General features: G+C 56.9%; 116 protein-coding genes and 2 pseudogenes (1 of these 118 only partly in view). 50 read left to right on the top strand and 68 right to left on the bottom strand.

The genetic code is table 11. From position 1 onward, the window contains the following. The 5 genes from kdpB to ABD720_RS09115 form a co-directional block, all read right to left on the bottom strand. Window positions 1-963: the start of a potassium-transporting ATPase subunit KdpB gene (gene kdpB, locus ABD720_RS09135; RefSeq protein WP_344762968.1), read on the bottom strand. The gene continues 1098 nt to the left of window position 1, outside the view; 963 of the gene's 2061 nt are visible here — the first part of the coding sequence; its start codon is at window positions 961-963; its stop codon lies beyond the left edge, outside the window. Between the two features lies 1 nt (window position 964). Beyond that, the gene (gene kdpA, locus ABD720_RS09130) at window positions 965-2767 is read right to left on the bottom strand and encodes a potassium-transporting ATPase subunit KdpA (protein WP_344762967.1); all 1803 of its coding nucleotides are present in this window, start codon (window positions 2765-2767) and stop codon (window positions 965-967) included. Beyond that, complete coding sequence (kdpF, locus tag ABD720_RS09125) at window positions 2767-2865, bottom strand: K(+)-transporting ATPase subunit F (protein WP_344762966.1); 99 nt, start codon at window positions 2863-2865, stop codon at window positions 2767-2769. Before kdpF ends, kdpA begins: the two co-directional genes overlap by 1 nt. Window positions 2866-3437: 572 nt before the next feature. After that, entirely contained in the window at window positions 3438-3635 is a 198-nt protein-coding gene (locus tag ABD720_RS09120) for a hypothetical protein (protein ID WP_344762965.1), read from the bottom strand. 641 nt (window positions 3636-4276) lie between these two features. Then, window positions 4277-5305 carry an AraC family transcriptional regulator gene (locus ABD720_RS09115; RefSeq protein WP_344762964.1) on the bottom strand — a complete coding sequence of 343 codons (1029 nt, stop codon included), beginning with the start codon at window positions 5303-5305 and terminating at the stop codon, window positions 4277-4279. Window positions 5306-5507: 202 nt separating this feature from the next. Here ABD720_RS09115 and ABD720_RS09110 point away from each other — a divergent pair, with 202 nt between their 5' ends. Both ABD720_RS09110 and ABD720_RS09105 read left to right on the top strand, forming a co-directional pair. Next, window positions 5508-6701: an alkane 1-monooxygenase gene (locus ABD720_RS09110; protein ID WP_344762963.1), complete on the top strand. Its 1194-nt coding sequence runs from the start codon at window positions 5508-5510 to the stop codon at window positions 6699-6701. Next, the gene (locus ABD720_RS09105) at window positions 6698-8371 is read left to right on the top strand and encodes a GMC family oxidoreductase (protein ID WP_344762961.1); all 1674 of its coding nucleotides are present in this window, start codon (window positions 6698-6700) and stop codon (window positions 8369-8371) included. The genes ABD720_RS09110 and ABD720_RS09105 overlap by 4 nt, the downstream gene beginning before the upstream one ends. Here ABD720_RS09105 and ABD720_RS09100 read toward each other — a convergent pair. From ABD720_RS09100 to ABD720_RS09040, 13 genes are all read right to left on the bottom strand, one after another. Further along, window positions 8313-9575, bottom strand: a complete 1263-nt coding sequence (locus ABD720_RS09100) for an AmpG family muropeptide MFS transporter (RefSeq protein WP_344762960.1) — start codon at window positions 9573-9575, stop codon at window positions 8313-8315. The two genes, ABD720_RS09105 and ABD720_RS09100, sit on opposite strands and share 59 nt — an antisense overlap. Then, complete coding sequence (metW, locus tag ABD720_RS09095; protein WP_344762959.1) at window positions 9575-10186, bottom strand: methionine biosynthesis protein MetW; 612 nt, start codon at window positions 10184-10186, stop codon at window positions 9575-9577. Before metW ends, ABD720_RS09100 begins: the two co-directional genes overlap by 1 nt. Further along, window positions 10183-11334 carry a homoserine O-succinyltransferase MetX gene (metX, locus tag ABD720_RS09090; RefSeq protein ID WP_344762958.1) on the bottom strand — a complete coding sequence of 384 codons (1152 nt, stop codon included), beginning with the start codon at window positions 11332-11334 and terminating at the stop codon, window positions 10183-10185. Before metX ends, metW begins: the two co-directional genes overlap by 4 nt. Window positions 11335-12172: 838 nt before the next feature. Next, a complete protein-coding gene (locus ABD720_RS09085) occupies window positions 12173-12358 on the bottom strand; it encodes a hypothetical protein (RefSeq protein WP_344762957.1) in 186 nt (61 codons plus the stop codon). Window positions 12359-12774: 416 nt separating this feature from the next. Continuing rightward, entirely contained in the window at window positions 12775-14526 is a 1752-nt protein-coding gene (gene ptsP, locus ABD720_RS09080; protein ID WP_344762956.1) for a phosphoenolpyruvate--protein phosphotransferase, read from the bottom strand. Window positions 14527-14550: 24 nt separating this feature from the next. Next, window positions 14551-14820: an HPr family phosphocarrier protein gene (locus ABD720_RS09075; RefSeq protein WP_344762955.1), complete on the bottom strand. Its 270-nt coding sequence runs from the start codon at window positions 14818-14820 to the stop codon at window positions 14551-14553. A gap of 31 nt (window positions 14821-14851) precedes the next feature. Beyond that, complete coding sequence (locus ABD720_RS09070; RefSeq protein WP_344762954.1) at window positions 14852-15259, bottom strand: PTS sugar transporter subunit IIA; 408 nt, start codon at window positions 15257-15259, stop codon at window positions 14852-14854. Between the two features lie 137 nt (window positions 15260-15396). Further along, the gene (gshB, locus tag ABD720_RS09065) at window positions 15397-16335 is read right to left on the bottom strand and encodes a glutathione synthase (RefSeq protein WP_344762953.1); all 939 of its coding nucleotides are present in this window, start codon (window positions 16333-16335) and stop codon (window positions 15397-15399) included. Beyond that, window positions 16335-17633 (bottom strand): glutamate--cysteine ligase, encoded by a 1299-nt coding sequence (gshA, locus tag ABD720_RS09060; protein ID WP_344762952.1) that lies wholly within the window; start codon window positions 17631-17633, stop codon window positions 16335-16337. The genes gshB and gshA overlap by 1 nt, the downstream gene beginning before the upstream one ends. A gap of 53 nt (window positions 17634-17686) precedes the next feature. Continuing rightward, on the bottom strand, window positions 17687-17827 hold the full coding sequence (locus ABD720_RS09055; RefSeq protein ID WP_344762951.1) for a hypothetical protein: 141 nt from the start codon (window positions 17825-17827) through the stop codon (window positions 17687-17689). A gap of 38 nt (window positions 17828-17865) precedes the next feature. Further along, the gene (locus ABD720_RS09050; RefSeq protein WP_344762950.1) at window positions 17866-19428 is read right to left on the bottom strand and encodes an ammonium transporter; all 1563 of its coding nucleotides are present in this window, start codon (window positions 19426-19428) and stop codon (window positions 17866-17868) included. A 10-nt stretch (window positions 19429-19438) separates the two neighbouring features. Next, complete coding sequence (locus tag ABD720_RS09045) at window positions 19439-19777, bottom strand: P-II family nitrogen regulator (protein WP_011869727.1); 339 nt, start codon at window positions 19775-19777, stop codon at window positions 19439-19441. A 12-nt stretch (window positions 19778-19789) separates the two neighbouring features. Continuing rightward, window positions 19790-20536 (bottom strand): TorF family putative porin, encoded by a 747-nt coding sequence (locus tag ABD720_RS09040; RefSeq protein ID WP_344762949.1) that lies wholly within the window; start codon window positions 20534-20536, stop codon window positions 19790-19792. Window positions 20537-20771: 235 nt separating this feature from the next. On the opposite strand from ABD720_RS09040, the gene ABD720_RS09035 reads away from it, so the two are divergent. The 5 genes from ABD720_RS09035 to ABD720_RS09015 all read left to right on the top strand — a co-directional run bounded on the left by ABD720_RS09035 (window position 20772) and on the right by ABD720_RS09015 (window position 24870). After that, window positions 20772-21011 carry an accessory factor UbiK family protein gene (locus ABD720_RS09035; protein ID WP_344762948.1) on the top strand — a complete coding sequence of 80 codons (240 nt, stop codon included), beginning with the start codon at window positions 20772-20774 and terminating at the stop codon, window positions 21009-21011. A gap of 150 nt (window positions 21012-21161) precedes the next feature. After that, a complete protein-coding gene (locus ABD720_RS09030) occupies window positions 21162-22697 on the top strand; it encodes a YifB family Mg chelatase-like AAA ATPase (protein ID WP_344762947.1) in 1536 nt (511 codons plus the stop codon). Window positions 22698-22906: 209 nt separating this feature from the next. Next, a complete protein-coding gene (locus ABD720_RS09025) occupies window positions 22907-23836 on the top strand; it encodes a DMT family transporter (RefSeq protein WP_344762946.1) in 930 nt (309 codons plus the stop codon). A gap of 62 nt (window positions 23837-23898) precedes the next feature. Then, on the top strand, window positions 23899-24405 hold the full coding sequence (locus tag ABD720_RS09020; RefSeq protein WP_344762945.1) for a hypothetical protein: 507 nt from the start codon (window positions 23899-23901) through the stop codon (window positions 24403-24405). Between the two features lie 120 nt (window positions 24406-24525). Next, window positions 24526-24870, top strand: a complete 345-nt coding sequence (locus tag ABD720_RS09015; protein WP_344762944.1) for a DUF1840 domain-containing protein — start codon at window positions 24526-24528, stop codon at window positions 24868-24870. A gap of 48 nt (window positions 24871-24918) precedes the next feature. On the opposite strand, the gene ABD720_RS09010 is transcribed toward ABD720_RS09015, so the two are convergent. Further along, on the bottom strand, window positions 24919-25395 hold the full coding sequence (locus ABD720_RS09010; protein WP_344762943.1) for a GNAT family N-acetyltransferase: 477 nt from the start codon (window positions 25393-25395) through the stop codon (window positions 24919-24921). A 188-nt stretch (window positions 25396-25583) separates the two neighbouring features. Between ABD720_RS09010 and ABD720_RS09005 the strand changes: the two genes are divergently transcribed. Beyond that, the gene (locus ABD720_RS09005; protein WP_344762942.1) at window positions 25584-26144 is read left to right on the top strand and encodes an ATP-dependent Clp protease proteolytic subunit; all 561 of its coding nucleotides are present in this window, start codon (window positions 25584-25586) and stop codon (window positions 26142-26144) included. A gap of 171 nt (window positions 26145-26315) precedes the next feature. Next, on the top strand, window positions 26316-26579 hold the full coding sequence (locus ABD720_RS09000; protein WP_344762941.1) for a hypothetical protein: 264 nt from the start codon (window positions 26316-26318) through the stop codon (window positions 26577-26579). A 5-nt stretch (window positions 26580-26584) separates the two neighbouring features. Here ABD720_RS09000 and ABD720_RS08995 read toward each other — a convergent pair whose 3' ends face one another. Then, the gene (locus ABD720_RS08995) at window positions 26585-26896 is read right to left on the bottom strand and encodes a hypothetical protein (RefSeq protein ID WP_344762940.1); all 312 of its coding nucleotides are present in this window, start codon (window positions 26894-26896) and stop codon (window positions 26585-26587) included. 471 nt (window positions 26897-27367) lie between these two features. On the opposite strand from ABD720_RS08995, the gene ABD720_RS08990 reads away from it, so the two are divergent. The 10 genes from ABD720_RS08990 to ABD720_RS08945 all read left to right on the top strand — a co-directional run bounded on the left by ABD720_RS08990 (window position 27368) and on the right by ABD720_RS08945 (window position 36800). After that, window positions 27368-28012, top strand: a complete 645-nt coding sequence (locus ABD720_RS08990; protein ID WP_344762939.1) for a LysE family translocator — start codon at window positions 27368-27370, stop codon at window positions 28010-28012. A 1-nt stretch (window position 28013) separates the two neighbouring features. Next, window positions 28014-29327, top strand: a complete 1314-nt coding sequence (rsmB, locus tag ABD720_RS08985; RefSeq protein WP_344762937.1) for a 16S rRNA (cytosine(967)-C(5))-methyltransferase RsmB — start codon at window positions 28014-28016, stop codon at window positions 29325-29327. Between the two features lie 116 nt (window positions 29328-29443). After that, entirely contained in the window at window positions 29444-29965 is a 522-nt protein-coding gene (locus ABD720_RS08980; protein WP_344763663.1) for a DUF4390 domain-containing protein, read from the top strand. A gap of 2 nt (window positions 29966-29967) precedes the next feature. Next, a complete protein-coding gene (locus tag ABD720_RS08975; protein WP_344762936.1) occupies window positions 29968-32319 on the top strand; it encodes a sensor histidine kinase in 2352 nt (783 codons plus the stop codon). A 17-nt stretch (window positions 32320-32336) separates the two neighbouring features. After that, a complete protein-coding gene (locus ABD720_RS08970) occupies window positions 32337-33053 on the top strand; it encodes a response regulator (protein ID WP_344762935.1) in 717 nt (238 codons plus the stop codon). Continuing rightward, window positions 33050-33436 carry a GTPase gene (locus ABD720_RS08965; protein WP_344762933.1) on the top strand — a complete coding sequence of 129 codons (387 nt, stop codon included), beginning with the start codon at window positions 33050-33052 and terminating at the stop codon, window positions 33434-33436. Before ABD720_RS08970 ends, ABD720_RS08965 begins: the two co-directional genes overlap by 4 nt. 99 nt (window positions 33437-33535) lie before the next feature. Next, a complete protein-coding gene (locus tag ABD720_RS08960; RefSeq protein WP_344762932.1) occupies window positions 33536-33793 on the top strand; it encodes a BTH_I0359 family protein in 258 nt (85 codons plus the stop codon). A gap of 34 nt (window positions 33794-33827) precedes the next feature. Continuing rightward, a complete protein-coding gene (gene trmB, locus ABD720_RS08955; RefSeq protein ID WP_344762931.1) occupies window positions 33828-34514 on the top strand; it encodes a tRNA (guanine(46)-N(7))-methyltransferase TrmB in 687 nt (228 codons plus the stop codon). Window positions 34515-34627: 113 nt separating this feature from the next. Then, the gene (locus ABD720_RS08950) at window positions 34628-35128 is read left to right on the top strand and encodes a hypothetical protein (RefSeq protein WP_344762930.1); all 501 of its coding nucleotides are present in this window, start codon (window positions 34628-34630) and stop codon (window positions 35126-35128) included. A gap of 181 nt (window positions 35129-35309) precedes the next feature. Beyond that, window positions 35310-36800 (top strand): sigma-54 interaction domain-containing protein, encoded by a 1491-nt coding sequence (locus ABD720_RS08945; protein WP_344762929.1) that lies wholly within the window; start codon window positions 35310-35312, stop codon window positions 36798-36800. Between the two features lie 164 nt (window positions 36801-36964). Here the strand turns inward: ABD720_RS08945 and ABD720_RS08940 are convergent, their stop codons facing one another. The 5 genes from ABD720_RS08940 to ABD720_RS08920 form a co-directional block, all read right to left on the bottom strand. Then, on the bottom strand, window positions 36965-38320 hold the full coding sequence (locus ABD720_RS08940) for a transporter (RefSeq protein ID WP_344762928.1): 1356 nt from the start codon (window positions 38318-38320) through the stop codon (window positions 36965-36967). A gap of 212 nt (window positions 38321-38532) precedes the next feature. Then, on the bottom strand, window positions 38533-39327 hold the full coding sequence (locus tag ABD720_RS08935) for a hypothetical protein (protein WP_344762927.1): 795 nt from the start codon (window positions 39325-39327) through the stop codon (window positions 38533-38535). A 16-nt stretch (window positions 39328-39343) separates the two neighbouring features. After that, entirely contained in the window at window positions 39344-40075 is a 732-nt protein-coding gene (locus ABD720_RS08930) for a C39 family peptidase (RefSeq protein WP_344762926.1), read from the bottom strand. Window positions 40076-40178: 103 nt separating this feature from the next. After that, window positions 40179-41027 carry a hypothetical protein gene (locus ABD720_RS08925; protein WP_344762925.1) on the bottom strand — a complete coding sequence of 283 codons (849 nt, stop codon included), beginning with the start codon at window positions 41025-41027 and terminating at the stop codon, window positions 40179-40181. 102 nt (window positions 41028-41129) lie between these two features. Then, window positions 41130-41810 carry a hypothetical protein gene (locus ABD720_RS08920; protein ID WP_344762923.1) on the bottom strand — a complete coding sequence of 227 codons (681 nt, stop codon included), beginning with the start codon at window positions 41808-41810 and terminating at the stop codon, window positions 41130-41132. A 442-nt stretch (window positions 41811-42252) separates the two neighbouring features. Here ABD720_RS08920 and ABD720_RS08915 point away from each other — a divergent pair, with 442 nt between their 5' ends. After that, a complete protein-coding gene (locus ABD720_RS08915; protein WP_344762922.1) occupies window positions 42253-43167 on the top strand; it encodes a LysR family transcriptional regulator in 915 nt (304 codons plus the stop codon). A gap of 148 nt (window positions 43168-43315) precedes the next feature. Beyond that, the gene (locus ABD720_RS08910; RefSeq protein ID WP_344762921.1) at window positions 43316-44398 is read left to right on the top strand and encodes a glycine zipper 2TM domain-containing protein; all 1083 of its coding nucleotides are present in this window, start codon (window positions 43316-43318) and stop codon (window positions 44396-44398) included. Between the two features lie 105 nt (window positions 44399-44503). Here ABD720_RS08910 and ABD720_RS08905 read toward each other — a convergent pair whose 3' ends face one another. The 4 genes from ABD720_RS08905 to ABD720_RS08890 all read right to left on the bottom strand — a co-directional run bounded on the left by ABD720_RS08905 (window position 44504) and on the right by ABD720_RS08890 (window position 46506). Continuing rightward, window positions 44504-44713: a VF530 family protein gene (locus ABD720_RS08905; RefSeq protein WP_344762920.1), complete on the bottom strand. Its 210-nt coding sequence runs from the start codon at window positions 44711-44713 to the stop codon at window positions 44504-44506. Continuing rightward, window positions 44706-45302, bottom strand: coding sequence for a GGDEF domain-containing protein (locus ABD720_RS08900; RefSeq protein WP_344762919.1), 597 nt, complete (start codon window positions 45300-45302; stop codon window positions 44706-44708). The genes ABD720_RS08905 and ABD720_RS08900 overlap by 8 nt, the downstream gene beginning before the upstream one ends. A 34-nt stretch (window positions 45303-45336) precedes the next feature. Continuing rightward, entirely contained in the window at window positions 45337-45678 is a 342-nt protein-coding gene (locus tag ABD720_RS08895; RefSeq protein WP_344762918.1) for a DUF805 domain-containing protein, read from the bottom strand. Window positions 45679-45819: 141 nt separating this feature from the next. After that, the gene (locus tag ABD720_RS08890; RefSeq protein ID WP_344762917.1) at window positions 45820-46506 is read right to left on the bottom strand and encodes a Crp/Fnr family transcriptional regulator; all 687 of its coding nucleotides are present in this window, start codon (window positions 46504-46506) and stop codon (window positions 45820-45822) included. A gap of 338 nt (window positions 46507-46844) precedes the next feature. Between ABD720_RS08890 and ABD720_RS08885 the strand changes: the two genes are divergently transcribed. From ABD720_RS08885 to ABD720_RS08850, 8 genes are all read left to right on the top strand, one after another. Beyond that, window positions 46845-48818, top strand: a complete 1974-nt coding sequence (locus tag ABD720_RS08885) for an AMP-dependent synthetase/ligase (protein WP_344762916.1) — start codon at window positions 46845-46847, stop codon at window positions 48816-48818. Between the two features lie 10 nt (window positions 48819-48828). Continuing rightward, a complete protein-coding gene (locus tag ABD720_RS08880; RefSeq protein ID WP_344762915.1) occupies window positions 48829-49617 on the top strand; it encodes an ABC transporter ATP-binding protein in 789 nt (262 codons plus the stop codon). Window positions 49618-49626: 9 nt separating this feature from the next. Next, window positions 49627-50541: a branched-chain amino acid ABC transporter permease gene (locus ABD720_RS08875; RefSeq protein WP_344762914.1), complete on the top strand. Its 915-nt coding sequence runs from the start codon at window positions 49627-49629 to the stop codon at window positions 50539-50541. Between the two features lie 63 nt (window positions 50542-50604). Next, window positions 50605-51681 (top strand): branched-chain amino acid ABC transporter permease, encoded by a 1077-nt coding sequence (locus ABD720_RS08870; protein ID WP_344762912.1) that lies wholly within the window; start codon window positions 50605-50607, stop codon window positions 51679-51681. Window positions 51682-51752: 71 nt separating this feature from the next. Continuing rightward, window positions 51753-53075 (top strand): ABC transporter substrate-binding protein, encoded by a 1323-nt coding sequence (locus ABD720_RS08865; RefSeq protein WP_344762911.1) that lies wholly within the window; start codon window positions 51753-51755, stop codon window positions 53073-53075. 101 nt (window positions 53076-53176) lie between these two features. After that, window positions 53177-53980: an ABC transporter ATP-binding protein gene (locus ABD720_RS08860; protein WP_344762910.1), complete on the top strand. Its 804-nt coding sequence runs from the start codon at window positions 53177-53179 to the stop codon at window positions 53978-53980. Between the two features lie 307 nt (window positions 53981-54287). Beyond that, window positions 54288-54446 (top strand): hypothetical protein, encoded by a 159-nt coding sequence (locus ABD720_RS08855; RefSeq protein ID WP_344762909.1) that lies wholly within the window; start codon window positions 54288-54290, stop codon window positions 54444-54446. Between the two features lie 583 nt (window positions 54447-55029). Continuing rightward, window positions 55030-56277 carry a phenylacetate--CoA ligase family protein gene (locus ABD720_RS08850; RefSeq protein ID WP_344762908.1) on the top strand — a complete coding sequence of 416 codons (1248 nt, stop codon included), beginning with the start codon at window positions 55030-55032 and terminating at the stop codon, window positions 56275-56277. Between the two features lie 251 nt (window positions 56278-56528). Here ABD720_RS08850 and ABD720_RS08845 read toward each other — a convergent pair whose 3' ends face one another. Beyond that, window positions 56529-56795 (bottom strand): helix-turn-helix transcriptional regulator, encoded by a 267-nt coding sequence (locus ABD720_RS08845; RefSeq protein WP_344762907.1) that lies wholly within the window; start codon window positions 56793-56795, stop codon window positions 56529-56531. A 241-nt stretch (window positions 56796-57036) separates the two neighbouring features. Between ABD720_RS08845 and vapB the strand changes: the two genes are divergently transcribed. The 5 genes from vapB (at window position 57037) to ABD720_RS08820 (ending at window position 59350) form a co-directional block, all read left to right on the top strand. Beyond that, a complete protein-coding gene (gene vapB / locus ABD720_RS08840) occupies window positions 57037-57273 on the top strand; it encodes a type II toxin-antitoxin system VapB family antitoxin (protein WP_344762906.1) in 237 nt (78 codons plus the stop codon). Further along, window positions 57273-57686: a type II toxin-antitoxin system VapC family toxin gene (locus ABD720_RS08835; RefSeq protein ID WP_344762905.1), complete on the top strand. Its 414-nt coding sequence runs from the start codon at window positions 57273-57275 to the stop codon at window positions 57684-57686. The genes vapB and ABD720_RS08835 overlap by 1 nt, the downstream gene beginning before the upstream one ends. Before the next feature lie 574 nt (window positions 57687-58260). Then, entirely contained in the window at window positions 58261-58677 is a 417-nt protein-coding gene (locus tag ABD720_RS08830) for a DUF2384 domain-containing protein (protein ID WP_344762904.1), read from the top strand. Further along, window positions 58674-58868, top strand: coding sequence for an RES family NAD+ phosphorylase (locus ABD720_RS08825; protein ID WP_344762903.1), 195 nt, complete (start codon window positions 58674-58676; stop codon window positions 58866-58868). The genes ABD720_RS08830 and ABD720_RS08825 overlap by 4 nt, the downstream gene beginning before the upstream one ends. Before the next feature lie 170 nt (window positions 58869-59038). Then, on the top strand, window positions 59039-59350 hold the full coding sequence (locus ABD720_RS08820) for an RES domain-containing protein (protein ID WP_344762902.1): 312 nt from the start codon (window positions 59039-59041) through the stop codon (window positions 59348-59350). Between the two features lie 31 nt (window positions 59351-59381). On the opposite strand, the gene ABD720_RS08815 is transcribed toward ABD720_RS08820, so the two are convergent. Then, window positions 59382-59702: a helix-turn-helix domain-containing protein gene (locus ABD720_RS08815; RefSeq protein WP_344762901.1), complete on the bottom strand. Its 321-nt coding sequence runs from the start codon at window positions 59700-59702 to the stop codon at window positions 59382-59384. A 101-nt stretch (window positions 59703-59803) separates the two neighbouring features. Next, window positions 59804-59986, bottom strand: a complete 183-nt coding sequence (locus ABD720_RS08810) for a hypothetical protein (RefSeq protein ID WP_344762900.1) — start codon at window positions 59984-59986, stop codon at window positions 59804-59806. A gap of 187 nt (window positions 59987-60173) precedes the next feature. On the opposite strand from ABD720_RS08810, the pseudogene ABD720_RS08805 reads away from it, so the two are divergent. Beyond that, window positions 60174-61589, top strand: a pseudogene (locus ABD720_RS08805) (mannose-1-phosphate guanylyltransferase/mannose-6-phosphate isomerase). A 338-nt stretch (window positions 61590-61927) separates the two neighbouring features. After that, window positions 61928-62899, top strand: coding sequence for a hypothetical protein (locus tag ABD720_RS08800; RefSeq protein ID WP_344762899.1), 972 nt, complete (start codon window positions 61928-61930; stop codon window positions 62897-62899). 124 nt (window positions 62900-63023) lie between these two features. Here ABD720_RS08800 and ABD720_RS08795 read toward each other — a convergent pair. Then, window positions 63024-63251 (bottom strand): annotated as a pseudogene (locus tag ABD720_RS08795) (TIGR03790 family protein); the annotation flags it as partial. Window positions 63252-63386: 135 nt separating this feature from the next. Here ABD720_RS08795 and ABD720_RS08790 point away from each other — a divergent pair. Beyond that, the gene (locus tag ABD720_RS08790; RefSeq protein WP_344762898.1) at window positions 63387-63578 is read left to right on the top strand and encodes a hypothetical protein; all 192 of its coding nucleotides are present in this window, start codon (window positions 63387-63389) and stop codon (window positions 63576-63578) included. A gap of 102 nt (window positions 63579-63680) precedes the next feature. Here the strand turns inward: ABD720_RS08790 and ABD720_RS08785 are convergent, their stop codons facing one another. Further along, a complete protein-coding gene (locus ABD720_RS08785; protein ID WP_344762897.1) occupies window positions 63681-64574 on the bottom strand; it encodes a beta-1,6-N-acetylglucosaminyltransferase in 894 nt (297 codons plus the stop codon). A 706-nt stretch (window positions 64575-65280) separates the two neighbouring features. On the opposite strand from ABD720_RS08785, the gene ABD720_RS08780 reads away from it, so the two are divergent. Further along, a complete protein-coding gene (locus ABD720_RS08780; RefSeq protein WP_344762896.1) occupies window positions 65281-65826 on the top strand; it encodes a hypothetical protein in 546 nt (181 codons plus the stop codon). Between the two features lie 123 nt (window positions 65827-65949). Here ABD720_RS08780 and ABD720_RS08775 read toward each other — a convergent pair whose 3' ends face one another. From ABD720_RS08775 to ABD720_RS08630, 30 genes are all read right to left on the bottom strand, one after another. Next, window positions 65950-66330, bottom strand: coding sequence for a TIGR03790 family protein (locus ABD720_RS08775; RefSeq protein WP_344763662.1), 381 nt, complete (start codon window positions 66328-66330; stop codon window positions 65950-65952). 117 nt (window positions 66331-66447) lie between these two features. Next, a complete protein-coding gene (locus ABD720_RS08770) occupies window positions 66448-67686 on the bottom strand; it encodes an acyltransferase family protein (protein WP_344762895.1) in 1239 nt (412 codons plus the stop codon). 918 nt (window positions 67687-68604) lie between these two features. Continuing rightward, window positions 68605-69627: a TIGR03790 family protein gene (locus tag ABD720_RS08765; RefSeq protein WP_344762894.1), complete on the bottom strand. Its 1023-nt coding sequence runs from the start codon at window positions 69625-69627 to the stop codon at window positions 68605-68607. A gap of 198 nt (window positions 69628-69825) precedes the next feature. Beyond that, entirely contained in the window at window positions 69826-70980 is a 1155-nt protein-coding gene (locus tag ABD720_RS08760; RefSeq protein ID WP_344762893.1) for a sugar phosphate nucleotidyltransferase, read from the bottom strand. A 53-nt stretch (window positions 70981-71033) separates the two neighbouring features. Then, window positions 71034-72356 (bottom strand): UDP-glucose dehydrogenase family protein, encoded by a 1323-nt coding sequence (locus tag ABD720_RS08755; protein ID WP_344762892.1) that lies wholly within the window; start codon window positions 72354-72356, stop codon window positions 71034-71036. Window positions 72357-72762: 406 nt separating this feature from the next. Beyond that, on the bottom strand, window positions 72763-73902 hold the full coding sequence (locus tag ABD720_RS08750) for an acyltransferase family protein (RefSeq protein WP_344762891.1): 1140 nt from the start codon (window positions 73900-73902) through the stop codon (window positions 72763-72765). 586 nt (window positions 73903-74488) lie between these two features. Further along, window positions 74489-75214 (bottom strand): WecB/TagA/CpsF family glycosyltransferase, encoded by a 726-nt coding sequence (locus tag ABD720_RS08745; RefSeq protein WP_344762890.1) that lies wholly within the window; start codon window positions 75212-75214, stop codon window positions 74489-74491. A gap of 86 nt (window positions 75215-75300) precedes the next feature. Further along, window positions 75301-76491, bottom strand: coding sequence for a glycosyltransferase family 2 protein (locus tag ABD720_RS08740; protein ID WP_344762889.1), 1191 nt, complete (start codon window positions 76489-76491; stop codon window positions 75301-75303). 26 nt (window positions 76492-76517) lie between these two features. Next, the gene (locus tag ABD720_RS08735; protein ID WP_344762888.1) at window positions 76518-77051 is read right to left on the bottom strand and encodes a serine O-acetyltransferase; all 534 of its coding nucleotides are present in this window, start codon (window positions 77049-77051) and stop codon (window positions 76518-76520) included. A 50-nt stretch (window positions 77052-77101) separates the two neighbouring features. Further along, window positions 77102-78514: an Atrophin-1 multi-domain protein gene (locus ABD720_RS08730; protein ID WP_344762887.1), complete on the bottom strand. Its 1413-nt coding sequence runs from the start codon at window positions 78512-78514 to the stop codon at window positions 77102-77104. A 125-nt stretch (window positions 78515-78639) separates the two neighbouring features. Further along, window positions 78640-79887, bottom strand: coding sequence for a glycosyltransferase (locus ABD720_RS08725; protein WP_344762886.1), 1248 nt, complete (start codon window positions 79885-79887; stop codon window positions 78640-78642). Window positions 79888-79949: 62 nt separating this feature from the next. Then, a complete protein-coding gene (locus tag ABD720_RS08720) occupies window positions 79950-80972 on the bottom strand; it encodes an acyltransferase family protein (RefSeq protein WP_344762885.1) in 1023 nt (340 codons plus the stop codon). Between the two features lie 63 nt (window positions 80973-81035). Next, complete coding sequence (locus ABD720_RS08715) at window positions 81036-82418, bottom strand: O-antigen ligase family protein (protein ID WP_344762884.1); 1383 nt, start codon at window positions 82416-82418, stop codon at window positions 81036-81038. Between the two features lie 119 nt (window positions 82419-82537). Then, the gene (locus tag ABD720_RS08710) at window positions 82538-83614 is read right to left on the bottom strand and encodes a glycosyltransferase family A protein (RefSeq protein ID WP_344762883.1); all 1077 of its coding nucleotides are present in this window, start codon (window positions 83612-83614) and stop codon (window positions 82538-82540) included. An 82-nt stretch (window positions 83615-83696) separates the two neighbouring features. Next, window positions 83697-84557, bottom strand: coding sequence for a glycosyltransferase (locus ABD720_RS08705; RefSeq protein WP_344762882.1), 861 nt, complete (start codon window positions 84555-84557; stop codon window positions 83697-83699). A gap of 41 nt (window positions 84558-84598) precedes the next feature. Next, the gene (locus ABD720_RS08700) at window positions 84599-86026 is read right to left on the bottom strand and encodes an MOP flippase family protein (RefSeq protein WP_344762881.1); all 1428 of its coding nucleotides are present in this window, start codon (window positions 86024-86026) and stop codon (window positions 84599-84601) included. Continuing rightward, entirely contained in the window at window positions 86027-87004 is a 978-nt protein-coding gene (locus tag ABD720_RS08695; protein WP_344762880.1) for a glycosyltransferase family 2 protein, read from the bottom strand. It lies immediately after the preceding gene. Between the two features lie 151 nt (window positions 87005-87155). Next, complete coding sequence (locus tag ABD720_RS08690) at window positions 87156-88715, bottom strand: oligosaccharide flippase family protein (RefSeq protein WP_344762879.1); 1560 nt, start codon at window positions 88713-88715, stop codon at window positions 87156-87158. Window positions 88716-88835: 120 nt separating this feature from the next. Further along, a complete protein-coding gene (xrtB, locus tag ABD720_RS08685) occupies window positions 88836-90479 on the bottom strand; it encodes an exosortase B (RefSeq protein WP_344762878.1) in 1644 nt (547 codons plus the stop codon). Window positions 90480-90483: 4 nt separating this feature from the next. Next, entirely contained in the window at window positions 90484-91386 is a 903-nt protein-coding gene (gene epsG / locus ABD720_RS08680; RefSeq protein ID WP_344762877.1) for a chain length determinant protein tyrosine kinase EpsG, read from the bottom strand. 64 nt (window positions 91387-91450) lie between these two features. Next, a complete protein-coding gene (epsF, locus tag ABD720_RS08675) occupies window positions 91451-92872 on the bottom strand; it encodes a chain length determinant protein EpsF (protein WP_344762876.1) in 1422 nt (473 codons plus the stop codon). A gap of 83 nt (window positions 92873-92955) precedes the next feature. Then, a complete protein-coding gene (gene epsE, locus ABD720_RS08670) occupies window positions 92956-93744 on the bottom strand; it encodes a polysaccharide export protein EpsE (RefSeq protein ID WP_344762875.1) in 789 nt (262 codons plus the stop codon). Between the two features lie 51 nt (window positions 93745-93795). Further along, the gene (locus ABD720_RS08665) at window positions 93796-94791 is read right to left on the bottom strand and encodes an EpsD family peptidyl-prolyl cis-trans isomerase (protein ID WP_344762874.1); all 996 of its coding nucleotides are present in this window, start codon (window positions 94789-94791) and stop codon (window positions 93796-93798) included. Window positions 94792-94917: 126 nt separating this feature from the next. Beyond that, window positions 94918-95367 carry a hypothetical protein gene (locus ABD720_RS08660; protein ID WP_344762873.1) on the bottom strand — a complete coding sequence of 150 codons (450 nt, stop codon included), beginning with the start codon at window positions 95365-95367 and terminating at the stop codon, window positions 94918-94920. A 455-nt stretch (window positions 95368-95822) separates the two neighbouring features. Continuing rightward, window positions 95823-97205: an undecaprenyl-phosphate glucose phosphotransferase gene (locus ABD720_RS08655; protein WP_344762872.1), complete on the bottom strand. Its 1383-nt coding sequence runs from the start codon at window positions 97203-97205 to the stop codon at window positions 95823-95825. 16 nt (window positions 97206-97221) lie between these two features. Beyond that, window positions 97222-98457 (bottom strand): XrtB/PEP-CTERM-associated polysaccharide biosynthesis outer membrane protein EpsL, encoded by a 1236-nt coding sequence (gene epsL, locus ABD720_RS08650; protein WP_344762871.1) that lies wholly within the window; start codon window positions 98455-98457, stop codon window positions 97222-97224. 182 nt (window positions 98458-98639) lie between these two features. Continuing rightward, window positions 98640-99308 (bottom strand): CAAX prenyl protease-related protein, encoded by a 669-nt coding sequence (locus tag ABD720_RS08645; RefSeq protein WP_344762870.1) that lies wholly within the window; start codon window positions 99306-99308, stop codon window positions 98640-98642. Window positions 99309-99490: 182 nt separating this feature from the next. Continuing rightward, entirely contained in the window at window positions 99491-99724 is a 234-nt protein-coding gene (locus tag ABD720_RS08640) for a hypothetical protein (RefSeq protein ID WP_344762869.1), read from the bottom strand. A 98-nt stretch (window positions 99725-99822) separates the two neighbouring features. Beyond that, on the bottom strand, window positions 99823-100785 hold the full coding sequence (locus ABD720_RS08635; RefSeq protein ID WP_344762868.1) for an NAD(P)H-dependent flavin oxidoreductase: 963 nt from the start codon (window positions 100783-100785) through the stop codon (window positions 99823-99825). A 154-nt stretch (window positions 100786-100939) separates the two neighbouring features. Continuing rightward, entirely contained in the window at window positions 100940-102094 is a 1155-nt protein-coding gene (locus tag ABD720_RS08630) for an alpha-D-ribose 1-methylphosphonate 5-triphosphate diphosphatase (RefSeq protein WP_344762867.1), read from the bottom strand. Between the two features lie 191 nt (window positions 102095-102285). Between ABD720_RS08630 and ABD720_RS08625 the strand changes: the two genes are divergently transcribed. Further along, entirely contained in the window at window positions 102286-102981 is a 696-nt protein-coding gene (locus ABD720_RS08625; protein WP_344762866.1) for a DUF1045 domain-containing protein, read from the top strand. Between the two features lie 60 nt (window positions 102982-103041). On the opposite strand, the gene argB is transcribed toward ABD720_RS08625, so the two are convergent. After that, window positions 103042-103944 carry an acetylglutamate kinase gene (argB, locus tag ABD720_RS08620; protein ID WP_344762865.1) on the bottom strand — a complete coding sequence of 301 codons (903 nt, stop codon included), beginning with the start codon at window positions 103942-103944 and terminating at the stop codon, window positions 103042-103044. Between the two features lie 142 nt (window positions 103945-104086). On the opposite strand from argB, the gene ABD720_RS08615 reads away from it, so the two are divergent. Genes ABD720_RS08615 through ABD720_RS08605 form a run of 3 tightly spaced genes read left to right on the top strand, consistent with a single transcriptional unit; the run spans window position 104087 to window position 105123 of the window. Then, complete coding sequence (locus ABD720_RS08615; RefSeq protein ID WP_344762864.1) at window positions 104087-104665, top strand: sigma-70 family RNA polymerase sigma factor; 579 nt, start codon at window positions 104087-104089, stop codon at window positions 104663-104665. 9 nt (window positions 104666-104674) lie between these two features. Then, window positions 104675-104917 (top strand): zf-HC2 domain-containing protein, encoded by a 243-nt coding sequence (locus tag ABD720_RS08610; RefSeq protein ID WP_344762863.1) that lies wholly within the window; start codon window positions 104675-104677, stop codon window positions 104915-104917. After that, the gene (locus ABD720_RS08605; protein WP_344762862.1) at window positions 104914-105123 is read left to right on the top strand and encodes a cysteine-rich CWC family protein; all 210 of its coding nucleotides are present in this window, start codon (window positions 104914-104916) and stop codon (window positions 105121-105123) included. The genes ABD720_RS08610 and ABD720_RS08605 overlap by 4 nt, the downstream gene beginning before the upstream one ends. 457 nt (window positions 105124-105580) lie before the next feature. On the opposite strand, the gene ABD720_RS08600 is transcribed toward ABD720_RS08605, so the two are convergent. Genes ABD720_RS08600 through ABD720_RS08590 form a run of 3 tightly spaced genes read right to left on the bottom strand, consistent with a single transcriptional unit; the run spans window position 105581 to window position 107831 of the window. After that, a complete protein-coding gene (locus ABD720_RS08600) occupies window positions 105581-106267 on the bottom strand; it encodes an SPOR domain-containing protein (RefSeq protein WP_344762861.1) in 687 nt (228 codons plus the stop codon). Continuing rightward, a complete protein-coding gene (locus ABD720_RS08595; protein WP_344762860.1) occupies window positions 106261-107034 on the bottom strand; it encodes a type III pantothenate kinase in 774 nt (257 codons plus the stop codon). The genes ABD720_RS08600 and ABD720_RS08595 overlap by 7 nt, the downstream gene beginning before the upstream one ends. A gap of 2 nt (window positions 107035-107036) precedes the next feature. Further along, window positions 107037-107831 (bottom strand): biotin--[acetyl-CoA-carboxylase] ligase, encoded by a 795-nt coding sequence (locus ABD720_RS08590; RefSeq protein ID WP_344762859.1) that lies wholly within the window; start codon window positions 107829-107831, stop codon window positions 107037-107039. A 56-nt stretch (window positions 107832-107887) separates the two neighbouring features. On the opposite strand from ABD720_RS08590, the gene ABD720_RS08585 reads away from it, so the two are divergent. From ABD720_RS08585 to ABD720_RS08550, 8 genes are all read left to right on the top strand, one after another. Continuing rightward, entirely contained in the window at window positions 107888-109012 is a 1125-nt protein-coding gene (locus ABD720_RS08585) for an MlaE family ABC transporter permease (RefSeq protein ID WP_344762858.1), read from the top strand. Beyond that, the gene (locus ABD720_RS08580; RefSeq protein ID WP_344762857.1) at window positions 109012-109818 is read left to right on the top strand and encodes an ABC transporter ATP-binding protein; all 807 of its coding nucleotides are present in this window, start codon (window positions 109012-109014) and stop codon (window positions 109816-109818) included. The genes ABD720_RS08585 and ABD720_RS08580 overlap by 1 nt, the downstream gene beginning before the upstream one ends. 20 nt (window positions 109819-109838) lie before the next feature. Continuing rightward, window positions 109839-110774, top strand: coding sequence for an MlaD family protein (locus ABD720_RS08575; RefSeq protein WP_344762856.1), 936 nt, complete (start codon window positions 109839-109841; stop codon window positions 110772-110774). Window positions 110775-110835: 61 nt separating this feature from the next. Further along, window positions 110836-111456: an ABC-type transport auxiliary lipoprotein family protein gene (locus tag ABD720_RS08570; protein ID WP_344762855.1), complete on the top strand. Its 621-nt coding sequence runs from the start codon at window positions 110836-110838 to the stop codon at window positions 111454-111456. After that, complete coding sequence (locus ABD720_RS08565; protein WP_344762854.1) at window positions 111456-112601, top strand: VanZ family protein; 1146 nt, start codon at window positions 111456-111458, stop codon at window positions 112599-112601. The genes ABD720_RS08570 and ABD720_RS08565 overlap by 1 nt, the downstream gene beginning before the upstream one ends. A gap of 85 nt (window positions 112602-112686) precedes the next feature. Then, on the top strand, window positions 112687-113004 hold the full coding sequence (locus ABD720_RS08560) for a (2Fe-2S) ferredoxin domain-containing protein (protein WP_344762853.1): 318 nt from the start codon (window positions 112687-112689) through the stop codon (window positions 113002-113004). Between the two features lie 25 nt (window positions 113005-113029). Then, window positions 113030-113665: an alpha/beta hydrolase gene (locus ABD720_RS08555; RefSeq protein WP_344762852.1), complete on the top strand. Its 636-nt coding sequence runs from the start codon at window positions 113030-113032 to the stop codon at window positions 113663-113665. A 112-nt stretch (window positions 113666-113777) separates the two neighbouring features. Beyond that, on the top strand, window positions 113778-114923 hold the full coding sequence (locus ABD720_RS08550; RefSeq protein ID WP_344762851.1) for a D-alanyl-D-alanine carboxypeptidase family protein: 1146 nt from the start codon (window positions 113778-113780) through the stop codon (window positions 114921-114923). The last annotated feature ends 420 nt before the right edge of the window (window positions 114924-115343 follow it).

The raw sequence follows: 115343 nt of genomic DNA, 5'->3' as shown, positions 1-115343 counted from the left end.
TGCCTGACGGTTGCCGTGGGTGATCGTGCCGGTCTTGTCCAGCAACAGCACGTCGACGTCGCCGGCGGCCTCGACGGCGCGCCCGGAGGTGGCGATCACATTGGCCTGCATCATGCGGCTCATGCCGGCCACGCCGACGGCCGACAGCAAGCCGCCGATGGTGGTCGGAATCAGGCAGACCAGCAGGGCGATCAGCGCCGTCATGCCAACCACGTTGCCCGACTTGGCAGCGGCCACACTAAAAATGGAAAACGGCAGCAATGTCACGGTCACCACCAGAAACACGATGGTCAGCGCCACCAGCAAAATGGTCAGCGCAATCTCGTTGGGCGTGCGCTGGCGCTTGGCCCCTTCGACCATGCTGATCATGCGGTCCAGGAACGATTCGCCGGGGTTGACGTTGATGCGTACCACCAGCCAGTCCGATAGCACCCGCGTGCCACCGGTGACAGAGGAAAAGTCACCGCCCGACTCGCGCACCACCGGCGCCGATTCGCCGGTAATGGCGCTTTCGTCGACGGTCGCGACACCCTGAATCACCTCGCCATCGACCGGGATCATGTCACCCGCTTCGACCAGCACGACGTCACCCTTGCGCAGGTTGTCTGCCTGCTCGGGCAGGAACGGCGAACCATGCGTTGGCTCCGTGAGCTTCTTGGCCCAGGTGCTTTTCTTGAGGCCGCGCAGTGATGCCGCCTGCGCCTTGCTACGGCCTTCGGCCAGTGCTTCGGCAAAATTGGCAAACAGCACGGTGAACCAGAGCCAGGCCGAGATCGCGAAGATAAACCCCGCATCGGCCTGCGCCTGCAGGCCCAGCAGGGTGGTGGCAATGCTGCCTAAATACACCACGAACATGACCGGGTTACGCCACTGCACCCGGGGACTAAGTTTGGTGAACGAGGCCGCGATGGCAGGGCGCAGCAGCGCCGGGTCCAGCAGCGACAGCGTGGTGGATGTTTTCATGTCAGACACTTCCTTTCCACAACATCAGATGCTCCACCATCGGCCCCAGGGCCAGCGCGGGCACGTAGTTCAGCAGACCGACCAGCAACACGGTGGCGATCAATAAAAAGACAAACAGCGGGCCATGCGTGGGCATGGTTCCGGCAGTCACCGGCAAACTCTTTTTGGACGCCAGCGCACCGGCAATCGCCAGCACCGGCACGATCACCCCAAAGCGTCCCAGCCACATCACCACGCCCAGCAGCGTGTTGTAGAACGGCGTGTTGGCCGACAGGCTGGCAAATGCGCTGCCGTTGTTGTTGGCGGCAGAGCTCAGGGCATACAGAATTTCCGAAAAACCATGCGCGCCGGGGTTGCCGATACCTGCCTGCCCTGCCGTCGCTGTCACGGCGATCGCGGTCCCGGCCAGCACCAGAATCGGCGTGACCAGAATCGTGATCGAGGTCAGCTTCATCTCGTGCACCTCGATCTTCTTGCCCAGATATTCCGGCGTACGGCCGATCATCAGCCCGGCAATGAACACCGCCAGAATGGCAAAAATCAGCATGCCGTAGAGGCCACTGCCGACACCGCCAAACACCACTTCACCCAATTGCATCATGACCATCGGCACCATCCCGCCCAGCGGCGTAAATGATCCGTGCATGGCATTGACGGCACCGCACGACGCGGCGGTGGTGATGACGGCAAACAGCGTGGTGGCGTTGATGCCGAACCGGGCTTCCTTGCCTTCCATGTTGCCGCCGGCCTGCAGCGCACTGGCCGTCTGATCCACGCCCAGGCTGGACAGCAGCGGATTGCCAGCCTGCTCGGCCGGCGTGATGGCGACCACGGCGATGACAAAGATTACCGTCATGGCAGCCAGCACCGCCCAGCCGTGGCGCAGGTCGCCGACCACCCGTCCGAAGGCAAAACACAGCCCCGCCGGAATCAGAAAGATGGCCAGCATCTGCATGAAGTTGCTCAGCGCCGTCGGGTTCTCGTAGGGATGCGCCGAATTGGCATTGAAGAAGCCGCCACCATTGGTGCCCAGCATCTTGATGGCCTCTTGCGATGCCACCGGTCCCATGGCGATGGTCTGCGTCGCCGTTTGTGCGTCTTCCATCACTGCAGCACCGGCGGCGTCCTTCACTGGCTGACCATCGGCGCCCACTTTGGGCTGCTGGAACCGGCTGACTTCCAGCGTCGTCGCGGACTGGTAGGTGTCAAAATTTTGCACCACGCCCTGCCCGACCAGCAACAGCGCAAACACCAGCGACAGCGGCACCAGCAGCCAGGCCGTGATGCGCGTCACATCCACCCAGAAGTTACCGATCACGCTGGTGGAGTGCGCCGCAAATCCGCGCATCAAGGCAAAGGCCACCGCAATACCGGTAGCCGCCGACAGGAAATTCTGCACTGCCAGCGCCCCCATCTGGGTCAGGTAACTCATGCCGGACTCGCCGCCATAGCCCTGCCAGTTGGTATTGGTGACAAAACTGATGGCCGTGTTGAACGCCGAGTCCGGACTGATGGCAGCAACCGCGGCCGGGTTCAGCGGCAAACCGCCCTGCAGTCGCTGCAGCAGATAGACCGCAATCACGCCCACCAGATTTAACGCCAGCAGCGCCAGCGCGTACTCGGACCAGCGCATCGCACGGTCCGGCGAGGTGCCTGCCAGCCGGAAAAATGGCCTCTCCAGCCTGAGCAGCCATGCCGGCAACCGACCCGAGCACAGGCGTGCCAGCCAACTACCCGTTGGCCAGGCGGCAATCAGCAACATCACGAGGAACAGGCCCAGCAGGCCCATGGCGGAGGTGCTCATCAAAACTCCTCGGCGCGGATCAGCGCGTAGACCAGATACGCCAGCAGCAGCGCGGCGCACACCGCGCCGAGGCCATAAATCACGGCGAGCGGCATCATGGCCGGCCTCCGGCAGGTTGTTCCAGCCGCCCGAAGCCGCGCACCATCAGGGCAGTCACACCCCACAGCGCGAGGGCACCGATTGCAAACACAATATCCATGGCACTTCTCCTGTCAAAACGATAGGAGGAGGATATTTTTAGTGGTGTAAAAACGGGGTTGAGATTGGGGCAGCGGGTGTAAAAAAACTGTAAATGGCCGAGTCGCGAGAGTCACTGGATTTGCGGATGCCGATTGGCGCCGGAGGTTAGCTTTCTTTGCGGTTGACGGTTTGCGGTTTGCGGTTTGCGGTTTGCGGTTTGCGGTTTGCGGTTTGCGGTTTGCGGTTTGCGGTTTGCGGTAGCTAGAACGGGTTGTGCTCCGTCATGACCAAGCCGGGGGCGGCCCGGCAGCCGGTCACTTCTTTTTGCTTCGCCAAAAAGCAGTAACCAAGAAAAAGGCGACCGCAAGACCGCTGCCCTACGGGTTCCCAAAAACCGGGTACGGCAAGAGGGAAGCCCGCAAACTCGCTGCGCTCAGACAGTGCGGGCTTCTTATCCTCTTGCCGTACCCGGTTTTTGGCAGCGATCTTTTTACGCGGAATTCAAGGTCAAAACCAAACCCAGCTTTGGTAGTTGGTTAATGGTCAAGCTCGCTTTGCGCGAGAAGACTGCCTCGTCGAGATCGACATCGACTTCAAAACCAACGTCAAAACCAACGTCTAAACCAACGTCAAAACCAACGTCAAAACCAACGTCAAAACCAAAACCGACAAGGCTTTTACAAGCCATCTTTCTCGCGCAAAGCGAGCCTGGCCATCAATCAATCATCAAGGCTGGGCTTGGTTTTGACGTTGAATTCCGCATAAAAGGCCGCTGCCAAATACCGTGTCCGGGCAGGGGATAAGAGGGCCGCACTGTCTGAGCGAAGCGAGTTTGCGGCCCTCCCCCTGACCGGGCACGGTATTTGGGAACCCGAAGGGCAGCGGTCTAGCGGTCGCCTTTTTCTTGGTTACTTCATTTTGGCGAAGCAAAAAGAAGTGACCGGCTGCCGGGCCGCACCCGGCTTGGCTCCACGGAGCGCAACCCGTTTTAGCTACCCCAGACCGCAGCCCGCAACCCCCGCGTCGCCGCGACCCGCAAAACAACCAATGAAAGAAACTGGCGCTACGAGACGCCGTAATGCAGGGATGTCATTCGAATGGCAGTTTCGACCTGCAAAGCGCTCAATTCGTTTTACTTCACATCAACCCACCGCATCGCTGTCGGGTGAGGGGGGTGTGCGGCCGAACGGCTGATATCTTTCACGGCAACCTGCAGCCTATAAACGGCCGGGGTGCGAGAGTAACTGGATTTGCGGATGCCGATTGGCGCCGGAGGTTGACGATCAGGGTGAATGGCAACGATATCCGGCAACAGATCCGTTGCCAGCCTCAATGCCCGCGCTGCCGCAATCCCAGCGGCGTCGCTCCAAACCAGCGCCGCACGGTACGACTGAAGTTGGAGGTGTCGGCGTAACCGAGTTGCGCGGCGATGTCTTCGACGCTGCAGGTGGTGTGTTGCAGCAGCCAGAGGGTGCGGTCCTGGCGCGCGGTGTCCAGCAACTGCCGGAACGTGACGCCATCGGCACGCAGGCGACGCATCAGGGTGCGCGGCGTCAGGCCGACAGCGTCGGCAACATCGACCAGTTGCGGATACCGCCCGGCCGCCACCGGCACCAGCAGTGCCGCGACGCGCTGCGCCATGCTGCGACCGGCGTACTGCGCGAGCGCGCCGTCGCATTCGCCGCAGGCCATTGCGTGTGCATGGCGATCGGCACCGAGGCACGGCAAACGACAAGCATCGCGACTGACATGCAGCGCCAGCGCCGGCTGGCCGAAGCAGATGTCGACCGGCAGGTAGCGGCCGTATTGCGCGGCCCAGCGCGGGGCCGCCATCGGAATTTCCAGACGCATGCCGGTCGGCAGCTGGCCGAGCGCTGCCGCGATCAGGTGCAGCACGGCCCCCGCCATCATGTCGAGCACGAAACCACGGGCGTCGCCCCAATCAGCCTGTTCGGTCGCCTGCAACACGAGGCCGTGCGGCGTGCTCTGCAACGCCCATGAAAATGCCGGATTGCGCAAGCCGCCGTAGCGCGCCAGTACCGCCAGCAGGCCAGCGATGTCACGCGCCGTGACCGCTGCAATGCCTGGCGCCCCGTGTGCCGTGACCGGCAGGCTGGCGGCCAGGTCCAGTCCCAGCCACGGCTTGCCGGTAGCGGCAATCGCCGATGTCACCAGGCGGGTGACCGTGTCCTGCGGCAGGTTGCGGTCGTCGGTGCGCAGCGTGGCCCAGTCGAGCTGCGCGGCGGCCAGCACCCGGTCGCTATCGACCGCGGTTTGCTGCAACAGCATGCGCAATTGGCGCGCATAAATCGGCGATGTCATCGTGGTCGACCGGGGCAACGCAGTATCAGCAGGCATGGTGTCAGTAAAAAATCCGGCGGTTGTTCGAAAAGTCGGTTGTCCGGTCATCGCGCCAGTCAGTCGGCGCATAGTGCAGTTGTCACTTCAAGACGATTTTGTGGCAGCGGCGTCGGTGGCAGGCGCCTCAAAAAAGTTGCAGACTGGACTGGATCGGTGACTCAGATTACCGCGCTTTTCTACAATGATGGAGACCATCTGCATGTCAATTTCCGCTCCCGTGGCACCCTATGTGGACCACAAACGTTTTGCCTGGATACTCTCGCTGCTGATCCCGATGTCGATTGCCACCGGCCCGCTGCTGTGGCAATGGCATCCGGTGACGCTGATGCTCTGGCTACCGGTGATTTTTACCTATTGCATCGCGCCGCTGATCGACCTGGCGCTGGGTACCGATACCAGCAATCCGCCCGAAAGCGCCGTGCCGGCACTCGATGCCGATCCCTACTACCGGCGGGTCACGTTTGCACTGGTGCCGCTGTTGTGGGGCGCCTTTATCTATGCGGCCTGGTTCAGCCAGAGCGTGGTGCTGTCGTGGCAGGCGCAACTCGGACTGATTCTGGCGACCGGCGGCGTTGGCGGCTTTTGCATCAACCTCGGTCACGAGATCGGCCACAAGCGCGCCCCGCTCGAACAATGGCTGGCCAAACTGATTCTGGCACCGACGTTTTATGGCCATTTTACGGTCGAGCACAATCGCGGCCATCACCGTGACGTGGCGACACCGGATGACCCGGCGTCGTCGCGGATGGGTGAGTCGATCTGGCGCTTCATGCTGCGCGAAATGCCGGGTGCGTTCCGGCGCGCGTGGGTGCTGGAGCGGGCGCGTCTGCAGGCCGACGGCTTGCCGTTCTGGTCGTTGCACAATGTCATTCTCCAGCCGGCGCTGATCACCTTCGCGCTGTGGGGCGCACTGTGCCTGTGGCTGGGGCCGCAGGTGCTGCTGTTCCTGTTGCCGGCGGCGCTGTGGTCGAACTTTCAGCTGACTTCGGCCAATTACATCGAGCACTACGGCTTGCTGCGCCAGACAGGCCCGAACGGTCGCGTCGAAACCTGCAAGCCGCAGCATTCCTGGAACAGCAATCACGTCTTTTCGAACTGGGCCACGTTCCATCTGCAGCGCCATTCCGATCACCATGCGCATCCGCTGCGACGCTTCCAGTCGCTGCGCCATTTCGATGCCGCGCCACAGCTGCCGAACGGGTATTTCGGCATGTTCACGGTGGCCTACTTCCCGCCGCTCTGGTTTGCCATCATGGACCGGCGGCTGGTTGCTGCAGTCGGCCGCGATCCGGCCCGGATCAACTTTGCGCCCGGCCAGCGTGCCCGGCTGATGGCGCGCCACGGTCTGACCGACCACGCCGATGCAACCCTAGTAGCGAAGGAAAACACATGACTACCGAATTCGATTTCATCATCGTCGGCGGCGGTACTGCCGGCTGCGTGCTGGCTGCGCGCCTGAGTGCCGATCCCAACTACCGCGTGTGCCTGATCGAAGCCGGCGGCGAAGGTCGCGACCTGCTGATCCGCATGCCGGCCGGCGTGGTCGCGATGATGCCGGGCAAGCCAGTCAAGATCAATAACTGGGCCTATGACACGGTGCCACAACCCGGCCTGAATGGCCGCACCGGCTATCAGCCACGCGGCAAGGCACTCGGGGGATCATCGGCAATCAATGCCATGTTGTACGTGCGTGGCAACGCCGCCGATTACGACGAATGGGCCAGCCTCGGCTGCGACGGCTGGTCCTACGCCGAGGTGCTGCCATACTTCAAGAAATCGGAAAACAACCAGCGCGGTGCCAGCGCATTGCGTGGCGACAGCGGTCCACTGCAGGTGGCCGAACAGCAAAGCCCGCGCCCGGTATCCGCAGCCTTCGTGGCGGCCTGCGCCGACAACGGCATCGCCCCCAATCCCGATTACAACGGCCCCGAACAGGAAGGCGCGTTCCTGTATCAGGTCACGCAATTCCATCAGGGCGAGCGCAACGGCCAGCGCTGTTCGGCCGCCGCCGCGTATCTGCATCCGGTCATGGAGCGCAGCAACCTGACCGTGCTGACCCGGGCGCATGCGCGCCGCATCCTGTTCGATGGCAAGCAGGCGGTCGGCATCGAATACCAGCAGGACGGCAAGGTGCATCAGGTGCGGGCCAGCCGCGAAGTCGTGCTGTGCGGCGGCGCTTTCAATTCGCCGCAGTTGCTGATGCTGTCGGGAATCGGTCCGCGTGCCGAGCTGGACCGGCATGGCATCGTGCCTGTTCAGGTGCTCGAAGGCGTTGGACAGAACCTGCAGGATCATCTGGATTGCGTGATGTCGTTCCAGTCGAAAGACACCGACATGTTTGGCATCGGACTCGGTGCGCTGGTCACCCAGATCGGCGCGTACCGGCAATGGCGGCGCGACGGTACCGGCATGATGGCAACGCCGTTCGCCGAAGGCGGCGCTTTTTTCCGCTCGTCGCCCGAGGTAACCCGACCGGACCTGCAATTGCATTTTTGTATTTCGATCGTCGACGACCATGCCCGCAAGCTGCATCTGGGCTACGGCTTTTCGTGCCACGTCTGCGTGGTGCGGCCGGCCTCGCGTGGCACGGTCTTTTTACAGAGTACCGATCCGCTCGCCGCACCCGGCATCGATCCGCGCTTCCTGTCGGACCAGCGCGACCTGCAGCTACTGCTGGCGGGTACCCGCACCATGCGCAAGATCCTGAATGCACCCGCGCTGGCCGACTACCGCCACAAGGAACTGTACACGGCGGACGTGCACACCGACGCGCAGCTGGAACACTACGTGCGCACCCATTCGGACACGATTTACCACCCGGTCGGCACCTGCAAGATGGGGACCGATGCACTGGCGGTGGTGGACCCGCAATTGCGCGTGCATGGCCTGCAGCATTTGCGCGTGGTTGATGCCTCGATCATGCCGCGCCTGATCGGCGGCAATACCAACGCACCAACCTTCATGATTGCCGAAAAGGCGGCTGACATGATTCTGGCGGCGGCGCTCAGTGCTTCTGCGACCAAGGTGCGATCTTCGGCAGCAGCAGCATCCCCGGTATCGTGAGCGCGAAGCAGACAAAGAAAAACAGGAACCAGCCGGTCTCGGCAACGATGTAACCCGCCGAGGCATTGATGAAAGTGCGCGGCACCGCAGCCAGGCTGGAAAACAGCGCGTACTGGGTGGCGGTGTAGCGCGGATCGGTGGCGCGCGACAGGAAGGCGACGAACGCCGCTGCGCCCAACCCGAGGCTGCCGAACGCTTCGAATGCAATCACCGTTCCCAGCACCAGCGGATCGGGACCGACATGCGCCAGCCAGGCGAACCCGAGCACGGCCACCGCCTGGATCGCGCCGAACACCCACAGCCCGCGATTGATGCCCAGCTTGAGCATCCAGATGCCACCGACGATGCCGCCCGCGAGGCTGGCCCATAGTCCGGTGGTTTTGGCGATCACGCCGATCTGCGTCATGCTGAAACCAAGGTCGAGATAGAACTTGGTCGACAAGGCCGTGGCCATGCTGTCACCCAGCTTGAACAGAAAAATGAACGCCAGTATCCACAGCGCATTGCGCCAGCCATCGCGCGCAATGAATTCGCGGAACGGCAGCAGGACCGCCTGCGAGATATTTTTCGGCGGCGCGCCGTACAGCTCGGGCTCCTTGACCAGCAACGTGCAGATCAACCCGGGCAACATGAACGCGGCAGTAATCCAGAACACCGGTTGCCACGGCATGCGGTCCGCCAGGATCAGCGACAACGCACCCGGCACCATGCCGGCCATCTTGTAAGCATTCACATACACTGCGGCGCCGAGTCCCTGCTGGTTGTCCGGCAGGACTTCACGGCGATACGCATCCACCACGATATCCTGGCTGGCCGACAAAAACGCGACCAGGCTGGCCATCGCCGCGACCGCCGAAATTTGCGTCAGCGGGTCCAGCATGCCCATCGTGCCGATGGCAAAAAACAGCGCAGCCTGGGTCAATGCCATCCAGCCACGACGGCGTCCGAGCGAACCGAACTGGAAGCGGTCCATCAGCGGCGACCAGAGGAATTTCCAGGTGTACGGAAACATCACCAGCGCGAACAGGCCGAGCGCCTTGACGTTCAGGCCGGACGTGGCCAGCCAGGCTTGCAACAAGGACAGCAGGGTGAACAGCGGCAGGCCGGAACTGAACCCGAAGATCAGGATCGCCAGCATGCGACGGTTCATGTAATCGCGCCAGACGACGGGCTTGGCGGGGGTGTCGGGGGTGGATACGGTCATCAGGAAGACCCGGTTTTTTTCAGGCGGAATACCGCCAGACTGCCGCGCCAGTTCGGCAGGAACGTCACCGGCTGACCATCGTGCAGCGCCACGCATTCGAGTACATCGAGTCCGACCTCATTGGCCAGCTCCTCGAAATCGCTGATCGTCGCGCAGCGCAGGTTGGGCGTGTCGTACCACGCGTAAGGCAGGCTTTTGGAGACTGGCATGCGCCCGCGCAGCAATGCCAGACGATGCGGCCAATACGCAAAATTCGGGAACGAGACGATCGCTTCGCGCCCGACCCGGGCGATATCGCGCAGCACGCCTTCGACATTTTTCATCATCTGCAGCGCCGACAGGCACAGCACGGTATCGAACGCGCTATCGGCGAACATCGCCAGCCCGGCTTCCATGTCCTGCTGGATCACCGAGACGCCGCGATCGATGCAGGCCGGGATCTTGTCATCGTCGATTTCGATACCGTAGCCATGACAGCGCTTGTCGGTTTGCAGGTAGTCCAGCATCACGCCGTCGCCGCAACCGAGGTCGAGTACTTCGGTGTCGGCCCGCACCCAGTGGGCGATGAAGGCGAGGTCGGGACGCAGCCCGCTGAGTTCATTGAAATTCATGCGCGGCCTTCGGACTGGAGTGCATTCCACACTTTTTGGTAATACGAACGGACCACGTTCATGTAGCGCGTGTCGTCCTGCAGGAAGGCATCGTGACCATGCGGCGCGTCGATTTCGGCATAGGTGACACGGCGCCGGTTGTTCACCAGCGCCTGCACCATTTCGCGGCTGCGCTCGGGCGCAAAGCGCCAGTCGGTCTGGAACGACACCAGCAGAAACTCCGCTTCGGTCTTGGCCAGCGCCTTCGTCAGGTCACCGCCATAGGCGCGTGCGGGATCGAAATAGTCGAGCGCCTTGGTAATCAGCAGATAAGTATTGGCGTCGAAATAACCGGCAAACTTGTCGCCCTGGTAGCGCAGGTAGGATTCGATTTCGAAGTCCACGCCAAAGCCGAACTGGTAGTCGCCACTGCGCAGGTCGCGGCCGAATTTTTCAGCCATGTCGTCGTCCGACAGATAGGTAATGTGGCCGACCATGCGGGCCACGCGCAGGCCGTTTTTCGGCACCACGCCATGGGCATAAAAATCACCGCCATGAAAATCCGGATCGGTCAGGATGGCCTGGCGTGCCACATCATTGAAGGCGATATTTTGGGCCGACAGTTTGGGTGTGGAGGCAATCACCACGCAATGGCGCAAGCGCGACGGGAACAGCAGGGTCCAGGCCAGCGCCTGCATGCCGCCCAGCGAGCCGCCCATCACGGCGGCAAATTGTGCGATGCCGAGCGCGTCGGCGAGCAGCGCCTGCGCCTTCACCCAGTCCTCGACGGTGACGACCGGGAAGCTGGCACCGTACGGTTTGCCGGTGGCCGGATCGGGATGCATCGGGCCGGTCGAGCCGAAGCAGGAACCGAGATTGTTGACGCCGATGACGAAGAAGCGGTCGGTGTCGAGCGGCTTGCCGGGACCGACCATGTTGTCCCACCAGCCCGGACTGACTGGGGCGCCATCGACATCGGCATGCATGCCGGCGACATGGTGCGAGGCATTCAGTGCATGACAGACCAGCACCGCGTTCGAGCGCGCGGCATTGAGCGTGCCGTAGGTTTCATAGGTCAGCGAATAGCCGGCCAGCGTGGCACCGCTTTGCAGCGCCAGCGGCTGCGGGAACAGCATCGATTGAGGAGTGACGATTCCGAGGGATTTCATGATGGACAGTATGCGATGGCCGATGGCCCGCGCAGAAAAACTCCTTGCATGACATTGAAGGGGGAGCGGTCGGAAAGGGGATCAGCGGCAGCGCAATAAAAAAGCCCGATGGGCAAATCGGGCTAAGTCGGGGCTTGGATGCAAGCGCGCTTTAGCCGTATTTTTTACGCGCCCGCAAGCTGATCTCAAATCGGCGCCAAGCCCAAAGAATAACCAAGTCGCCGGGTTGCGTCAAACGGGCGGGACGACGCGCTTGCGGACTGTGTAGTGCACCCTTGCGATCAGGCAAAAACCCATTTCAGCTACCGAACGCCATACCCTAACTTGACGCAATGAAAAAAACTGGCGGTACGAGACGCCGTAATGCAGGGATGTCTTCGAATGGCAGTTTCGACCTGTAAAGCGCTCAATTCGTTTTACTTCACATCAACCCACCGCATCGCTGTCGGGCGAGGGGGGTGTACGGCCGAATGGCTGATATCTTTCACGGCAACCTACGAGCTGAAAGTCGCAACATGCGGTTAGCTTTCTTTGAGGTTGACGGTTTGCGGTTTGCGGTTTGCGGTTTGCGGTTTGCGGTTTGCGGTTTGCGGTTTGCGGTTTGCGGTAGCTAGAACGGGTTGCGCTCCGTGGAGCCAAGCCGGGGGCGGCCCGGCAGCCGGTCACTTCTTTTTGCTTCGCCAAAAAGCAGTAACCAAGAAAAAGGCGACCGCAAGACCGCTGCCCTGCGGGTTCCCAAAAACCGGGTACGGCAAGAGGGAAGCCCGCAAACTCGCTGCGCTCAGACAGTGCGGGCTTCTTATCCTCTTGCCGTACCCGGTTTTTGGCAGCGATCTTTTTATGCGGAATTCAACGTCAAGACCAAGCCCAGCCTTGGTAATTGATTGATGGTCGTGCTCGCTTTGCGCGAGAAAACTTCCTCGTCGTGATCGACATCGACTTCAAAACCAACGTCAAAACCAACGTCAAAACCAACGTCAAAACCAACGTCAAACTCAAAACCGACAAGGCTTTTACAAGCCATCTTTCTCGCGCAAAGCGAGCTTGGCCATCAACCAATTTCCAAGGCTGGGCTTGGTCTTGACCTTGAATTCCGCATAAAAGGCCGCTGCCAAATACCGTGTCCGGGCAGGGGATAAGAGGGCCGCACTGTCTGAGCGTAGCGAGTTTGCGGCCCTCCCCCTGACCGGGCACGGTATTTGGGAACCCGCAGGGCAGCGGTCTAGCGGTCGCCTTTTTTTGCTTACTTTATTTGGCGAAGCAAAAAAAGTGAGCGGCTGCCGGGCCGCACCCGGCTTGGCTCCACGGAGCGCAACCGTTTTAGCTACCGCAGACCGCGCGTCGCGGCGACCCGCAAAGGAACCTGACGCATGTTGGGCTTCGCTGCCCAACCTACAGACGGTGGTTCTGGTGGCCGGCCGCCGGGCCGCCCGGGCTTGGTCACAACGCCGCCAGTCGCTCCACACCCTCGGCAATCGCACCCGGCTCGATGGCCCGCAGGATTTTTCTGGTTTGCGGCATCAGCAGGCGCAGGTCACTGTTGAGTACTTCCTGCTTGACCGGCAACAGCCGCGACGGATGCATCGAAAATTCACGCAAGCCCATGCCGAGCAGCAGCCGGGTCAGGCGGGTGTCGCCGGCCATCTCGCCGCACACGGCCACCGGCACGCCGTACTTGGCACCCATCTTGATGGTGCTCGACAACAGGTACAGGATGGCGGGATGCAGCGGGTTATACAAATGCGCGACTTCGTGATCGACGCGATCGATCGCCAGCGTGTACTGGATCAGGTCATTGGTCCCGATCGACAGGAAATCCAGGCGCTTGATAAACAGCGGCAACGTCAGCGCCGCTGCCGGGATTTCGATCATTGCACCGATCTCGATGGCTTCGTCGAATTTTTTGTTGGCGGTACGTAATTGCGTTTTGGCCTGCGCGATCATTTGCAGCGTCTGGTCAATCTCGACCGCATGCGAGAGCATCGGAATGAGCAAGCGGATCGGGCCAAAGGCCGATGCCCGCAAAATCGCCCGCAACTGCATCAGGAACATTTGCGGCTCGGCCAGGCAATAGCGGATCGCGCGTAATCCCAGTGCCGGATTGAGTGCGGTTTGCTCGGCCATGTCGAGCGGTTTGTCGGCACCGGTGTCGAGCGTGCGGATCGTCACCGGACGGCCTTTCATGTTCACGACGGCCTTGCGGTAGGACTCGAATTGCTCGTCTTCGGTCGGCAATTTGTTGTGATAACCGGTGCGTCCCATGAACAGGAATTCGGAACGGAACAAGCCGACTCCGCTGGCGCCGGCGTCCAGTGCGGCGGCACAATCCTCGGGCAGTTCGATATTGGCCATCAGCATGATCGGGGTGCCGTCGATGGTGACGGCGGGCGTTTTTTTCAGCTTGCCGAGTTTTTTGCGGTCACGGATCTGACGTGCCTGACGTTCGCGATACTGCTCCAGCACCTGCGGCGCCGGATCAACGATCACGACCCCGGCATCGCCATCGATGATGACCCAGTCATCCTGGCTGATCAGCGCCGAGGCATTGAACATGCCGACGGCAGCGGGGATGTCCAGGCTGCGCGCCACGATGGCGGTATGCGAATTCTGGCCACCGACGTCGGTGACGAATCCGGCAAAGGAACGGTCGCGGAACTGCAGCATGTCGGCCGGCGAGATGTCGTGCGCCACGACGATCATGTGCGCGACTTTTTCTTCGCCGCTTTTGATCGGCGGCAGTTCGGTGGCGGTGCCGGTCAGTACCTTGAGAACGCGCTCGCCGACCTGCTGGATGTCGACCTTGCGCTCGCGCAGATAGGGGTCTTCGACTTCATCGAATTGTGCTGACAGTTCATCGATCTGCGTGACCAGTGCCCACTCGGCGTTGTAGTAGCGATTGCGGATGATGTTGAGCGGCACTTCGGACAGCATCGGGTCCGACAGGATCAGAACATGGACATCGATGAACGCACCCAGTTCTGCCGGGGCATCCTTGGGCAGATCGCTCCAGATGGCTTGCAGTTCCTTGTGGACGGTGTGGATGGCGTTTTGCAGGCGCGCGACTTCGGCTTCCATCTGATCCTGCTCGATCAGATAGTGCTTGACCTCAAGTGCAGCGGCCTTGAGCAGGTGCGCGCGCCCGATCGCAATGCCGCGCGAAACCGAAATGCCATGAAGCGTAAAAGATGCCATCTGGTTCAGTCTTCACTAAAAGGGTTATTCACCTTCGCCGAACTTGTTGTTGATCAGCTCTTGCAACGCGTCGAAGCATTCCTGTTCATCGGATCCGCTGGTTTCGAGCATGACCCTGGCACCTTTTCCGGCGGCCAGCATCATGACGCCCATGATCGATTTGGCATTGACGCGTCGCTTGTTGCGCGTCATCCAGACTTCACTCTGGAACTTGGCAGCGAGTTGCGTCAGCTTGGCCGAGGCACGCGCATGCAGGCCCAGTTTGTTGATAATTTCAAGTTCTTGCTGGATCATTGTCGGGTCTTGGAGTGGTGTAGTGATGGGACTAGTTGGGGGAAATCCGTACCCGGTTGTCGACCCGGACCGCACCGCTCTGGCCGCCGGCCAGTGCCATCTCGACCACCACATCGAGCGTGTCGTTGCGATACGTCAGGGCTCGCAATAGCATCGGCAAGCTGATGCCGGCAATGACTTCGACGCGGCCCGGATCATGCAGCGGCAGCGTGCAGTTCGATGGCGTTCCACCCATGACATCGGTGATGACCAGCACGCCAGCGCCGCCATCGAGCCGTTCGATGACCGCCCTGGCCATGCGCTTGACCTCGGCCGGGTCCTGGTCGGCGCAGACATCGACGGCTTCAAGCCGCTCGGGACGCGCCCGGAAGACATGCGACGCTGCGTCGATGAAGGCCTGGCCGAGCGGCGCATGGGTCAAGAGAAGAATACCAACCATAAGATTGTTCCGAAAACCTAATAAGAAATCATCGCAGATGCAGAGCCGACTACATGGATGACATCGGCGCTGGCGAGGCGGCTGGACCGTGCTCTGAGACTAGCGCGGAAACCAACCTCGACACAGTCAGCCTGCCATCACACGGATTTTTCCAGCGCATCGACAAACATGGCGGCGACATTGAATCCGGTCTGCTGCCGTATTTCCTGGAAACAGGTCGGGCTGGTCACGTTAATTTCCGTCATGCAGTCGCCAATCACGTCCAATCCTACCAGCAACAGTCCGCGTGCCGCGAGAATTGGCGCAATCCCGTTGGCGATCTCCAGATCCCGTTCGGATAACGGCTGTGCCACACCGACACCACCGGCGGCCAGGTTGCCGCGCACTTCGGTACCCTGCGGAATGCGCGCCAGGCTGTGCGGCACGGCGACGCCGCCGATCAGCAGGATGCGCTTGTCGCCCTTGACGATCTCGGGAATGTAGCGCTGCGCCATGATGGTCTGACGGCCATTCGCGGTCAGCGTTTCGATGATGACGCCGAGGTTCATCGCATCGTCCTTGATGCGGAAAACGCCGGTACCACCCATGCCGTCGAGCGGCTTGAGAATGATGTCGCGATGTTCGGCATGAAAGGCGCGCAGGCGCTGTTCATCGCTGGTGACCAGCGTTGGCGTGGTGTATTGCGGGAACTGCAGAATCGCCAGTTTTTCGTTATGGTCGCGGATCGCCGCCGGCTTGTTGACGATGCAGGCGCCCTGGTTTTCGGCCAGTTGCAGCAGATAGGTCGCGTAAACGTATTCCATGTCGAACGGCGGGTCCTTGCGCATTACGACCACGTCGAATTCGGCCAGCGATTGCGCCCGCCGCGGCGCCGCACGGTACCAGTCATCCGGCTCGCCGGTAAGCGTGAGTTGCGCGACATTGGCGGTGACCGCACCGCCCGCGACGGCCATGTCGCGTGGCTCGAAGGCAAAGATCTGGTGACCGCGCGAGACAGCTTCGGCCATCATCGCAAAGGTCGTGTCCTTGTAGGTCTTGAAGCCGTCCAGCGGATCGGCAATGAAGGCAATTTTCATTAATAGACTTCCGGATTCGGGTCGGTTTTTTCGAGTTCGATCGATGCTGCCAGCAGCGCCAGCCTGGCCACGACACCGTACAGATAAAACCGGTTGGGTGCGGTGGTGCCGGGCTTGGCATGCATGTCGGGCAGCGAGTGCTGTTGTGCGAAAGCGAGCGGGACGAAATGGGCGCCGGGTGCGTTCAGGTTCTCGTTGATGTCACGGTCGGCATGGACGCGGTAGTAACCACCGACGACGTAACGGTCGATCATCATGACCACCGGTTCGGCCACCGAATCATTGATGCGCTCGAAGGTATGCACGCCTTCCTGGATGATCACGTCGGTGACTTCATGGCCATCCTTGACGACGGCCATCCGGCTGCGCTGTTTGGCGGTCATGTCCTTGACTTCGCTGCCATCCTTGACGGTCATGATGCCCATGCCGTAAGTGCCGGCGTCCGCCTTGATGATGACAAACGGGGTTTCCTTGATACCGTATTCGCGGTATTTCTTGCGGATCTTGGTGAGCAGCGCATCGACTTGGGCGGCCAGTGCTTCTTCGCCGGAATGGTCCTTGAAATCGACCTTGCCGCATTTGGCAAAGTACGGATTGAGCATCCAGGCATCGATGTCATTCATCTTGGCGAACTTCTTGACCACGTCGTCGTAAGCCGAAAAATGATTGCTCTTGCGGCGCAGCGCCCAGCCGGCATGCAACGGCGGCAGCAAGGTCTGCTCGTTGAGATTCTCGAGGATGGCAGGAATGCCGGCCGACAGGTCGTCGTTGAGCAGAATGGTGCAGGGATCAAAGTTTTTCAGGCCCAGCCGACGGCCGTTGGCGGAGCGCTCCAGCGGCTCCAGCGTCAGAGTGCTCCCGTCCGGCAAGTCGATCGGCGTCGGCGTTTTGATGTCATCCGAGAGCGAGCCAAGACGCACGTTCAAGCCGGTCTGACGGAAAATCTGGATCATCCGTGCGATGTTTTGCAGGTAAAACGAACTGCGGTTATTGGTCTCGGGAATGAGCAACAGGTTTTTTGCGTCCGGACAGTATTTTTCGATCGCAGCCATCGCGGCCTGCACTGCCAGCGGCAGCATTTCTGGTGCAAGGTTGTTGAAGCCGGCCGGGTACAGATTGGTGTCGACTGGCGCCAGCTTGAAGCCGGCGTTGCGCAAGTCAACGGAACAATAAAACGGTGGTGTGTGCTCTTGCCATTCGAGCCGGAACCAGCGTTCGATGGCGGGCGTGGCGTTGAGAATTTTCTTTTCGAGGTCGAGAAGCGGGCCATTCAGGGCCGTAACAAGATGCGGAACCATTTAAAACCTTTGAGGGGGCTGTGCGAAGTAATGCTTGCAGGATGGGGCTGATTCTAACGGTTAACCCCGATACCGGCTTGCAGCATGGCGGAATGACCGGCAACAATGCCAGACAATTTCACATCGGGATGATCCTCATTTTTAAAAGCCCGGCACAAAAAAAGCGCTTCGGACGGAAGCGCTTTTTCAGACATGCTGCCAGCACAGGGCTGGCAGCATGTATTTTTGCAGATCAGGAATGGTAAGCCGTCTCGCCGTGGCTGGAAATATCCAGACCTTCGCGCTCTTCTTCTTCCACAACCCGCATACCGATGATCAGATCGACCAACTTGTAGGCGATCAGGGACACCACTGCGGACCAGATCACCGTGGTGAGCACAGCCTGCGCCTGAATCCAGACCTGACCAGCGATCGAGTAATCAGGCGATATCTTGTTGGCAACGTAGTCATAGATACCCTGGCCACCCAGCGACGGTGCAGCGAACACACCCGTCAGCAACGCACCGAGAATACCGCCCACGCCATGAACGCCAAACACGTCCAGCGAATCGTCTGCACCCAGCAAACGCTTCAGGCCACTGACGCCCCACAGGCAAATCACACCCGAGAGCAAGCCGATTGCCAGCGCGCCCATCGGACCGACGAAACCGCAGGCAGGAGTGATGGCGACCAGTCCGGCAACGGCGCCGGAAGCACCGCCCAGCATCGATGGCTTGCCTTTGGTGAGCCACTCGCCGAATACCCATGACGAGGTGGCAGCAGCGGTAGCCAGCAGCGTGTTGACGAACGCCAGTGCAGCGATGTCACCCGCTTCGAGCGCCGAACCGGCATTGAAACCGAACCAGCCCACCCATAACAGGGATGCACCGATCATGGTCATCGTCAGCGAGTGTGGCGCCATCGATTCTTTACCGTAGCCGACACGCTTGCCGATCACATACGCACCGACCAGACCAGCAACAGCGGCGTTGATATGCACCACGGTGCCGCCAGCGAAGTCGAGCGCGCCTTTTTGCCACAACCAGCCCGCCTTGGCGGATTGCTCGACCAACGATGCGGCGTCGGTGATGGTGTCCGGACCAGGCCAGAACCAGACCATATGAGCGATCGGCAGGTACGAGAACGTGAACCACAGCACGATGAACATCAGTACCGCAGCGAACTTGGCACGCTCGGCGAAAGCACCGATGATCAGGCCGCAGGTGATCGCAGCAAAGGTGGCCTGGAACACCACGAAGACGAACTCGGGAATCACGACGCCCTTGGTGAAGGTAGCGGCTGTCGCAAAGGTACCGGTAGCTGGATTGAAGATACCGTTAAGGAACAGTCGATCGAATTTACCGATGAAGGCGCTGCCCTCGGTGAATGCCAGCGAGTAGCCATAAATGCACCACAAAACGATGATCACGGCGAAGATCATGAATACCTGCATCAGGACCGACAGCATGTTCTTCGAACGCACCAGCCCGCCGTAGAACAAGGCCAGGCCGGGAATCGTCATCAGGATCACGAGGGTGGTAGCAACCATCATCCACGCGGTATCGCCCTTGTTCGGGACGGGTGCCGGTGCTGCGGCTGGTGCGGCCGGTGCCGCTGCAGCTGGTGCGGCCAGCTCGCCGGCGGCAGGTGCTGCTGCAGGAGCGACAGCGGCAGGTGCAGGTGCAGCCGCCGGAGCGACGACTACGGCAGCATCCGGCTTGGCCACGACTTCATCGGCAGCCATGGCGGCCGGTGCGAAGCCGACTGCCAGCAGCAAGGTGCCGGCAGCCAGGAAACGTGCAAAGTGTTTTTTCATGGTCGTACCCTTAAAGAGCTTCTTTGCCGGTTTCGCCGGTACGGATCCGCACAACTTGCTGCAGGTCGTAGACGAAAATCTTGCCGTCACCGATTTTGCCGGTGCGGGCTGCAGTTTCAATGGCTTCGATGGCGCGATCGACGATGGCATCATCAACTGCCGCCTCGATTTTTGTCTTCGGCAAAAAGTCGACCACATACTCGGCACCCCGGTACAGCTCGGTATGGCCTTTCTGGCGTCCAAAGCCCTTGACCTCGGTCACGGTGATGCCCTGCACGCCGATGGCGGACAAGGCTTCACGGACTTCGTCCAGCTTGAACGGTTTGATGATGGCAGTAATCAGTTTCATGACTGGCCTCGCTTAGAAAGTTTTGCTGATGGCGACGACCAGAGCGGTTTTGCCGTTGTCTTTGCCCGATGGGGTTGGATAGGCACCGGTATTGGCATCGGTACCGATCAGGGCGATGCTGCCGCTGGCAAATCCGAAATCCTTGGTCACGCCAACCTTGTAGTCGGTATAGCTGTAGAACGAGCCGTTTTTGATCTTCTGATGGCCGACATGCAGGTTCAACACGGTACCTTCAGCGATATCAATGTTGGCGCCCAGGTCGAGATAGCCGCTGTTTTTGCTGTCAACGTTGCCGAACGTGTCGGTCACTGCGCTGGAATACTTCAGATAGGCAGGACCATAGCCGACCTGACCATAAATTTCGGTGGTATTGGCATTGGCATAACCGGGAACCGACGACAGCTTGTTGCCAGAATAGATGTAGGTCAGGATGCCGACGTCATACGACACGCCCGGTACGATTTCACCGCGCTTGCCGCCGTAGATGTCCAGTTCGACGCTGCCGTCGCCACCGGTATCCTTGATCCACTTGATTGACGAAGCCCATGTCCCCACATAAAAGCCAGTCGGGTTGTTGACGAAATCGGCACCGACGGAAACGGCTGGCTTGAGGCGGGACTGCGAAATACCGCGGAAGCGATAGTCTGACGACAGCGCCGCATTGAAGCTGAGTTCGTTGTCAGGCTTTGCGTCTTCGGCGTGCGCGAAGTTACCGACAAAAAGGGCTGCGATGGCCGTGGCGAGAATCAGTCTTTTCATTTTATTTCCCCAGTAGGTAGTTAATGGATAAAAAATACGGTGTAACGTCAGGTTTCGATCTACATTAGCAGGACTCGTGCCACCCACGTTCGACACTAAAAAGTATCTTTTTGGCAAATAACAGGCGCCTGCAATTCCGCTCGCTCCCTGCCACGTGATCGAGGCGCACCAAGTTCTAGCGCGTCGCCTCAGTACGCACTGTAACGGTGCTTAACCATACAAAAAAAGGAACATCATGGACAAATCCAATTTTTTCACCGAGATGCAACAGAAAATCAGTCAGGCGATCGAGAACTCGCCAGCCAAGGACATTGAAAAAAACGTCAAGGCGATGATGGCGCAGGGGTTTTCCAAGCTCGATCTGGTGACCCGCGAAGAATTTGATATCCAGGCACAGGTGCTGGCCAAAACCCGCGAACGACTGGAAGTGCTGGAGGCGCAAGTTGCAGCGATGGAAGCGCAGTCGACCAAATAAACGCGACTGTCTCGTACGATCCGGATAACGCAACGTGCGCTATCCGGAGAAGTTCTGCCGCAAATCAAGAGCCATTCAGGTTCACCACTGCAAACTTGCTCGCGATCATCCCGATCCGACTACATTCAGAGCAAGATTGCACCGTCCACCATGAGCCTCGCCGTACTAAAGAGTCGCGCCCTCGCAGGCATGCACGCACCCGAAGTCACCGTCGAAGTCCATTTGGCGAATGGTTTACCGAATTTCACGATCGTCGGATTGCCGGATACTGAAGTCAAGGAGTCCAAAGACCGGGTCCGCGCCGCCCTGCAAAACGCGCGCTTTGAATTTCCGGCCCGGCGCATTACCGTCAACCTCGCGCCGGCCGACCTGCCCAAAGAGTCCGGCCGGTTCGATTTGCCGATCGCGTTGGGCATACTGGCGGCGTCCGAACAAATGCCGGCCGGTGAACTGCACAAGTATGAATTCGCCGGCGAGCTGTCGCTGTCAGGCGAACTGCGGCCGATACGCGGCGCGCTGGCCATGACCTTTGCGATGCACCGTGACAGCGACAACGGCGGCAACAATGATGGCATCCAGCGCGGCTTTATACTGCCGCGCGCCAATGCCGATGAAGCTGCGCTGATGAAGGATGCGCTGATTTATCCGGCCGATTCACTGCTGCAGGTATGCGCCCACTTCGCGGCTGGCGACGGCCTGGCAAGGCTGGTGCGGCACCGCTGCATGGCGCAACCGATCCGGCCAGCGTATCCGGATTTCATCGATGTCAAAGGCCAGTTGCAGGTCAAGCGCGGGCTGGAGGTGGCTGCCGCCGGCGCGCATAGCGTGCTGATGAGCGGTCCGCCAGGCACCGGAAAATCCATGCTGGCAGCGCGATTCGCCGGCATCCTGCCGCCGATGACGGACGACGAAGCGCTGGAATCCGCAGCGGTGCAATCGCTCTCCAGCGGATTCACGGTGGCGCGCTGGAAGGTGCGACCGTTTCGCGCGCCGCATCACACGGCGTCCGGCGTGGCGCTGGTCGGTGGCGGTGGCACGCCGCGTCCGGGAGAAATTTCACTGGCCCATCGTGGCGTGCTGTTTCTGGATGAACTACCTGAGTTCGATCGCAAGGTGCTGGAAGTGCTGCGCGAACCGCTTGAATCGGGTCGCATCACGATTTCAAGGGCGGCGCGCCAGGCGGATTTTCCGGCCCGCTTTCAACTCATTGCGGCGATGAATCCCTGTCCGTGTGGCTACCTCGGCCATCCGTCAGGCAAATGCCGCTGCACGCCCGACATCGTGGCGCGTTACCAGAATCGTATTTCCGGTCCGCTGCTCGACCGGATCGACATGCAATTGCAGGTTGGCGCGCTGCCGCATGACGAACTGTTAAAACCTGCCGCGGGAGAACCCTCGTCGGCCATTGCAGACCGGGTCGCGCGCGCATTCGAGATCCAGCAGGAGCGTGCCGGCAAGTCCAACAATGTCCTGTCGACCCAGGAAATTGATGCCCACTGCCAACCCGAAGCAGCGGCCGCAAGGCTGCTGGAAACCGCCATGCAACGGCTGAACTGGTCGGCCCGCTCCTACCACCGGGTGCTGAAAGTGGCACGTACTATCGCCGACCTGGCCGCCTCCCACCAGATTACCCAAAGCCATGTGGCAGAGGCGATCCAGTATCGGCGCGGTTTGCGCGAACAGTGAGCTGGCATCGCGCGCCACGCAGCAGCAAGGACCGTTAGCGCCTGCGCGCACGATTGACGGTGCGTGTCAGAAAGTTTGCTATCGTGGCGGGCTTTTGTCTCTCGCCGAAATTTTCCCATGTCCGAGTCCATGCACTTTGCCACTGTCAGCACAGACTCCGGCTCCCTGTTGGCGCGTCTCATCTGCCGCAATCACCTGACAGGCAGTCCATGCTGATCGGCGTTGCCTGTGCTCTCGGCGCAGGGTTGCTGTGGGGGCTGGTGTTTATCGCGCCGCTGCTGTTGCCGGACTACCCGGGTCTGATGCTGTCACTTGGCCGTTACATCGCATTCGGACTCATTGCACTGGTGCCGGCGCTCTTTGACCGCCGCCGTATCGGCCGGTTGTCCCGCGACGACTGGCGGATGGCGTTCGGGCTGGCGCTGATCGGCAACCTGATTTACTACGCCACGCTGGCCAGTGCGATCCAGCTGGCCGGCGCACCGTTGCCGGCAATGCTGATCGGCACGCTGCCGATCGTCATTGCGGTGACCAGTAACTGGGGCGCAAGGAAGGCGATCCGCTGGCGCCTTCTGGCGCCCTCGCTGGTCGTCATCGCCTGCGGGCTGATGCTGGTCAACTTCAGCGAGCTGGCGCACTTCGACGGTCGGCGCTCATTGTCCGATTACCTGCTTGGCTGCGGACTGGCCACCGTGGCACTGGCTGCCTGGACGTGGTATCCGATCATGAACGCCCGCCATCTGCAGGCACATCCGCACATCAGTTCGACGACCTGGGCCACCGCACAGGGACTGGCCACACTGCCATTGGCTGTATTCGGAGCACTAATCTACGGCAGTTATTTGCAGTTCGCACCAGGCGGATTCAACTTTCCGCTGGGCGCGCGTCCGTTGCAATTCATTTTGCTGATGCTGCTGCTTGGGTTCTGTGCATCCTGGCTGGGTACGCTGCTGTGGAATCGTGCCAGCCAGATGCTGCCGACGGCACTGGCGGGCCAGCTGATCGTATTCGAAACACTGGCCGCATTGCTGTATGCATTCCTGCTTCGGGGCAACATGCCGAACTGGCAAGTCCTGCTGGGAATCAGCCTGCTGTGTGTCGGCGTCTTGTGGGGCTTGCGTACTTTCCACCGGCGCTGAAGCGTGCGCCGGGGGTCGGCCCTGTTACCATGCCCGACATGACAAATACACGCTCCCAGCTTATGCAACATTCTGCCTTGCTGTTGTTGGCAATACTCCTGTCGGCCTGCACCCCAAGCCACGACTGGCGCCAGGTGCGTGGCACCGATGCCCCCTACACGGTGGTGTTGCCAGCCAAGCCGGCTACGCTGACGCGGCAGATCGATCTCGATGGTACGCCGGTCTCCATGACCATGACGGCTGCCGAAGTCAATGCCGTGACCTACGCAGTCGGCAGCCTTGAACTGGCCGATGCGGCCAAGGCCAACCTGGCCTTGACCGCAATGAAAACGGCGCTGATCAAGAATATCAACGGCACCGTCCTGCACGAAAAAGTGACCGTCAATCCGACGGGCACCACCATCGACGTCGAAGCCAGCGGAACGCCAAAAGGCGGTCAACCGCGCCTGCTGGTTGCACGCTTTGCATCGAAAAATCAGCGCGCCTATCAGGCAATCGTGACCGGCCCGGAAAAAGCCGTGTCACGCGAAAACATCGATACCTTCATGACCTCATTCAAACTGGAGTAATCCGGCCAGAACCGTGCCCGCTGCGTTATGCGAGCTGACGCGCAGTCGGGCGAGCTAGATCCCGCTACAATCAGCATGCTGGATACTTCTATGCCAGCTTCAAATAATAGGGAAAACGCCATGCTAGTCACTTTCAAATCCAAAGCCGCCGGCGAAGTCACCATGTATCAGGAACATGCACGTCGTCTGCTCGATCTGCTGCACAAGGACGTCAGCCGCGGTGTCATCACGGCTGCCGAAACCGGCCCCGCGCTGGCGATTCTAGAGAAGGAAGTCGCCGGCAGCCGCCTGCATCCGTCAACCGGCGAACTGGAACATGACGTCCACGTCCACCACGGCGAAAATGGCGACGATGCCGGTCACGAGCCCGCAGCGACGGTTACATTCGCCGCGCGGGCGTACCCGTTGATGGAAATGTTGCGGGCAGCCAGTCAGGGCAACAACGATATTCTGTGGGGTGTCTGACCAGTCTGTCGTCACTGTCACCTGACCTGTCAGGTGACTTCCGGGCAATCAACCCGGAACCTTGGTCATGATGTGTGACTGCATGCCAAAACCCGCATCACCATAGAACGCGATGGCGGCGTCGTTGGCATCGAACACCTCAAGGCGAATTTCGTCTGCCGCCCTGGCGCTGGCCCAATCGTCGACGGCTGCCATGAGCTGCTTGCCGGCCCCCTTCCCCCGCATTGCGCTGGTCACGACTATCGTACTGATGCGACAAATCCGACGCGCTTTCAAAAAAGGCATCTCCGCGGGCAAAAGTATCCGGGCCACCAAAAATCCGATAACCCCGGATGCCGCCTGCGCGACTAAAACTACGCCTTCACTATCCGTGATGGCGCCGCGCCAGAAGTCCGCATCGCGCGTCAGCCCTGGTGGTGCGGCAAACACATGGGGACTGTACGTATGGTGCTGGCGATTGATTTCTTCGGCGAGACCGCAAATGGCTGAATGATCATCAAGGCATGCTTGTCGGATGCAGATCAAGACGGAATCCTTTCATGCGTCATAAACTCGTGGCCCGAGAATACTCCCGGCACCGGGTTACGGCGCGCTTTACCAGCAGGTGAGGGGCACCAACAGCCCGCCTTCGACGTGTTTGTGTGGGGCAGCGCACATTCGTGGTCGGCAGGTTCAGGGATTATTCTTCCGAAGAAACGGTAGCAGGAGGACGCATGAGCGAAGAGCAGCATACGGGCAGTAGCGACAGCTATTTCACACTGGCGGGCGATGTGAACAGCGATATGGTGAGGCGCGTCTTTGAAGCGCTCGGCAAGATAACTCGTGCAGGCACCCGCACCGCGCATGTGCTGCTGCAGTCCAACGGTGGCTACGTCAGCGACGGCATTTGCCTGTACAACACCTTGCGCAATGCGCCGATCGATATCGTGATGTACAACGGCGGTGCCGTGGCCTCGATCGCCGTGACGGTTTTTCTTGCCGGACAGAAGCGGATCGCCAGCGATACGGCACGCTTCATGATCCATAAATCCCATGCGACGGCACCGACAGGAGCCAGACCGGAAGCACTGAAAATCATCGCCGAAGGGCTGATGGCGGACGACCGGCGCACTGAGGCAATATTGCGGCGACATGTCAACCTGACGCAGGCGATGTGGAACGTCCATGATCATTCCGATCTCCATCTGACCGCGCAGGACGCGCTGGATACCGACCTGGTTCACCAGTTAGGTGACTTCATGCCGCCCCGCGGTAGCCAGCTTTTTAATATGTAAGCTGCGTTGCAGCATCAACAATAATGTGCTGACAACAGCTTGTCGCTGTCGGAGAAAGGCGAGCTACAGGAGCCTTCGTCTCCGATTTTTATCTTCTGACGACCGCACCATAAAAAATCAGCCCCGCCACAAACCAATCGGTAAGGCCGAAAAAATAACAAAGGAATTAACGTGCACACAAGAACTCTTTTACTTTCCAGCATCATTGAACTTGACCATGGCGTTCATCATGGCGTGCCTGTCGATGTCCTGATGGCGCGTGTCCAGCAGCGGCATTTGAGCGCTGAAGATGCGTTTATTGAATTGCAGGCGGCACTGCACGAAGGCGATCTGCAGGAAACCTCCCCGGGAATGGTATGCCTGACGGAGTCGGGCTCAAGTCGTTACAAGCAGTCACTGGACGATGTGGAATCGGTCTCCGGCTCAAGTGACTAAAACGTTCACCGATTGTTTTGCAAATCGGCAAACGCCGCCGCGTCGTTGAGTTGCGCGGCCAGCGAACGGGCGTCGTGGACGCTCAATTCCCGGCACTGCTCGCCATGCCAGATACGTACCACCGCCGGTTGCTCTGACACGGGCTGCCGTCGCGCAGAACATGGACTCAGCCGCAGGGCGCCGCGGTTGCGTACGTCGATCATTGGACCGAACCGCGTCGCCACAGGCCGGGAGGCAGTTCGCCTGTCCGGAGAACTACCTGACGAATCAGGCAGATCGATGGAGGCGAACGCGGCTGAAAAAAGTGATGTGTTCATGACTACCCCGTCAAATAACTGTACACATGAACAGTACTTTAAGAGCGGGAGTGACGTCAACCGGCACAGAGGATGGGGGGTGCGATTGCCAAAACCGATGTGTGGCGAACCGTAGTTTATATGCTGCACCCGCGAGATTGCGCCCATGCCGGGCGGACAAAAAAAAGCCCGCTCAGGGAGCGGGCTGAAATCCATACTCTTGGAGGAGTTATGGAGGAGACAGCCAAAGTATGCCACACAATTTGTGCGATGCACCACAACTAATTTCACACTTTTTCCGTCGGATGAATAACTTTCCGGGAAACCGTGGAAAACCGCCCACGCTTCGGGTGCAGGACAGTGCAGGAGCCTCGCGGTGAGCGCGCTGGCAACTGGTTTTAAATGCCAGAAAAATGCCGTCAGGCGCGCGCAAGGTGGCCTGCGCCGCTACAATCAGCGTTTTCCGCAAAACGCTGCCGACAGTAAACTTCAATGAGCATCCCGGGCATTACCGATTTTGGCTACTTTTGTGTCGCCGTACTTTTGTTGAACGCTACGCCCGGACCGGATACCGCGTTCATCGTCGGGCGCAGCATCGCTCAGGGACGGGCCGCCGGACTGGTATCGGCGCTGGGCATTTCAGCTGGCTGCTGTGTGCACGCGCTAGCCTCTGCGTTCGGCCTCAGCGCATTACTTGCCACGTCAGCCGACGCGTTCATGGTGGTCAAACTGGCTGGCGGCATGTATCTGATGTATCTCGGTATCCGAATGCTGTTTGCGCGGTCCGTGACCACTGGCATGGCGACAGGTGCCGCAGTCCGCCAGACGCGTCCGTTGATGACGATTTTTTGGCAAGCATTGATGACGAATGTGCTGAATCCCAAAGTGATTCTGTTTTTCTTGTCGTTTTTCCCGCAGTTCGTGCAACCGAACGCAGCCCACAGGACCTGGTCCTTTCTGTTGCTCGGTACCGTATTTGTGCTGATGTCGACCGGCTGGAACTGCACCACGGCCATCGTGGCCGGGACGCTGGCGCGACGTACAGCATCCAGTCAGCGCGCCAAACTATGGCTGGAACGCTGTGTCGGCACTGCCTTTATCGCACTCGGTGCGCGTATTGCCTTTACCAGGAATTGATATGGCCGCAATTGATTTGAAACCGGATTCACTGGCCTTCAGCCTGCGCAGCGCGGCTCACGCCGTCGCGCTGGTGCGCAGCGGCACTGCATTGCCACAGGCACTGACCCGCGTGCAAGGCTACGCAGAGACATCCGGGCAGTCCAAAGGAGCGATCCAGGATATCGCCTACCGCGCCATGCGCGGACTCGGTCGCGCCGATGCCTTGCTGACGCTGCTGACCAACCGTGCGCCGGAACCGGCGACACTGCATGGTCTGCTGTGCTGCGCACTCACGCTGATCGATCACGATACGGCGGGGCCTGCGGCACCCTACGAAACATTCACCGTCGTCAACCAGGCAGTCGAAGCGGCCAGTGGCGATCCGGCGATGGCACATGCCAAGGGCATGGTCAACGCGGTCTTGCGTCGCTTCCTGCGCGAGCGCACGACCTTGCTGGCAGAGGTCTTGCGCCAGCCGGTCGCCGAATGGAACTACCCGGTCTGGTGGATCGATGCATTGCGGGCCGCGTATCCGACCGATTGGCAACAAATCCTGCATGCCGGTAACGCAGCGCCACCACTGACATTGCGCGTCAATCAGCGGCGCACCACGACGGCGGCGTACATCACGCTGCTGGCCGAGCAGCAAATTACCGCGCGCCAGGTCGGGCCATCTGCCGTGCGCCTCGAACGGCCACTGCCGGTGTCGCAGATTCCCGGATTTTCGGACGGCCTGGTGTCGGTGCAGGATGCCGCAGCCCAACTGGCCGCGCCGTTGCTGGAAGTAAAAGACGGCATGCGCGTGCTCGATGCCTGCGCTGCCCCCGGCGGCAAAACCGGCCACCTGCTGGAACTGGCACAGCTCGACCTGATTGCGCTGGACTCCGACCCGCGTCGCCTGAAGCGCATCGAAGAAAACCTGCAGCGCCTGCAACTGCAAGCGCGCCTGGTCGCCGGTGATGCCAGTGCCGCCGACTGGTGGGATGGCCAGCACTTCGATTGCATTCTGGCCGACGTTCCGTGTACCGCCTCGGGCATCTTGCGGCGACATCCTGACATTCGCTGGTTGCGCCGCAAGGCAGATACGGCACAATTGGCGGCATTGTCGTCACGGATACTCGACAATCTTTGGCGCATGCTGAAACCCGATGGTAGATTGTTGTTCGTAACATGCTCGCTGTGGCCGCAAGAATCCGAAGCACAAGCCGCAGCGTTTGCCATGCGCAATCAGGCGCAGCGACTGCCCGCTCCCGGTCAATTACTGCCAACCGCAACCAGCGACGATGACCATGATGGCTTGTTTTATGCATTATTCAGGAAGCCGGCAGTCTGATGCGACGCCGTGATGTGCTGGCGACACCGCCAGCGCAGCTCTGGCGCAGCATCGCCTGCGTGGCGCGCATGATGCGGCGTTGCAGTGCGTTGTCAGCGCTGGTTCTGTTGACGGTCATGCTGCTGCTCTCCCCGCTCGCTCGTGCGGCCGAAGGTGTCGACATTTCACAGGCACATCTTGAGTCTACCGATGACGGCGTGAAGCTGTCCGCCACCTTCGCCTTCGAGCTCAATCGCGGTCTGGAGGAAGCGATCAACCATGGCGTACCCCTCTACTTCACCACCGAAGTCGAGATCACCCGGCCACGCTGGTACTGGTTCGACGAAAAAGCCATTACCGAATCGCAGACCATCCGGCTGTCGTATAACGTCCTGACCCGGCAGTATCACGCTGCCATCCTCGGGCGATTGCAGCAAAGTTTCAGCTCCCTGGACGATGCCATGTCGCTGATTCGCCGACCAAGCCGCTGGCTGGTCGCGGACAAATCGGCACTCAAACCAGGTGCCGTCTATTCGGTAGCGGTACGCATGCGGCTCGATGTCGCACAGCTCGCGAAGCCGTTTCAGGTCAATGCCATCAATAATTCCGACTGGCGCCTGTCGTCAGACTGGAAAAACTTCCTGTACCGGGCAGAATAAGCGTGCAACGGGCACTCCGCTATGCGCTGGTGGTCGGTGGCGCGATCGTCGCCATCCTGCTTTTTTTGCTGGCCTCGGCCTCTGACAACTCGGCCTCGTTCGACAAACACTATCCGTGGCTGCTTGGCCTGAATGCGATGGTAACCATCGCTTTGCTGGGACTCGTCGCACTGCTGCTGGCCCGTCTGTACGCGCGCCACAAGCGCGGCATGTTCGGCTCGCGCCTGATGTCCAAGCTGGTTCTGCTGTTTGCTGCTATCGGTATTTTGCCGGGGCTGGTGATCTACACGGTCTCGGTGCAATTCGTGTCGCGGTCGATCGAGTCGTGGTTCGACGTGCGGGTCGAGGCGGCACTGGAGTCCGGGCTCAACCTGGGCCGTGCCGCCCTCGACGCCTCGCTGAGTGATCTGAGTACCAAAGCCCATAACCTGGCCGTCGAATTATCGGATTTGCCCGACAGCGGACAAATCCGGCAACTGGCACGCTGGCGGGAGCAGAACGGCACGCAAGAAGCGATCATCGTCAGCATCAGTGGCCGCATCATTGCCACCGATGGGGGCGAACTGAAGACGCTGGTGCCGGACATGCCCACCCCATCCATGTTGCGTCAGGCCAAACTATCGCGTGGTTATACCGGTATTGAAGGTCAACCCGAGCCACGTGAAATCGATACCAGCGCCGCCAAGACGACGCCGCCGGCGGTCGACGCCATCAATAATCTACGCCTGCGGGTCGTGGTCGCGATCCCCGCGGGCAGGAATGCGCTGTCGCTGCAATCGGAGGGACGTGTCCTGCAGCTGATTCAGGCCGTGCCATCGACGCTGGCAACGAATGCCGAAGCGTTACGCGCCGCCTACAGTGAATACCAGGAACGCTCGCTGAGTCGTTCCGGCTTGCGCAAGATTTACATCGTCACGCTGACACTCACCCTGCTGCTGGCCATTTTTGCGGCGATCGTCAGTGCATTCCTGATCGCTACCGACCTGGCCGAACCCTTGCTGCTACTGGCAGAAGGTACCAAGGCCGTTGCCGAGGGTGACCTGTCACCGCGCCCGATCGTGGCGACCTCCGACGAGCTCGGCACGCTGACACAGTCCTTCAACACGATGACGCGGCAGCTCTTCGATGCCCGCGCCGCAGTCGAGATCAATCGGTCCGAACTCGAAAACGCCAAGGCCTATCTGGAATCGGTGCTGGCCAACATGTCGGCTGGCGTGATGGTACTGGACGATGATTTTCGTTTGATTACCTGCAACGAATCGGTCGAACGCATCCTGCAACAGGATATCGAACCTTATTTGAACCAGCCCTTGTCGGCAATCGACGGCTTGCTGCCGTTTTTCGACGCCATTCGCGGTGCGTTTTCAGCGCAAAGCGCACAGTCTGCCGGCACCGACAATGGGGAAACCGGCTTGCACTGGCAACAGCAAATTGAAGTGCCGCGCCGTGGCAGCGATGCCAATCGTGACGATGACATTACGCTGCTGGCGCGCGGCTCCCGATTGCCAGTGGCAAAAGGCACTGGTTACGTGGTGGTCTTCGATAATATTTCGGAGGTGATTTCAGCCCAGCGCTCGATTGCCTGGGGCGAAGTGGCACGCCGCCTGGCCCATGAAATCAAGAACCCGTTGACGCCGATTCAGCTTTCTGCCGAACGCTTGCAAATGAAGCTGGAAGACAAGCTGATGCCGCTGGATGCTGCGATGCTCAACAAAAGTACCGCCACGATTGTCAATCAGGTCACCGCGATGAAACGGATGGTTGACGATTTCCGCGACTATGCTAAAACACCGCCAGCCGTCCTGTCGCCGCTTAATCTGAATGCGCTGGTCGAAGAGGTCCTGCATCTGTACACCGGCGGCGATGAACGCGCCACGATCAATGCAGTACTGTCACGTGATTTGCCCCTGGTCATGGGAGACACTACCCAGCTGCGCCAGGTGATTCACAATTTGCTGCAGAATGCGCAGGATGCCGTCGCCGATCGACCGGCGGGAAGTCCGGCGGCACGTATCGATGTGCTGACAGAGGCGATTCACTATCAGAGCGCCAACGGAAAAACCCGCCGTGCAGTTCGCCTGACAATCACCGATAACGGCCCCGGCTTTGCGTCGAAAATCCTCAAGCGCGCGTTCGAGCCTTACGTCACATCAAAACCGCGGGGTACCGGCTTAGGCCTCGCCATGGTGAAAAAAATTGTCGATGAACACGGTGGCCGTATCGATATTCTTAATCGCAGTGATACTAATGGTACAAAGATACTAATTTTGCTGTTAAAGTTGGCGCCGGGGGAGCAACCGGAAGTAGATGGTGAAATGGCCCCACAAAAGGACTCTTCTCTAAAAACCATTTGAAATAGGGAAACCGGCACATGGCAAACATACTAGTAGTAGATGACGAAATGGGCATACGTGAACTGCTCTCGGAAATCCTGAGCGACGAGGGTCATGTCATTCTCACTGCCGAAAATGCCCAACAGGCGCGCGATGTCCGCGCTGCCAGCACACCCGACCTGGTGCTGCTGGATATCTGGATGCCCGACACAGATGGCGTTACGCTGCTCAAGGAATGGCAACGTGATGGATTACTGACCATGCCAGTCATCATGATGTCCGGCCACGCCACCATCGACACGGCGGTTGAAGCAACCCGCATCGGCGCAATGAATTTTCTGGAGAAACCGATTGCACTGCAAAAACTGCTGAAAGCGGTTCAGCAGGGGTTATCCCGTGGCCAGGAGCCGGTACGACCACTTGTCTATCAGTCACGTCATTCCAGCCTGTCGACAGAAGCTTCTACCGCGGCCTATGCCCATCCTTCCGTACAGGCACATACCACCGTGACGATGATCGCTGCCACCGAAGTCGCCGCAGTCCCGCAGCCGCAAGGTTTTACGGTGCCGTTCGAACTGCCATTACGTGAAGCCCGCGATGCCTTTGAACGGGCTTACTTCGAGCATCACCTGGTGCGCGAAGGCGGCAGCATGACACGCGTGGCGGAACGAACCGGACTGGAACGCACCCACTTGTACCGCAAGCTCAAGCAACTCGGCGTCGAGCCGAGCAAACTGGTCAAGCGCGGCGGATGATACCGGTCACTCTGGTCAGCGGCGCGAGTGCACGACAGCGTGAAGCGGCAATCGCCAAAGCACTCACCGCTCTACCGGCAAGCATGCAGGTTGCACTGCTTCTGGAGGGACTCCCCTCACCCGAGGCACCACTGATCAACGGCGCGCGTCTGAGCATCGCCCGCATTGCACCCGGCTGTCCCTGCTGCATCGGCAATCTGGCCATGCGCGTCACGCTCAACCGGATCTTGCGCCATCCTCCCGGCCATCTGTTTCTGGCACTGGCCAGCAGCGCCCACCGCGAGCAGGTCAGGCAATTCCTTGCCGCAACTCCGTACGACACCCATCTCATGCTCACGCCTGACATCGACTGCGCGCTGGCGCCAGCCACGGCAACTCCCTGATAGCAAACGACCACCCCACTTGAATTCTGCCCGACCAAGCCCCAACTGCGTCTCAGGCAAATACCCATCGCATTGCATGACTTGAACCAAGGAATTCTGATGAACCTGATCTATAACAGCGAGCAATACAGCGTCGTCGAATTCGGCGCAGACAACGGCCTGGAAGCACTGCGCTCCGGTGGTTTCGAAATTACGGACAAGCCGGGCAGACGTGAAATTTTCATTGCTGGTAGCCTGGCAGAGGCATTCCGCGAAAACATGGAAGAACTCATGGCCAGCAAACCGCATGTCGAAGAATTCGATGCCTTCCTCGCTGGCTATGAAGAAGTGATGCTCCAGCCCGTGATCATGCATTGAACAAGTTGCATGGCTGGCCGGGTATACTCGGCCCATGCAAGCCAATTCCCGCCCCGTTACCAGCAGCCAGACTGCGCCGCACGTCCAACTCGGCCGGCTAATCACACGCCACGTCGAGAACCGCTTTCTGAAACCGGTGACGGCCTATAACCAGGCAGCGTTCGATACTTTTCTGCGGCACTGGCAGGCCGCGGGTTCGGCCCCGCTGATTCTGGATGCCGGCTGCGGCGTGGGCCTGTCGACCTACCATCTTGCCCAACAATGGCCCGACAGTTTTGTGCTCGGTGTCGACCAGTCTGCCGACCGGATCGATCGCCAGACCATCTGGTCCGGGCCGCCGCCGCCCAACGCGCTGTTACTGCGCGCGGATCTGGCGGACTTCTGGCGTCTGATGCTGGAATCAAAACTGACCCTGAGCAGACACTACCTGCTGTATCCGAATCCCTGGCCAAAAATTGGCCATCTCAGCCGTCGGTGGCACGGACATCCGGCATTTCCTGCCGCAGTGGCGCTGGGTGGCGTGATCGAATGCCGCAGCAACTGGCCGATCTATATCGAAGAATGTGCGCTCGCCCTGCAACTGCTGAACGTGCCGGACGTCGTCGTCGAGCCGTTTCGGCCCGACACGCCGATCACGCCATTCGAATCCAAATACCTGGCGTCGGGTCACGTGTTGTGGCGCTGCCGTTCACACGCCTTGCAGGCCGCCGACACGCGCTGATACAAAACAGCTGCGCTGACGTGGTCCGCGATACACGCGCGCAGTCCGCCGACAAATCGTCGACGCATGCAGGTTGTCCAATGGTCTCTGGTAACTACGCCAAAGGACCGATGATGACCACCTCCACCTGCCACGCTATCGTACGCAATGTCCGCGCTCCGGAAGGGCATATCCGGATCGAAGGATCGGCCGCCTTCGTGCAAGCCGAACTGGCGCGGTACGACCAGCCCTGTTTCGAAGTCGTCACGGATTCATCCACGGAAAGACTGCCACGCCTCAGTGAACCAGTGGCCGAACGACAACGCCAGGTCGGCCGCATCGAGCAGGCGCTGGAACGACTGGCGCACCTGCCCCACAGCAATATGGCCCATAAAACCATCAGTGCAGCGTTACTGATCGGCTATGTTGATACGCTGATGGGCGCTCCCACGACCCCGCTGTGGCGTATCCGAGACATGGTGAAACACCTCGGCTGCCATGACACCAATAACTTTTCCGCCGTGCTGCGCCGCGAAACCGCGTTGTTCAGCCACAGCGGAGAACCCACGCTGGCGCTCAATCCGGCAGGTTTCGAGCGGGCTGACGAACTGGTCCGACAGCTCCTGCTTGCCTGATCCGCATCGACCAACTGTTCCTGTGATTTTGACCCGCCGCAAGTACTCGACAGAGTGATTCGCTAACCTTGAGGCAAGCGTTGCACTTTGTAACGTCACGAAAAATGGCGTACCCGCCACGATCAGCAAGGGGGTACGGATACGATCGACACGTTACGCACAATACGGTGGGTTCAATAACATGCTTCAAGCCACGGATACGTCTCAACATCACCAGACCGTCATCCTGCTGCAGACACCGAACTGCCGCGCACCGGCGTGCACGACCGTGAGCACCATGAAGCTCCACGGTATTACGTTACTGGAATGCGAAACGGCGGATCAGCTTCAACGCGCCCTGCGTGCCGGTTGCACCGTCGGGGTTGTCGTGCTGGTCGAACCGAGCCAACTGGAATCGATCGCTGCCTGCGACAGCTTGCTGGGTCAGGGCGAGGTGCTGTGGATAGGCCTGATCGCCAGAAGCCTGCTGGCACTGCCCGCCGTACGTACGCTGGTGGCCGACTACCTGATCAATTTCATTGCCTTGCCGGCACCCATCGAACACATCGACCTGGTGTTGCGGCACGCCCGCGGCATGGCGCTGGTGCGTTCGCAACCGCGCAGTGCGCTGAGTGATCCTGTGGCATCCAATGACCCTGCGCCGATGGTCGGCAACACGGTACAAATGCACCGACTCCTCCACCAGATCAAGCGGATTGCCCGCACCGACGCGGCGGTACTGATCAATGGCCAGTCCGGTACCGGCAAGGAACTCGCGGCACAGTCCATCCATCGCCAGTCGGCGCGTCGGCAGGCGCCATTCGTTGCCGTCAACTGCGGCGCGATTCCGGCACAGCTGTTTCAGTCGGAGTTGTTCGGTGCTGAAAAAGGGGCCTACACGGGCGCCACCCAACGACGCATAGGCCGCATCGAGGCGGCGCAGGGTGGCACCTTGTTTCTCGACGAAATCGGCGATCTGCCGATGGAGATGCAAGTCAACCTGCTGCGCTTTTTGCAGGAAAAAACCATCGAGCGCGTCGGCGGCAACCAGACGCTGCAGATCGATGCGCGCATCATCGCCGCCACGCATATCGATTTGGCTGAGGCGGTCGCGCAAGGCCGTTTCCGCGAAGATCTGTACTACCGCATCAATGTCGTCTGCATCACGACGCCCCGACTGGCCGATCGCGTCGAAGATATCGAAGACATCGCGCGGCATTATTTTGTCCACTTTGCCCACCGGCATAACAGAAGCCTGCGCGGGTTTTCCAAATCGGCGTTGCAGGCGATGCTGCATCATGGCTGGCCGGGCAATGTGCGCGAACTCGTCAACCGCGTACAGCGGGCTGTCGTGATGGCAGAAGGCCGCTTCATTCAGCCGGAAGATCTGGGCTTCGATCGGCCTTCCGAGCCGCTCGTACTGATGTCACTCGACCATGCCCGCGCCACGGCAGACCGCGCCATGATCCGGCGCGCGCTGGCGCAGGCGCGCAACCATATTTCCCAGGCAGCGCAATTGCTCGGTATCTCGCGCGTGACGCTGTATCGGCTGATTGAAAAATACCAATTGCATCCACAAAAAATCAGCCTGATATCGGCGCATGGCGAACAGTTTTTCCAACTCGTGTCCGCCCTGCATGCAGCCGATTCGGAAGGCGATGCAGCAGAAAATTACGGTGAATTGACGCGGTGATTCCGGTACCCCGGATTGATCCTGTCGTTGGTCAATGCCAGCAAGTCACCAGCGCCAGCCAGCAGACAATGCGGCACTGGCCCTTGGTGCAAAAATCTGCCCGCCATCGCAATCAGCGCCACTCTTTTCAACCTGTCCGGCCCCTGATGTCATCCCGCCGTTGATCAGAACGAATACGGAAACTTGACCCCTACCGAGACATCCGGCGCATCCGGCGTCAATCCCATGGACACCGTGCCGACCATCGACAAGCGCGGCGTCAATTGATGCGTCAGCCCCGTATTGAAGCTGACCGAGTTCGAATCGCTACCGACCTGGCGTACCCAGTTGCCACCGTCAGGACGCAAGCGCGACACCTGCTGCAACGACTGCGCATACGAGAAACTGACTGACGTTTTTTCGTTCAACGCGAGAGCAAAACCGGCACCGAGCGACCAGACATTCCCCAGCTTGACGTCGCCCGGCGTGGACGTCGTCAGCGAACTCGACAGGTCGGAGAAGCCGCGTTTGAAATTGTAGGTGTAGCCCAGGTTGGCGAACAACACCATCGGGTCTGTCACCTTCAGCATCGACATCCCAAACGTGGTGGCCCACACGCCATTGCCGGTAGGCTGGCGCGTCGGGATCAGCAGATTGTTATTGTTGGGATCGGTATTTTCACGCAACTTGATGCCGAAGGGATCACGGCCGGTCGGTGCTTTCAGACGTGTGCTGACGATCCAGTCCAGGTCGGATGGGGCACGCTTGGGCAGCTGAAAATACACGCCTGCATTGATGTCACCAACCGACTTCGAATTGATGCTGCCATCGCTGAAAGCGGATGCAGAACTCCCTGCGCCCGGCGAGATGTAGGTCGAATTCCGGTACACCACCGGCAAATTCACATCCGCGCTGAATTGCTCGGACAGGTTCCAGCGGCCGGTCAGATCATATTGAAACTGGTCGGTACGAATCTGTTGCAGGTTCACTTTGCCCAGCAGGATCGCATCGAGCGCCAGAAAACCACTGAGCACCAGGCTGCGTTTGTCGTAGTGCGTGTAGGTCAGCCCCTGTTCGAATGAAAACCGGTTCTCGAACAGCGGAATACCCTGGGTACTGGTGATCGCCGTCCCTTGCACCGAACCCACCGGGCCGGTTGCACCCGTGGCACTTGCGGCCGCCAGGCGTTCAGGTGCGGGCGGCCGGTTGGCGCTGGCGCGGGCATCGACAGGCGCATCGGGAGTGCCGACCGTAGTACTGCTACCGGCAGTGACCTCGCTGGTAACGGGACCGGGACCGGGACCGGGACCGCGCCCGCTGATCGCGCCCAGTTTCGCGTTGTCGTTGAGTTGTCGCTCAAGTCGATCAACACGTTGCTGAAGACGCTGGACCGTCTGCGCCTGTTCGGATGTCGCGCGCTGCGATGCCGTGGCGGGTCCCGACTCTGCCACGGCATCGGCGCACCAGCCAAACGCGGGGAGAACGCCGAGGGACGTCGCGAGCAAGAAGACAGGAAAAGAACCTGAGGTGGGTGGTTTCATAGACTCATTGAAAAGAAGAAAAGGAGAAACGACAGGTACGACAGGAAAACAAGCGGTTTACGGGAACCACCGCCAGACAAGGAGAACGAAAATAGTCACAACAACGGCCGTCAAAAAAACAACGTCGCGACGTTCAGGCGAGCGCAAAAAAACCGCCCTGCCATCCCCGAGAAACCGTGAAGACAGGGCGTCACAACACGCAAGCAGGCAGATCAGCGACCACGCAACGTATTGAGCGCCTGGCCGACCCCTTCCGTCGCCATTGCAGCGGCGGCCAGTGGCTTGACCTGCAATTGCAGCTGCAATTGATTCACCACCTGCTGACGATCGGCGGCGATCTGGATGGTTTGCAGGATGTTGTTGGCGCCCAGGGTATTGAGGCGCTGTTCGGCAGACCCGGCACCGGGCACGCTGAGTCCGAGAGCAATGGCATTGTTGGCGACATCCACTTTTACCTTGGCGCCGTTGGCAGCGATTGCCTCGGCGCTGGGGACGTTGGCACCAGTGGCCAGCAGGATGGCGCGCGGACTGACGTCGATCGAGGTCAGGTTCGACGCACCGTTGTTGTCGCCGGCAATTTGCACCAGCTGGGCGGCACCAGCAACATTAGCCAGTCCTTTGGCACCGCTGACCAATCCGGTTCCTGGCAGCGATGCCAGCGAGGGATCGGTCGCACTGGCCAGTGTCTGGATGCTGGCCTGCGGTGTGCCGGAGCCAGCCCCACTCTCGGGCAACTTCAACGCCAGGTTGGCATTTCCCGCGAGCTTCTGGCCGTTGGCTGCCTGCCATGACGATGCCATCTGCAAGCTCATGCCAACCACCTCGCCGGCAATCGAGAACTTGCCGGCCACATCCGCCATCTGCTGCGCTTCGATCGGCTGTGCCTTGCCACACAAACCATCATCGGCACACGCCTGGATCGGCGCCGCATGAACTTTCACCTGAAACACGGAGGCGGAAGCGATGGCAAATACTGCGATCAGGCAGCGTAATTGCGTTTCTCGCATACGATTTCCTTCCCAATTAAAAAGTGTCGATGCCGAGCAATCCGTATTGACGTTGCTGCGGCAAAGTCTGCGTCACGATCCCGGCGCGCTGCAACTGCGCCAGAGGCCGTGCCGACGTGATCAATGCGTTGTCGGGACGAATCCCATCACCGACGACGGCAAATACGATCCTGTTCCAGCCAGCGGCAAATTCATTGAGTGGCATTTGCCTGTGACCTAGTGCGGGGTCGGCGATAAACACGGTGTCGCCAATCACCTTCTTGATAACGACAAAATGCCTGGAGCGCCCATTGTCCTGTAACGCAATCACCGGAATCTTGACCGCACGCAAACTTGCCATGTCGACCGTATAACCGTGTCCGCGCAGTCCGATGCGCTCGACATACTGCTTCATGTCAAGCAACGAAAAACCCTGCTCCCTGGCCCGCTGCGGATCGGTGTTACGCAACATGTCGGCGATGACGGCACGTTCGCTGATCGAGCGACCGTAGACGTTTTGCAGCAAGGTCGCGAGCGCAGCGGCGCCACAACTGAAGTCCTGTTCCTGCCGAACCAGATTCCTGAAGCGCAGCTCCGTCATCGAACGCACCGCAACCGGCTGAAAACTGCGACCAGGCACGGCATTGCTGATACCGATGCGCGGTTCCGCACTTGCGTCCGGCTGCGCGTCACTTTGCTGTGCCTGCACGGTTCCCTGCCCACAGCAACTGGCCATCAGCACGGCAATAGACAAGAGGCGCTTGCTCATCATCGACCTCACTCGATAAGTCCGCCACGGCCACGCCATGACGGGAGATGATCAACCGATATGGCGCTGGTGCAGCCAGGCTGTCCAGCGCCAACCGGATCGATCAGCGGGTTGACGCGGCCGCAACCGACAGACTGTTGTGCTGCACATTGCTGAAGCCGGCAGCAATGTTGGTGCCGATATTGCCCTGGGCGCCAGACAGTGCAGCGCCACCGAGCGCAGCGGTGTTGATGCCACCGGCGCCCAGCGTGACCGTGCCCTTGATATCCTGCAGGTTCGAACCGGTTGCCTTGGCCAGGGTGCCTGCCGAATTGACCGAGGCGGCCAACTGGTTTTGCTGCAGGTTGCCGTCACCGCCGGCGACGTTCACGCTCACGTTACCGCGCGCATTACTCAGGCCATCGACCACGAACGCATCATTGACCTGCAGTGGCGCGCTCGTGATGGTGTTGGTGGAGCGCTGTTCGGCAAATGTCTGCGCCGACGCAAAGACGCGTTCCGCATCCACGGCCGACAGCGCGACCGAATTGCTCTGGCCATTCAAGCTACCCGCAGAGACGTTAATCGCCACATTACCTTGTGCATTGCTGCCGGCTGTGCCGCTGATCGAGGCCGTGTTCGGATCAGCAACGGGCGGTGTTTGTCCACCGGTCGAACCCGTTTGTCCGCCGTCCGAGCCGGTGGCAGTCGGCGGCGTTGCCGGTGGCCCTGGCGTTGGCGCCGGTGCTACCGTGACGTTAGAGAACTGTTCCGTATCCAGCACCGCACCCGACTCCGATTGAATATTGATATCGCCGTTGACTTTGGCCGTTCCGTACACGCCGATCGCATTGCCGATGACGGTACCGTTGGCAATCAGCGAAGCGGAGACACCGGTTACCGTACCGGCCACGGCAGGCAATGCGAATGCGGCAGCCAGAGCGGCAGCCAGAGCTAGTTTGGTCAATTTCATGAAATACTCCTTTTAAGACAGTAAGAAAAACACGTCGGACGACGTCTTGCGACCCCACTTCAAACAACCACCTGCAAAAACCGGACATGCCAAATTCGTGGACTACGGCATGGCAGAACTGACACTCAGCGCGAACACATTGGCGGTACGGTTACCGACACCCGCAGCCTGGCTCACCTGCACGACACCACGTGATCCGTTGAAGGCCGACTCGGCAATCTCGGCGCGCCGCACGCGCGCAGGTGTCCCGGGACCGGACGGTGCGACAGTCGCGCTGACCTGGACCATCTGGTCCAGGCTGATTTCGGACAGCACGCCCGCCGCCACGGCGACCCGGTTGGACTGGACGTTGCCGCTACCACTGGACTGATTCACCGACAGCACGCCGCGTGATCCGCGAAACGCGTCACCACGGATCGCCACACTGTCGCTGCCGTGAACGCCGGCCGACAGCGGTGCCACCTGTTGATCGGACATCAAGTCGGCGCTGCCCAGACCGGCCGCGCTGACACCAACAGCGGTCGCGTTGGATTGCGCATTGCCTTCTCCGGCGGCCAGGTTCAGCCCGGCATTGCCGACAGAATTCGACAGCACGGTGTCGGCGATCACGCTGGACGACGCGGGCAAATCGGTGATCTGCTGTGCGGCCGCATCCGGCAATGTCACCACCAACAACACCGTCAGGCCGATGGCAGACAGTGCGGCGGCAATCGTTCTGGCTGATGGCAATGACAATGCCCAGACGTCCGGGCAGGCCGGTGCAGTAATTATTTTCAGCGGCATCATGGCGCTCCTGAAACAAGGTGAACGAACGAACTAACCGTGTGACGTGCTGTCGATTCCCGGTCTGCGCGACGGGCAGATCACGCATCGGGAAAACGGCTTGGAAGCGCAGCGCCTCACACGTTTTTTCAACAGCCCTGCGCTACCAGCCGGTGATCCATCGCAAGCGACGTGCCACACCACGTCGCATCTACGCTGGAACCAGAAAGAGCGGAAAAACAGCGCCTCGGCCGTCCCCGATGGTTTCAGAACCGGTACACATAGTTGGCCGTTGCTATTGAATTGATGCACCAGAGTGCTGCCAGTCGTGATCGGGCAACGACTTTGCGGTGTCGCCCTGTCCTGTCCTGTGATGTACCGATTCGGGAAGCACCGATGAGCACGGTGTCGATGAATAACAATGGAATAATGGCGTCCGGAAAACACAATCAAAGGTGCACCCATGGATCGCCTGCAATCAATGCGCGTCTTTGCAAAGGTGGTCGAGCAGGGTAGTTTTGCGGGCGCCGGACTGGCGCTGGAGATGTCGAACGCCGTGGTCACCCGCCATGTCGCCGACCTTGAAAAACACCTCGGTGCGCGCCTGCTCAACCGCACCACCCGACGGCTCTCGCTGACCGAAACCGGCCAGGTGTATCTGGACCGCGTGCACCAGATCCTGCAGGACATCGACGATGCCGATGCGATGGCCTCGACCCACGCCAGCCGCACCGCCGGTGCATTGCGGATCTATTCGCACCTCGGATTCGGGCAGTTCCAGCTGGCCCAGTTGCTGCCGGTGTATGCGCGCCAGTTCCCGGATGTCACGCTCGATGTCACGCTGTCGGACCGCACCGTCGATCTGGTCGAAGAAGGCTTCGACATCGGCATGTTCATCGGCTTGCAAAAGTTCGATGCCAGCATGATTGCGCGCAAGATCGGCTCATCCGAAATCATACTGTGCGCCTCGCCCGACTACATCCGGCAACACGGCGCGCCAGAAACGCCGGAGCAAATCTCGCAGCACGCCTGCCTGAATTTTGCGTACGAACAGTTGCGTCACCACTGGACCATCGTCAACGACGACCGCAGCATCAACATACCGATCACCAGCAAGCTGGTCTCCAACAATGGCGACCTGTTGCGCCAGTGCGCGCTGGCCGGCATGGGCATCGTGATCCGCTCGTCGTTCACGCTGGGCAATGATCTCGCGTCGGGCCGGCTGGTACGGCTGCTGCCGCACCACCATCTCGGCAAACTGAGCGTGATGATGGTGTATCCCAGCCGGCGCCAGCTGGCGGCCAAGGTACGCTCGTTCGTCGACTTCATCAGCAGCACCTTTCCGCACCCGGAAACCGACCCGTGGCAACCTGTTTGATCGACCGTGTGCTACCGCACAGAGCAATCCAGTGTTGCCACAGATAATGTGTCTGGTAATTACCGGAGTGGTTGTCCTTTCGTGCCGATGACGCAAAACGTGATCGCCGGGCCCGCTCCCCACCAGAACATACCTCGGAGATATCCCCATGAAATTCATCCAGAAATGCTTGCTGAGTTGTGCAGCCCTCCTGCCACTGGCACCACTGGCGCCACTGGCCCTGATGAGCGGCCCGGTTCACGCCCAGCAATACAGCAACCGTGCCAGCACACCGCGCATCGACGGCTTCAATGTCGATGAGGTGCGCTCGCTGACACCGGGAACCGACCTGAACTTCACCGTCTATGGCACACCCGGCGGCACCGCCACGCTGCGTATCGGCGGCGCCGTGCGCAACCTGACCCTGTCGGAAGACGAGCCAGGCCAGTACGAAGGTGTCTACACCATCAGCTCGCGTGACGTGCTGACAGCACGCAGCACCGTCACCGCCAACCTGCGCGTGGGCAACCAGGTCGCCAGCTCGGTCCTCGCAGAATCACTGCAAGCCGGACCGGGCCGCCGTCCGCAAAGCGAGCCAGCCGGACCGGCTCCGCGCATCGAGCGTTTCGACGTCGAGCCGAGTGCCGAACTGACCGGCGGTAACGACCTGAAATTCATCCTGCTCGGCACACCGGGCGGTAAGGCCGAAGTCACCATCGGTGGCACCAACGGAAAATTCTTTTTGCCGGAAGTCCGCAGTGGTGAATACCAGGGCACCTACCTGATCAAACGCCGTGACCGCGTGATGTCGAACAGCGCAGTGACCGCCAGCCTGCTGGTCGGAAACCGTATCACAAACGTAACACTAGGCAAGCCATTGATGGCGTCCACCGCACCAGTACGTCAACAACGTGTCTGTACAAACTGTGGCACGGTCGAAGCCGTCAATGTCGTTGAAGTCAAAGGCGAAGGCGGCTATCTCGGCACCATCGGCGGCGGCGTCGTAGGCGCATTGCTCGGCAGCCAGATCGGCGGCGGCAACGGTCGCACCGCCGCGCAAATTGCCGGTGCCCTTGGCGGCGCGTATGCCGGCAACCAGATCGAAGGCAATTCCCGCAAAACCGCGCACTACGAAGTGCTGGTACGCCTGCAAAATGGCGCTTCGCAAACCGTCACGATGGATGCCGATCCGCGCCTGACTATCGGCGAGCGCGTGCGTGTGACAGATGGCGTGTTGACGCGGGATCAGTAAGCTTGTCGTGACACCGGGGCAGCAGCGCTAGCGCGTTGCTGCCCCGGCTGTGGTTGCGTCGCATGTCCGGCTGGTACGGCCTACGACCTGAACATCAAACCCGTGTTATCCCTGCACCACCAATTCCCGAAACAGCCCCTCCACCTCCGCCCGCGCCCACGGCGTACGCCGCAAAAAAATCAGGCTGGATTTAATACTCGGATTGCTCTTGAAGCAGCGCACATCCACACGTTGTGCCAGCGCGTCCCAGCCGTGTCGTTCAACCAGCAAGGTCAGCATCGCTTCCAGCGTCATGCCATGCAGTGGATCATTCATCAGTCATCACCATATCGGGTAAAGGTTGCTCAAGCACGACGGTGCGGTTGCGACCATCGAGCTTGGCTTGTAAAAGTGCATCTTCGGCCCGCAGCAGCACATGGCCCGCCGTGTCGCCCGGTGCGTTGGTCGTCAGGCCGGCCGAGAAGGTTACCGGCATGCCCTGTGTCATGCCGGACCAGTCGCAGGCCGCCACGCACGCATGCAGACGCATGATCGCCGTGGTTGCGCTATCGAGCCAGGTTGACGGCATCAGGATGCCGAACTCTTCCCCGCCGAGGCGGCCAAAACGATCCATCGATCGCAAAAAGGTCAGTCCGCTGTGAGCCACGGCTTTCAGAACGAGGTCGCCGACAGCCTCACCAAAGTGCGCGTTGACCGCCTGAAAATGATCCAGATCGATGATCGCAAAACACAGCGGGTGACCGGTGCGACGTACCCGCAGCAATTCGACCTCCAGCGCCTCGACCAGAATGCGACGACTCAGAGCGCCGGTGAGCGCATCGTGATGGGCCAGCTCTGCGAGATCCGTGCGCAGGCGCTGCACGTCCTCTTCCCTGGCGGCCAGTTGCTCGCGTAACGCGGTCACTTCCTGTTCGGGGCTAATGGTCAGCTCCGGCAGGTCACGACACCAGCTCGTCCGATCGGCTGCCGAACTGGTTCGGCTCTTTCGCTTCCTGCGCCAGAAAAACAATCACCACAATCCAGCCGATCAGCGGCACCAGCCACAGCAGCTGTAACCAGCCACTGCGATTGGTATCGTGCAGCCGACGCGTGGCCGCAGCCACCGACGGAATCAGCGTGACCAGCGAAAAAATACCGCTGGCAGTATTGCTGACCATGCCGAGCACCAGACTGGCCAACACCAGAAACAGGAAAAAATACCAGTACTCCGGGCGCGATGCACGGCCATTGAATTCGGCATACTTGGAAAAGCAGGTTTTGATTGCGTCGAGAAAGGTCACGGTGGATTCCATGGTTGAAGTTGGCAGAGACAGGACAACAAACGCAACATCGCCGCCCGACTCACGGCACATCTGAGCCAATATGCCACAGGCGCGCCGGGGTTGGCGACAAAAAAGACCACGACAGCCAGCGTAAAAACATCACCCGCCAAACACCCGCAAGCCCGCCAGGTTCAGGATCGTGATGCCGCCGTAGTCGACGCTGAGCAAGCCATCCTTTTCCAGTACCTGCAGGGCCTGATTGGCACGCTGACGCGAGGTGCCGCAGAGGTAGCCGATTTCTTCCTGCGAAATTTGCAGTTGCAAGCCGCTGTGCGGATTCAGATAGGGATTGAAGAGCGCCGCCAGACAGCGTGCGACGCGCATGTCGGGGTCCAGCATGCGGTCGTATTCGACCAGCGAAATGAACAGCCCGAGCCGCTCGTTCAACTGCATCAACAGGAAGCGATTGAAGGCAATGCTGGTATCGAGCAACCACGTGAAGGTCGCGCGCGGCATGTAAGCCAGGCGGCTTTCACGCAGCGCCACCACATCGTATTTGCGGGTCTCGGTTTTCAGCAACGAGCCTTCGCCGAACCAGCCGCCCGGGCCCATCCCGGTGAAGGTGACGGTCTTGCCTTCGGGCGAGACACTGCTCATTTTCAGCAGGCCCGACATCACGCCGATCCAGTGATCGACCGGCTCGGCTTTGCGGCAGCCAAACCCGCCCGCCGGTACCACGCGTTCGCTCAGTTCGTTACCGACGCGCTCACGCTGTTGCGGCGTGAGCGAGGGCGCCCACAAGGTCCGGTCGAGAAATGCTGCAATCGTGCAAGGCTCAGTGATCATGGTGCAGTGCGTCAACGATAGTTGAAAAATAAACAGGGGATTGTCATGCAGAAGACAACCCGTCACGAGTCGAAGCCCTAGTATCCAATTCCAGTAAGCGTGCGCAAGTAGTGATCGCACAAAAACCGGACCAACTCATTGTAAGCGGCACCGGTAACGCACAGTCAGTTTCTTCTGGTTAAGCGTCAAACTAAGGCACAACACGCGGTTTCGCAGCACGCAGGCCCGAGTAAGAACTACGTCAGTTTCTGCACGCAGACTGAACCGAAACAAGACAAAAAAGCGCACATGCGCTGCCGCAGAGCAGCCATGCAAGCGTCAACAAGTTAAAGAGGACCATGGTGGAGACAACAACCAAGGTGACGGGAACCACGTTCCCGCATCTGCTCTTGCAGCACGCGCAACAACGTCCGGACAAACCGGCCTTCCGTGAAAAAGACCTCGGTATCTGGCAAGCGACCAGCTGGTCGCAGGTGGCTGACGAAGTCCGTGCACTGGCTTGCGGGCTGGCCGCAATCGGTTTCAAACGCGGCATGAACCTGGCCATCATCGGTGACAACCGGCCGCGCCTGTACTGGGCCATGTCGGCGGTCCAGTGCCTCGGCGGCGTACCGGTGCCGCTGTATCAGGATGCGCCGGCCGCCGACATGGCGTATGTGCTGCAGGATGCCGAAATCGACTTCGCCGTGGTCGAAGACCAGGAGCAGGTCGACAAGCTGTTCGAGATCAAGGACACCAATCCGCAGATGGCGGATCGGCTGCATCACATCATCGTCGACGACGAACGCGGCCTGCGCCATTACGCGCAACCCGAGTTGAATGCCTACGCCAGATTGCAGGAAATCGGCCGTGAGTATGACCGTGCCCACCCCGACTTTTTCATGCGCGAAGTCAACCTTGGCCAGCCCGAGGACACCGCCATCATCCTGTACACCTCGGGCACCACCGGCAAGCCAAAAGGCGTCTGCCATTCGCATGGCGCCATGATCGCCACCGCCACCAATCTGGTGGAATTCGACCAGCTCAACGAGCAGGACGATGTGCTGTGTTATCTGCCGCTGGCCTGGGTCGGCGACTTCCTGTACTCGTATGCGCAAGCCCACCTTGTCGGCCTGTGCCTGAACTGCCCCGAGTCGCCCGAGACGGTGATGACCGACCTGCGCGAAATCGGCCCGACCTATTATTTCGGCCCGCCGCGCGTGTACGAAAACATCCTCACGCAAGTGATGATCCGGATCGAAGATGCCAGCTGGATCAAGCGCAAGCTGTTCCATCATTTCATGGCCGTGGCACGGCGCGTCGGGATTCCGATCCTCGATGGCAAGGGTCGTGTCACGCTGCTCGACCGGCTCGAATATGCGCTCGGCCAGCTGATCATTTATGGTCCGCTCAAGAACGTGCTCGGCCTGTCGCGCCTGCGCGTGGCCTATACCGGCGGCGAAGCAATCGGCCCCGACCTGTTCGACTTTTATCGCTCGCTCGGCATCAACCTCAAGCAGCTGTACGGCATGACCGAAACCTGCGTCTCGGTCTGCATGCAACGCTCCGGCGACGTCAAGCTCGACACTGTCGGCAAGCCCATGAAAGGTGTCGAGATCAAGCTCAGCGAGACCGGCGAGGTGCTGGTGCGCTCACGCGGTTTGATGACCGGTTATTTCAAGCGTCCCGAGGCGACGGCCGAAGCGATCGACGCCGATGGTTTCTTCCTCACCGGTGACGCCGGCTTTTTCGATGCCGATGGCCACCTGAAGATCATCGACCGCGCCAAGGATGTCGGCAAGATGGCCGATGGCGCGATGTTTGCACCGAAGTACATCGAGAACAAACTGAAGTTCTTCCCGTTCATCAAGGAAGCGGTTGCCTTCGGCGATCAGCGTGCGCAATGCAATGCCTTCATCAACATCGACATGGCCGCAGTGGGCAACTGGGCCGAGCGACGCGGCCTGGCCTACAGCGGTTACACCGACCTGGCCGCGCTGCCGGCAGTCAACGACCTGATCGCCGAATGTATCGGCAAGGTCAATGCCGACCTGGTGCATGACCCGTTGCTGGCCGGATCGCAAATCCACCGCTTCATGATCCTGCACAAGGAACTCGACCCGGATGACGACGAGCTGACCCGTACCCGCAAAGTGCGGCGTGGTTTTATCGCCGAAAAATACGCGGTGCTGATCGACGCGCTGTATTCGGACAAGACCTCGCAATACATCGAAACCCAGGTCAAATTCGAAGATGGCCGCAAGGGCATGGTCGCCGCCGACCTGCAGATCAATACCGCAAAAATTTTCGCCGCCGTCCAACGCGCAGCCTGATCGGAACCGCATGAGCAAGCAACGACAAATCGGCGAGGTGATTCTGAATCTGCAGAACATTTCACTGGCCTTCGGCGGCGTGAAAGCGCTGACCGACATCTCCTTCGATGTCAAAGAACACGAAATCCGCGCCATCATCGGCCCGAACGGCGCCGGCAAGAGCTCGATGCTCAACGTCATCAATGGCGTGTACCACCCGCAGCAGGGCGACATCACGTTTCGTGGTGAAAAACGCCATGCCATGAACCCGACGCGCGTGGCGCATCAGGGTATTGCACGGACCTTCCAGAACATCGCGCTGTTCAAAGGCATGACCGTGCTGGACAACATCATGACCGGTCGCAATACCCGCATGAAGTCAGGCCTGCTGTCGCACGCGCTGTGGTGGGGTCCGGCCCGCAACGAAGAAATCGCACACCGCAAGCGGGTCGAAGAAGTCATCGACTTCCTCGAAATCCAGCACATCCGCAAGACACCGGTTGGCCGCTTGCCGTATGGCTTGCAAAAACGCGTCGAGCTGGCCCGTGCGCTGGCGGCCGAACCCAGCCTGCTGCTGCTCGACGAGCCGATGGCCGGCATGAACGTGGAAGAAAAACAGGACATGTGCCGCTTCGTACTCGACGTCAATGACCAGTTCGGCACCACCATCGTGCTGATCGAACATGACATGGGCGTGGTGATGGATATTTCGGACCGCGTCGTGGTACTCGACTACGGCAAGAAGATCGGCGATGGCACGCCCGACGAAGTCATGGCCAATCCGGATGTCATCAAAGCCTATCTCGGCACATCGCACTAAGAGGATCACATGCAATTCTTTTTCGAAGTTCTCATTAGTGGCATGTTGACCGGCCTGATGTATTCGCTGGTGGCACTCGGTTTCGTGCTGATCTACAAAGCCTCGGGCGTGTTCAATTTTGCGCAGGGCGCGATGGTGTATTTTGCGGCGCTGTCGGTGGTGGGTTTGATGGACAAGGGCATGCCGATGTGGGCGGCCATCATCGGCGGCTTTCTCGTGATGATCATCGTCGGACTCTCGACCGAACGGTTCGTGTTGCGCAAGCTGGTCAACCAGCCGCCGATCACGCTGTTCATGGCGACCATTGGCCTGACGTTTTTTCTGGAGGGCCTGGGCCCGCTGCTGTTCGGTAGTGAAGTGCGCGCCATTAACCTGGGCATCGTCGATGAACCGATCCAGTCGATCATGGACAACTACGGTATCGGTATCTCGAAGTTCGACCTGTTCGCCTCCGGCATGGTGATCGTGCTGGTCACGCTGCTGGCCCTGTTCTTCCAGAAAACCAAGGTCGGTCGCGCCTTGCGTGCGGTGGCCGATGACCATCAGGCCGCACTCTCGCTCGGCATTCCGCTGCAGCACATCTGGGCGATCGTCTGGGGTGTGGCGGGCTTCGTGGCGCTAGTGGCCGGGTTGCTGTGGGGGTCGCGTAATGGCGTGCAGTTTGCGCTGACGATGACGGCGCTGAAAGCCTTGCCGGTGCTGATCCTCGGCGGCTTCACGTCGGTGCCTGGTGCGATAGTTGGCGGGCTGATTATCGGTGCGTCCGAAAAGCTGGCCGAGATCTATATTCCACCGGTCATGCAGAGTGCTTTCGGCGGGAATTTTGGTGGGATCGAAGGGTGGTTTCCGTATGTGTTCGCATTGCTGTTTTTGCTGGTACGGCCCGAAGGGCTGTTCGGCGAAAAGCATATCGATCGCGTTTGACGCAACGTCGGACCTTGACTTCAACGCCACGTCCGACACCCCCCACATTCAGGAGATACCACCATGTTTTATCGTGAAGCCGGCCAGTTCAAGACAAGCTATGTCGCCGACAGCCAGATTTTTCCGCTCCGCCAGGACCGCATCGGCATGGCCATCGTACTGGCGATTGCCTTCATCGGCATTCCGCTGTTCAGCTCGGAGTACTGGTTTTCAGCGATCCTGATTCCCTTTCTGGTACTCGCCCTCGCCGCTTTGGGCCTGAACATCCTGACCGGTTACGCCGGCCAGTTATCACTCGGTTCGGCCGCCTTCATGGCAGTCGGTGCCTATGCCGCCTACAACTTCCAGCTGCGCATCGAGGGCATCCCGATTCTGGTGTCGTTCATTCTGGCCGGCTTGTGCGCGGCGGGTGTGGGCGTGCTGTTCGGCTTGCCATCACTGCGCATCAAGGGCTTTTATCTGGCGGTCGCCACACTGGCGGCGCAGTTTTTCGTGATCTGGGTACTGACCAAGTTTTCGTGGTTTTCGAATGACAGTTCGTCCGGCGTGATTAGCGCCCAGAAGGTCGAGCTGTTCGGTTACGCAATCAACACGCCCATGAAAAAATACGTGTTCGTGCTGGCCATCGTCTGCGTGATGGCATTGATCGCCAAGAACCTGGTGCGCTCCGCTACCGGCCGTGCCTGGATGGCGGTGCGTGACATGGACGTGGCCGCCGAAGTGATCGGCATTCCGCTGATGAAAACCAAACTGCTGGCGTTTGCGGTCAGCTCGTTTTATTGCGGTGTGGCTGGCGCGCTGTATGCGTTCTGCTACCTCGGCTCGGTCGAGCCGGACGGCTTCTCGCTGGACCTGTCGTTTCGCATCCTGTTCATGATCATCATTGGCGGCGTTGGCAGCATCCTTGGCGCGTTTCTGGGGTCGGCGTTCATCTTGCTGTTCCCGATCTTGCTGGATAATTTCTTGCCACCGCTGGCGGCGTTCCTGCACCTGCCGATGTCGAGTGCGGCGGTGTCGCATGTCCAGCTGATGATGTTTGGCGGACTGATTATTTTCTTCCTGATTGTCGAACCGCACGGCCTGGCGCGCATGTGGCAGATCACCAAGGAGAAGCTGCGTTTGTGGCCGTTCCCGCACTAGGTTTCAGGCAGTACATTTCAAGCTTTACCGCACCACCCAAAAAAGTACCTCATCCAAATGAAGGAGACAGCATGACCAACCTTAAAAAGATTCTGCTCGCTGCAGCCACCGTGGCAACCCTGCTCGTCCCGGCGACCCAGGCGATCGCACAAGCCAACGAGCAATTTATCGCCATTCCGAGTTACCGCGTCGGCCCGTACGGCGCCAACGGCCAGTCGTTCTACGGCGGCTATGTCGATTATCTGAACTACGTGAACATGAAAGAAGGCGGCGTCAACGGCGTCAAACTGTCATGGGAAGAATGCGAAACCGAATACAACAACGCCAAAGGCGTCGAGTGCTACGAGCGCCTGAAAAACAAGAACCCGACCACCAAGGGCACCGCCTACAACGTCATGGCCACCGGCATCGCCTACGCGCTGATCGATAAATCAGTCGAAGACAAAGTACCGTTGATGATGGTCGGCTACGGCCGCACCGATGCGGTCGATGGCTCGGTATTCCCGTACGCCTTCCCGCTGGTGACCACGTACCAGATGCAGGCCTCGGCCATCGTCAAGTACCTGACCACCAAAAACGGCGGCTCTCTGGCCGGCAAGAAAATCGCCTTCCTGTACCACGACTCGGCCTACGGCAAAGAGCCGATCGGTGCACTCGAAGCCGAAAGCCTGATCGGCAAATTCTCGCTGATCCAGATTCCGGTGGCCCATCCGGGTAACGAACAGGGCGCACAGTGGCTGCGTATTCGTCAGGAAAATCCGGACTACGTGATTTTCTGGGGCTGGGGCGTGATGAATCAGACCGCCATCAAAGCTGCGCAAAAAGTCGGCTATGCCCGTGAAAAAATGATCGGCTCCTGGTGGGCCGGTTCGGAAGAAGACACCATCCCCGCAGGTGAAGCCGCCAAGGGCTACATGAGCGCGACCTGGAACGTCACCGGCAAAGGCGTCCCCGTCATTGCCGACATCGAAAAAGTTGTCTACGGCGCCGGCAAAGGCAACATGCAGGACAAGACCAAAGTCGGCACCATCCTGTACAACCGCGGCGTGTCAGTAGCCATTGCCACCGTCGAAGCGATCCGTACTGCACAAGGCAAATACGGCAAAGGCAAGGTCATCACCGGCGAGCAAATGCGCTGGGGCCTGGAAAATTTGAATATCACCAACGCCCGCCTGAGTGCGCTCGGTGCTTCCGGCCTGCTGCCAGAAATCAAGACCAGCTGTGACAACCACGAAGGCTCGGGCAAGGTCAAGATCCAGCAATGGGATGGCGCCAAATGGGTATTGATTTCGGACTGGATCGAAGGCAATAAAGCGTTGATCCACCCGCTCTTCAAAGCCAACGCCGCCAAGTATGCCAAAGAGAAAAACATCACCCCGGCGTGCATGAAGTAATCACCGCACCGACGCCGGATTAATTGCACGCGATCGATCCGGCGTACCGAAGTGACAGCGTGGGCGAGACCGCCCACGCCACGGTTGCAACAGGAGAAACCATGTCCGCTGGACTGCGCATCAACAATATCGAAGTCATTTACGACCACGTGATCCTGGTCCTGAAAGGCGTCTCGCTGGAAGTCCCAACGGGCAAGATCGTCGCCCTGCTCGGCGCCAATGGCGCGGGCAAAAGCACCACCTTGAAAGCCATCTCGAACCTGCTCTCGGCCGAGCGTGGCGATGTCACCAAAGGCAGCATCGAATACAACGACGAACGCGTCGACAAGCTGACCCCGAACGACCTGGTCAAGCGCGGCGTGATCCAGGTCATGGAAGGCCGGCACTGCTTCGCCCACCTGTCGATTGAAGACAACCTGCTGACCGGCGCCTACACGCGCAACATCAGCAGCGCCGACACCCGGCTCGAACTTGAAAAGATCTACACCTATTTTCCGCGCCTGAAAATCCGCCGCAAATCGCAGGCCGGCTACACCTCCGGCGGCGAGCAGCAAATGACCGCCATCGGTCGCGCCATGATGGCCAAGCCGTCGATGATCCTGCTCGACGAACCATCGATGGGACTGGCACCGCAAATCGTCGAAGAAATCTTCGAAATCGTCAAAGGGTTGAATAGCCGCGAGAACGTCTCGTTCTTGCTGGCTGAGCAGAACACCTCGGTCGCGCTGCGCTATGCGGACTTTGGCTACATTCTGGAAAACGGACGGGTAGTCATGGAAGGTGCTGCTTCGGATCTGGCGACCAATGAGGACGTCAAAGAGTTCTATCTGGGCGTCTCGGGTGCGGGGCGGAAGAGCTTTAAGGATATGAAGTTTTATCGGCGGCGCAAGCGCTGGCTGGCTTGAGGTTCGGAGATTTATGGAATTGACCGCGTGATGTTCAGGTTTTTGGGCACCCTTAGCGAGCGAGCACAGTAGCAATTGGGGTCAGAGTTTTTTCGCAGGCCTCATCGCGAAAATTACTCTGACCCTGGTTGCTGCCGATGTGGTTTGCGACGGTTGGCAACACCGGATTTTGCCAAGGTAGCGCGTTGCGGCAGGTGTTTGCAGAACTGCCAACAACGGACCAAAGCAGCAATTAGGGTCAGAGTTTTTTTTCGCACGCCCCACCGCGAAAATTACTCTGACCCTAATTGCGAACCACGGAGCACGCATGCCGCGCACCAATGGCGAGAATTCACGAAGTGCAGCTGGCCGCAAAGTGCTGCACTCCGAATCCCGCAAGCAGGGTCAGTGTAATTTTCGCGGAAAAGCATCGCGAAAAAAAACACTGCCCCTGGTTGCTGCCGATGTGGTTTGCGGCGGTTGGTAACACCGGATTTTGCGAAGGCAGCGTGGTGTGGCAGGTTTTTGCAGAACTGCCAACGACGGCCAAAGCAGCAATTAGGGTCAGAGTTTTTTTTCGCACGCCCCACCGCGAAAATTACTCTGACCCCAATTGCGAACCACGGAGCACGCATGCCGCGCACCAATGGCGGGAATTCACGAAGCGCAGCTGGCCGCAAAGTGCTGCACTCCGAATCCCGCAAGCAGGGTCAGTGTAATTTTCGCGGAAAAGCTTCGCGAAAAAAAACACTGACCCTGGTTGCTGCCGATGTGGTTTGCGAGGGTTGGCAACAGCGGATTTTGCCAAGGTAGCGCGTTGCGGCAGGTTTTTGCAGAACTGCCAACGACGGACTAAAGCAGCAATTGGGGTCAGAGTTTTTTTTCGCATGCCTCACCGCGAAAATTACTCTGACCCTAATTGCGAACCACGGAGCACGCACGTCGCAAACGAGTTTTATAGAACGCCCAACGAACAAGCACACCCCACAACAACCAGAATCCGAGCCAATTCCCACAAAGCAAAATTGACTCTGACCCCAATTAAACCCACCCAACCCGGAACCCAACCCATGTCCGACCACCTCGACCACCTGGAAACCCGCCCACCCGCCCAACGCGAAGCCGACCTGCTGGCCTGTCTGCCGCAACTGATCGCCCGGGCACAGACCGCCACCGGCTGGGCGCACATCCTCGGTGGCGTCGAGGCCGCCGGCATTACTACGCGGGCCGCACTTGCCCAACTCCCGATCACCCGCAAATCCGACCTGCACGCGCTACAGCACGGCACCCCACCCTTCGGCGGTCTGACCTCGACCGCACCGAACGGCCTGCGCCGCATCTTCATGTCGCCCGGCCCGATCTTCGACCCCGAAGGTCGCAGCGAAGACTGGTGGCGCTTTGCGCGCGGCCTGCATGCGCTCGGATTGCGCAGCGGCGATCTGCTGCAAAACTGCTTCTCGTACCACTTCACGCCCGCCGCCTTCATGGTCGAAGGCGCCGCCGCCAAACTCGGCTGTGTGGTCATCCCGGCCGGCATCGGCCAGACCGAAATGCAGGTGCAGGCCATGGCCGCCCTGAAGCCCGCCGCCTACGTCGGCACCCCCTCATTCCTCAAACTCATCATCGAAAAAGCCCGCGACATGGGCGTCGACATCAGCGCCACCCAGCGCGCACTGGTCAGCGCCGAAGCACTGCCGCCATCCCTGCGCAGCTGGCTGCAGGACAACGGCGTGCCGCACGTGCTGCAGATGTACGCCTCGGCCGACATCGGCAACATCGCCTATGAAACCGAGACCGACGGTCGCGTGAATCCCGGCATGATCGTCGATGAAGACCTGCTGCTCGAAATCGTCCGTCCCGGCACCGGCGACCCGGTCGCTCCCGGCGAAGTCGGCGAAGTGGTCGTCACCTCGTTCAACCCCGACTACCCGCTGATCCGCTTCGGCACCGGCGATCTGTCAGCGGTACTGGAAGGCACCTCGCCATGCGGCCGCACCAGCATGCGCATCAAAGGCTGGATGGGCCGCGCCGACCAGACCACCAAGGTACGCGCCATGTTCGTCCACCCGTCACAGGTCGCCGACATCGTGCGGCGCTTTCCGGCAGTGGTTAAAGCACGCTTGGTCGTCACGGGCGAGATGGCCAATGACGTCATGACTCTGCATTGCGAAGTCCCCATGCCGGACGCTGCGCTGTCGGCGGGGCTGGTGGATGCGATTCGGGATGTGACGAAGTTGCGTGGCGAAGTCGCGCTGGTGGGACTGGGAACGCTGGCTAATGATGGGAAGGTGATCGAGGATGCGCGACGGTATGAATGAGGCGGGATAAGGTTTTGGAACGTATTGCGACTCGGGAAAATTGACTCTGACCCTAATTCCTAAACAGAGTTAGCGTTAGATGGCCCGCTTCCGGAAGAATATTTGCGTTGTAACTCCTCGCAGTCAACGGCATCGTCAGCCCGATTTCTTGCGTAGTGTTCCGGGCGAGATAATTGAAAACAAGTTGGGATTCACGCCTCAGCGTTCCCGCATAGCCTTGGGTGGTGTGAATATGAAGTAGCTTCAATTTGCTATTCATCGTCTTCCTTGAAAAATTCCGCCAACTGCGACTCGGTGGGCCTGCCTATGCCGGGCGTGATCGACATGCTCAAATCCAGCGCCATCAGCACGCGCAACAAGCGACGCAATCCGACGTCGCTCGTACCCGCTTCGATAGCGTAAATAGTGCGGCGATTGACCCCTGCACGACGCGCCAGCTCCTCCTGAGTGATCTTCAGTTCTCGCCGACGTGCAATGAGTAACGCGATGATCTGTTGGTTGTCTATTTTGAGAACCATACTACACATTAAAAATCAAAACCATAGCGAATGTGTACTTTACATCTCTTTTCCTCGTTCCCCATCATTGAAAAAAGCGGATGCGCCGGGCCAATCCAGAGGCCGTGAAAATGACCGTTCCAGCCGACTTTCCTTGCTACCGTTCGGCAATAATCAGCAATCATCCTCAACACACCCGGATTGAAATGCGGGGATATTTGGTGTAACGTAGGTACTCACGTACACACAAACCGAGGAAGCAATGCAAATAACCAAAGCTTTTAAAAACGGCAACTCCCAGGCAATTCGTATTCCATCTGAACTTGCCTATGAACGCACTGACATTGATTTCGAGATCGTGCGTATCGGCGACGAAATTCGCATCCGTCCCGCTCGCCGGTTGCTCACGGGTGCGCTTGCCAAATTTGCCAAATTCGGGCCTGGCTTCATGGCCGATGGGCGCGGCGAGCAGGAGCAAAGTGATCGGGAGGAGTTGTAATGCCACTATTCATGCTCGACACCAACATGTGCATCTATTTGATGAAGAACCAGCCCGAACAGGTTGCCAGGCGGTTTAGCCAGTGCTATTCCGGCGATGTGGTGATGTCGGCGATTACGTTTGCCGAGCTGGTGTACGGCGTTACTGTTTCTCAGGACAGTGAGCGTGAGCAGAAAAACCTCGCCGAACTCATCGAGGACATTCAGGTTGCCCCGTTTAATGTCCCGGCCGCACTAGCCTACGGCCCGATCCGGCAGGCGACGCGAGACCGAAAAAAAGACCACCTGGACAAGCTGATTGCCGCACATGCCGTCGCACTCGATGTCACCCTGGTGACAAACAACGAGCGCGACTTTGTTGCTTATCCTGGTCTCAGAATCGAAAACTGGATCACTGAACAGAAAATCACGTAGCAACCTTCGCCTGCAGCCGAGTCGGCACAAAAGGACGGTTTCCCGAAGGTCCGACTCCACCCCTGATTAAAGCCTTGTTTGTACCAAACGCTAATCCGCACCTTCCTGTTTCCGGCCGAGCGCTCGCCACACGCCAGCCCCGAACAACACGCTTTTGCCGAGCGTGGAAAACTACATCGGCAGCAACCAGGGCCAGTGGTTTTTGCGATGCTTTTCCATGGAAATTACACTGACACTTCCCTTCAAATTTCTGAGGTGCAGTGGAACGTAAAACCGGGTTAAAGAAAATCCTTTTCTCGGACGTGGCAAGGCCACACCGGCAGTGCATAAAGAGTCAGCCAGTGACGACTTTTGCATCTATGTGTCATTTCTGGCCGTATCCCGGTTGATCCCTCTACTCACCGCTACCCGGGGGGTTGCATACGGCTGCAGGTCACCTTGAGGAAATTGGCGATGCGGCCGATATTGTCCCTCGCTAGCGGATGGCTGACCATGCTGGCGCCGACATGCTGAGATAGGATAATTCTAAATATAGTGCAAAAATAGTGCATACAACGTGCATAGAGGAGAAGACATGGCTACCGCAGAAATGGCCGTCCCGGCCGGCGAAGCAGTTCCAGTATTCGATCAAAACTTTGACGGGTTCATGAATTACCTCCATTCCGAAGCGAGTCCGTCGATTTCCCCAAAACGATTCGGACTTGTTTTCAGGGTAGATATGCAGACCCTCGCGGTGCAGGCACACGTTCACAGAAACACCGTCAGGCTGGCACCGGACACCGAGGCCATCCAATCGCACCTGCGTGAATCGGTGCGCGTGATGCGCGCTGCCGCCGACATTTCCGGCAGCATCGAAAAGGCGATCTACTGGTTCAAGAATCATCCGCTGCCGACTTTCGACTACAAGACACCGCAAGACCTTGTTTCAGAAAAACGCACGGAAGCCCTGATCAAGTACATCCAGTCGCTTCAGGCCGGATATACCGGATGATGCTCACCACGCTCAACTCTGCTGTTTTTCGGGTTCATCAGCCGAAATGGTCATTTGCGCCAACCTCGGGAGCCGGTGCTGGCACCTATGGCGGGCGCGCCAACCGGCCTGGTGTCAATGCGCTCTACTTGTCACTGACGCTAGAGACCGCCCTTGCCGAGTACCAGCAGCTAGGAGCCTGTCGGACTTAGGGCGTCGAAGCGAAAAATTTGCTGGGCGAAGACAGATTTTGCCGCTTTTGCAGTGTCAATATCGAGATATTGACCAAAAAAGCGGTGAAATATGGACCGGCCAGCAGATTTTGCAGCCGACGATCCCTAAGTCCGACAGGCTCCTAGGAGGGCTCCAGCCGCCCGGGCTAATGGTCAGCTATAACGCAAGCATCGACCCCATCGTAGACTTCCGCAGCGGCTTTACGAGCGACTGGGACGCGCTCTGGCAAGATTTTTACTGCGACTGGCGAAACATGCATTTCAACCAAGGCATCGAACCCCCGTCCTGGGTTATCGGCGGCCAGGTCCTCGCTGCTGGCGCGAAGGGAATCTTGTTCAATTCCGCGATCACCGGCGACGCGAATCTTGTCATTTACACTGACGCACTGACTGGCGCAGATGCCATCAACGTTGACGATCCGAACAACGATCTCCCAAAGAACCAATTGTCCTGGCAGTAGCGGTTTCCAGAGGAATTGACCGTTAGCTCTTTCATTTTGCAAGACTGGTTTTACGATAAGCACGCTGGCGCTTCACAATCGCCACCTTCGCCCGCATATCCTCGATCGTGCGCGTTTGCGCCACCAGCACCGATTGCAAATCGGCCGTCGCATTGAGCGATTCGAGTATCCGGACAAACGTGTTCAGCGTACAGAGTCCGGTGCGTTCGAAGCTTCCCAGCGTTTTGCTGGAAAGACCTATGCGTTGCGCCATCTCGTCAACGCTCACATTGAGCAGAAGTCGACGGGCACGTGCACGCGCACCGAGTTCGCGGCAAATTTCTTGCGGAAGAGCGAGAGAGAAATCGCGCATATTTACTCCGGAAAGCGCATCAAAATCGACTTAACAAGAGTAAATCTACCCGATATAAAACCGACTATCGAGATCCTGGCGAGCCCGCCGCAAGTCGCCGCTTACCGATACGGGGCTGCCAGCGGCTCATCGACAAACACGCCCTGCGCCGGCCCGGCTACGCGTTTCCAGTAGGCGTAGATCGCCGGGCGTTGTAGTACTGGGTGGGCTTGCCGGTCGCACAGGTTTTGCGGCATTGCTGCACAGCGAATCCTGACGTCATGGCCGACGTGATCGAATTGCATTCGACAGCGTCAGGCACGCCCCAGATCATCAGCATTCAGGCAAAAGGCAGTCGAAAAAGCGTTGTAACATGGACAACCGATAGTGACTTCAGATGATGTGAGACGACGTTACAGTCCTTCTCAAGTCACTCGTTCCCGTTAGAATCGTCCATCTGAAATAAACAATGCCCTCACCCACGGAGATTCAATGCAACTGATTCCCACCATACTCTGCGGTGGCGCAGGTTCCCGCCTCTGACCCGTCTCGCGCGAGATGCATCCGAAGCCGTTCATTCGCCTGGCCGATGGCCAAAGCCTGATGCAAAAAGCATTCTTGCGCGGCGCACTGCTGCCTGATGTCACCGAAGTGCTGACCGTCACCAACCGCGAACTGCTCTTCAAGACCGAAGACGAATTCCGTGAAGTCAACGGCACCAAACTCGCCACCTCATTTATCCTCGAACCATTCGGGCGCAATACCGCAGCCGCGATCGCTGCAGCCGCCCTTCAGGTCGAAAAAAAATACGGTGCCAGCGCCATCATGCTGGTACTTGCCGCTGACCATCTGATCTCGGATCAGCCGGCGTTCGAACTAGCGGTCCTGAAGGCCACCGAACTGGCTGCCACCGGCCACCTGGTGACCTTCGGCATACAGCCGGGATCGCCGGAAACCGGCTACGGCTACATCGAAGCAGACGGCAACACCGTCGTGCGCTTCGTTGAAAAACCATCGCTCGGCAAGGCCGAGGAATACCTCGCCTCGGGCCGATTCCTGTGGAACTCCGGCATCTTCTGCTTTGCCGCCGGCACGATGCTGAGCGAGATGGAAAAACATTGCCCGGACATCCTGGCCGCCACCAAAACCTGTATCGCCCAATCCCGACTGGCCGAAGGCAAGAACTTCACGCAGCTCGACCTGGAACCAGACTCCTTCGGCGAGATTGCCGACCTGTCGATTGACTACGCCGTGATGGAAAAATCCACCCAGGTCGCAGTCATCCCATGCAGCATCGGCTGGAGCGATATCGGTTCATGGAATGCACTGGGTGACCTGTCCGACGCAGACGCCAACGGCAACCGTGTTCAGGGCGACGCCATGTTGCACAACACCAGCAACTGCACGATCCATAGCGATGACCGCCTGATCGGTACCGTGGGCATCGACAACCTGATCATCATCGACACGCCAGACGCCGTACTCATCGCCGACAAATCCTGTGCACAGGACGTCAAGCACATCTACGCCGCGCTGAAGGCCAAAGGCCACGATGCGCACAAACTACACCGTACCGCGCACCGTCCATGGGGTACCTACACCGTGCTGGAAGAAGGCAACGGCTTCAAGATCAAGCGTATTGAAGTCAAACCCGGCGCCAGCCTGAGCCTGCAAATGCACTACCACCGCAGCGAGCACTGGATCGTCGTCAACGGCATGGCCAAAGTCGTCAATGGCGAGAAGGAATTCCTGGTCAACACCAATGAATCCACCTACATCCCGGCAGGCCATCGTCACCGCCTGGAAAACCCCGGCATTTTGAATCTGGTCATGATTGAAGTACAAAGTGGTGGCTACCTGGGCGAAGACGATATCGTGCGGTTTCAGGATAATTACGGCAGGGCTTGAAGATCCATGGCGGTAGATATGAGATGAAATGGGGAATGAACCCTTAGTGCATTACAGGAAATTGACTCTGACCCTAATTTTTCTACCACTACTTCAGAACGCGGATTACGGAGTGCGGCAGATAGCCAGCTTGCGTACTCCGAAGCCCGCAAGCAGGGCCAGAGTAATTTTCGCGCTAAAGCATTGCGAAATAAAATTCTGACCCTGGTTGCTACTACTTCGATTTGCAGACGTTGGCAAAGTCACGTGATGCCGACGGAGTTCAGCGCAACACTGCGCTGAACTGACCGGCGCAACGCATCCGATAGCGTTCAAAGATGCCGCTCACGGAACAAGTCGTGACCGACAGCCACTCACCCACACGACCAATCTGTATCCACCCCAACCGTGTGCGGCAACGAATGAAACCCAAGAAACCATCACTGACAATCGACACCTCGTTCCTGGCAGATAGGCCGGCAACGTCACTACAAAAACCTGCGCAAACCCCTCCTGCGTCGCCGCGTCCAAGCCGGTCAACAAGTCCACTGCACGGCGGTCAGTCATCGAAAATGTTCGCTGCGTTACACCTGCCGAATTCCGATGCTGCCCAGCCGTCAAAAGCGCAGGCAACCTCCGTCATGAATAGCAAAGAGTTTCTGTGTGAAACCATGCGCCGACCAGACCTCGATGATTTCATGGCATGGATCAATGCAAAAATCCCCATCCACGACGCCAGGTTCAATCGTGCACCGTCGAACTGGGCGTTCACCGGCAGTGTCGCCATGCAAATCCACGGCCATGCGCTGGACTGCCAGATTGCCAAGAACCGCAAACCACACGATGTGGATATCGTTACGAGCGAATTCCCTGCCCTCGAAGAAGAACGCCGAACACCACACGAGAAGATTACTGAAATTACCGACGGCACCGCGACGTTTAACTTCGACCATAAATTTGACGTCGATGTCATTAACTGTCGAGGAAAGAACAAACGCAGCTTCGGGACGCTACAACAGGACATACAGGTCATCCACGGCGTCCCCGTGATGTCACTGGCGGCGCTTTTGATATCGAAACAAGCATTGTTGCGGGATCGCCTGGAAACAGGCGGTCATCACGAAACGCAATCGATCGCGTCAGAAAATACCAGCAGCGACCATGAACTTGACGTTGACAGGCAAACCGGGGACGCCGTCGATGACAGCCAAAACAAAATTCGCGCCGACATTGCCATCCTCAAAACACTGCAAGAAACAGTCGTTCCACCCCACCTGACACAAGCGTATCTGACCAGTGGGTTTCCGGAACCGGAAAATATATTCAGGTAAATCGCAGCGGTTCGATTTACCCAACAGCAAAGCGGAGGTATTCCGTTTTCGGGGCATTCCACGTCAAATCCCACATTGAAGACAGAACGGGTGGTGGCAACATTCACCACGAACACATCAAGTCCTACCGATACGGCGCCGCCAGCGGCTCCCCGATAAACACACCCTGCGCAGGCCACCCGACACTTTTCCAATACGCCTCGATCGCCGTTTCTCCCGCCAGATAATGCTTGAGCATTACGCTCGAATTCGGAAACTTCTGCCAGTAATTGCAGGGCTCCGACACACTGCCATAACTCGCCGTCGCGCCCGCATCGAGCCATCTCAGGCGGCTCATCTGACTCGTGCCCAGTCTGACCCTAATTTCGTAACGCGCCGTTGCGCCCGCTTCGAGACAGCGCACACGGCGAAGTCGTAGTCACCGCGTTCAACCCAGATTAAACGCTGATCCGCTTCGTCTCCGACGACCTGTGAGCGGTACTCGACGGTGCCTCGCCCTGACGACGGACCAACATGCGCATCAAGGGATGGATGGGCCACTATCGCGTGGCGCTTTACGGCGGTGATCGAGGCGCGCCTGGTCGTCACGGACGAAATGGCCAATGACGTGATGAGCTTGCATTACGCAGTGGCAGGGCATGATGCCACTCTGGTGGCGGAACTGGTGGCGGGCTGGTGAATGCGACTCGGGATGTGGCGAAGTCGCTGGGGAAGATGATTGGGGATGCGAGGCGGTATGAAGGAGGTGAAAAAATGACCCCAACACTGGTTCGCGCTGCTCCTAACTCCTGAGTTGCTGGTCCAGTCTTACCAACAGATCTCCAGCGTCATCGTTGAACTTTCGTGCAAACAGCATCTCCCCAGCACCATAGGTATCAGCCGCCGCAAATGTAGAGTTTTGTCTGAGCAAGGCGAGATGCTGCTCATCGATAACTGAAGGACTTGCTGCGCCCGCACTCCAGTCGGTATAGGTGAGATTGCGGACAATCGCTGGCCGGAAGCGGGAGTTACCGAGGATCGTCTGGAAAAACGATTCGTCAGGGCACACCGTATTTTTGAAAAATTCGACAACGAGAGCTTCCCGAGCCGTAAACGCGAGAATATGCTCGCACGCCACACGTGAGAGGGCCCACCAAGTGGAACCGGCAAACGGCTCGAACTGTTTGAAAACCGTTTTGTAGTCTCGTTGATCCGGGAGCACGCCGATCAGGATCCGAATTTTTTGGGAAATTTTGTTTAGCAAGCTATCGCCGGACCGAATCCGGTAGGTGGTAAGCCTAGAAATAGGTTTTCCCGCAGCCGCCGACGGCATCGCGACCAGATTCATGAATTCATTGCCTGGATGGCTAGCAAAGAATTGCTCGATGAATGACACCGAACGCAGCGGGTAGTCCGCGCCACTCAGAAGGACGAAGCGATCAAAATTGCCATCGTCCGCTATCGCGGCACGCAGCAAACTCAATATCGCCTCAACCTGTGAAAAATCTCCCCAGAAAACGGAAGTGCGTTCGGCTAAAAAGCGAATGCGATCACCTTTAATTGCTTCAAAATCGGCGCTCTCCGATTTCTTGTCGATATGAACAAAGAAGCTTGCCGACGCGGAAGATAAGGCGGTTATTAGCCGCTGTAAATGCCGTGGTTTGTCGTGTGCAAGTACAAGGTATGCGATTTTCAAATGACTATGCCTTTTCGGGAGAGTGCCTGAAATACCTGGCTACGGTGGATGTACAACAAGTGTAAAACAAACAACATACGGTATCACACCGTACGGATTACTCCAATTCAGAGAATTCGTCGCTGCCCGTGTGTGCGGTCAAACTTCGAGGTTGAAATGGTAGGCTCGGATCCCAATTCTGCGCGAGCACGCTGATGTTTCACAGCTGAATGCTATTCGGAAGCCAACTGAAATCAGGCCGATGCGGAAGCAGAAAAACACGCAGCTCACGGAACAAGCCGTGACCGACAGCCACTCACCCACACGACCAATCTGTATCCACCCCACCCGTGTGCGGCACCGAATGAAATCCAAAAAACCATCACTGACCATCATGACGTCGTTCGCGGCAGACATGCCGGCAACGTCACAGCAAGAACCTGCGCCAACTCCCCCGGCATCGCCGCGCCCAAGCCGGCCAGCGAGCCCGCTACAAGGCGCTCAGTCATCGAAAATGTTCGCCGCGTTGCACCTGCCGAATCCCGATGCTGCCCAGCCGTCAAAGGTGCAGGCAACCTCCGCCATGAGCAGCAAAGAGTTTCTTTGTGAAACCATGCGCCGACCCGATCTCGATGATTTCATGGCATGGATCAATACAAAAATCCCGATTCACGACGCCAGGTTCAATCGTGCACCGTCGAACTGGGCGTTCACCGGTAGTGTCGCCATGCAAATCCACGGCCATGCGCTGGACTGCCAGATTGCCAAGAACCGCAAACCACACGATGTGGATATCGTTACGAGCGAATTCCCTGCCCTCGAAGAAGAACGCAGAACGCCACACGAGAAGATTACTGAAATTTCCGACGGCACCGCGACGTTTAACTTCGACCATAAATTTGATGTCGATGTCATTAACTGTCGAGGAAAGAACAAACGCAGCTTCGGGACGCTACAACAGGACATACAAGTCATCCACGGCGTCCCGGTGATGTCACTGACTGCGCTGTTGACATCGAAACAGGCATTGCTGCGGGATCGGCTGGAAACAGGCGATCATCAAGAAACGCAATCGCTCACGTCAGAAAATACCAGCAGCGACCATGATCTTGAACTTGACAGGCAAACCGGGGACGCCGTCGATGACAGCCAACACAAAATTCGCGCCGACATTGCCATCCTCAAAACACTGCAAGAAACAGTCGTTCCACCCCACCTGACACAAGCGTATCTGACCAGTGGGTTTCCGGAACCGGAAAATATATTCAGGTAAATCGCAGCGGTTCGATTTACCCAACAGCAAGTCGGAGGTATTCCGTTTTAGGGCATGCCACGTCAAATCCCACATTGAAGACAGAACGGGTGGTGGCAACATTCACCGCGAACACATCAAGTCCTAACGATACGGCGCCGCCAGCCACTCCCCGATAAACACACCCTGCGCAGGCCACCCGACGCTTTTCCAATACGCTTCGATTGCCGTCTTACCCGCTAGATAATGCTTGAGCAACACGCTCGAATTCGGAAACTTCCGCCAGTAATTGCAGGGCTCCGACACACTACCGTAACTCGCCGTCGCGCCCGCATCGAGCCAGCGCAAGCTGCTCATCTGGCCCTTCCTAAGCAGGTCGCCGCCAGCAGACGTCAGGTGATCGGCCAGCGCGCCGGCCTGAAAACGCAGTGTCTCCAGATGCGGCACCGATACCGCACCTGTCTGATACACCATGATGTCAGCGGCATCAATCAGACTGTCCTGGCGCAGCGTCTTGATGACCAGCTTCTTTTGCGGAATCGCACCTCCATGCGAGAAACATAGGGACGATACCCAAGAAATTCAAAGTCATCTACCTTGAAAACCGAATGCAGATACACCGCGCGCCACTACGTTTTTGGCCTACGCCACCCGCGAATGTGATCCCGGCGCTTCGGTCACCTCTTCCGAAGGCTGTGGCGGTGGCGATTTCGGTACGCTCTTTGTAAAGTGGCGCTTCAACTTAAGAAAATGCTTTTCGATGCCATGCCAGGAGAAGTAGGCAAATAGGATTGTCAGCACCAATGACGGGACCATCAACGCAAGGTAGTTACCTTTCAATTGCGGAAACTCAAAGAGGACCATCTGACTGATGGGAAATCCATAAAGATACACGCCGTATGAATAATCCCCGGAACGCAGCAACTTGATCGATGGGAACTCAATGAGACCGATGAAAACCGTGACATACGCCAAGGGCAGTGGCGCAAGATAAATGCCCCACGGACGATCAATGAGAAAGTACACCGCAACAATGCTTAGCGCGAAAAGAACCCAACTTCTCCAGATCACATCTTTCCACAAGAAAAACATGATACCGACGAAGAAGTAATAAACGTTTAGGTCCGTGGCCAAAGCACCGGCTTTAGAGTTGAATCCGCGGAAGATATTGGCATATATTAATGCGACAGTCGTGGCGATAAAAAGAGCCGTACATACCTTTCGGTTAAAAACCAAGGTACTGAACATGCCAATGCTCAAGATGACATAGCAATAAAACTCACCGGGCAATGTCCACAAATTTGCATTGACCGCAGTGCGTTCTCCACTGCTTGGCCACACGACTCCCGGCAAACTCATTTGGACGAAACCAAATATGTTGCCAAAATAAGTAAAGAACCCGTGATCTTGGAAATAGCTACCGAGCGGAAGTGTGGTGGCGTAGGCACCAATCAAAAGAGCCGATAGAACTACCTCAACGCCCAACGCCGGGAAAATTCGCAATCCTCTCAGTGCCAGGAATGACTTGACACTACGGACGCGAAAGGCGCTGCCCGCCACCAGAAAGCCGCTAAGTGCAAAAAACATTGGCACATGCGACAGCACAATCGGACGACTGAGCCCTGCCCGCGCCAACCCCATGTCAGGCAAGTTGCCTGCAACAGGTGCGATCAAATGTGCAGGTGCCGCTGGCGAGATTGATGAACCAGTAAAAATTTCGCGGAATAAATCGATGATCGATGGAATGATTCCCCGAGTTTCTCCGATTGCAGCGATATGTGCCAAGAAAATGGCTACCGCCAAACCGATCCTCAAGTAGTCAAATCCTGGACCAATACCTCGTTGTTCCATGAAAATCTGGCCGAAAGTTCTTCTTTGCATCATTTTTTCCTCATATTTACAATACCTCTACACCAGCAGCCTCTCCAGATTTCAGTGCGGCACAAACAGTCTCGTCCTAGCGTTTGCTCTACTGGCGCGAGTGAAAGTACGCGTTCAATATCGCCCTTTTTGTGCGCAGCAATTTTAGCGTATCTGAGCCGTCAGGAATCGCAAAAATTGACAAAAATACATCAAGCAGACAGAGCCAGATGAAGGGACCTATATATCTCTCTCCTATTTTTGAAAAATTACGCCGATGGCATGGCGAATGATTGCCTGCTTCTAGTGCTGCGCAGACAGTTGCATGTGCAGACGTGTTGTTTCCTTAAAGTGGACCCACTCGTCAAGACAGTTTTTGCTTGAGTTTGAGCTATGGCCTTGAACCTGCGCGCAGCGGACCAGTAATGATTATTCAGCAACGCGCTTATCTGTAGCGTATTAATAGGGCTAGTCAAATTGGCCCGTGTTATCAGTAACAGATGCACTTGCCGTCGCCATCGGCCGCGAGCACGGTAACCCAACGCAAAGTTGTTGCCTGCTCCGCAGGATTCTGTCCACACCGTTGGACTACCGCTTGAAACAGGGTTGCCTGAGCGCTTTTTTCGCCGCTTCACTGCGAAAACTACACTGACTCTACTTACGGAATTCGGAGCAAAACACGCTGTGACCTGCGGCGCTCCCTCGCCCCTAAACTGCACTTCTAGCCGGCCACACATCTTCGCTAAAGTCGGAAAAATAGGACAGGCGCTGATCCTGCCCGCCGATTAGCAACGTGGGACTCGCAGACGGTACATCCGGAAGGCTTGAGCAATGGCATGCCTCAGGCCGCACTAGGCAAGGAAAAGCCATGCAGCTTTACCAGCGTATCGGCTTATTGGCCATTAACAGCACCCTTACCAATCTGCCACCAGTTATTTCTTACCGATACGGCGCTGCCAGCGGCTCCCCGATAAACACACCCTGCGCCGGCCACCCCACGCTTTTCCAATACGCCTCGATCGCCGTTTCTCCCGCCAGATAATGCTTGAGCAATACGCTCGAATTCGGAAACTTCTGCCAGTAATTGCAGGGCTCCGACACACTGCCGTAACTCGCCGTCGCGCCCGCATCGAGCCAGCGCAAGCTGCTCATCTGGCCCTTCCCAAGCAGGTCGCCACCAGCAGACGTCAGATGATCGGCCAGCGCACCGGCCTGAAAACGCAAGGTCTCCAGATGCGGCACCGACACCGCGCCGGTTTGATACACCATGATGTCGGCGGCATCGATCAGGCTGTCCTGACGCAGCGTCTTGATGACCAGCTTCTTTTGCGGAATCGCGCCAGCAGGCGGGAAATACGCGGCGCGACTGTTGCGCGCCTTGTCTGCCGTGATCAGATAATAGGCAGTCGATGGATACACCCGAAAGCCGCTTTGCACGCCGCGATCGATCAGTGCTTTTGCCTGCTCGAACGACTCGGTGGGCAGCAACATCGAGGGACGAATTCCGAACTCGGTAAAAGGCTGGCGTGTGATGGCGTTGTAGTAGGGACTGGGCTTGCCAGGCGCACAGGTTTTGATACATTGCTGCGCATCAAATCCCAGCGTCATGGCCGACGTGATCGAATTGCACTCGACCGCATAGGGGGCGGTCCAGATCATCAGCATGGCTTGCATGGAGGGCGTCAGTTGCGCATCGATTTCCTGCTTCAGTTTGGCGAAGGCCACGCGCGACAAATTGCGTGGCGAACCGGGGATGCGCACGTGAATGATGTTTTGTGCAGGGATCTGGCGTGCTTCGCGGTAGTACTCGCCAGCCTGAACACTCAGGGGATCCGCGTCGTTGATGATCACGGCGAGCTGGTCGGCCTGAAGCTGCAAAGCGGCATGAGGGGTAACAACCTCGGCGGCTAAGCCGACACAGGACAACGAAACGAGGAGAGCAAACAGCAATGAACGAAGCACTGGGGGATTCCGATAACAATCTGTGAAATGTGCGAGGAAGTAACGCCGGACATGGCATGAAAGTATAGCTGCAGAAACTGACAACATGCCGCGACGTGTCGCATAGCCCTGGCATCCACGCACAATAAAAAAGGACGCGCCACCAAATGGAAACGCGCCCTCGGAATACCGTCTAACAGGCCCCGCTTGAGGCCGGTGTTATTTGGCAGCACCCTCTGCCAGTATGGCCTCCGCATCACGCGGAGCAGCACGCCGGTCACGCGCATCGCGCCAGATATTCGTCGGCGTCTCCGACACGTGCGTCATCACACCCTGGCGATCAACACAGTAATCCTTGCACACCACCATCTCGGTCATCTCGGTGTTCGGCGTAACCCGCGTGTACTCGAACAGCACGCTGCGCACCACTTCCGCACCGGCACAAATGTGGCTGCCATGTCCAATCCAGGTCGGGCCAACAATGGTGCTGCCCGCTTCGATCTTCGTACCGGACCCAATATAGACCGGCCCGGTAATCGTCGTACCTTCCCAGTCGATACTGGTATTAAGGCCAACCCAGATCCCGTCCGCAATCTGCGTTCCCGGCATGGTCATGTGCGCCACGGTGCCGCTGAGAACACTCTGCAGCACCGCCCAGAAATCCTTCACATTGCCAATGTCGATCCAGTTAAAGAAGCGTTTTTGTGCAAAGAACGGCACGCCTTTTTCAACCAACAACGGAAACAGTTCAGAGCCAATATCAAACATCACGTCAGGCGGAATCAGCTTCAGCACCTCCGGCTCCAGGATATAAATCCCGGTGCTGGCAAAGTTCGAGAGCGCGTCCTCTGGCTTCGGCTTTTCCTGAAATGACAAGATTCGGCCCTGGTCATCGGTGACGACCATGCCATATTCGGACGACTTCTCGTTCGGCACTTCCTTGGTGATCACGCTGGCCAGTGCGCCCTTGCGGCGATGCTCGAAGAGCGCCGACTTGATGTCTAGGTCAATGATGGCGTCGCCACAGATGACAATCGTGGTCTCGTCAAAAAATCCGCCGAAATCCTGGATCTTTTTCATGCCACCGGCAGAGCCGATTGGCTTTGGGCTGACGACGCGCTCATCGTTGATGTAGCCCTCGAACGAATACCCGATCTGGGCACCGAAGCGCTGGCCTTCACCGAAGTAGTTCTCGATCTTTTCGTGCAGGTAGCTGACGTTGACCATGATTTCGGTCACGCCGAACTTCACGAGGTGGTCGACCAGATATTCCATGACGGGCTTGCCGAGGATCGGGATCATCGGTTTGGGAAGCTCGTAGGTCAACGGTTGGACTCGGGTGCCTTTGCCTGCTGCGAGGATCATTGCTTTCATGCTGGTCTTTCAGATAGTTTTAGGAAGATTGGCCAGTGGTGATTGGAGGTAATTTAACGTCGACCGATTGCAAAATATTCGATACCTTGTGCACGCATCTGCGCTGGCAGATACAGGTTACGTCCGTCAAAAATAGCGGGGGTCTTCAATGCCGCTTTGAGCAGATCAAAATCTGGTACGCGAAATTCCTTCCACTCGGTCACGATCACCAGCGCGTCGGCACCGTCGAGCGCGGCCATGGAAGACGACGCGTAAGCAAGGCGTACATCGTTTCCGTAAATACGCTTTGACTCTGTTATTGCAACCGGATCGTAGGCAGTGACTGTCGCGCCCAATGCCCACAACCCCTCGATTAGCACCCGACTGGTGGCGGCACGCATGTCGTCGGTATTCGGCTTGAACGCCAGGCCCCAAAGAGCAAAACGCATTCCCGTCAAATCCGATCCGAAGCGATTAGTAATTTTCTCTAGTAGTACATGTTTCTGTTGCTCATTGGCTTGGTCCACCGCCGACAAGACTTTCAGTTCAATCTCGTTCTCGCGCGCAGTATTGATCAGCGCGGTGACGTCCTTGGGAAAACAGGAACCACCATAGCCACAACCCGCATACAAGAAATGAAATCCGATTCGTGGATCGCCACCAATTCCAAGCCGAACCTGCTCAATGTCGGCACCGAGCTTGTCGGCCAGATTAGCCAACTCATTCATGAAAGAAATTCTTGTCGCGAGCATTGCATTTGCAGCGTACTTCGTCAGTTCGGCAGACCGCACATCCATCACGATAATACGATCGTGGTTGCGATTGAACTGCGCATATAAGTCGCGCATCAGGGCGATGGCACGCGCATCCTCGGTGCCGATCACGATCCGGTCCGGACGCATGAAGTCGTCCAGGGCTGCCCCCTCTTTCAGGAATTCAGGGTTTGAGACTACCGCGAACGGAATCGACTGCGCCCGCGACGCCAGCTCTTCGCTGATCGCCTGGCTAACCATATCCGCTGTGCCAACTGGTACGGTGGATTTATCGACAATGACTTTATAGTCGGTCATGTGGCGGCCAATATTGCGCGCAGCTGCCGTTACATATTTCAGGTCTGCTGAACCGTCTTCATCGGGCGGGGTGCCGACCGCAATGAACTGAACTACGCCGAAAGCAACGCTGTCCTCGATGCTGGTCGTGAAATGCAAGCGACCGGCTGCCACATTGCGCCTGACCATTTCCAGCAAACCCGGCTCATGGATCGGGATTTCACCGTTGTTCAGGATGGCGATCTTTGTTGCGTCGAGGTCAAGACAAAGAACATGATTGCCAACTTCAGCGAGGCAAGCGCCAGTGACGAGGCCGACGTAGCCGGTGCCGATTACGGTAATTTTCATGTTGAGTGAGACTCCTAATAAATTAGATGTTATTTACCTGAAAAATGGATTATTAGTATGAAAAATTGACTTACCAGTGCGCACGATTTGAACCCAATGGTCAACAACCCCGTGTCGGCGAATCTAAATGACGCATCGCAACGCCAGCAAATGTAGCAATCTCAACATAAAATCATGTTGAAATAAACCAGCATTACATTTGTTCTCATTTTAACCAGTACCCATGCATGTGAAAACGTCGTGGCTGAATATAATTTTTGGCAGCTATAAATAGATAACACGAGGAACCAAACATGGAACTGTAATGCGATTTTTCGATGCGTATTTTAAGACGACTCTCGTCCAAATGGCTCAAAAATAATATCTCAGTAGTGCAATAATTCTTCCGTCAATAAGAATGAAATTACTAAGGAACGGTATTTTTGTGATCTATACCTTGAGCTCTATCATCAAGACGTTTGGCAATTCTATTGAAATAATCACGGGCAGGGTTTTCGATAAATCGAAACGACCAACCAGAAATGATGATTAATATGGGAATGAAAAGAATACGTGCAATCCATTTTTCAATTGGCCCGTCCAGATGTGACATGAATCCAGCCAAAACTATCAAAAGTGCGGGGTGTAAAAGATAAATTGAATATGAACGTCGACCAAGCATCTGAAACAGATTTCCTGAGAAGACCTTTGCAACAATACCGCGATCGGACGACAATGTATAAATTAAAATTGCAAATAAAAAAGGAGCTAAAAACATCACCGGCGTATAAATAGTCGCAAAATAAAAAAGACATCCGACGAGGACAAGCGCAAAAATCTGAAGAAGAGTAACAAATCTAAGGCCAACTTTTGGCAGCATCCAAACAAAAACACCCAAGATAAACGATCCTACGCAACGCATGAACCCAAAATCGTAGGTGATATCCCCGCACTTGCCCTTGTCAATACAATGGTGAATATAAATGGATGCGCCATCTGCGATGACAAAGCATGCAATACAAGAGACGGCTAAAAAAAGCATTTGCATTACACGTGATGATCGACACCAGCAAAATACAAAAAATAAATAGGCATAAAACTCTGTGCTTATAGACCATGATGCGTAATTAAGTATTAAACGATTGAAGAGTCCCAAGCCGTGCGTAAATGTAATAGTGGCAATTACTTCGGCAGCGCTAGGAATAATATATCTTAGCTGTCCAACGTGCTTATATGAATTAATTTCACTTAGCAATGTACTTTCAATAAAAACAAAAGCGTTGCTAGAGACAACAAAAAAAATCGTCGAAAATATTAAAAGGGGAAAAAGACGACCGAAGCGCTTGATGATAAAAGAGACTACTTGATGATTTGTACGTAGACGACCATGATAGGCAGAAACGATCACATAACCGCTTAAAACAAAAAATAAGTCTACGAATATATATCCATTAGCGATGATTGATGGAACAGCAAATTTGTTTGATATAAATCCTGATGCGTTTATGTGAAAAAAAACGACGAATATAGCAGCTAAGCCACGCACACCCTCAAATGATTTAATCAATTTACCTCCTCCATCTCGCTATTTTCAGGTAAATAATAATTAACTTTGTTATTCATTTTATTAAGATTATTAAATTAAGTTTTATTGCCATAATCACTTTCTTTATTTTTGTAGAGAAGAAATAATTCGTATGACGTTCAAGATAAAGACCAAAAATCGGGCGACAAACCAGTAGGTATCGATCAGATTGATATATGCGATTTAGATCAAGCACCCCGAAAGATTATAAAGACACAGAGCGAACACCTGAGGTTGACCTTTGAATTGCACGGTGAAAAAAATCGCGTAAGTCCACCGGAGTCCAACAACCTCAGCAGCGGTTGTAGCTTTTTGGTCTTATGTCCGGAGCCATCATCGGGAGTGAGCGCCACTACGTGGGCATCGTTGCTTCCGCGAGTCCTTGCCGTTCCAACCTAGTCTCACCAATCTCACCCATACCTATTTCGACGGCTCGAATTGCTGAGCTATAACGCAGCACAGAAAAGTCATCAACTTGCGATATTCACTGTGTCACGAATAATGATTTTTGAAGCCATCAACTTGACAGCACTACATAAAAATTATGACTTTTAAATGAGTTAAACTGCTACCTATATTTGAAACATTGCCCCAAAAATATAACAATATCCCAGGTATATCGACGCAAAAGCCGCCGTGGCTCCAGATATAAACGATACAACCATTCAAGTCGCAATTTCTTTACCAGCTCGGGCGCACGTTGCTTGTCACCGGACCAGAAATCAAACAAGGCACCTATTCCCATCAACAGATTGGCATCGAGCACCGCACGATGATCGAGTATCCACTGCTCCTGCATGGGGTTGCCCATCGCCACGAGCACAACCTGTGCCCCGGATGCATTGATTTTTTGTACGAGCTCTGGCGTGTTCCGCATGCCCGCGTAGCCATCGCAGAAACCAACCACATCCTGCCCAAGCACTTGCTGCGCATGGGTTGCAGCGCGCGCGGTGACTTCGGGACGACCACCTAACAGGAACACGCGAAGCGGCACCCTGGATTGGCCAAACAGAAATGGCGTGAAGTCGGTGCCATTCAGATTGTCCGCAAAGCGCTTCTTGAGCACCAGTTTGGCGGCGATGTCCATGCCGATCCCATCGTTGACCAATACGACCGATTCATCCGGAAGCGTATCCAGCACGAAGCGGCACTTGACGATGAAGTTGGTATTGGCAAAAAACAGCGCTGTTTTATGACGAGCGGCGATCCGCGCCAGCACATGATCTGCAAGTTGCTGGCGGGTGGTACTCAGTACCGGAAACTGACTGATGCGGAGGAGTGCTTGATGGACCATCTTGGCTTTCTAAACCTTGTTGCCGCGGGCGGCGTACATGATATCCGCGACGTCGCCGTTCGACAGCGTCGCCCGTAGAGTCGGCGTCATAGCTCGCCGTCGCGTTTGGAACGAACCCAATCCACTTGACGGCTGACAAAAAACTTTAGGTACAACGGTATTTTCCAGAAGACGTAAAACACCGCCATCGCCAGATTGCCGGCGCTGAGCTTTTCGCGCCCATAGCGCCACCATGACAGCATGACCGCAGTAACTAACGCGACCATCACGCCACAGGCGACAAATATCGGTGCCAGATTGCCGGTCAATACCGCAAAGAGCATCGCGGCGGCAAAGAGCGCCAGCCCTACCAGAGTCAGCAAAGCAAGTGGCGGCACACACAAGTCCAGCCCAAGAGCGATCATTCCCGCATTACGCTGACGCAGTCCGCCGAGCAGCAGCGGCGGCGCTTCGGTCAGCATCATGCTGATGTGCCCATGCTCCCAGCGAGTGCGCTGCGTTTGCGTGCCCGATGCACTGATCGGAAACGTGCTGGATACCAGCGCGTCCGGACAGAACAGGGGCGCTTTGCAAGCTCTGGCAAGATCCATTCCCAGCTTGAGGTCTTCAACAATGTTGCCATTGGCCAGCGATGCCGTGCTGATTGTTGCCCAAGAAAAAGCCATGCCGCTTCCCATGAGCTGGCAAGGCAAACCAAGTCGTTGATAACCCAGAGGGCGCACCAGATTTTTAACTAGCCAAGCGAACTCGGCGATTTTTTTCATCGGGCCGCTGTTATTGGGGGCATACATTAGAAACAGGGCCTGGACAGGTCGCCCTGTCTGCAACGCAAGACGCGCAATCCGGTCTATTGCGCCAGGGCTGGCAATACAATCAGCATCAACAATGATGACCATCTCCGGTGGCGCGGCGGCGAGCGCGCGCACGCCAAAATCCAGCGCATACCCCTTGCCGCGCTGCGACAAGTCCGTTCGCACCCGCACTTCGGCGCCTGCACCGACAGCAACAGCGGCCGTGTCATCGCTACAGTTATCGGCAACGACAACGAGCCGGTCGCCTTCCTGCAATTGCGGCAGAAGACTGACAATGGTGGCGATCACGCCGCTCGATTCATTGTGTGCAGGAACCAGGATAGCGACGCTCGGGCGGCGCCCTGTGGCAGTCGCTGCCGCTTTCAACGGAGAAAATGCAATCACCGCCTGGAGCAGCAGCACCAGGACGGGAATCGAGAGGATCGCAAGGGCAACGAGTAGCAGCGCAGCAACAAAAAAACTCATGGGTCATTCCTGGAATTCTGTGATGGTTACGACGACGGGGCAACGTTATCGGGTTGATAAACAATGCGCGCGGGCGCGCCTACTGCGGTAGCACCATTGGGAACGTCGCACAGCACCACGGACATCGCACCGATGCGGCAGTGATCTCCAATACGTACACCGCCGAGTACCTGTGCGTAAGCACCAAATTCAACGTTGCTGCCAATAACAGGTACAGGACCGTCTTCGTGGCGGTTGCCGATGGTCACGCCTTGCCGCAACGTGCAATTAGCACCAATCACGGCAGACGGATGGATGAAGATGCCGCCAAAATGCCAGATGCGCAGTCCCGGCCCGATCAGGGCGCTTTTTGGGAGGCTGATGCCGAGCACTGTTTCAATGCAACGGAACAGTGGCCAGTACAGGGCTGTAAGGATTTTTTTTGCCCGTCCTTCCGGGTAGGTATCGATGCGCCGGCCCAACCGGTACACCCACACCGCCCAAATGGATTGCTCTTTCAGGAAAGGGCGGCGCATTGCATAGCGCTGCAAGTCGGCTAACCAGTGTGGATCAACGGCCATCGGAAAACCCCTCCGCCAAGCGGTTCAGACCGATCGATCGCATCAGGTAATCAAGTGCCACCATCGACCAGATCCCCTCTGACGAGCGAAGGCTGGTCGACCCCGCTTATGGCATAGATCACAAAGCGCGCATCCGAGCCTGGCCATGGGAACTGCGCACTTTCGCCTGCGCCCAGCTCCCCGCTATCAAACAGCTTTGTACCGGATTTATCCTGTACAACCATGCGCAATTTGGCGCCACCTTTTGCGCTGGCGGTCAGCCGTTGTATCGATCCGACCTGCGGCACAGACCAACCAATCTTGTTCAAACCCCGGCCCGAATAATTAACCTGGGTAACACGGGTTGCAGTCGACGGGAAAACCACGGCCTGGGCAAGTGTGTCAAACGTACCCAACAGAGGACCGGTCTGCGCTTGCCATGGCCCACGCATTGAGAGACGGTTGAATACCTTCTCGGGAACCATCACCTGATTGTTCCCATCCAGCCAGCTCGTCGCCGATGTCACCTGGCGCAATCCGGCACGCATGCGATCAAGTTCAGACGCCACTGCGTTGTCCCAACCAGACATCGCACTCATTTTGAAATCAGCACCATTCTCAACGTAGATGGCGAATGGCGTTCCGTAGTTACGGTCGACTACATAGGCGCCGTGCAGCTTCAGCGTCTCCGCGACTTTACGCAGCGGCAGACTGGCAATTTTGGAAGTGTCGTAGGACGGCGGCAACATCATCAATGCACCTTCCGGAATCATGCCGGTGTTTGGCGTCGACACGACATTGTCGGCAGACGTGGCCGGATAGATATAATTCGGCGTTGCGGCCAGCGCGTTAAAGGTCAGCGACATCGCCAGTGCGTGGTGATACACCGGTTCGCCGTCGTTGATTTCGTGCTTGCGCATCAAACCTGCGGAAGTCGGCACGCCGGCAGCACGGGAACCCTGGAAATAATGCGCCGGGTCACCCCAGCCGCGCCCCTCAATGGGTGCCCAGGCGTACTGTGCGGCAACCCATTGTCCATCGATTTTTTTAAGCTGCCAAAAAGAATGAATCACCCGCAGTACCGGGTCATAGATATCTGCATGCCCATCTGCCGCACCAGCACCGACGGTGTCAGCAGGCCAACGCGGGATAGTGATTTGCGGACGATTTGCTTCTGCATCCGGATCCCAGACGCCGGGCTTGCCGGCAATCCCTTTGACCGCCATCGGGCCATCGCCCGCTGCCGCAAGAAACATACCGGTAGACCACACACCACTAGCGATCGACGGAAAATAGCTCGACTTGGGGATCACAAAATCGCCAAACACCGGCTCGACCGGCCGTGCATTCCAGAGCGATGCGGCGTTAAATGGGGTTAGGTAAGACTCCCACTGCGGCGCGAACGTGCTGGCCGCAACCAGCGTCTTTGTAGAAACCGCAGCGGCTTTGGCGGTGGATATGGCTGAAGGGACCAGACCACCCATCAGCAGTCCGGCTAGCGCAAATCGCGCTACCCGAGCAATCATTGCGGATTTACGTGCTGGTAGTGCACCCTCTGACAAAGGGGAAAAATTGTGAAGTGAGATCATGGCATCGGCCTGTCTGGTGACTATCCTGTGATGTTGCGGGGGGCAGTGATGGCTTGCTCCTGAGAGAGCTGGCTAGCGCGAAAGAGCTTCGCCAGCTTTGCAGCTTCGGTATCGATCGAATGTCTTTCAATCACCCGGTCGTACGCAGTCTCCCCCATTTGTTGCAATGTGGCAATTGGCGTTGCTAGAAATTCTTCCAGAGCTAGTACCAGCGCGTCGACGTCACCGGCGGCAAACAACCAGCCAGTTTCGCCTGGGATTACCAGTTCAGGAATACCTGCAATGTAGGTAGAAAGAACGGGGCGCCGCAGCGCCATCGCTTCCATGACCACCACTGGCAACCCCTCTGCGAAACTGGGCAAGACCATGCCGCGTGCTGCCAGCATCTCCTCACGTACGACCTCACCGCTAATCCAACCGGTGATACGTACTTTGTCTTGCATTCCGAAGCGTGCGATCAGCGCCTCGATGGGTTCACGCATCTCACCATCCCCGGCCAACACCAGTTCGACATCGATGCCTTTGCACACTAACTGATGAACAGCATCGATCAATAACAACTGACCCTTTTGCTCGCACAACCGGCCAACACACACCAACCGATTTAACGAAGTCACTGGTACTGCAGGACCAGAATGAAATGCAGGCTCCAGTCCACAGTGAACCACCTGCACCTTTGGCCAATCGGCGTAGCTCGCCCAGCGATAAAGCTGACTGCGACCGAACGAACTGACGCCCGCCACAAACGTGGAGCGCCGTATCTTCTCGTTGAGCCATAAGAATTCCGGTTTGTCGAATTCTTCCGAACCGTGAATAGTAATGCTGTAAGGAATAGCGCTCAGCATCGACGCGAACATGGCGACTTCTGCCGAATTGGTACCAAAATGGGCGTGTATATGCCGGGATCCGGCTTGCCGCATCCACGGCACCATGCAACACGCCTCGGCCAAATAAACCAGGTGAATAGGTAACGGCCGCTCAGCCCGTAGGCCCATCTTGAGTGCGAGTCGCAACACCTCGAAAAAACGACCAGGTGAAGAGAAAAGACATGTCAGGGTTGCCAACAACAACTGCATGAATCCTACTTGAAGTATGTAACGGGTCCGTCCACGTTCCTGTAGGTCTTCCTCATCGACAAGATCACCATCCCAGCCGCGAACTGCAATGCGCTGCACCTCAAAGCCTTGTTTTTCCAGCGCAAGTATCTCTCGCCGAATAAAACTATGACTAACCTTGGGATATTGATTAATTAGATACGTGATTTTCATTTATTTTCTGAAGCAAATTTTATTTTTTTCAACAGCTTTACCCATTCGATAAAACTACTTATTCAAGTGATTTCTGTCTTAAACCGACTTGATAATTTCCTGCCATACGCAATGAACCAGCTCTCGAAATATTTTGTTGAAAGAGTAGCCAGAATGAATAACACAACAAAAAGCAGCGGCCTTTTTATGTACTTCATAAGTGCATCACCACTTCCGAGCCACGAATGCGCAAGCATAGGGTGGATCACATACAAAGAGAATGAAATTCCAGCAAGATAAAAGAGCACACGGTTGTTCAGTACCTTCACGAGTGGTGAATTGACATCAAGAACAGTAGACCCAATTAGTAAAGCTGCAATATACGGTCTGAAATAATTAAACCACCCACTATATGGCGAGCATGAAAGGACCAGTAATATCAACAGAATCCACTGCACTTTGTGATTTACCCGAAACCCGAACGAGCGACCAAGTTGAGCGTGGTAGACCAATGCCAGAACGCAACCAGCCAGAATCTCATCAACTCGATAATAAGAAATACTTGCCGCCAGAACGCCATTCCAAACTCGAACGCCGGTGAAGAAAATACACAAAACTGGTAACAGATACAAACCACGTTTACTAAATAGCGCCACTAACCCAGCCACACCAACATAGAATTGAACCTCAACGCACAAACTCCACATATGATCGGTGAGAGGTAAGAGATCCTTCGGCGGCATGTTTGCGTAAAACAGCAAATGTGCGGGCCAAGCTAAAAGCGATGCATCGGATAAAATGAGTGCAATTACGAGGTATAACCAGCCAAGTGGAACAACACGAAAAAACCTTCTGATCAAGAAACTTGGAATATTTTGATTTTTCATCAAAAAAGATGTGATCAGAAACCCGGAAAGGATAAAAAACAATACCATTCCAAATATCCCAGCCATCTCATTGAATTTCAAATAATGAGGACCCAGAGGGAGCAAATGCGCTGCTAACACCATAGCGATGCTTACACCACGCCACCCATCCAGCACAGCGAGATGTCCATCACCGACAATCGGCTTAGCAACCTTTTCTACATTTGCTTCCGGCGACATAAATAATTAGTCTTTTTCGGAATTAACGGCGGCGATCAACACTAATAACTTATTATCTCAAGTTTAATTTAATTTTTGGGACACATCATCGGATACCAGACCAACCAGTGAACAACCTGCACCAATAGAAAACCATAGATACCAATTGAACACAAGATACACCAATGTATTATCTGAAGCCGCGACCACCAAGTAACCTACAATCAAAGAGATTGAAATTAAAAAAGCAAGCGGTTCGTATTTAATCAACCCTTTTAAATACCTAGCAACATTAACAAACAATGCCAGAAATGACACTAAACCTAAGATACCTATTTCAAATAATAACTGCACATAGATATTATGAGCGCCCCAATTAGTGGTGCCAGCTTTTAGAAAAAAGGTACGTGAATGATATTTAAAAGCATCTAACCCATATCCAGCAATATACTTTGCCGCTTCCATCCACCTAAGCGCTGATTCCCACAACGACACACGCCACGAAAAGGAGTTGAGTTGAGCATACTGATAAACCTCATTACTGCTATCGAGATTGACCAGCCGGTCTCGCACCGATGGCAAGAGGAGAGCAACGAAAGGCAACAGCAGTAAATAAAATAAATATTTCCGCTCGAATACGACGGCGTAAATAAGAAAGATAACAAAGCAGGCAATCCATGCGCTTCTGGTCTGCGTCAAAAGTAATTCAGCCAACATCACTATCATGTTGAAAGTCACACAAACACGACCAAAATTGCCGAGCGGATTAATCTTGGTCTTGATCAGATACAGCGATAACGGAATCACCAACAAAAGATAAAACGCAAAAATGTTTGGGTGCGAAAAGGTACCTTGTAATCTGAAGGACCCATCCCGCATGTGCAGGATCGTGTCAACCACAGCGTAAATAACTGGCAAAATCGATGACCAGACAACCAGTCGTATAGTTTTATTATAGTCGGCTGGGGTTCGAACCAAATAAATTCCAATGATGAAGATCGCGAAATAGGACAGCAGAGTAAGATAACTGCGAATGGCATCCACTTTTTCTGGCGAATTCGCGACACCAAACAGCGCAATCGCCATAAACGGCAACCAGAACATGGCAAGTTTTTTAGGAAACAACTTAGGCTTTTCAACTACCAGTAAAAAAGCCACCATCAGAACGACAATATTGATAAGTGCGCCAATACCGATTGATACACCGCCAAAAGACGTTTTTGTTGACTCTAAAAAAATATCACCTATTGACCTGAAAAGTATAATAGCCAATATGATCAACTTCCTGTCAAAAGCGAGAAGTATCACGAACACCAGTAACAAGGGTGGTATTAACAAGTTCGTAACTTTACCGCCCATCAGCCCAACATAAAGAGGCATAGCGGCACCGATTATCAGCGCAATCAAAAAAACGAAAGAAAATGCAACAAAATTAAAACTACATATTTTTGAAAATAATTTTGACATGATTTAGCTTTTAATCCGGAGAACAGTCATCATCGATCTTGATACTGACTGCCAATACTTTGTCGTGAATCGTGCTTTGACACAGTCGTTATCATTATTTATAAAACAAGAAACGGTATTCAACATACTGGCTGTGAAGAAACCGCCATACGCCGCTTGCCCGGGAACCGGCGTATCAACCAGGACCTTACAGCATTCCATTCCCCTGTTTCAGGGCGATTACGCAACAAAAACTTTGCGTAGCGAAAAATTAATGAAGCTTCATTCCGTGATGAAATAACATGCCTGTACTGCATTTCTCGCTCAAACTCTAATGAATCACCTAGCCCACGCTTTAACGTACAGATCATAATTCTGCATTCTTGATCGAAACTGGCTTCATTATCCACGTCGAAAAGAACACCACCATGATTACAAAACGGCGCAGGATCAAATAAAGGTAAATCATGCATTGCGCAAAATGATTTTGCAAGAAATCGGGATACCGATAAAGATACTTTCATTTGTTCATCAAAACGGGTAGAACTGACGTTATTACCGTGCCAGCGATACCGAATTAACTTATTTGGGACATTTGTACATTTACCCAAGATGGCCAGCTGACCAAACAGAAAGTAGTCCTCAGCCAGTTCTTGTACATGCAGAGTATTCGACGGTGCGAGGATGTTTAAGAAGTCAACACCGTACCGAATTCCTCGGCTTTTTACTTCACTGAACCTCAACATCGCCGTAGGATGAGCTATTGGATTTCGAAAGAAACTGACAGCGGCGACCCGGGCGCTGCCAACCGGCATGTTCATCTGCCCAGTATTATTTCCTGCTGCATCGATTATTTCGGCTTGCCCTCCAATGGCTATACATTCTGGTTCCAGTGCAAACGCCGCTAGTACGACTGCCATTCGGTCAGGAAAGCAAATGTCATCAGCGTCATGCCGCATGACGTATTCGCAATCGGCAAGATCCAGCCCGCGATTTAGCAAACCGGCAAGACCCACAGCATCCGGAAAAGAATACACTTCGATGCGTCGATCTTCCTTTTGGTAATCCAGCGCCAGCTCGCGGCTACCATCGGTTGAACCGTGATCAAGCACAATCAGACGCCAATCCGTTACGGTCTGCGCTTTGACGCTGTCAATTGATTCCGCAAGAAACTCAATACCGTTTCTTACAGGTAACAGCACATCGATCTTTGCCAATTAGTAACCCCTTCTTTTTCCCGGTATGACGAACTGATTGAAGATGAATGAAACAACCTGCACTTAATGGAAAACCATCTAATTAATTTAACGAACTCGAAAGTGAATTGATAAAGCGCCCACTAAGCAAAGCTTTTATAACCAGCTTCAACTTCCCAATTTTTAATAGCTGATAGATGTCGTGCAATGTGAAAATAATCTGTGGATACTCTACCATTGATAACAGAATATCTTTTGAATTATTCTTGGTACAGTTATTCTTATAAAATAGCTGCGCTGCTTTTTTAATCTTGTCAGCGGATCGATTTGAAATCCGTTCGAATTCATGAGAGATATCGAAATAATAGGTGTTCGATTGGATATTAACTGCATCGCCATATTTTTTTAAAACTCGAGCCCACAAGTCCCAGTCCTGCCACGCGGGCATCAGTGGATTAAACATCCCAGCGGCGACCAGTGAGTCACGCCGGGCAAAAACCTGGTTGCCGATCAGATTTGCGGTCAGAATTTGCTGTTGATTAACACTGGTCGACGTATTCGATAAGGAGACGCTATCGCCATAATCCACAACGCGCGTGTCAAACAGGCAAGAAAATCTGACATTTGACGATTCCAGATTTTCCCAGTGACTCAAAAAACTAGCAATTCTGTGTGGCATGAAAAAATCATCATCGTCTAATCCGGTGACAAATTTTCCGCTGGCTTTTTCAATCGCCTGATTACGTGCAACGCATGCACCCTTTGATGTCTTATTTTCAATAAGAATAACCTGGATATCACTGGCTATCGAGCGAACATAGTCGCAAGTCCCGTCATCGGAACCATCAGATATAATAATCAGTTCAATGTTCCTAGCGGTCTGCCCAAGCACAGAGCTAACGGCTCTTTGCAAAAGTGGAAGGCGATTTTTAGTTGGCAAATAAACTGACACTAGATCGGGCACTTTTTTATTCCTTTGTCTTTACGAATTCGGTACTTTGAGAATTATCCCAAGCCGAAAAATTTTTTGTAATCTTCAACTGTATCCCGCGAAAATTTAAATAATAGTCCACCATAGATAGCAACACCTATTATCGTTCCACCAGCTAATACCCACACCGAGGCAAGCTCTTGATTCACGCTAATCATCTTTAACGGATAAAGGGCGACGAGCATCACTCCTGAAAAGAGTATTGGTTTCCATAAAATGGAAAACAGCCTAGAAATTGGACTTTTCAACTGACGCGTTGTCAACCAAAAACATGGCAACAGATTCATACAGTTAGCAATTAAGTAGCATATCGCGACACTTTCAATACCCCAATTCACACCGATAAAGAAAGCCGCCACCTGGAGAATGGTACCGATGATCCCCAACCTTAAAAGAAGGTCAGTTCGCCCAGTTGCCATAAACACTGAACCGGTAGTACTGGTTAGTGACTGAATAAAACCGACTGCAGCAAGCCAGGCAAGAATATCAGCAACCGCATCCCATTTTGCGCCTAACGCCAAGCGCACGAAGGGTTCGCGCAATACCCAAAGGCCTGCCATCAATGGCGCTGTCATCGCAGCAATCGTACTTAGAGAACGAAAGTATAATTTAGCCATTTCGGCAATGTCATTTTGCTGCCGGCTCATGACAGGAAATAGAGCACGGTTTGCCACTTGCGTCATGCTTTGCAGTGGAAACATCATTACTTTATAAGCCTGCGAATAGATACCCAGTGCGATCGCGCCGAGAACCCGACCGATAATCAAGCTATCCGCGTTCCGGGCGAAAAAATTTATGAACGAAAACCCCGTTAAGTGGCCGCTGAACTTGATCAATGATTTGAACTCAGTGCTGCTCCACTTTGGCTGTGGACGCCAATGATTGGCCAGCCATAGTTGAACAGCACTCAAAAATGCCGCTACCAATGCCTGGGCTACGAGACTCAATACGCCCGCCCCTGAATAAGCCAGTACCAGCGCGGCAAACAATGCGACGGCGGACGACAATATCTCAATGCGGGCCAAGAGACGAAATCGAGATGCGCGCTCCAGCAATGCCTGGTGCACGGCAGCACTGCTTGTCATGGGGAAAACGAGTGCCAGTAATAAAAGTACGAGTACGAGTCGTGGTGCCCGAAACCAATCTGCAATCATCGGCGAGAAAAGGGCCAGTATCAGCGCCAATCCTGTGCCTAGTCCTATATTTAGCCAGAAAACAGTGTTGGTAGTATCGTCATTCAAATCATCTTTTTGAACGATAGCAGCTGCCGTACCCATGTCACGTAGTAGCGAAGCAAAGTTAATTGCCACGGTCGCCATCGCCATCAGGCCATATTCTGATGGGGGCAAAAATCGTGCAAGAACAACCAAACCGACAAGCTGCATGCCAATTCTAACTAGTTGCGCTAACCCTATCCATCGGGCGTTAGACATGGCTTGCATTTATTTACCTTTAATCATCTTGCGAAATCTATTGAAATGCTCAAGTACCTGCGGACTTCTTCGTCCACCAATGACCGAAATAATTTCGTGAATCTGCAGATTATAATTTGGCAGACCCTTGATCCTTTGCCAAACGCTATCATATTTCTTGAAACCTTCAACTTTGTAAGAAACAAATAAAGCATTCAAATAATAATGCATTGCCTTTTTGCGGAAGAAAAACTTTCTTTCCGCCGACAATGAATTTTCAAATTGATTTTTTGCAGTTATCGATGCTTGAAGATATCCGTTCACATGGTTAATATTTTTTTTTGAGGTCATAGTCGAGCCAGGACGTACACGTCGAATAAAAAATTTATCTTTCATAACTAAGGTCGCGCCAACTTTTGCAATCAAATGGAGCAAAAAAACGTCGTCTTCATGAAGATATGCATTAAATCTTATTTTATGCATGTCGATAACTTCTTTTTTTAATACATATAGACAGGGCTGGGAATAATTAGTCTTACTGTTTTCCATTGCAACAGCGGCATTAAAAAAGCACTTGTAGAACCCCATATTTAGCCGTTCATACTTTGGTGAAAACGAACTTTTATCAAATTCCTCCTCATAGAAAACGTCTGCTCCAAATACTATTATTTCTAAATCTACATTGATTGCTATTTCATTTTTTATTTTCTCTACAAGCAGAGGAGAAACCAAATCATCAGAATCAAAAAAATAAATATAATCACTTTTTGCTACTTCAATACCAGCATTTCGGGCGAACCCTTGCCCACTATTTTTTTGGGAAATAAGTTTTATTTTTCCTTTAAAAGAATATTCTTTCAAAATTTCACTGCTTGAATCTGTTGAGCCATCATCGATAACAATGATTTCGTCGAAACTCATCGTCTGCGACAACAACGAATCCAAAGCTGCACGAAGATAGTCTTGTGTATTATAAACCGGCACGATAACTGAAATAGTAGCAGTCATATTTTCTCTTCCGCTGGACAAAGCAACAATGATTTTATCGCCAAGGTTTTAGCGTACAGGAAAAAGCTGAATGACTTTGCGTGATACATAATTAAAAAACTCAATTCAATAACAAGCCAATATATCTTCCATTATTAGCTATGCCGAAGTATCAGGACGCCATTCTCGGCACGACACCGAATTTTCTTAGCACTGAGAATAACAAATCTTGCAACGCCAATTTTTCATCGACGTTAAAAACAATTTTATATGCACCAATCGCGTAAACAACAGATACCATCAAATATTCAAAATCCAATAAATAGAAATTAATATTTTTCTGATAGTTTAGTACTAATAGTGACAATAGCCCGAACGTCGACAGTGTTAAAAGCAATGGTTTTATTATCGTTTGCATCCAGTAAGCAAGCTTCGAAACTTCGATATATCTACAAGCATAAGCTGGCATGAATATCGTATAAGTCACAAAATTGATAAGTAATGCCGACAGAGCAACCCCCTTGATACCCATGCCTAGTCCAAAACCGAGTGTCAGTCCGAGAATGACATTCAGGGTGGAAGAGACGAGACTAATCAGTGCAGGAAGTTTAATTTTCCCATAGGCGTTATTGATTCCACTACAGATGGCCAATGGCATGCTGGCGATAATCGCACCCATAAAGAGAGGCATAACATCAGCAGACGACTGAAAGTCGGGTCCCATCCATTTTTGAATAATTAGCGTGGAAAAGATCATCAAGACATATCCCATCGGAAAGACAAATATATTGATGACCTTTGAGTAAAATAAAAACAACCTTTTCAAACGCACTTTATCGTTATTCGCGACCAAAGCGGAGAAGGTAGGTGCCAGTGACGATGCTGGTTCAAGAAACAGTCGCCTGAAAATCGCTGGGATTTTGGTACCAATTGCATAAATTGCGTTCAGCGAGGGCCCCATTACAAGGTTGATTGCGATATTCATGGTGGTTTCATACATGATGTATGCAATCGCGGATATCGATGCGTAGCCGCCAAACGATAGTAATTCCTTGATTTTTTTAGCGTTGTTTCCAGCCGACGAGCCTATATTATCGGCGGGAAGCAGTTTTTTATGCCACAGATAAATAATCAAATTTTGAGAGAATGTTGTCGCCAGATAAATCAATCCATAAATGGTCAGTCCGTAACCAGATAACGGCACGAATTTAAAGATAATAAATATCGCAATTGCGCGAACAATCGCACCACCAAAATTTGCGTAGTTAATCAAGTCGAATCGATGACTGGCATACAGGACGGACCAGCAGACCATATTAGGCATCGAGATCGTGAACGACAGAACAATCAGAAAAAATAATATTCGGCTTTGGGCATCCAGCTGTTCAGGCACATTGAATATCTGCGGGAAGAAGGCGCTTAATATCGCCCCGGGAATGAAAACAATGAATGCAGCGATATTCAATATCTTACGGCCAGCCGACAAGTACTCGTAAAACTCGGCGACTTTCTTTTGCGACAGCGAAACGGTAGCATGGTGTGCCAGCGCTAGCCGTATGCTGAACGAGAAAATCTGAAACAAAACAATCAGCGATTCCGCCAGGATTGAAATACCGAATGCGCCTTTTCCCAGATAGCTGACAAGAAAGGGGACGATCAGAAATCCCAGCAGCATGCTGACGAAATTTCCAAGGTAGTTCGAAAACAGGTTTTTGAATATTTGTGACTTCATAACTCTTTCTTTTATCAACCTGTTTTATGATTATTTCTCGGAATCTTGTCGTGCTTGCTCTATCCTTTCACCCTTGGCATTACGTGATTGTTTAAATGTGGTTGAATAAAATTTGAAGCCTTATGGATTTTCAGCAATCAACACTTTACGGTCGGACTTCATTGCAAGTAACAGATCTGATAAAAATCGGTCCTGTACGACGTATTCTGCATCTGCATCTTTTGGATCTGTTATCAACGATGATGCACGAACCAGCATGCCGTCCGTGACGTTCCCGGCGATGCCATCCTTGAATATTTTCAAGCGTGTAGCAAGCCCGCCAATAGGATAAGCATCACCAATTCGTACCCAGTAACTCACGGCTTCGGTCCGGCCACCCCCTGTTGTCAGTAATCTCTTACCCGGCAACGTTCTCCCGCTTTGCAATACCGATAGTGGCGCCTGTTTTAGTACGAGGATTTCGTATCCCTGAGCGGGGTAGCAAACTTCCGGCAAGTGAATTTTTACATCCTGTCGCTGTTCTCTGGCATAGGCAAGAGCCAACATAATCCGATTGCCTGCCTTGTCTGCATAGGTGCGGGTCAGTACATCGTCGTAGGGCTGCTCGATGCTCTTCTTGCCGTCTTCCGAGGCAGTCAGATTTGCCTGAACGATTGCCGATTTTATTTCTGTCCATTCGCCAAACTGAGAGGGCACAGTGGTGGCCAACGGCGCAATTGCTTTGGCCAAGTCCATCACCGGCGTTAAAGCACGAGCTGCTCCAACACTCAACAGCATTGCCAGCATCATCAATAGCGCAGGCTTGCCGGCAATGCTTGCAGTTGCCACCCATGCTTTGAGCTTGCCGGTGCCTGACGAAACTGCGGACTTCGCGAGTTGCATTTCACGCAGCGGCTTGTCGCGTACCATCCTGCTAATGACGCCGTCGACAACGATAATCAGTAATAGCGCGCTCAGGAACAGCACCATCCCCGAAAAACCATGTACGAAACCCTGACCTGCGGCATCGCCAAAGTAATAGGTGATTAATGCGAGAAAAATAATACGGATGGTGTTGGCAGTAAAAGAGATCGGGACAATCAACGTGGCCAATACAACGTTACGAACAACCGATGAATGCCGCACCAGGTTCATGTAGAGCAGGCCCAGTGCTTCCAGCACGAATAATGAGTTCAGTCCGGCGCAGGCGTCTGCAACCAGCAACTGGTACTGGCCAATGTTCAGGATTACACCACTACGACTGATCGGATATCCGGCCCAATAAAGAAGATGCTCGGTTGCGTAGCTGACACCAATTTTCAGGGGCAAAGTGACAGCGTCGACAACTGAGACAGGTAACGGAATCATGAACAACATGAAGAAAAACGCAAACCACATCCGCGACCATGTGCGTACACCATAAAACGTGACGACCACGCCCGACAGTACGCCCACCAGAGAACCAACTTCGAGCAACAGGACGCTTTGAGAGCGGCCAACGGCGTAACACAGCAAACTGAACACCAGCATCAGGCTCCCGATGACTGGCGAGGGCGCACGTTCCAACTGCCCTAGTTCCTGCAATTGCTTCACCCGATAGAACAGGAAATAAAACGCGACGCCCATGACGATCGGCCCTTGCGCATTTTTTTCGGTGCTCCAGGCGCCGTGAAACAGGTCGTAGAACGTAGGCAAATAGACGGCACCCAGGCCTACAAGGATGAGGAGCCATGGCAGGAGGGGCCTGCTGCTCCCCGCAATCGGCTGGTTCAGCGTATTGACCATGGCATCAAAAATTGTTCAGTACTGTGCCAACCAGCTGGGTGCGTGTTTCTGATAACGCCGTTACCAGGTCACGTACCTTGTTGACATGGCTGAAGTTCTGATGTGTGACAACGATGGCTGCGCCGGCCCGGGCGGCAATCGTCTGCGCGTCCGAGAATTCCGCTCCTGCGGGCGTATCTATCAGGATCACGTCGAACTGCAGTGAAAGTTCTTGCAGCATCTCGCTGAACAGAGGACGTCCGAGTAGTTCCAGCGGGTTAGGCGGTGGCGCGCCAGCGGTCAGTAGCGATAGGTTTTGTAGCTCGGGCACACCTTGAATCGATTCAATACCGTTACGACTGGACAGGATGGACGACAAACCGACACGGTTTTCGAGATTGAACAACTGATGCTGGCACGGGTTACGCAGGTCGGCATCAATCAGCAGGGTGCGCTGACCTTGCTGCGAAAATACTACTGCCAGGTTTGCTGCAAGAAAACTGCGCCCATCCCCACGTTCGGCGCTTGTGATCGCCAATGCACGGCCTCCGTCCGAGGTTTGAAACCAGCGTGCCATCAATTGATTGCGCAGCGCACGTAGTGCTTCCACCCGGTTTGTGAACGGTTCGTAAGCGGCAACCACTTCTTCACTGATCTCGCTTTGTCCAGGAAGAAGGTATGCATATTCAAACTGGCGCGACAGGGCAAAGTCGATGTCAGCCGGCGTCAGCAAGCCGAGTTCGATCGCCGCGTCGCCAAAACGAACATTGCACTCGCTCTGATAGCGCATGATTTTTTCTGCATCTGCCACCGACAGGCGGCCGACATTGACCAGAATGGATCCAATCGAGCGGTCCGGCACCACTGGCTGCGACTTGCTGCGAAAGTCTGTGATGGCAACTGGCTGCAAAGGAAGATTCGGGTTCATGACTTGTGCTCCGTGATGGTCGTTGTTCTGATTCGGCTATTTGTGATGACGCGGACAGGACTACTCATGCTTTGCCCGGCATCATGGAGGAGCCTTCACCCGGACCACGTAGCGATTTGTAGCTGCGCTTCTGTGATAGCGACGTGGTTTTTTCGATCACACCGAGGACCGGCAAGCCGAAGGCATCACCAAGTTGTCCGGCCGAACGAATACGCTGATCGAGGAATTCAAGTGCGAGGGCCGCGCCTACACCCAAGAGCAGGCCGACGACAAACGACAGCAGTGTATTAAGAACAATCCTCGGACCTGCGGCGCTGGTGGGCGCGGTGGCTGCTGTCAGCACTGCAATGTCGGCCTGTTTTGATTGACCTTCAAGATTGGTCTGGGTGAATCGCTGGGAAGCTACTTCGTAAGCTCGACGATCGTTTTCGGTTTCATTGGTCATGACATTGAATTCGTCACGTGCACCATTGAGTGTCATGATCTTGACTTTTTGGGCCGCCAGCGCTGAGCGCAGTTGGGATTCACGCTGCTGGGTAATGACTGCAGTGGTTGCGACGCTTGCCGATGCGGTTTGCACTTGTTCGTTCAGCGTTGCGCGCATTTTGTCGACTTCGGACTTGGCTGCGATGTATTGCGGATGGTTTTCAGCAACACGCTGCGATGTGTCACTGAATTTGGCCTCTGCGAGGGCCAGCGATGACTTGAGGTTTTGAATCAGCGGATTATTTTGTACATCCGGCGATTCACCGGCATTGCCCAGTGCCTGGCGCTGGCGTGATGAGGCTTCCATGGATAAAGCCTGCACTTGCACCAACTGTGAAGACAATTCATTGAGCCGTGCGGTTTCTATGTCGATGCGGTTATCGGCACTGTAGATGTTGTTCTTTTTCTGGTACTCGGACAGTCTGTTCTGGGACTGCTCGTATCGGTCACGCAATTCCTTGATTTGGGTATTGATGTAACCCGAGGCCTGCTGTGCGGGCTCGGTTTTCAGTTGAATACTGAGTTGCAGATAGGCTTTGGCGAAGGCATTCGCCACTGCGGCCACGAACTGCGGATCCGCACCTTTAACCGTGACGTAAAGCACGCTGCTCTCACGCGACGGCACCACGTCTACATTGGCGAGAATCAGGTTTGAGAGCCAGTCGCGTATGGTTCCGACACCGCCGGTTGCGTCCATAAACTGCTGCTTCACTTCTGGACTTTCTGCCAGCCGGAGTTCGTCGACCACCTTGAAGGCGACGCTTTTGCTCTTGATGATGTCGACTTGCGTGGCGATGTACCCGGGCTGCATTTGCGCAGGCAAGGACAGGCCGGTGACTTGATCGACACCTTTGTAGTTGACCACCAATGCGGTGGTGGCGAGGTAGGTTTTCGGTAACAACAAGCTGACGACGACGGTCGCTGCCACCGTCAACACCAGCGTCAGCAAAATCAATTTATAACGGGCGCGCAGGGCAAACAGCAACTGGCTTAAATTCATGACGATCTTTCCAAATGGACTTCAATACGTTGCGGCGTTCTGCTCTGCTGGCAGGTTGTGTAACTCGCCGCTCACTTCCTGCGTTAGAAAAAGCTTTCTTTTACAAATACCACGTCGTCCACTTGCAGCAAGTCATCCATCTTTGCCTTTATTTCTTCAAGCTTGCCATCGGCATCACGACGTTTGATGCGGATGCCGCGCTCCGTGCCACGAGGGCTCAGACCGCCGCCTGCCGAGAGGGCTTGCAGTACGGTCATGTTGCGCTCAAGCCTGAAGAATCCCGCACGCTGTACTTCACCGTAAATGTAAAAGCGCGGTGCACGCTCGACGAAAACAACGTCATTACTGGTCAGTTCGAGATTGCGGTTGAGGTCGCCGGAACGAACCATGTCGACCAGGTCGATCGTCTCTTTGGTGGTCTTGCCGTCGCGGGTACGGATCAGGGTAACGATGTCGCCACCTTCTGGTCCCACGCCACCGGCAGATGCCAGAATGTCGGTCAATGTACGTTTGCCGTCCACCGGGTAACGACCTGGGCGGGTTACCTGCCCCAGTACGGAGACCTGCTGGCTTTGCAGCACGGTGACGATCAGGTTGACTTGCGGCTTGCGCAAGAAGCCGCCGCTTTCGAGGCGCGCTGCAATTTTCTTTTCAGCTTCCGAGGCCGGCAGTCCGCCGATCGCGACTTCGCCAATTAACGGGAAGGTGATGCTGCCGGCTTCACTGACCCGGGTTTCTAGCGTGAGGTCCGGGTTTCCAAAGACCGAGATCTTGATGACGTCGCCAGGTCCGAGCTGGATGTCTGCCGCGATGACACTGTTGACGGTCAAGGTCATCATTAATGTCATGAGCCAGAGTACAATTTTTTTCATGGTGCGCCTTGAAATGTCTTGGCGGCCAGCGCGGGGCGCTGGCCGGTGGGGTTACTTGAGTCCGGCCACACCACGCGCCATGTTGCTGGCGTCGGGTGCCGCGGCGGCAGGGGTGGTCGCGGCTGGTGCTGCTGCGGGCGAAGTCGGTGCGGTCGCTGGCGTTGCTGCAACCTTCTCTTTCTCGGCATCTGCCTTGTTCAGATATTCCAGCTTGGCGACAGAGCGCAGCCGGGCCAGTTCGTCCTTGGCAATTTCCTGGCTTTTCTGGTTACGCAAGAATTGATCGATCTGCGGGGCGGCCGCGGTGGCGTCGATCGGTGTGTCCTTGATGTCATTGATGCCGACCAGAACGCTACGGTCGTTTTCTTTGATGACGAAAAGCTGACCCTTTTTCATGGACTGGAGTTTTGTTACCAGTGGCGGTGGCAGGTCGGTCGTGCTGCGTACCATCTGGTTGCGGGCGTACTGGACCTTGTTGCTGTCGAGCCAGGCGGCGACTTCGTCGATGGACTTCGCCTTGTCGATCGTCGCGCTCAGCGGCGCACTGAAATCCTTGGTGGCGATGATCAGCTGGGCCATGTCGAATGTTTTACGCTGGGTAAAAAATTCGGGATGCTTGGTGAAGTAGTCGTCGATCTCGCTTTTGGTCGGCTTGGTCGCTTTGGCCATGCGCGTTTGCAGATAGGCCTGCGCGATGATCTGTGCCTTGGCACGCTCGATGGCTTGCATGACTTTGGGGTCACGGTCGAGTTTGTTGGTCATGGCTTCGTTCTGCAAAAGCTGGCGGTCGATCAGCGCTTCCAGCACCTGCTTGCGGGCGGCATCCTGTGCCGCCTGATTGGGCTGTGGTGGCGTGCGTGAGAGCTCTTCATTGAGCTGCAGGAACGTAATTTCTTCGCCATTGACCCTGACCAGCGACTGGCTCGCTTCTTTTTTCTTGTCGCCGCCGCAGGCCGACAGGCCAAGGGCGACCAACAGGACCAGAGCGCCTCGTACGGTGTTTGATGTGTTGATCTGTAAATACCGATTTGGCTTATGGAAAGTCAAAATTGCGCTCCTTGAAAAGACCTGATTATATTCGCTGGTACTTCATTGAGGGTGTTTACACGCAGGATCATTTGTTGCTGCTTTTATAGTTTTAGATGCGCGGCAAACTAGCTCTGGCGGTTTGTATCACTGCAGTTTGTTTGCATTCACCGTACTGCCACGCCGACCCGACTGGAGCGCTACAAAACCAATCCCGAATAGAAGCAACAGCCACGTTTCCGGGTCGGTCAGTGGCGAATGCGTGGATGCGGGTTGATCGCCTGGTGTTTTTGAATTCGCGCTGGCTTTTGCAGGCGCTACTGGCAAGCCATGTTCAGTCGCCACGGCAGCGACGAATGACCCAGCGCTGCCCTGACTGGTACCGGGATCGGTACTGAAGGCGGGTGGTTTTCTGGTAGCGGTGACGCCTTCGGTCACGCGGACAAGTTCGGCATTGTCCGGGGTGCGTTGGAATCCGGGTGCCGTGAGTGCGGAAGCATTGCTATCACCAGCGTTCATTTTGATGACTGGGACGGCATTGGCCATTCCCGAGGCGGCGAGAACCAGGGCCGCCAGAAATAATTGTAGATGTTTCATAGTGCGTTCCTTTGTCCGGAGAGCCAGCCTGCTTGTCCTGTTTGCGCCTGAAGCAGGAGGCTTTGCGCGTTCCTGATACCGAACTGACCTCAATGTTGCAGTGCGCTGGAAGATTCTTTGGTATGAAGCCAACAATATATGCTTCGTAACCCGTTGAATTTATTCGTTTTGACTTTACACAAGCATACTTTGAGTGTCAATTGACGATCATAAAAATCACATTCCTTTACAATTATGGCAACCTTTTATGATGCAGCGCACTATTTATTCCAAGCATCTATCCGAAGTTTTTCAGTTATGGGAATGGGCGTCTGTGGCCTGCCGCACTTAGGCAGGCACGCGGTGCAGTAACGTGGATGTTCATGGGAAAGAAATGACAGCCCTCGCTCGAAACAATGGCTGACAGGGGAGCTAGCGGCGATTACCTGCACCGCTAGACAGACGTTGGCTACGCGTTAGTAGGCGTTATCGCGCTTGAGAACGACCTTGATGGTGCGGAAGATGATCCAGAAGTCGAGTGCCAGCGACCAGCTGCGCAAGTAGTCGAGGTCGAGTTCGATGCGGGCTTCCATTTTGTCGAGGGTATCGGTTTCGCCGCGCATGCCGTTGACCTGCGCCCAGCCGGTGATGCCGGGTTTGACCTTGTGGCGCAGCATGTAACCCTTGATCTGTTTGCGGTACAGCTCGTTGTGGGCGACCGCGTGCGGGCGTGGCCCGACGATGCTCATGCGACCCTGCAGCACGTTGATGAACTGTGGCAGCTCGTCGAGCGAACTGCGTCGCAGGAAGCCACCAATCGACGTCAGGCGCGAGTCATTTTTCTGGGCCTGGACGACGGTATCGCCGGGACTGTGGACTTTCATGGAACGGAATTTGTAGACGATGATTTCTTCACCGTTCAATCCATAACGCAGTTGCTTGAAAATGATCGGGCCGGGCGAGGTCAGCTTGATGGCGATGGCGATACCGATCATGACGGGTGTGAGCAGGATCTGGATCAGGGTCGCGAGGACCACATCGCTGGTGCGCTTGACGACGCTATTGAATCCGGTGAACGGCGTTTCGCAGATGGCGACGACGGGTACGCCACCGACGTTGTCAAAGCGTGCCTGCATCAGGTCGAACACGTAGATGTCCGGCAGGAAGTAGATCGATGCGGTGGTGTCCTTGAGCTCATCGATGAGCTTGCGGATGCGGGGCTGCGCCGACATCGGCTGGCTGATGAAAATCATCTGGATGCCATGCAAGCGGACGTAATCGGCAATATCGACCATCTTGCCCAGCAGCTGAATGTCTTCGGCGCCTTCCTGACGCTGGGTACTGCGATCATCAAAAAAACCGTGTACTTCCATGAACAGATCAGGGAATTCGACGATCCTCTTGGCCAGTTTGATTCCGGGTGCGTTCGCGCCAACGATGACCACCGAACGCACTTCGCCGTCATTGCGCAGGTTCGACGCAATCCGTCGCAATGCGAGGTGACTCACCAGGAGTCCTACTGGCGTGACGGTGAACCAGATCAGGATGACTTGATCTGAAAAACGGTAGGACAGCCCGGTGACGTGGCCAATAAACATCAGCATCGCGACGATGATGATCCAGCCAATCAGGATGCCGCGCGCGTAGGCCAGCAAGCGGCCGCTGCGCCACGTGCGATACAGGTCGATTTGCTCGTACACATACGATGAAACAAAGAAGGCGATGATCGCCAGCACCAGGTAATACCCGGTGAAGACTTCTCCGTGCATCCACGTCAGTCCGTAGAGCAGGCTGAGGATGATGAAGGGGTCGAGTAGCCGCTTGAAGAAGGAGACTAGCGGCGTGTTGTTGATCGTCATGGGAATGCTGCCGTTGTCAGAATTCGTAACGGGTGTTGAGCGTCATGCCGTTCGCACGGTAGGCACCGATGGCCTGGTTGGACGACTGCTGATCACGGTAAGCATTCAAACCTATTGTCCACTTTCGAGTGGGCATGTAGTTCGCTGTGAGCGATAGATTGCGGTAGGTATCTGCGCGGTCTGACAACGGAATCGACGGCAAGATGGGCGTCCCGGCGTAGGCGCGTTTTTCGTTGCGAATCTGTGCATCGAGACGGATCTTCGAGCTTACGCTCCAGCTTGACACCACGCTCACGCCGTTGTTGAGCGTGTAACTGGCCGTCGTGTCGTCGACCGATCCAATTTCACGGTACACGTTGGCGGTCAAAGTAATCTTGCCAGTCAGCTGATGCGTCGCGACCAGACGTGCATTGAATCCGCTGAAGTCACGATCGCTGAACGCATCGTGTTTGCGCTGCACCAAACCGCCGAGGAACTGCAAGCGCGTTTTTCCGGTGGCAATCCAGTCGATCTTGGCCTTGAAATCATCCTGCGAATAATCGTTGGCAATCTGGAACTGGCCGAGCAATTCGGGATAGCGGTAAGCGCCGGTTGAATGGCCCATTTGCAGACCGATGGAGCCGTTACCGGCGCTGAGATAATCGATTCCGATGATCTCGGAGTTGAGGTTGCGGTCGTTGGCCCGTTGCGACGACAGGTCGTAGCTCAATTGATCGCGCGATGCGCTCGTCGAAATGCGCCAGCTTGGATGAAAGCGCCATGCAGCATCTGCAAAAACACGTTTCTGGCTGCGGATATTGCGCTCAGTTGTACGGAAGTCCGAAAACGGGGTGAGCGCTTCCACGTAGCTAGTACCGACGTTGCCTTCCACCTTGCTACCAAGATGCCAGTTGAGCTTGACGCTGGCATTCTTGCCGTCATTGTTGAGGTTACTAAACCGGTCATACGTTGTGCGGCTCATGTTCAGACTGGCAATCAGGCGTTGCTGGCTGATCATCTTGTCGATATCGAGTCCAACTCCGAGGCGGCGGGACGTATCCGACAGGTTGGTGGTACCAAGGCGCCGTTGTCCCTCTTCCTCACTACCCAGCCGATACAGATTGTCGTCGTGGCTCGCCATCACACTGACATACGGAACAAATACATCACCCGGCTCCGCCAGCGCACTCCCGCAAAACATCGTGCTGATGGCAATCGCAAGCGGTGCAAGCAGCGGACGTGACAATAAAACGGGCGGTGGTGTTCGGGACATGGCGTCTGGTTCCAGGGTGCGGCCGATCGACATTGAGACGAGCAGTAGGTTAGTTAACGATAATAAATGGTATATTTCTTCATGGCAACCTTCGCCAGGCACGAATACATGTTGTGAATCAACTTTTATGGCCTACCCATTTTACGCGGAGTTCCCACGGCATCTTTGATTAACTCCTCTTGTTACCAATATCCCCAATGCCCGCCAACAATCACCCATAGCCCGAGCGCGCCGTTCGTCACGCCGTGTGCCACGATGGGCGACCAGATGCTGCGACTGCGGACATACAGCAGGCTGTAGGCAATCCCGGCCACCAGACCGGCCAGCCAGAGACTGTGTTCAATCGCAAACAGCATCGAGGCAATGGCAATGGCCTTGATGCCGACCGAGGCCGGATTGACCCGCAGAAAATCCGTATCGACCAGCCAGCGCATCAGGTAAGAGCGCCAGAACAGTTCTTCCATGACCGGCACGACCAGCGCGGCGCCCGCCAGTCGCACTGCCACCAGCAGCCAGTCGAGCTGTCCATCGGGACCGACAGGCTGGTAGCCGGTCGACTTGCCGACCACCATCCAGTCGGCGCCGAGGTTGATCCAGGCAATGAAGACAGCGATGCCGACACCGATGGCAATGAGCCAGTCGCGCGTACCCAGTGTGGGCGGCCAGGCCATTTCGGTGTACTCGCGCCGCCAGAACCACAGCATGCCGATGACGACGCCAATTTTTAGCGGATAGAGCCAGCGCAGATCCATCTCGGACATGCCCAGTCGCGACAGGATGTCGGCGATGGCGATGAACAGGATGTAGGCGGCGAAGGGAGCGATGCGCGACAGGGTGGCGCGATCAGGCATGGTTGCGGCTTTTTCTGGTGGCAGGCAGAAGTGGCATGGGTCTGGCTAAAAATTAGTCAGCCGCAATATTGAGCGATAGAAAAACATTTTGCAAGCGGCGGCGTGCCCGGGATAACAGCGTGGCCGCTGTCTGGTTGTCATGCCAGAAGCATGCTGCACACTGCGGCTATCAATGCGGTCGCTTACTTTTTCGGGACCGGCTTCGGCACCACATTGTCGACACCACCCGCGCCGTTGCGCAAATCGGTATCGACCTGGCCGCTTTCGATATCGCGTGCGGCCTGCTGCATGACTTCCCGTGGCGGGCTGGACTGGCTGTCGGCGGATTCGTCGTGTTCGTGTGGCAGGCGGGGTGTGGCGGTGGTGTCGACTGGCTTGGCGGTCTTGACCTGGCGTTGGTTGTTGTCAGTAGTCATGATGGCAAGCTCCTTCAATGAATGGATCAGTCATTAGACCATGTCAGCGCAAATGGCACGCAGCCAGCCCCGGCTACGCGCCATCCTGTCTTGCCGCGTTACAGCTTCAGGCGCGCCCGCGCTGCATCGTATTCGGCCTTCAAACGCGCGACCATTTCGGCCACCGTGACGACATCATCCATCAATCCGACGCCCTGTCCGGCGCCCCAGATATCGCGCCAGGCCTTGGCCTTGGTGGTGCTGCCGGATCCAAAATTCATGGCGGTCTTGTCTGCTACCGGCAAGTTGTCCGGGTCGAGGCCGGCGGCGACGATGGATTTTTTGAGATAGTTGCCGTGCACGCCGGTAAACAAGTTGGTGTAGACGATGTCGGCGGCACTGGATTCGACGATGGCGTTGCGGTACTCGTCGTCGACGTTGGATTCTTTGGTGGCGAGCCAGCGCGAGCCGATGTAGGCAAAGTCGGCGCCCATGGCTTGCGCGGCCAGCACGGCGTCACCGGTGGCGATCGAGCCGGACAGCGCGATCGGGCCGCTGAAGAATTTGCGTACCTCGCCTACCAGCGCGAAGGGCGACAGTGCGCCGGCATGGCCACCGGCACCGGCGGCGACCAGGATCAGGCCATCGACACCGGCTTCGAGCGCTTTCTGGGCATGACGGATCGAGATCACGTCATGCAGCACGATGCCGCCGTAGCTGTGGATGGCGTCCATCATTTCTTTGGGTGGTGCGCGCAGGCTGGAGATAATGATCGGAATCTGATGCTTGACGCACATCTCGACATCATGCGCGAGACGGTCGTTGGATTGATGGACGATCTGGTTGACGGCGATCGGGCCGACGATGGCGTCCGGGTTGGCCAGCTTGTACGCGGCCAGGTCGGCTTTCATGTCGGTCAGCCAGGTATCGAGCATGGCGGCCGGGCGCGCATTGAGCGCCGGGAACGAGCCGACGATGCCGGCCTTGCACTGAGCGGTCACGAGGGCGGGGCCACTGGCGATGAACAACGGGGAGCCGATAACCGGCAAACTCAGGTTTTGCAACGCGACGGGCAATGCCATGACGACCTCACAGGAATGGTGGACAACGGGTGGATGACTGGTACCGGGGGACTTCACGGCCGATCGATTATAGGCTGGAAAAAGAACGATCGTGCTAGATTGATGGCTCTAGTCCTGACGGGTGGCGGCGTCATCCGCTGTGCCGCTTGCAAGCTCACGCTATCCGGGCGCCTGCTTTCCAGGTTTCGAGCACCACAGGCATGCCCGCCACCACGCGCACACGCAAAAAGTCGGCGCGCAATCCCACCGCAATTTCACCGCGATCGGTCAGTCCGACCATGCTGGCCGGATTGCGCGAGACCGTGGCAATCGCCCGGGGCAGACTGTAGCCATCTTCCTGCAGCAAAAAAGCGGCATGCAGCAGGCTGGCCGGAACATAGTCGGATGACAGCGCATCGAGTAAACCGGCGCGCGCCAGTTCGCTGGCAGCGACGTTGCCGGAATGCGATCCGCCGCGCACCCGGTTCGGCGCGCCCATGATGATGCCCAGTCCGCCCGCGCGCGCGGCTTTTGCCGCCAGCAAGGTGGTCGGAAATTCCGACATGGTGACACCGTGACCGATGCCCTGATCGACGTGCTCCTGGGTGGTGTCGTCATGCGACGCCAGCGGTAACGGGAATCGGGTGGCGCGGTGACGGCAGCGCTCGATCACGGCATCGCGGTTGCGTTCGGCGTAGCGGACCTGGCGCTTGAGCATGTCCTCCAGCATCGCCTCGACTTTGTGATCGCTCCAGCCACGCTTGCCCGACATGTAGGTGCGGTAGTGTGCGAAGTCGCTCCACTGGCGCTGGCCCGGCGTGTGATCCATCAGGGATACCATGCGCAATAGCGGATCGTCGACCAGTGGCTCGAACAGCTCCAGCAGATGCTGTTCGGCAAGCTCCAGCCGTAAATGCAGGAAGTGATCGGCGCGCAGGATGCCCGCTTCCTGTGCCTGGTGCAGTCCGGCGACGCAGCTGGTCAGGGTTTGCATGCGCACGCTGTCGGGATCGATGTCGCCGACCGCGATGGCGTCGAGCACCGTGGTGATCCCGGCGGCGGCTACCTGGGCATCGTGCGCGACGATGGCCGGGATGATGGGCCACGCGACTTTCGGGCGCGGCATCAGGTGTTTTTCAAGATTGTCGGTATGCAGCTCGACCATGCCGGGCAACAGCAGGTCGCCTTGCCAATCGTAACCGGCATGCTGGCTGGTGAGCTGCTGCGAACTACCAGAATGCAGCGCGGAGATGTGCTGCGCAGTGATTTCCATTGCACCCGGAAATTGCTGGTCGGCAGTGATGAGGACGGCGTTGCGAATCAAAGTCATGGGGCAGCGAATGGGACAGAGTGAGTCGGGACGACCGCGAACGGACGCGCTGAAGGTAGCACGATCAGCGCGGCACAGACAACCCGGCGCGCTCCGGCATCGGGACGCTGCGTCAGGAATTCGGCAAATGTGGCCCGGCATGCGGCGCAATGCGCTACGCTTGTTGACGCGCCATCAGCAACGAGCCCCCCATGACACGCTATGCCCTGTACTTTGCCCCTCCCTCCGCGTCGCTCTGGTGGCAGGCCGGTTGTCGCTGGCTGGGGCGCGACCCCGAAGGATTGCTGGAGCAGCTCGACCCGCACGCACCCCGGCGAGACCATGCGCGCCGCTACGGTTTTCATGCGACGCTGAAAGCACCATTCCGGCTGGTCGATGGCGTCACCGAGGCGCAGTTGCTGGCGCTGGTGCGCGAGGTCGTCGCCGATCAGGTACCGCTGCAACTGCAAGCACCGGCAATCGGTTTGCTCGGAGATTTCCTGGCGCTGCTGGTGGCGGGGCCACATGCGGACAGTGCCGCGCTGGCGCAGCGCTGCGTCAGTCAGGTCGATCCGCTACGCGCACCACCAACGCCGTCGGACCTGACCCGGCGCCGCAACGCGGGATTGACTGCGCGCCAGAATGCGCTGTTGCAACGCTGGGGATATCCGTACACCGAGGAGGAGTTTCGCTTCCACATGACGTTGAGCGATAGCCTGGCGATGGTCGATCCGGCAGCGATCGCGGCAATGCGCATGGCGGCGGGACTGGCCTTTGCCGGGGCGATGACTACGCCATTGATGCTGGAGGGGGTTGCGGTATTCCGGGAGGATGTTGCAGGAGCGCCGTTCAGACTGATTGCGCGCTGTCCGTTTGGCGGGGCGGCAGTTAGTCGGCAGCCGGGGTGACCGCGTCATCCGGCGGCTGTCACTGCCGGATCGACGCTGGTTGGTATTCTGATGCGGTGATCAGTGCGAGCGAATCATCGTCCCGAACGCCTGCTCGGTGAGCACTTCCAGCAGCAGCGAATGCTCGATACGGCCGTCGATGATGTGGACCGTGTTGACGCCAGACTTGGCCGCGTCCAGCGCTGACGAGATCTTCGGCAGCATGCCGCCAGAGATGGTGCCGTCGGCGAACATTTCGTCGATTTCCCGCGCTGACAGATCGGTGACGAGGTTGCCGCTCTTGTCCATCACGCCGGGAATATTGGTCATCATGATCAGCTTTTCGGCTTTCAGGATTTCGGCGATTTTGCCGGCGACCAGGTCGGCATTGATGTTGTAGGCCTGACCGTCTTCACCAAAACCGATCGGCGAGATGATCGGAATGAACGCATCATCCTGCAGCGCCTTGACCACGGCCGGGTTGATCGCATCGATTTCACCGACGAAGCCGATGTCGAGGAATTGCCCCGGATTTTCACGGTCGGGCATTTTCATTTTGCGGGCGCGGATCAGGCCGCCATCCTTGCCGGTCAGACCGACAGCCTGACCGCCGTAGTGATTGATCAGCATCACGATGTCTTGCTGGACTTCGCCGCCGAGCACCCATTCGACGACTTCCATGGTTTCTTCGTCGGTGATGCGCATGCCCTGGATAAAGCTGCCCTGCTTGCCGATTTTTTTGAGTGCGTTGTCGATCTGCGGCCCACCACCGTGTACCACTACCGGATTCATGCCGACCAGCTTGAGCAGGATCACGTCGCGTGCGAAGCCATGCTTGAGGCGTTCATCGGTCATTGCGTTGCCGCCGTATTTGACGACGATGGTTTTGCCGTGGAATTTACGGATGTAGGGCAACGCTTCGGCCAGGATTTCGGCCTTGATTTGCGGCGAGACCGAGAACAGGTCAGGGATGGAGTCGGACATGGCAATTCCCAAAATGGATTGCGGCGATTTTACAGCGAAACTATTCGCCGATAGCGGGCAATTTCTTGTTTTTAATGCGTCGTTCGGTTAGCCTTTCGCGCAAACCACAACGGCCGTCAAGGCCAGATACAGAGCCAACTCCATGAGCCCGACCCTGCACCAGGAACTCGATGCACTGCGACCGGCGCTATTACGCTTCGCCATTCTGCAACTGCGTAACGTCACGCTGGCCGACGATGTGGTGCAGGACGCACTGATCGCGGTCCTCGAAAAACCCGAACGCTTCGCCGGCCAGTCGTCGCTACGCACCTACGTCACCGGCATCATGAAGCACAAGATCATCGATGCGCTGCGTGCTTCCGGCCGGGTACGGCAGTTCGATATCGGCGAGGATCAATCGGAAGACGACGTGATCGATGCGCTGTTTGCCGCCGATGGCCATACGCATAGCAAGCCACGGCCCTGGGGCAATCCGGAGGACTCGCTGGAACAGAAGGATTTTTTCCGTGTCATGGAAATTTGCCTCGAAAAACTGCCTGCCAAAACGGCGCGGATATTTTTGATGCGCGAATGGCTGGACCTGGAAACCGATGAAATCTGTAAGGAACTGGAAATCTCCACGTCTAATGCCTGGGTGATGTTGTATCGCGCACGCTTGCGACTGCGCGAATGCCTGGAACTGAACTGGTTCGGCAACTTGCCGGCTGCAACGGGACGATAAGGACACTGCTTGAAACTGAAACCAACCTGCCGTGAAGTCCATCAACTCGTGTCCGAAGGGATGGATCGCGAGCTCACTTTTGTCGAGCGTGCGCGCATGCGCTTTCATTTACTGATGTGCGGTGCCTGCACCACCTTCATTAGACAGATGGGTTTTTTGCGCGGCGCGATGCAGCACTTCGAGATACCGGCCGATGCACCGGCCGATCCTGTAAAACCGGCACCGGCACCGCCACCGCGCGAACCGGAATGAGCATTTGCCCACGCTGCAGCGCCGTCTTCGGTTGCGGCATGACCGCCCCCGCAGCACCGGGTCCGTGCTGGTGCACCACGCTGCCGACACTGCCGGCGGACCTGCTGGGAAGCACGGCGGCGCTGTGTTTCTGCCCCGACTGCCTGCGTTATCTGATCGATCATCCGGCGCCGCCAGTGTCCCTGGAGGCGCATCGAGTTTTGTAGGTTGGGCTGCAAAGCCCAACATGCGTCAAATTGCAGAGCGGCGTTCGGTAGCGGCAATGGTTTGCACATGATTGCGACGGCGCTAAAACCTTGCTGGATACCAACGACCGCGCAGGATGGTTGACGCCTGTTGGGCTTTGCAGCCCAACCTACAGGCCGACGCGTGATTTGATCGTCGGGAGCCGGCGCCAACCTGCCGAGAGGGTTGTTGTGCGGTGGTTATTCGGCAGTTTTGTAGGTTGGGCTGCAAAGCCCAACATGCGTCAAATTGCAGAGCGGCGTTCGGTAGCGGCAGTGGTTTGTGCATGATCGCGACGGCGATAACACCGTGCTGGATACCAACGACCGCGCAGGATGGTTGACGCATGTTGGGCTTCGCAGCCCAACCTACAGGCCGGCGCGTGATTTGGTGGTCGGGAGCCGGCGCCAACCTGCCGAGAGGGTTGTTGTGCGGTGGTTATTTGGCAGCGCAGTTACGCTGTTCAACCTTGCCGATGGTTGCCGCCAGCTCGATGACGCCAGCGACCGCGGCTTCATCGACATCGCGCAACTGAAAAGCGATCTTGGCTTTGCCACGGCTGCCGATACGGCCGGTCCGCACGCCCTGCCTGCTCACTTCGTCCAGATGAAATTCAGCCGCAGCGCGGCTCTTGAAAATACCCAGCGAAATGGCGTATTGAAACTCGCCGGGCGTTTGCAATATATATAAATCCTTGATGCCGAGCCGCTTCAATTCGGCCAGCTTGCGATCCGCTGATTCCTTGTCGCCCAGCGAAGGGATGTAGACGATATTGCTGGTGGTATCGACCACGCGACGGCGTGTCATTGGCGCGTTCAGCGCCAGCGCACTGACGCCCGCATCGAAACGACTGGCTTCGGCTTCCGTGAAATCGCCCAGCTCGACACAGACCGGCGCGGCAACTGCCACCGGTGCAACAGGTGCAACAAGCGCAACAGGTGGCGCTGCGGCCGTGACCGGAGTGGCGACAGCAACCGACATCATCAGTATTTTTTCAGGGGTTATCTGCTGCTGCATCCGCTGGGGTTCGGGCGCGTTGGGCAGGATCGCATCGAGCGCGCCGCGCTGTACCGCAAACAGTACGGCATTGATCAGCAACAGTAACCAGAACAGAAATTTCAGCATGAGGGCGCGCTCAGGTGGGTGGCCTGCAAACCAAGCAGTACCAGGTTATCGACATGCGTCATCGGGACCGACAGCGTGGCCATGACCGCCACCGCCGCACCACCCGACAGGATGCAGCGCGCACCGGGATGCGCGGCCAGTGCGCGTTCGATGGCACCGGCTTGCGCGCTCAGGCAACCACTCAGGATGGCGTCGTCGGTATTGTCGGCAAACAGCGGTGGCACCACGAAGGCCGCGCCGATCTGCGGCAGCTGTGCAGTATGGCGCGCCAGCGACGTCGCCATCAGGCCCAGCCCCGGCAAAATCATCCCGCCCATGAAATCACCGGCCGCGCTGACCGCGTCGATGGTGGTGGCGGTGCCGCAGGTGACGACCAGCAGCGCCTGCGCCGGAAACAGCGCCCGCGCGCCGATCATCGAGGCAAAGCGGTCGCAGCCCAGCTGTAGCGGATTGCGATACCCGTTGCGCAAGCCAGCAGCATTCGCGCTGGAGGTAAACCATTGCGGCGTCACGCCCAGCGTGTCGTGCAGCAGCTGCGCGAGTCGTTCACGCACGGCGGGACCGGCCACATTGGCGACCACGACACGGTTGGCGCCGCAGTGCTGCCATACCTGCGCCAACGTCGCCACGTCAGCCTGCAGCACTGCACCCGAGGCCAGCCATCCGGCATCGACCCGGCCATCGCCAGAACACTTTGGTAACGCGCGATGCGGGTCGACCAGCGCCCATTTGATCCGTGTATTGCCGGCGTCGACGAGCAGCAGCATGGTCAGGATTTCAGGGCACGCAGCGAGACATCGCCGGCCACGATGGCTTTGCGGCCCTGTGGGGTGTCGAGCAGCAAGCGGCCCTGTGCATCGACGCCGAGCGCAGTGCCTTCGGCCTGGATCTGGCCGCGATCGATGATGCTGACCTGCTGGCCGCGATACAGGTGCAGCGCATTCCAGCGTTGGGCGAAGACACTGAAGCCGTATTGTTCGAATTCCTGCATGGTCAGGCATAGCCGGTCCAGCAATGCCGCCATCAGCAGGTCGCGGTCGAGGCCGACACTGTCAGTGAGCGTGGCCACCGGCTGCCCGATGCGCGCCGCCAGCGCGGTATCGCCGGAGAGGTTGATGCCGATGCCGATGACGGCCCAGAGTCGCTGGCTGTCTTGCTTGTCGAGTGCGGTTTCGATCAGGATGCCGGCCAGTTTGCGGTGTTCGCACAAGACGTCGTTTGGCCATTTCAGTTGTACCGGCAGGCCGAGGCCATCGAGCACTTCGGCAATCGCGACACCCACTGCCAGCGGCAAACCGACCAGTGCCTGCACCGGCATGCGCACGCGCCACGCCAGCGAAAACGTCAGCGATGCGCCGCGGGCGGAATGCCAGGTGCGTCCGGCGCGACCACGGCCGGCGTGTTGCTGCTCGGCGATCAGCAGCAGCGGCGCATCCAGCTGGCCCAGCCGCGCCAGCAGGTCGGCATTGGTCGAGCCGGTCTCGGCCACCGCTTCGATGGCCAGGCCGGGCACGGCGGTATGCAGTGCGGCGGCGATACGAGCAGGGGAATAGAGCGGTGTCATGCCGGCATTGTAGCGGCTGCAGTGACGACGCCAGCGATCTCACTTACACTGCCCCCATGCAAAAACCCGTTGCTCCCGCCCTGACCATTGATCCCGCCCGACCGTCCACGCTGTGTGCCACTGGCACCTGGCAGGTGCATGCGCTCTCCGGCGCGGGCGTGTTCGGGCAACTCGACGCGAGCCTGGGCGGCATCCGGGACGCGGATCGGGCGGAATGGGACTTGACGCAGGTGACCGCGCTCGACCACATCGGCGCACAGTGGCTGTGGAATACCTGGGGCAAGGTGCGGCCCGCCAAACTGGTGCTGGGCGACGGCCAGGAGGAGTTTTTCCAGCGCCTGCAGGACGCCGGGACGCTGACGCTGCCGGAACCGCCGGCAGTGCGCTGGATGACGATCGCGGCGCTCGGCGCCAGGATGCAGGGGTTGTCGGAACACCTGTGGAGTTTTGTGGGCCTGATCGGGCAATTCGTGCTCGACATGCGCCGTTTTCTGGCGGACCCGCGACGCGGTCCCTGGAAAGAAATTTCATCCAACATTTATCACATCGGTTTCCAGGCTCTGGGGATTACGGCGCTGGTCGGGTTTCTGATTGGCGTGGTGCTGTCGTATTTGTCGGCGCAGCAGTTGCATTCGTTTGGCGGCGACATTTATCTGGTCAACATTCTAGGCATGAGCATCATCCGCGAACTGGGCCCGCTACTCGCCGCGATTCTGGTGGCTGGTCGGTCCGGTTCGTCGATCACGGCGCAGCTGGGCGTGATGCGGGTCAACGAAGAACTCGATGCGATGCTGGTGATGGGATTGCCCCACGGCTTTCGATTGATCCTGCCGAAAGTGCTGGCGCTGGCGATCGCGATGCCGCTGCTGGTCATCTGGACCGACACGATGGCGTTGCTGGGCGGGATGGTCGCGGCCAAACTGGAACTGGGCCTGTCGCCGCGCTACTTCATCCACAAGTTGCCCGATGCGGTGCCACTGGCGAATTACTGGATCGGTATCGGCAAGGGTGTGGTGTTTGGCAGCCTGATTGCGCTGGTAGCGTGTCACTTCGGCTTCCGGATCAAGGCCAACACCGAGAGCCTCGGTGCCGGTACCACCAGCTCGGTGGTATCGGCCATCACGGTGGTGATCCTGGCCGATGCGGTGTTTGCGATTGTCTTTAACGGCGTGGGGTTCTGATGGCTACGCCCATCATCGATGTGGCCGGACTGTGGACCACGTTCGGCAAGACCGTGGTGCACGAAGACCTCAACCTGCAGGTCGAACAGGGCGAGGTGGTGGCGCTGGTCGGCGGTTCCGGTTCCGGCAAGACCACACTGCTGCGCCAGATGCTGGGACTCGAAACCCCGACCCGCGGCACCGTCACCATCTTTGGTGACAACCTGCAGGAAGCCGACAGCGCGCGCCTGCAGCAGATGCGCAACCGCTGGGGCATGCTGTTCCAGCATGGCGCGCTGTTTTCGGCGCTGACCACATTCGACAATGTGGCGCAACCGATGCGCGAATTGCGCACGCTGCCCGAAGACCTGATCCGCGATGCGGTACTGTTGAAGTTGCAGATGGTCGGGCTGACACCGGCGGATGCGCTGAAGATGCCCTCGGATCTGTCGGGCGGCATGGTCAAGCGGGTCGCGCTGGCACGGGCGCTGGCGCTGGAGCCGGAGCTGCTGTTTCTGGACGAACCCACGGCCGGACTCGACCCAAGTCTGGCGGATAGTTTTGTGGCGCTGATCGCGTCGTTGCGCGAGGCGATGCAGTTGACCGTGGTGATGGTCACGCATGACCTCGATACGCTGCTGGCGCTGTCGACACGGATTGCGGTATTGGCCGACAAACACCTGATTGCCTACGGCTCGGCGCAGGAAGTGATTGCGGTGCCGCATCCGTTTATCGAACAATTTTTCCTGGGCGGACGCGGCCGTCGCGCGCTCCAGGTTCTGGATCAACATGGAGGACCTCATGAGCCATTGCACGAAGCCACCTAACTACAAACACCAAGACCACCATGGAAAATAAATCCCACGCACTGATCGCCGGTATTTTTACGCTGGTGCTACTGGTGGCGGGCATCCTGCTGGCGATGTGGTTCAACCGCGACCGGGTCGAGCGCGTGCCCTACGAAATGGCGACCAAGCTGTCGGTACCCGGACTGAACCCGCAAGCCGACGTGCGCTATCGCGGCCTGGATGTCGGCAAGGTCGATGAAATCACGTTCGATCCGAAAGTGCCGGGTCAGATCCTGATCCACATCAGCGTCAAGCCCGACACCCCGGTCACGACATCCACCTATGGCGTGCTTGGTTATCAGGGCGTGACCGGCATCGCGTATGTGCAGCTCGATGACGATGGCGTCAATCCGGTCAAGCTACCCAGCTCGAAAGACCAGATTGCCCGCATTGCGATGCGGCCCAGCCTGCTGGACAACCTGCAGAACCGCGGGCTGGCGATCCTGAAACAAACCGAAGAACTGACGCTGCGCCTGAACACCCTGATGACCCCGGAAAACCAGGCGCTGATGCTGGGTGCCTTCACCAATGTCAGCAAGGCGGCGATCGCCATCGAAACTATTCCGCGCCAGCTGGAACCCACCCTGTCGACCTTGCCGGCACTGACTGCACAAGCCAACCGCACGCTGGTGTCGGTCAATACGCTGTCGGGCGATGTCAGCAAACTGACGAACAATCTCAATGGACTGAGTAACAAACTGCAGTCTCCCGACGGTGCGCTGGACCGGCTGGCACTGACGATCGATCAGCTCGGTTCGGTGGCGAGCCGGATCGAACTCGAAGCGCTGCCGCTGAGCGGCGATGCCCGCTCGACGCTGCGCGCGCTGGACCGCACGCTGGAGACGTTCAACAATCGCCCGCAAAGCATTCTGTTCGGTGCCGGTCCCGCTACGCCCGGTCCGGGCGAAGCCGGCTTCGTGGCGCCGGCCCGATGAACCGGCACGGCGCTCTTTTGCAGATCGGATTCCGTGTGATTTTCAACTTGTCAGGAACGCCATGAATCGTTCGTTTCGCCTCCCCTGCCTGCTGCTGGCCGGCCTGCTGTTGCTGGCCGGATGTGCGACCACAACCCGTCCGGTTGCGCTGTTCGATCTCGGGCCGCTGCATCCGGTAACCCATGCGGTCCCCGGCGCGGCACTGGCGCTGCCACCTCTGAGTATTGCCACGGCCACGTCGTCACCGTTTCTGGACAGCCCGCGCATGGTTTACCGGCTGGCCTATGCCAATGACCAGCAACCACATCAGTACGCCGAGAGCAGCTGGACCATGGCACCGGCCCCGATGCTGGAACAGCGCCTGAAAGCGCGTCTCGGCCAGGTCGGCAATCCGGTCGTCGCAGGCTCAGACGGTGCGATCAATGTGCCGCTGGTGCGCCTTGATACCGATGAATTCGTGCAGGTGTTTTCGTCACCCACGCAAAGCGACGCCCGCGTGACGGTACGGGTTGCGGTCTTCAATGGCCGCATCCTGCTGGCCCAGAAAACCTTCACGCAGCAACGTCCGGCAGCCAGTGCCGATGCGGCCGGTGGTGCCCGTGCACTGGCCGACGCCAGTGACGCGCTGATCACCGAGCTGGTCGGCTGGCTGGCTACGCTGCCGCTGCCGCCGAAAAAATAATGACCGACAGCGCCAGCCACGATGCGCATGCCACCGTCCCGCCGGACGGATCGGTGTTCGTGCGCCTGGCGTTGTTCGGTTACGCGCTGCTGATCCTGTATGCCAGCCTGTATCCGTTCGTCGGCTGGCAAAGCCATGGCCTGCCGCCATTGGCCTACGTGAGCGCGCCGCTGCCGCACTACTGGACCGTCTTCGATGTGGTGACCAATGTGGCGGCGTACATGCCATTCGGCATGCTGCTGGTGCTGGCGATTTATCCGCGCATCCGTGGCGCGCTGGCATTGCTGGTAGTGCTGGGCGCCGCCGTCCTGTGGTCCGGCTCGATGGAAGCGGCGCAGACATTTTTGCCCACGCGGGTGCCGTCCAACCTGGACTTGCTGACCAATGTGGGCGGCGCGGTCGTGGGTGGCCTGATCGGACTGCTGAGCAGCGGCTTTTTGCTGGGACAGAGCCGCTTGCAGCTGCTGCGCCGGCGCTGGTTCCTGCCCGAAGCCAGCCGCGGCCTGATCGTGATCTGCGCCTGGCCACTGGCACAGATTTATCCGCAAGGTTATTTGTTTGGCCAGGGCCAGCTGATGCCGATTCTGTCGGATTGGGTCTCGGACCTGGTTGGCAATCCGGTTGATCTGGGCGGCCTGTTACGTCCCGATCTGCTGCTCAGCGCCGAACAATTCTGGCTGTTTGAAACCATCATCACGGCGTTCGGCATGACCGGCGCGGTCCTGACGCTGCTGTGCCTGCTGCGTAAAAAAGCACCGCGCTGGATGCTGGCGCTGCTGACCATCGTGCTCGCACTCGCCGTCAAGTCGATGGCCACGGCGCTGCTGTTCGCACCCGAAAATGCCTTCGTCTGGCTGACACCGGGTGCACGCGGCGGTGTGCTGCTGAGTTTGCTGATGCTGGCCGCGCTGGCCTTCGCGTCGCAAAAAATCCAGCGCCGCAGCGCCGTGCTGATGCTGCTGATCGGTTTGCTGGCAGTGAATTTCATTCCGCCGAATCCGTATTTTCTGGCGACCTTGCAGGGTTGGGTCCAGGGCAAATTCCTTAGTTTTAACGGCGCTGCACAGTTCCTGTCGCTGGTGTGGCCGTTCTTTGCGCTCTGGTTTCTGATGCATCCGGTGCACCGGGTCAGGGCCGCCGGCTGACCAACTTGCTGGACAGCGCCGTTGCTAACGTATGATGCACGTCTGCCACTTTTTTCCGGACTCTTCCTATTTTTAGCGAGCGATCATGGACAACACACCGTATTTCGAACAGCACGTTTTCATTTGCATGAACCAGCGCGAGGATGGCCGCCCCTGTTGCGGCGACCGCGGTGCCCAGGCGGCGCAGAAGCACGCCAAAAAACGCCTGAAAGCACTCGACCTGAATGGCCAGGGCAAGATCCGCATCAACCAGTCCGGCTGCCTCGACCGTTGCGAAGAAGGACCGGTACTGGTGATTTATCCGCAAGGAACCTGGTACACCTACATCGATACCGACGACATCGATGACATCATCGACACCCATCTGATCGGCGGCGAGATCGTCGAGCGCCTGAAAATTTGAACCAGCACTGCACGGGACCCACTGCATGAATGCCCACACCCAGCCATTTACCATCACCGGCGCGGCCGGCCAACTGGAGTGCGCACTCGACCTGCCGGATACCGATACCGACCCGAGCCCACGCGGCATCGTGCTGGTGGCGCATCCGCATCCGCTGTATGGCGGCACGATGGACAACAAGGTGGCACAGACGCTGGCGCGCGCTTTTGTCAGCATCGGTTACGCGGCGGTACGGATGAATTTTCGCGGCGTCGGCAGCTCGGCTGGCGTGCATGACGAAGGCCTGGGCGAAACCGATGACATGGCAGCACTGCTGGACCACATGCAGCAACAGTTGCCGGGCTTGCCGTTCGCGCTGGCCGGGTTTTCATTCGGCACCTTCGTGCAGGCGCAATTGCAGCAGCGCCTGATCGCGCAAGGCACCCCCGCCGAACGGCTGATTCTGGTCGGTGCGGCGGCCGGCAAATGGGCCATGCCAGCCATCCCGGCCGACACCATCCTGATCCATGGCGAGCTCGACGACACGATTCCGTTGACCGCGGTGCTGGACTGGCTGCGCCCGCAAGACATTCCGGTGCTGGTGGTGCCGGGCGCGGATCATTTTTTTCATCGCAAATTGCAACATATCAAGAACAGCGTAGTCGAAGCATGGCACCGCTGAGTTTGACACTTCCCTGGACGTTATAATCGCGTCAAGTTGTTTGTCCGGCTTCTCGCCTTCGTCCCACCCCGCCGCGGCCATGCCGGCACGGCGTTTTACAGTGAACATTTTGATGAAAATCCTTGTTGTAGCCATTGCTGCTACCGTCTTCTCGTTGTCGTCTGCATTTGCACAAACCATCCCCGCCCCCATCGTCGCCGCCAAGTCGTGGCTGCTGCTCGACACCACCAGTGGCCAGGTGCTGGCGTCGCAAGATCCCGGGATGCGGATCGAACCGGCGTCGCTGACCAAGATCATGACGGCTTACGTCACCTTCCTCGCCATCAAGGAAAAACGGCTCGACCTGAAGCAAATGGTGAATGTCTCGGTACGCGCCTGGAAAGTCGATCCCAGCAGCTCGAAAATGTTCATCGATCCCGCCACGCCGGTTTCGATCGATGACCTGTTGCATGGCCTGATGATCCAGTCCGGTAACGACGCCGCAGTCGCGCTGGCCGAAGCCGTCGCCGGTACCGAAGAAGCCTTCGTCGTGCTGATGAACCGGGAAGCCAAGCGCATGGGGCTGACCGCTACCCAGTTCGGCAATCCGCACGGCTTGCCGAGCAAGGAAAATTATTCGACCGCGCAAGACCTGGCGACACTGGCCTCGCATGTGATTCGCGACTATCCGGAGTTCTACAAGATCGATTCGATCAGGAGCTTCACTTACAACAAGATCACGCAACCGAACCGCAACCGCCTGCTGTGGCTGGACCCGACTGTCGATGGCATGAAGACCGGGCATACCGAAGCCGCCGGCTATTGCATCATCTCGTCGGCGAAGCGTCCCAACGGCAGCGGCGAACGCCGGCTGGTGTCGGTGGTTCTGGGTGCCAATTCGGACCAGAGCCGGACCCAGGAAAGCCAGAAGCTGCTGAACTGGGGCTTCCAGAATTTTGACACCGTCAAGCTGTATGCGAAGAACCAGCCGGTCGAAACGCCGGTGATCTGGAAAGGCACTGGCAAGACCATCAAGATCGGTTTCACGCAGGATGTGTATGTGACGGTGTCGAAGGGTGTCGCGGCAAAAATGAAGCCCGTGCTTGAGCGCAAGGACCCGTTGGTTGCACCGATTGCCGCCAACAGCAAGGTCGGCGCCATGAAGATGATGGTCGATGGCAAAGCGATTGCAGAATTCCCGATCGTGGCGCTGGAAACCGTCGGCGAAGCCGGTATTTTTGGCCGCGCCTGGGATTCGATCCGGCTCTGGATTAACTAATCAGGTCACATCGCATGGGCATGCAACTGCCCGTGCGATGTGATTGTCGGGTCCCCCGCAAGCCCCGTCTTGCATGGCCGAAAATGGCTAGACGCTGTTCCGCCCCTCGGCGTATAACAACGCCATGCATCGCTCTCCCCCGATCTCCTCCAGCCCATCAGCCCGTTGGGCTTTGCAGCCAGCCCTTTCAAATTGGGCGTTGTCTGTAAATTTCACCATGCAAACCACCGACTGTAGGTTGGGTTGCCAAGCCCAACATGCGTCAAGCTATCTCGGCTGCCGGCTTGGTCGCACTCAGTCGTAGGTTGGGCTGCGAAGCCCAACATGCGTCAGGTTGCTTTGCGGGTCGCGGCGACGCGGGGGTTGCGGGCTGCGGTCTGCGGTAGCTAAAACGGGTTGCGCTCCGTGGAGGCAAGCCGG

The organism is Actimicrobium antarcticum (assembly GCF_039536745.1).
Lineage (GTDB): Bacteria > Pseudomonadota > Gammaproteobacteria > Burkholderiales > Burkholderiaceae_D > Actimicrobium > Actimicrobium antarcticum.
This window is presented reverse-complemented; position numbering and strand designations above follow the sequence as displayed.

Excerpts from the sequence above, each read along its gene's own strand:
- xrtB (WP_344762878.1), bottom strand. The coding sequence starts at position 90,479 with ATGGTCAATACGCTGAACCAGCCGATTGCGGGGAGCAGCAGGCCCCTC.
- ABD720_RS08780 (WP_344762896.1), top strand. The coding sequence starts at position 65,281 with ATGCAAATCCACGGCCATGCGCTGGACTGCCAGATTGCCAAGAACCGC.
- metX (WP_344762958.1), bottom strand. The coding sequence starts at position 11,334 with ATGAAATCCCTCGGAATCGTCACTCCTCAATCGATGCTGTTCCCGCAG.
- ABD720_RS08880 (WP_344762915.1), top strand. The coding sequence starts at position 48,829 with ATGAGCAAGCAACGACAAATCGGCGAGGTGATTCTGAATCTGCAGAAC.
- ABD720_RS08995 (WP_344762940.1), bottom strand. The coding sequence starts at position 26,896 with ATGAACACATCACTTTTTTCAGCCGCGTTCGCCTCCATCGATCTGCCT.
- ABD720_RS08965 (WP_344762933.1), top strand. The coding sequence starts at position 33,050 with ATGATACCGGTCACTCTGGTCAGCGGCGCGAGTGCACGACAGCGTGAA.
- ABD720_RS08825 (WP_344762903.1), top strand. The coding sequence starts at position 58,674 with ATGATGCTCACCACGCTCAACTCTGCTGTTTTTCGGGTTCATCAGCCG.
- ABD720_RS09100 (WP_344762960.1), bottom strand. The coding sequence starts at position 9,575 with ATGACCGTATCCACCCCCGACACCCCCGCCAAGCCCGTCGTCTGGCGC.
- ABD720_RS08970 (WP_344762935.1), top strand. The coding sequence starts at position 32,337 with ATGGCAAACATACTAGTAGTAGATGACGAAATGGGCATACGTGAACTG.
- ABD720_RS08960 (WP_344762932.1), top strand. The coding sequence starts at position 33,536 with ATGAACCTGATCTATAACAGCGAGCAATACAGCGTCGTCGAATTCGGC.
- vapB (WP_344762906.1), top strand. The coding sequence starts at position 57,037 with ATGCAAATAACCAAAGCTTTTAAAAACGGCAACTCCCAGGCAATTCGT.
- ABD720_RS08745 (WP_344762890.1), bottom strand. The coding sequence starts at position 75,214 with ATGGTCCATCAAGCACTCCTCCGCATCAGTCAGTTTCCGGTACTGAGT.
- ABD720_RS08560 (WP_344762853.1), top strand. The coding sequence starts at position 112,687 with ATGGACAACACACCGTATTTCGAACAGCACGTTTTCATTTGCATGAAC.
- ABD720_RS08770 (WP_344762895.1), bottom strand. The coding sequence starts at position 67,686 with ATGCAAAGAAGAACTTTCGGCCAGATTTTCATGGAACAACGAGGTATT.
- ABD720_RS08925 (WP_344762925.1), bottom strand. The coding sequence starts at position 41,027 with ATGAAATTGACCAAACTAGCTCTGGCTGCCGCTCTGGCTGCCGCATTC.
- ABD720_RS08570 (WP_344762855.1), top strand. The coding sequence starts at position 110,836 with ATGAATCGTTCGTTTCGCCTCCCCTGCCTGCTGCTGGCCGGCCTGCTG.
- ABD720_RS09115 (WP_344762964.1), bottom strand. The coding sequence starts at position 5,305 with ATGCCTGCTGATACTGCGTTGCCCCGGTCGACCACGATGACATCGCCG.
- epsF (WP_344762876.1), bottom strand. The coding sequence starts at position 92,872 with ATGAATTTAAGCCAGTTGCTGTTTGCCCTGCGCGCCCGTTATAAATTG.
- epsL (WP_344762871.1), bottom strand. The coding sequence starts at position 98,457 with ATGTCCCGAACACCACCGCCCGTTTTATTGTCACGTCCGCTGCTTGCA.
- ABD720_RS08555 (WP_344762852.1), top strand. The coding sequence starts at position 113,030 with ATGAATGCCCACACCCAGCCATTTACCATCACCGGCGCGGCCGGCCAA.
- ABD720_RS09055 (WP_344762951.1), bottom strand. The coding sequence starts at position 17,827 with ATGTCTGAAAAAGCGCTTCCGTCCGAAGCGCTTTTTTTGTGCCGGGCT.
- ABD720_RS08585 (WP_344762858.1), top strand. The coding sequence starts at position 107,888 with ATGCAAAAACCCGTTGCTCCCGCCCTGACCATTGATCCCGCCCGACCG.
- kdpA (WP_344762967.1), bottom strand. The coding sequence starts at position 2,767 with ATGAGCACCTCCGCCATGGGCCTGCTGGGCCTGTTCCTCGTGATGTTG.
- ABD720_RS09015 (WP_344762944.1), top strand. The coding sequence starts at position 24,526 with ATGCTAGTCACTTTCAAATCCAAAGCCGCCGGCGAAGTCACCATGTAT.
- ABD720_RS08575 (WP_344762856.1), top strand. The coding sequence starts at position 109,839 with ATGGAAAATAAATCCCACGCACTGATCGCCGGTATTTTTACGCTGGTG.
- gshB (WP_344762953.1), bottom strand. The coding sequence starts at position 16,335 with ATGAAAATTGCCTTCATTGCCGATCCGCTGGACGGCTTCAAGACCTAC.
- rsmB (WP_344762937.1), top strand. The coding sequence starts at position 28,014 with ATGGCCGCAATTGATTTGAAACCGGATTCACTGGCCTTCAGCCTGCGC.
- ABD720_RS08815 (WP_344762901.1), bottom strand. The coding sequence starts at position 59,702 with ATGCGCGATTTCTCTCTCGCTCTTCCGCAAGAAATTTGCCGCGAACTC.
- ABD720_RS09105 (WP_344762961.1), top strand. The coding sequence starts at position 6,698 with ATGACTACCGAATTCGATTTCATCATCGTCGGCGGCGGTACTGCCGGC.
- trmB (WP_344762931.1), top strand. The coding sequence starts at position 33,828 with ATGCAAGCCAATTCCCGCCCCGTTACCAGCAGCCAGACTGCGCCGCAC.
- ABD720_RS08725 (WP_344762886.1), bottom strand. The coding sequence starts at position 79,887 with ATGAAAATCACGTATCTAATTAATCAATATCCCAAGGTTAGTCATAGT.
- ABD720_RS08655 (WP_344762872.1), bottom strand. The coding sequence starts at position 97,205 with ATGACGATCAACAACACGCCGCTAGTCTCCTTCTTCAAGCGGCTACTC.
- ABD720_RS09045 (WP_011869727.1), bottom strand. The coding sequence starts at position 19,777 with ATGAAACTGATTACTGCCATCATCAAACCGTTCAAGCTGGACGAAGTC.
- ABD720_RS09075 (WP_344762955.1), bottom strand. The coding sequence starts at position 14,820 with ATGATCCAGCAAGAACTTGAAATTATCAACAAACTGGGCCTGCATGCG.
- ABD720_RS08845 (WP_344762907.1), bottom strand. The coding sequence starts at position 56,795 with ATGGTTCTCAAAATAGACAACCAACAGATCATCGCGTTACTCATTGCA.
- kdpF (WP_344762966.1), bottom strand. The coding sequence starts at position 2,865 with ATGATGCCGCTCGCCGTGATTTATGGCCTCGGCGCGGTGTGCGCCGCG.
- ABD720_RS09040 (WP_344762949.1), bottom strand. The coding sequence starts at position 20,536 with ATGAAAAGACTGATTCTCGCCACGGCCATCGCAGCCCTTTTTGTCGGT.
- ABD720_RS08835 (WP_344762905.1), top strand. The coding sequence starts at position 57,273 with ATGCCACTATTCATGCTCGACACCAACATGTGCATCTATTTGATGAAG.
- ABD720_RS08720 (WP_344762885.1), bottom strand. The coding sequence starts at position 80,972 with ATGTCGCCGGAAGCAAATGTAGAAAAGGTTGCTAAGCCGATTGTCGGT.
- ABD720_RS09120 (WP_344762965.1), bottom strand. The coding sequence starts at position 3,635 with ATGGCTTGTAAAAGCCTTGTCGGTTTTGGTTTTGACGTTGGTTTTGAC.
- ABD720_RS08690 (WP_344762879.1), bottom strand. The coding sequence starts at position 88,715 with ATGAAGTCACAAATATTCAAAAACCTGTTTTCGAACTACCTTGGAAAT.
- epsG (WP_344762877.1), bottom strand. The coding sequence starts at position 91,386 with ATGAACCCGAATCTTCCTTTGCAGCCAGTTGCCATCACAGACTTTCGC.
- ABD720_RS09030 (WP_344762947.1), top strand. The coding sequence starts at position 21,162 with ATGAGCCTCGCCGTACTAAAGAGTCGCGCCCTCGCAGGCATGCACGCA.
- ABD720_RS08910 (WP_344762921.1), top strand. The coding sequence starts at position 43,316 with ATGAAATTCATCCAGAAATGCTTGCTGAGTTGTGCAGCCCTCCTGCCA.
- ABD720_RS08695 (WP_344762880.1), bottom strand. The coding sequence starts at position 87,004 with ATGACTGCTACTATTTCAGTTATCGTGCCGGTTTATAATACACAAGAC.
- ABD720_RS08600 (WP_344762861.1), bottom strand. The coding sequence starts at position 106,267 with ATGCTGAAATTTCTGTTCTGGTTACTGTTGCTGATCAATGCCGTACTG.
- ABD720_RS08635 (WP_344762868.1), bottom strand. The coding sequence starts at position 100,785 with ATGGCATTGCCCGTCGCGTTGCAAAACCTGAGTTTGCCGGTTATCGGC.
- ABD720_RS08590 (WP_344762859.1), bottom strand. The coding sequence starts at position 107,831 with ATGACACCGCTCTATTCCCCTGCTCGTATCGCCGCCGCACTGCATACC.
- ABD720_RS08915 (WP_344762922.1), top strand. The coding sequence starts at position 42,253 with ATGGATCGCCTGCAATCAATGCGCGTCTTTGCAAAGGTGGTCGAGCAG.
- ABD720_RS08890 (WP_344762917.1), bottom strand. The coding sequence starts at position 46,506 with ATGATCACTGAGCCTTGCACGATTGCAGCATTTCTCGACCGGACCTTG.
- ABD720_RS08870 (WP_344762912.1), top strand. The coding sequence starts at position 50,605 with ATGTTTTATCGTGAAGCCGGCCAGTTCAAGACAAGCTATGTCGCCGAC.
- ABD720_RS08990 (WP_344762939.1), top strand. The coding sequence starts at position 27,368 with ATGAGCATCCCGGGCATTACCGATTTTGGCTACTTTTGTGTCGCCGTA.
- ABD720_RS08930 (WP_344762926.1), bottom strand. The coding sequence starts at position 40,075 with ATGAGCAAGCGCCTCTTGTCTATTGCCGTGCTGATGGCCAGTTGCTGT.
- epsE (WP_344762875.1), bottom strand. The coding sequence starts at position 93,744 with ATGAAAAAAATTGTACTCTGGCTCATGACATTAATGATGACCTTGACC.
- ABD720_RS09005 (WP_344762942.1), top strand. The coding sequence starts at position 25,584 with ATGAGCGAAGAGCAGCATACGGGCAGTAGCGACAGCTATTTCACACTG.
- ABD720_RS08565 (WP_344762854.1), top strand. The coding sequence starts at position 111,456 with ATGACCGACAGCGCCAGCCACGATGCGCATGCCACCGTCCCGCCGGAC.
- ABD720_RS08730 (WP_344762887.1), bottom strand. The coding sequence starts at position 78,514 with ATGGGTGGTCTGGTCCCTTCAGCCATATCCACCGCCAAAGCCGCTGCG.
- ABD720_RS09020 (WP_344762945.1), top strand. The coding sequence starts at position 23,899 with ATGCAACATTCTGCCTTGCTGTTGTTGGCAATACTCCTGTCGGCCTGC.
- ABD720_RS08735 (WP_344762888.1), bottom strand. The coding sequence starts at position 77,051 with ATGGCCGTTGATCCACACTGGTTAGCCGACTTGCAGCGCTATGCAATG.
- ABD720_RS08980 (WP_344763663.1), top strand. The coding sequence starts at position 29,444 with ATGCTGCTGCTCTCCCCGCTCGCTCGTGCGGCCGAAGGTGTCGACATT.
- ABD720_RS08920 (WP_344762923.1), bottom strand. The coding sequence starts at position 41,810 with ATGCCGCTGAAAATAATTACTGCACCGGCCTGCCCGGACGTCTGGGCA.
- ABD720_RS08820 (WP_344762902.1), top strand. The coding sequence starts at position 59,039 with ATGGTCAGCTATAACGCAAGCATCGACCCCATCGTAGACTTCCGCAGC.
- ABD720_RS09110 (WP_344762963.1), top strand. The coding sequence starts at position 5,508 with ATGTCAATTTCCGCTCCCGTGGCACCCTATGTGGACCACAAACGTTTT.
- ABD720_RS08755 (WP_344762892.1), bottom strand. The coding sequence starts at position 72,356 with ATGAAAATTACCGTAATCGGCACCGGCTACGTCGGCCTCGTCACTGGC.
- ABD720_RS08855 (WP_344762909.1), top strand. The coding sequence starts at position 54,288 with ATGCCGCGCACCAATGGCGAGAATTCACGAAGTGCAGCTGGCCGCAAA.
- ABD720_RS08625 (WP_344762866.1), top strand. The coding sequence starts at position 102,286 with ATGACACGCTATGCCCTGTACTTTGCCCCTCCCTCCGCGTCGCTCTGG.
- ABD720_RS09035 (WP_344762948.1), top strand. The coding sequence starts at position 20,772 with ATGGACAAATCCAATTTTTTCACCGAGATGCAACAGAAAATCAGTCAG.
- gshA (WP_344762952.1), bottom strand. The coding sequence starts at position 17,633 with ATGGTTCCGCATCTTGTTACGGCCCTGAATGGCCCGCTTCTCGACCTC.
- ABD720_RS08760 (WP_344762893.1), bottom strand. The coding sequence starts at position 70,980 with ATGAAAGCAATGATCCTCGCAGCAGGCAAAGGCACCCGAGTCCAACCG.
- metW (WP_344762959.1), bottom strand. The coding sequence starts at position 10,186 with ATGAATTTCAATGAACTCAGCGGGCTGCGTCCCGACCTCGCCTTCATC.
- ABD720_RS08645 (WP_344762870.1), bottom strand. The coding sequence starts at position 99,308 with ATGCCTGATCGCGCCACCCTGTCGCGCATCGCTCCCTTCGCCGCCTAC.
- ABD720_RS08595 (WP_344762860.1), bottom strand. The coding sequence starts at position 107,034 with ATGCTGCTGCTCGTCGACGCCGGCAATACACGGATCAAATGGGCGCTG.
- ABD720_RS08810 (WP_344762900.1), bottom strand. The coding sequence starts at position 59,986 with ATGCAATTCGATCACGTCGGCCATGACGTCAGGATTCGCTGTGCAGCA.
- ABD720_RS08860 (WP_344762910.1), top strand. The coding sequence starts at position 53,177 with ATGTCCGCTGGACTGCGCATCAACAATATCGAAGTCATTTACGACCAC.
- ABD720_RS08950 (WP_344762930.1), top strand. The coding sequence starts at position 34,628 with ATGACCACCTCCACCTGCCACGCTATCGTACGCAATGTCCGCGCTCCG.
- ABD720_RS09085 (WP_344762957.1), bottom strand. The coding sequence starts at position 12,358 with ATGGCTTGTAAAAGCCTTGTCGGTTTTGAGTTTGACGTTGGTTTTGAC.
- ABD720_RS08550 (WP_344762851.1), top strand. The coding sequence starts at position 113,778 with ATGAAAATCCTTGTTGTAGCCATTGCTGCTACCGTCTTCTCGTTGTCG.
- argB (WP_344762865.1), bottom strand. The coding sequence starts at position 103,944 with ATGTCCGACTCCATCCCTGACCTGTTCTCGGTCTCGCCGCAAATCAAG.
- ABD720_RS08905 (WP_344762920.1), bottom strand. The coding sequence starts at position 44,713 with ATGAATGATCCACTGCATGGCATGACGCTGGAAGCGATGCTGACCTTG.
- ABD720_RS08830 (WP_344762904.1), top strand. The coding sequence starts at position 58,261 with ATGGCTACCGCAGAAATGGCCGTCCCGGCCGGCGAAGCAGTTCCAGTA.
- ABD720_RS09070 (WP_344762954.1), bottom strand. The coding sequence starts at position 15,259 with ATGGTTGGTATTCTTCTCTTGACCCATGCGCCGCTCGGCCAGGCCTTC.
- ABD720_RS08700 (WP_344762881.1), bottom strand. The coding sequence starts at position 86,026 with ATGCAAGCCATGTCTAACGCCCGATGGATAGGGTTAGCGCAACTAGTT.
- ABD720_RS08865 (WP_344762911.1), top strand. The coding sequence starts at position 51,753 with ATGACCAACCTTAAAAAGATTCTGCTCGCTGCAGCCACCGTGGCAACC.
- ABD720_RS08740 (WP_344762889.1), bottom strand. The coding sequence starts at position 76,491 with ATGAGTTTTTTTGTTGCTGCGCTGCTACTCGTTGCCCTTGCGATCCTC.
- ABD720_RS08885 (WP_344762916.1), top strand. The coding sequence starts at position 46,845 with ATGGTGGAGACAACAACCAAGGTGACGGGAACCACGTTCCCGCATCTG.
- ABD720_RS08935 (WP_344762927.1), bottom strand. The coding sequence starts at position 39,327 with ATGCGAGAAACGCAATTACGCTGCCTGATCGCAGTATTTGCCATCGCT.
- ABD720_RS09050 (WP_344762950.1), bottom strand. The coding sequence starts at position 19,428 with ATGAAAAAACACTTTGCACGTTTCCTGGCTGCCGGCACCTTGCTGCTG.
- ABD720_RS08580 (WP_344762857.1), top strand. The coding sequence starts at position 109,012 with ATGGCTACGCCCATCATCGATGTGGCCGGACTGTGGACCACGTTCGGC.
- ABD720_RS08615 (WP_344762864.1), top strand. The coding sequence starts at position 104,087 with ATGAGCCCGACCCTGCACCAGGAACTCGATGCACTGCGACCGGCGCTA.
- ABD720_RS08630 (WP_344762867.1), bottom strand. The coding sequence starts at position 102,094 with ATGACTTTGATTCGCAACGCCGTCCTCATCACTGCCGACCAGCAATTT.
- ABD720_RS08850 (WP_344762908.1), top strand. The coding sequence starts at position 55,030 with ATGTCCGACCACCTCGACCACCTGGAAACCCGCCCACCCGCCCAACGC.
- ABD720_RS08945 (WP_344762929.1), top strand. The coding sequence starts at position 35,310 with ATGCTTCAAGCCACGGATACGTCTCAACATCACCAGACCGTCATCCTG.
- ABD720_RS08640 (WP_344762869.1), bottom strand. The coding sequence starts at position 99,724 with ATGACTACTGACAACAACCAACGCCAGGTCAAGACCGCCAAGCCAGTC.
- ABD720_RS08940 (WP_344762928.1), bottom strand. The coding sequence starts at position 38,320 with ATGAAACCACCCACCTCAGGTTCTTTTCCTGTCTTCTTGCTCGCGACG.
- ptsP (WP_344762956.1), bottom strand. The coding sequence starts at position 14,526 with ATGGCATCTTTTACGCTTCATGGCATTTCGGTTTCGCGCGGCATTGCG.
- ABD720_RS09025 (WP_344762946.1), top strand. The coding sequence starts at position 22,907 with ATGCTGATCGGCGTTGCCTGTGCTCTCGGCGCAGGGTTGCTGTGGGGG.
- ABD720_RS08660 (WP_344762873.1), bottom strand. The coding sequence starts at position 95,367 with ATGAAACATCTACAATTATTTCTGGCGGCCCTGGTTCTCGCCGCCTCG.
- ABD720_RS08875 (WP_344762914.1), top strand. The coding sequence starts at position 49,627 with ATGCAATTCTTTTTCGAAGTTCTCATTAGTGGCATGTTGACCGGCCTG.
- ABD720_RS08715 (WP_344762884.1), bottom strand. The coding sequence starts at position 82,418 with ATGTCAAAATTATTTTCAAAAATATGTAGTTTTAATTTTGTTGCATTT.
- ABD720_RS08605 (WP_344762862.1), top strand. The coding sequence starts at position 104,914 with ATGAGCATTTGCCCACGCTGCAGCGCCGTCTTCGGTTGCGGCATGACC.